Annotated in this window: 110 protein-coding genes and 4 tRNA genes (1 of these 114 cut by a window edge); 41 read left to right on the forward strand and 73 right to left on the reverse strand. The window is 63.4% G+C overall.

Going from position 1 to position 111,232, the window contains the following annotated elements; translation table 11 throughout:
* A partial coding sequence (locus BLT42_RS04665; protein ID WP_143024046.1) for an IS5 family transposase occupies nt 1-245 on the reverse strand: 245 nt, incomplete at its 3' end.
* A gap of 181 nt (nt 246-426) precedes the next feature.
* On the opposite strand from BLT42_RS04665, the gene BLT42_RS04670 reads away from it, so the two are divergent.
* From BLT42_RS04670 to BLT42_RS04685, 4 genes are all read left to right on the forward strand, one after another.
* Nucleotides 427-1,317, forward strand: a complete 891-nt coding sequence (locus BLT42_RS04670; protein ID WP_233342320.1) for an N-formylglutamate amidohydrolase — start codon at nt 427-429, stop codon at nt 1,315-1,317.
* Entirely contained in the window at nt 1,314-2,705 is a 1,392-nt protein-coding gene (locus tag BLT42_RS04675) for a YfcC family protein (RefSeq protein WP_233342321.1), read from the forward strand. The genes BLT42_RS04670 and BLT42_RS04675 overlap by 4 nt, the downstream gene beginning before the upstream one ends.
* A gap of 75 nt (nt 2,706-2,780) precedes the next feature.
* Nucleotides 2,781-4,127, forward strand: a complete 1,347-nt coding sequence (locus BLT42_RS04680) for a M20/M25/M40 family metallo-hydrolase (protein WP_091767590.1) — start codon at nt 2,781-2,783, stop codon at nt 4,125-4,127.
* 117 nt (nt 4,128-4,244) lie between these two features.
* Entirely contained in the window at nt 4,245-5,126 is an 882-nt protein-coding gene (locus tag BLT42_RS04685; protein ID WP_091767593.1) for a LysR family transcriptional regulator, read from the forward strand.
* Between the two features lie 85 nt (nt 5,127-5,211).
* Here BLT42_RS04685 and BLT42_RS04690 read toward each other — a convergent pair.
* A tRNA-Lys gene (locus BLT42_RS04690) sits at nt 5,212-5,287 on the reverse strand.
* Between the two features lie 116 nt (nt 5,288-5,403).
* Between BLT42_RS04690 and BLT42_RS04695 the strand changes: the two genes are divergently transcribed.
* Entirely contained in the window at nt 5,404-6,012 is a 609-nt protein-coding gene (locus BLT42_RS04695; RefSeq protein WP_233342322.1) for a hypothetical protein, read from the forward strand.
* Here BLT42_RS04695 and BLT42_RS04700 read toward each other — a convergent pair.
* From BLT42_RS04700 to queA, 3 genes are read right to left on the reverse strand one after another with little or no spacing between them, the layout of a single operon-like run.
* The gene (locus BLT42_RS04700; protein ID WP_091767596.1) at nt 6,009-6,551 is read right to left on the reverse strand and encodes a GNAT family N-acetyltransferase; all 543 of its coding nucleotides are present in this window, start codon (nt 6,549-6,551) and stop codon (nt 6,009-6,011) included. The genes BLT42_RS04695 and BLT42_RS04700 overlap by 4 nt on opposite strands.
* Nucleotides 6,548-7,690 (reverse strand): tRNA guanosine(34) transglycosylase Tgt, encoded by a 1,143-nt coding sequence (gene tgt / locus BLT42_RS04705; protein WP_091767599.1) that lies wholly within the window; start codon nt 7,688-7,690, stop codon nt 6,548-6,550. Before tgt ends, BLT42_RS04700 begins: the two co-directional genes overlap by 4 nt.
* The gene (queA, locus tag BLT42_RS04710) at nt 7,687-8,745 is read right to left on the reverse strand and encodes a tRNA preQ1(34) S-adenosylmethionine ribosyltransferase-isomerase QueA (protein WP_091768126.1); all 1,059 of its coding nucleotides are present in this window, start codon (nt 8,743-8,745) and stop codon (nt 7,687-7,689) included. The genes tgt and queA overlap by 4 nt, the downstream gene beginning before the upstream one ends.
* An 84-nt stretch (nt 8,746-8,829) precedes the next feature.
* Between queA and BLT42_RS04715 the strand changes: the two genes are divergently transcribed.
* Nucleotides 8,830-9,846, forward strand: coding sequence for an endonuclease/exonuclease/phosphatase family protein (locus BLT42_RS04715; RefSeq protein ID WP_176780255.1), 1,017 nt, complete (start codon nt 8,830-8,832; stop codon nt 9,844-9,846).
* Between the two features lie 966 nt (nt 9,847-10,812).
* On the opposite strand, the gene BLT42_RS04725 is transcribed toward BLT42_RS04715, so the two are convergent.
* From BLT42_RS04725 to coaD, 4 genes are all read right to left on the reverse strand, one after another.
* Nucleotides 10,813-12,042, reverse strand: a complete 1,230-nt coding sequence (locus tag BLT42_RS04725) for a Vgb family protein (protein ID WP_091767604.1) — start codon at nt 12,040-12,042, stop codon at nt 10,813-10,815.
* A gap of 688 nt (nt 12,043-12,730) precedes the next feature.
* The gene (locus tag BLT42_RS04730; protein ID WP_091767607.1) at nt 12,731-13,183 is read right to left on the reverse strand and encodes a peptidylprolyl isomerase; all 453 of its coding nucleotides are present in this window, start codon (nt 13,181-13,183) and stop codon (nt 12,731-12,733) included.
* Nucleotides 13,184-13,188: 5 nt separating this feature from the next.
* Nucleotides 13,189-14,139 carry a peptidylprolyl isomerase gene (locus BLT42_RS04735; RefSeq protein ID WP_143024047.1) on the reverse strand — a complete coding sequence of 317 codons (951 nt, stop codon included), beginning with the start codon at nt 14,137-14,139 and terminating at the stop codon, nt 13,189-13,191.
* Nucleotides 14,136-14,624, reverse strand: a complete 489-nt coding sequence (gene coaD / locus BLT42_RS04740; protein ID WP_091768132.1) for a pantetheine-phosphate adenylyltransferase — start codon at nt 14,622-14,624, stop codon at nt 14,136-14,138. The genes BLT42_RS04735 and coaD overlap by 4 nt, the downstream gene beginning before the upstream one ends.
* Here coaD and BLT42_RS14950 point away from each other — a divergent pair.
* On the forward strand, nt 14,623-14,805 hold the full coding sequence (locus tag BLT42_RS14950; protein ID WP_143024048.1) for a hypothetical protein: 183 nt from the start codon (nt 14,623-14,625) through the stop codon (nt 14,803-14,805). The genes coaD and BLT42_RS14950 overlap by 2 nt on opposite strands.
* Before the next feature lie 123 nt (nt 14,806-14,928).
* Nucleotides 14,929-16,380: a tetratricopeptide repeat-containing sulfotransferase family protein gene (locus tag BLT42_RS04745; protein WP_091767613.1), complete on the forward strand. Its 1,452-nt coding sequence runs from the start codon at nt 14,929-14,931 to the stop codon at nt 16,378-16,380.
* Between the two features lie 36 nt (nt 16,381-16,416).
* Here the strand turns inward: BLT42_RS04745 and gyrA are convergent, their stop codons facing one another.
* Complete coding sequence (gene gyrA, locus BLT42_RS04750) at nt 16,417-19,224, reverse strand: DNA gyrase subunit A (RefSeq protein ID WP_091767616.1); 2,808 nt, start codon at nt 19,222-19,224, stop codon at nt 16,417-16,419.
* Between the two features lie 318 nt (nt 19,225-19,542).
* Between gyrA and BLT42_RS04755 the strand changes: the two genes are divergently transcribed.
* Complete coding sequence (locus tag BLT42_RS04755) at nt 19,543-20,826, forward strand: nucleotide pyrophosphatase/phosphodiesterase family protein (RefSeq protein ID WP_091768134.1); 1,284 nt, start codon at nt 19,543-19,545, stop codon at nt 20,824-20,826.
* An 18-nt stretch (nt 20,827-20,844) separates the two neighbouring features.
* On the opposite strand, the gene BLT42_RS04760 is transcribed toward BLT42_RS04755, so the two are convergent.
* Nucleotides 20,845-21,456, reverse strand: a complete 612-nt coding sequence (locus BLT42_RS04760) for an EF-hand domain-containing protein (protein WP_091767619.1) — start codon at nt 21,454-21,456, stop codon at nt 20,845-20,847.
* Between the two features lie 321 nt (nt 21,457-21,777).
* On the opposite strand from BLT42_RS04760, the gene BLT42_RS04765 reads away from it, so the two are divergent.
* Both BLT42_RS04765 and BLT42_RS04770 read left to right on the forward strand, forming a co-directional pair.
* Nucleotides 21,778-22,338 (forward strand): superoxide dismutase family protein, encoded by a 561-nt coding sequence (locus tag BLT42_RS04765; protein WP_091767622.1) that lies wholly within the window; start codon nt 21,778-21,780, stop codon nt 22,336-22,338.
* Nucleotides 22,339-22,569: 231 nt separating this feature from the next.
* The gene (locus tag BLT42_RS04770) at nt 22,570-22,824 is read left to right on the forward strand and encodes a hypothetical protein (RefSeq protein WP_143024049.1); all 255 of its coding nucleotides are present in this window, start codon (nt 22,570-22,572) and stop codon (nt 22,822-22,824) included.
* Between the two features lie 149 nt (nt 22,825-22,973).
* Here the strand turns inward: BLT42_RS04770 and BLT42_RS04775 are convergent, their stop codons facing one another.
* On the reverse strand, nt 22,974-23,450 hold the full coding sequence (locus tag BLT42_RS04775; RefSeq protein WP_176780256.1) for a winged helix-turn-helix domain-containing protein: 477 nt from the start codon (nt 23,448-23,450) through the stop codon (nt 22,974-22,976).
* Nucleotides 23,451-23,629: 179 nt separating this feature from the next.
* Between BLT42_RS04775 and BLT42_RS04780 the strand changes: the two genes are divergently transcribed.
* Entirely contained in the window at nt 23,630-25,102 is a 1,473-nt protein-coding gene (locus tag BLT42_RS04780; protein WP_091767630.1) for a serine hydrolase domain-containing protein, read from the forward strand.
* Here BLT42_RS04780 and BLT42_RS04785 read toward each other — a convergent pair.
* Genes BLT42_RS04785 through ssb form a run of 4 tightly spaced genes read right to left on the reverse strand, consistent with a single transcriptional unit; the run spans nt 25,099 to nt 28,139 of the window.
* Nucleotides 25,099-25,572, reverse strand: a complete 474-nt coding sequence (locus tag BLT42_RS04785; protein ID WP_091767633.1) for a DUF2269 family protein — start codon at nt 25,570-25,572, stop codon at nt 25,099-25,101. The genes BLT42_RS04780 and BLT42_RS04785 overlap by 4 nt on opposite strands.
* Nucleotides 25,572-26,867 (reverse strand): SDR family oxidoreductase, encoded by a 1,296-nt coding sequence (locus BLT42_RS04790; protein WP_091767636.1) that lies wholly within the window; start codon nt 26,865-26,867, stop codon nt 25,572-25,574. The genes BLT42_RS04785 and BLT42_RS04790 overlap by 1 nt, the downstream gene beginning before the upstream one ends.
* A 57-nt stretch (nt 26,868-26,924) precedes the next feature.
* Nucleotides 26,925-27,617, reverse strand: a complete 693-nt coding sequence (locus BLT42_RS04795; RefSeq protein WP_143024050.1) for a hypothetical protein — start codon at nt 27,615-27,617, stop codon at nt 26,925-26,927.
* A gap of 36 nt (nt 27,618-27,653) precedes the next feature.
* On the reverse strand, nt 27,654-28,139 hold the full coding sequence (gene ssb / locus BLT42_RS04800; protein ID WP_091767642.1) for a single-stranded DNA-binding protein: 486 nt from the start codon (nt 28,137-28,139) through the stop codon (nt 27,654-27,656).
* A gap of 292 nt (nt 28,140-28,431) precedes the next feature.
* Between ssb and BLT42_RS04805 the strand changes: the two genes are divergently transcribed.
* The 3 genes from BLT42_RS04805 to uvrA all read left to right on the forward strand — a co-directional run bounded on the left by BLT42_RS04805 (nt 28,432) and on the right by uvrA (nt 32,774).
* Nucleotides 28,432-28,950, forward strand: a complete 519-nt coding sequence (locus tag BLT42_RS04805; protein ID WP_091767645.1) for a hypothetical protein — start codon at nt 28,432-28,434, stop codon at nt 28,948-28,950.
* Between the two features lie 4 nt (nt 28,951-28,954).
* The gene (locus tag BLT42_RS04810; protein ID WP_091767649.1) at nt 28,955-29,680 is read left to right on the forward strand and encodes a hypothetical protein; all 726 of its coding nucleotides are present in this window, start codon (nt 28,955-28,957) and stop codon (nt 29,678-29,680) included.
* A gap of 217 nt (nt 29,681-29,897) precedes the next feature.
* Nucleotides 29,898-32,774, forward strand: a complete 2,877-nt coding sequence (uvrA, locus tag BLT42_RS04815; protein ID WP_091767652.1) for an excinuclease ABC subunit UvrA — start codon at nt 29,898-29,900, stop codon at nt 32,772-32,774.
* A gap of 73 nt (nt 32,775-32,847) precedes the next feature.
* Here uvrA and BLT42_RS15100 read toward each other — a convergent pair whose 3' ends face one another.
* The 4 genes from BLT42_RS15100 to BLT42_RS04835 form a co-directional block, all read right to left on the reverse strand.
* Nucleotides 32,848-33,840, reverse strand: a complete 993-nt coding sequence (locus BLT42_RS15100) for a hypothetical protein (protein WP_091767655.1) — start codon at nt 33,838-33,840, stop codon at nt 32,848-32,850.
* A 177-nt stretch (nt 33,841-34,017) separates the two neighbouring features.
* Nucleotides 34,018-35,073 (reverse strand): hypothetical protein, encoded by a 1,056-nt coding sequence (locus BLT42_RS04825; protein ID WP_091767658.1) that lies wholly within the window; start codon nt 35,071-35,073, stop codon nt 34,018-34,020.
* A 76-nt stretch (nt 35,074-35,149) separates the two neighbouring features.
* Nucleotides 35,150-36,082 carry a hypothetical protein gene (locus BLT42_RS04830; protein ID WP_091767661.1) on the reverse strand — a complete coding sequence of 311 codons (933 nt, stop codon included), beginning with the start codon at nt 36,080-36,082 and terminating at the stop codon, nt 35,150-35,152.
* A gap of 89 nt (nt 36,083-36,171) precedes the next feature.
* Entirely contained in the window at nt 36,172-37,374 is a 1,203-nt protein-coding gene (locus BLT42_RS04835; RefSeq protein ID WP_176780257.1) for an energy transducer TonB, read from the reverse strand.
* Nucleotides 37,375-37,473: 99 nt separating this feature from the next.
* Here BLT42_RS04835 and trmFO point away from each other — a divergent pair, with 99 nt between their 5' ends.
* Together trmFO and BLT42_RS04845 are read left to right on the forward strand one after the other, a co-directional pair.
* A complete protein-coding gene (trmFO, locus tag BLT42_RS04840) occupies nt 37,474-38,868 on the forward strand; it encodes a methylenetetrahydrofolate--tRNA-(uracil(54)-C(5))-methyltransferase (FADH(2)-oxidizing) TrmFO (RefSeq protein WP_091767667.1) in 1,395 nt (464 codons plus the stop codon).
* 66 nt (nt 38,869-38,934) lie between these two features.
* Nucleotides 38,935-40,887 carry an alpha/beta hydrolase family protein gene (locus BLT42_RS04845; RefSeq protein ID WP_091767670.1) on the forward strand — a complete coding sequence of 651 codons (1,953 nt, stop codon included), beginning with the start codon at nt 38,935-38,937 and terminating at the stop codon, nt 40,885-40,887.
* On the opposite strand, the gene BLT42_RS04850 is transcribed toward BLT42_RS04845, so the two are convergent.
* Nucleotides 40,884-41,699: a squalene/phytoene synthase family protein gene (locus BLT42_RS04850; protein ID WP_091767673.1), complete on the reverse strand. Its 816-nt coding sequence runs from the start codon at nt 41,697-41,699 to the stop codon at nt 40,884-40,886. The genes BLT42_RS04845 and BLT42_RS04850 overlap by 4 nt on opposite strands.
* A gap of 120 nt (nt 41,700-41,819) precedes the next feature.
* Between BLT42_RS04850 and BLT42_RS04855 the strand changes: the two genes are divergently transcribed.
* Entirely contained in the window at nt 41,820-42,425 is a 606-nt protein-coding gene (locus BLT42_RS04855; RefSeq protein WP_091767675.1) for a superoxide dismutase, read from the forward strand.
* An 86-nt stretch (nt 42,426-42,511) separates the two neighbouring features.
* Nucleotides 42,512-43,810, forward strand: a complete 1,299-nt coding sequence (locus BLT42_RS04860; RefSeq protein ID WP_091767678.1) for a serine hydrolase domain-containing protein — start codon at nt 42,512-42,514, stop codon at nt 43,808-43,810.
* 78 nt (nt 43,811-43,888) lie between these two features.
* Here the strand turns inward: BLT42_RS04860 and BLT42_RS04865 are convergent, their stop codons facing one another.
* The 7 genes from BLT42_RS04865 to surE all read right to left on the reverse strand — a co-directional run bounded on the left by BLT42_RS04865 (nt 43,889) and on the right by surE (nt 50,187).
* Nucleotides 43,889-44,497 (reverse strand): urate hydroxylase PuuD, encoded by a 609-nt coding sequence (locus tag BLT42_RS04865; RefSeq protein ID WP_091767681.1) that lies wholly within the window; start codon nt 44,495-44,497, stop codon nt 43,889-43,891.
* Nucleotides 44,498-44,591: 94 nt separating this feature from the next.
* On the reverse strand, nt 44,592-45,524 hold the full coding sequence (gene secF / locus BLT42_RS04870; RefSeq protein WP_091767684.1) for a protein translocase subunit SecF: 933 nt from the start codon (nt 45,522-45,524) through the stop codon (nt 44,592-44,594).
* Between the two features lie 13 nt (nt 45,525-45,537).
* Entirely contained in the window at nt 45,538-47,196 is a 1,659-nt protein-coding gene (secD, locus tag BLT42_RS04875; protein WP_091767687.1) for a protein translocase subunit SecD, read from the reverse strand.
* A gap of 28 nt (nt 47,197-47,224) precedes the next feature.
* Complete coding sequence (gene yajC, locus BLT42_RS04880; protein ID WP_233342324.1) at nt 47,225-47,533, reverse strand: preprotein translocase subunit YajC; 309 nt, start codon at nt 47,531-47,533, stop codon at nt 47,225-47,227.
* A gap of 122 nt (nt 47,534-47,655) precedes the next feature.
* A complete protein-coding gene (locus BLT42_RS04885; protein WP_176780258.1) occupies nt 47,656-48,561 on the reverse strand; it encodes a M23 family metallopeptidase in 906 nt (301 codons plus the stop codon).
* Between the two features lie 169 nt (nt 48,562-48,730).
* A complete protein-coding gene (locus BLT42_RS04890) occupies nt 48,731-49,372 on the reverse strand; it encodes a protein-L-isoaspartate(D-aspartate) O-methyltransferase (RefSeq protein ID WP_091768137.1) in 642 nt (213 codons plus the stop codon).
* Nucleotides 49,373-49,389: 17 nt separating this feature from the next.
* Nucleotides 49,390-50,187 (reverse strand): 5'/3'-nucleotidase SurE, encoded by a 798-nt coding sequence (gene surE, locus BLT42_RS04895; RefSeq protein ID WP_091767696.1) that lies wholly within the window; start codon nt 50,185-50,187, stop codon nt 49,390-49,392.
* Between the two features lie 247 nt (nt 50,188-50,434).
* Here surE and BLT42_RS04900 point away from each other — a divergent pair, with 247 nt between their 5' ends.
* Nucleotides 50,435-50,665, forward strand: coding sequence for a hypothetical protein (locus BLT42_RS04900; protein WP_091767699.1), 231 nt, complete (start codon nt 50,435-50,437; stop codon nt 50,663-50,665).
* Nucleotides 50,666-50,671: 6 nt separating this feature from the next.
* On the opposite strand, the gene BLT42_RS04905 is transcribed toward BLT42_RS04900, so the two are convergent.
* From BLT42_RS04905 to BLT42_RS04955, 11 genes are all read right to left on the reverse strand, one after another.
* A complete protein-coding gene (locus tag BLT42_RS04905) occupies nt 50,672-50,965 on the reverse strand; it encodes a type II toxin-antitoxin system RelE/ParE family toxin (RefSeq protein ID WP_091767702.1) in 294 nt (97 codons plus the stop codon).
* Nucleotides 50,966-50,968: 3 nt separating this feature from the next.
* Nucleotides 50,969-51,211, reverse strand: coding sequence for a type II toxin-antitoxin system ParD family antitoxin (locus BLT42_RS04910; protein WP_091768140.1), 243 nt, complete (start codon nt 51,209-51,211; stop codon nt 50,969-50,971).
* A 320-nt stretch (nt 51,212-51,531) separates the two neighbouring features.
* Complete coding sequence (gene serS / locus BLT42_RS04915; protein WP_091767705.1) at nt 51,532-52,809, reverse strand: serine--tRNA ligase; 1,278 nt, start codon at nt 52,807-52,809, stop codon at nt 51,532-51,534.
* A gap of 82 nt (nt 52,810-52,891) precedes the next feature.
* Nucleotides 52,892-53,698 (reverse strand): twin-arginine translocase subunit TatC, encoded by an 807-nt coding sequence (gene tatC / locus BLT42_RS04920; RefSeq protein WP_091767708.1) that lies wholly within the window; start codon nt 53,696-53,698, stop codon nt 52,892-52,894.
* A 5-nt stretch (nt 53,699-53,703) separates the two neighbouring features.
* A complete protein-coding gene (tatB, locus tag BLT42_RS04925) occupies nt 53,704-54,159 on the reverse strand; it encodes a Sec-independent protein translocase protein TatB (protein WP_233342326.1) in 456 nt (151 codons plus the stop codon).
* Nucleotides 54,160-54,164: 5 nt separating this feature from the next.
* Nucleotides 54,165-54,389 carry a twin-arginine translocase TatA/TatE family subunit gene (locus BLT42_RS04930; protein ID WP_091767711.1) on the reverse strand — a complete coding sequence of 75 codons (225 nt, stop codon included), beginning with the start codon at nt 54,387-54,389 and terminating at the stop codon, nt 54,165-54,167.
* Between the two features lie 67 nt (nt 54,390-54,456).
* The gene (gene scpB, locus BLT42_RS04935; protein WP_091767714.1) at nt 54,457-55,260 is read right to left on the reverse strand and encodes an SMC-Scp complex subunit ScpB; all 804 of its coding nucleotides are present in this window, start codon (nt 55,258-55,260) and stop codon (nt 54,457-54,459) included.
* A complete protein-coding gene (locus BLT42_RS04940) occupies nt 55,253-56,098 on the reverse strand; it encodes a segregation and condensation protein A (protein WP_233342327.1) in 846 nt (281 codons plus the stop codon). Before BLT42_RS04940 ends, scpB begins: the two co-directional genes overlap by 8 nt.
* On the reverse strand, nt 56,070-57,086 hold the full coding sequence (gene nagZ / locus BLT42_RS04945; RefSeq protein WP_091767717.1) for a beta-N-acetylhexosaminidase: 1,017 nt from the start codon (nt 57,084-57,086) through the stop codon (nt 56,070-56,072). Before nagZ ends, BLT42_RS04940 begins: the two co-directional genes overlap by 29 nt.
* Nucleotides 57,083-57,946, reverse strand: a complete 864-nt coding sequence (locus tag BLT42_RS04950; protein ID WP_091767720.1) for an SPOR domain-containing protein — start codon at nt 57,944-57,946, stop codon at nt 57,083-57,085. The genes nagZ and BLT42_RS04950 overlap by 4 nt, the downstream gene beginning before the upstream one ends.
* A gap of 115 nt (nt 57,947-58,061) precedes the next feature.
* On the reverse strand, nt 58,062-59,270 hold the full coding sequence (locus BLT42_RS04955) for a deoxyguanosinetriphosphate triphosphohydrolase (RefSeq protein ID WP_091767723.1): 1,209 nt from the start codon (nt 59,268-59,270) through the stop codon (nt 58,062-58,064).
* A gap of 65 nt (nt 59,271-59,335) precedes the next feature.
* Between BLT42_RS04955 and erpA the strand changes: the two genes are divergently transcribed.
* From erpA to BLT42_RS04970, 3 genes are read left to right on the forward strand one after another with little or no spacing between them, the layout of a single operon-like run.
* The gene (gene erpA, locus BLT42_RS04960; protein WP_091768149.1) at nt 59,336-59,665 is read left to right on the forward strand and encodes an iron-sulfur cluster insertion protein ErpA; all 330 of its coding nucleotides are present in this window, start codon (nt 59,336-59,338) and stop codon (nt 59,663-59,665) included.
* Between the two features lie 55 nt (nt 59,666-59,720).
* On the forward strand, nt 59,721-60,068 hold the full coding sequence (locus tag BLT42_RS04965; RefSeq protein WP_091767726.1) for a DUF1428 domain-containing protein: 348 nt from the start codon (nt 59,721-59,723) through the stop codon (nt 60,066-60,068).
* 7 nt (nt 60,069-60,075) lie between these two features.
* Nucleotides 60,076-60,762, forward strand: a complete 687-nt coding sequence (locus BLT42_RS04970; protein WP_091767729.1) for a nitroreductase — start codon at nt 60,076-60,078, stop codon at nt 60,760-60,762.
* Nucleotides 60,763-60,765: 3 nt separating this feature from the next.
* Here BLT42_RS04970 and BLT42_RS04975 read toward each other — a convergent pair whose 3' ends face one another.
* A complete protein-coding gene (locus BLT42_RS04975; protein WP_091767732.1) occupies nt 60,766-62,028 on the reverse strand; it encodes a M1 family aminopeptidase in 1,263 nt (420 codons plus the stop codon).
* Nucleotides 62,029-62,248: 220 nt separating this feature from the next.
* Between BLT42_RS04975 and BLT42_RS04980 the strand changes: the two genes are divergently transcribed.
* Nucleotides 62,249-63,037 carry an exodeoxyribonuclease III gene (locus tag BLT42_RS04980; RefSeq protein ID WP_091767736.1) on the forward strand — a complete coding sequence of 263 codons (789 nt, stop codon included), beginning with the start codon at nt 62,249-62,251 and terminating at the stop codon, nt 63,035-63,037.
* A 9-nt stretch (nt 63,038-63,046) separates the two neighbouring features.
* Here the strand turns inward: BLT42_RS04980 and BLT42_RS04985 are convergent, their stop codons facing one another.
* The 5 genes from BLT42_RS04985 to BLT42_RS05005 all read right to left on the reverse strand — a co-directional run bounded on the left by BLT42_RS04985 (nt 63,047) and on the right by BLT42_RS05005 (nt 69,880).
* A complete protein-coding gene (locus BLT42_RS04985; protein WP_091767739.1) occupies nt 63,047-64,003 on the reverse strand; it encodes a DUF3137 domain-containing protein in 957 nt (318 codons plus the stop codon).
* Between the two features lie 30 nt (nt 64,004-64,033).
* Nucleotides 64,034-66,832 carry a valine--tRNA ligase gene (locus tag BLT42_RS04990; protein WP_091768152.1) on the reverse strand — a complete coding sequence of 933 codons (2,799 nt, stop codon included), beginning with the start codon at nt 66,830-66,832 and terminating at the stop codon, nt 64,034-64,036.
* 71 nt (nt 66,833-66,903) lie between these two features.
* Nucleotides 66,904-67,527, reverse strand: a complete 624-nt coding sequence (locus BLT42_RS04995) for a DUF2497 domain-containing protein (RefSeq protein ID WP_091767743.1) — start codon at nt 67,525-67,527, stop codon at nt 66,904-66,906.
* Between the two features lie 91 nt (nt 67,528-67,618).
* Nucleotides 67,619-69,001 carry a TolC family outer membrane protein gene (locus tag BLT42_RS05000; RefSeq protein ID WP_091767746.1) on the reverse strand — a complete coding sequence of 461 codons (1,383 nt, stop codon included), beginning with the start codon at nt 68,999-69,001 and terminating at the stop codon, nt 67,619-67,621.
* Between the two features lie 225 nt (nt 69,002-69,226).
* The gene (locus BLT42_RS05005; RefSeq protein ID WP_091768155.1) at nt 69,227-69,880 is read right to left on the reverse strand and encodes a protein-L-isoaspartate O-methyltransferase family protein; all 654 of its coding nucleotides are present in this window, start codon (nt 69,878-69,880) and stop codon (nt 69,227-69,229) included.
* A gap of 186 nt (nt 69,881-70,066) precedes the next feature.
* Here BLT42_RS05005 and BLT42_RS05010 point away from each other — a divergent pair.
* Nucleotides 70,067-70,140: transfer RNA gene (locus BLT42_RS05010), tRNA-Cys, on the forward strand.
* An 86-nt stretch (nt 70,141-70,226) separates the two neighbouring features.
* Here the strand turns inward: BLT42_RS05010 and BLT42_RS05015 are convergent.
* Nucleotides 70,227-70,583, reverse strand: coding sequence for an Mpo1-like protein (locus BLT42_RS05015; protein WP_091767749.1), 357 nt, complete (start codon nt 70,581-70,583; stop codon nt 70,227-70,229).
* 381 nt (nt 70,584-70,964) lie between these two features.
* Between BLT42_RS05015 and BLT42_RS05020 the strand changes: the two genes are divergently transcribed.
* A tRNA-Asn gene (locus BLT42_RS05020) sits at nt 70,965-71,040 on the forward strand.
* Between the two features lie 23 nt (nt 71,041-71,063).
* Here the strand turns inward: BLT42_RS05020 and BLT42_RS05025 are convergent.
* The 4 genes from BLT42_RS05025 to BLT42_RS05040 form a co-directional block, all read right to left on the reverse strand.
* Nucleotides 71,064-71,801, reverse strand: a complete 738-nt coding sequence (locus BLT42_RS05025) for a prephenate dehydrogenase (protein ID WP_233342328.1) — start codon at nt 71,799-71,801, stop codon at nt 71,064-71,066.
* A 73-nt stretch (nt 71,802-71,874) separates the two neighbouring features.
* The gene (locus BLT42_RS05030) at nt 71,875-72,549 is read right to left on the reverse strand and encodes an SET domain-containing protein-lysine N-methyltransferase (RefSeq protein ID WP_091767754.1); all 675 of its coding nucleotides are present in this window, start codon (nt 72,547-72,549) and stop codon (nt 71,875-71,877) included.
* An 86-nt stretch (nt 72,550-72,635) separates the two neighbouring features.
* Nucleotides 72,636-74,513: an ABCB family ABC transporter ATP-binding protein/permease gene (locus BLT42_RS05035; protein WP_091767757.1), complete on the reverse strand. Its 1,878-nt coding sequence runs from the start codon at nt 74,511-74,513 to the stop codon at nt 72,636-72,638.
* Nucleotides 74,514-74,597: 84 nt separating this feature from the next.
* On the reverse strand, nt 74,598-75,578 hold the full coding sequence (locus tag BLT42_RS05040) for a LysM peptidoglycan-binding domain-containing protein (protein ID WP_091767760.1): 981 nt from the start codon (nt 75,576-75,578) through the stop codon (nt 74,598-74,600).
* Nucleotides 75,579-75,712: 134 nt separating this feature from the next.
* Between BLT42_RS05040 and BLT42_RS05045 the strand changes: the two genes are divergently transcribed.
* Nucleotides 75,713-76,276 (forward strand): LOG family protein, encoded by a 564-nt coding sequence (locus BLT42_RS05045; protein WP_091767764.1) that lies wholly within the window; start codon nt 75,713-75,715, stop codon nt 76,274-76,276.
* Here BLT42_RS05045 and BLT42_RS05050 read toward each other — a convergent pair.
* From BLT42_RS05050 to BLT42_RS05080, 8 genes are all read right to left on the reverse strand, one after another.
* Nucleotides 76,273-76,476, reverse strand: a complete 204-nt coding sequence (locus BLT42_RS05050; RefSeq protein ID WP_091767767.1) for a helix-turn-helix transcriptional regulator — start codon at nt 76,474-76,476, stop codon at nt 76,273-76,275. The genes BLT42_RS05045 and BLT42_RS05050 overlap by 4 nt on opposite strands.
* Complete coding sequence (locus BLT42_RS05055; protein ID WP_091767770.1) at nt 76,473-76,859, reverse strand: hypothetical protein; 387 nt, start codon at nt 76,857-76,859, stop codon at nt 76,473-76,475. Before BLT42_RS05055 ends, BLT42_RS05050 begins: the two co-directional genes overlap by 4 nt.
* Nucleotide 76,860: 1 nt before the next feature.
* Nucleotides 76,861-77,022: a hypothetical protein gene (locus BLT42_RS15105; RefSeq protein ID WP_176780259.1), complete on the reverse strand. Its 162-nt coding sequence runs from the start codon at nt 77,020-77,022 to the stop codon at nt 76,861-76,863.
* Between the two features lie 157 nt (nt 77,023-77,179).
* Entirely contained in the window at nt 77,180-78,523 is a 1,344-nt protein-coding gene (gene gltX, locus BLT42_RS05060) for a glutamate--tRNA ligase (RefSeq protein WP_091767773.1), read from the reverse strand.
* A gap of 68 nt (nt 78,524-78,591) precedes the next feature.
* A complete protein-coding gene (locus tag BLT42_RS05065; RefSeq protein ID WP_143024051.1) occupies nt 78,592-79,020 on the reverse strand; it encodes a hypothetical protein in 429 nt (142 codons plus the stop codon).
* Nucleotides 79,021-80,355: 1,335 nt separating this feature from the next.
* Nucleotides 80,356-82,017 carry an NAD+ synthase gene (locus tag BLT42_RS05070; protein WP_091767779.1) on the reverse strand — a complete coding sequence of 554 codons (1,662 nt, stop codon included), beginning with the start codon at nt 82,015-82,017 and terminating at the stop codon, nt 80,356-80,358.
* Nucleotides 82,018-82,059: 42 nt separating this feature from the next.
* Nucleotides 82,060-82,986, reverse strand: coding sequence for a Gfo/Idh/MocA family protein (locus BLT42_RS05075; protein WP_091767782.1), 927 nt, complete (start codon nt 82,984-82,986; stop codon nt 82,060-82,062).
* A gap of 137 nt (nt 82,987-83,123) precedes the next feature.
* The gene (locus BLT42_RS05080; RefSeq protein ID WP_091767786.1) at nt 83,124-83,627 is read right to left on the reverse strand and encodes a GNAT family N-acetyltransferase; all 504 of its coding nucleotides are present in this window, start codon (nt 83,625-83,627) and stop codon (nt 83,124-83,126) included.
* 72 nt (nt 83,628-83,699) lie between these two features.
* Between BLT42_RS05080 and BLT42_RS05085 the strand changes: the two genes are divergently transcribed.
* The 3 genes from BLT42_RS05085 to BLT42_RS05100 all read left to right on the forward strand — a co-directional run bounded on the left by BLT42_RS05085 (nt 83,700) and on the right by BLT42_RS05100 (nt 86,240).
* A complete protein-coding gene (locus BLT42_RS05085; RefSeq protein WP_143024052.1) occupies nt 83,700-84,452 on the forward strand; it encodes a DUF3667 domain-containing protein in 753 nt (250 codons plus the stop codon).
* A gap of 21 nt (nt 84,453-84,473) precedes the next feature.
* Nucleotides 84,474-85,469, forward strand: coding sequence for an NADP-dependent oxidoreductase (locus BLT42_RS05090; protein WP_091767791.1), 996 nt, complete (start codon nt 84,474-84,476; stop codon nt 85,467-85,469).
* Nucleotides 85,470-85,973: 504 nt separating this feature from the next.
* A complete protein-coding gene (locus BLT42_RS05100) occupies nt 85,974-86,240 on the forward strand; it encodes an HU family DNA-binding protein (protein ID WP_091767795.1) in 267 nt (88 codons plus the stop codon).
* Nucleotides 86,241-86,333: 93 nt separating this feature from the next.
* Here the strand turns inward: BLT42_RS05100 and BLT42_RS05105 are convergent, their stop codons facing one another.
* From BLT42_RS05105 to glmU, 6 genes are read right to left on the reverse strand one after another with little or no spacing between them, the layout of a single operon-like run.
* Nucleotides 86,334-87,701 carry a class II 3-deoxy-7-phosphoheptulonate synthase gene (locus BLT42_RS05105; RefSeq protein WP_091767797.1) on the reverse strand — a complete coding sequence of 456 codons (1,368 nt, stop codon included), beginning with the start codon at nt 87,699-87,701 and terminating at the stop codon, nt 86,334-86,336.
* Between the two features lies 1 nt (nt 87,702).
* Nucleotides 87,703-89,094 (reverse strand): glutathione-disulfide reductase, encoded by a 1,392-nt coding sequence (gor, locus tag BLT42_RS05110; RefSeq protein ID WP_091767799.1) that lies wholly within the window; start codon nt 89,092-89,094, stop codon nt 87,703-87,705.
* A gap of 23 nt (nt 89,095-89,117) precedes the next feature.
* Nucleotides 89,118-89,579 carry a DUF2059 domain-containing protein gene (locus tag BLT42_RS05115; RefSeq protein WP_176780260.1) on the reverse strand — a complete coding sequence of 154 codons (462 nt, stop codon included), beginning with the start codon at nt 89,577-89,579 and terminating at the stop codon, nt 89,118-89,120.
* 39 nt (nt 89,580-89,618) lie between these two features.
* Nucleotides 89,619-90,320 carry a ribose-5-phosphate isomerase RpiA gene (gene rpiA / locus BLT42_RS05120; RefSeq protein WP_091767803.1) on the reverse strand — a complete coding sequence of 234 codons (702 nt, stop codon included), beginning with the start codon at nt 90,318-90,320 and terminating at the stop codon, nt 89,619-89,621.
* Nucleotides 90,317-91,786 (reverse strand): NAD-dependent succinate-semialdehyde dehydrogenase, encoded by a 1,470-nt coding sequence (locus tag BLT42_RS05125; RefSeq protein WP_091767805.1) that lies wholly within the window; start codon nt 91,784-91,786, stop codon nt 90,317-90,319. Before BLT42_RS05125 ends, rpiA begins: the two co-directional genes overlap by 4 nt.
* A complete protein-coding gene (gene glmU / locus BLT42_RS05130; RefSeq protein ID WP_091767807.1) occupies nt 91,783-93,141 on the reverse strand; it encodes a bifunctional UDP-N-acetylglucosamine diphosphorylase/glucosamine-1-phosphate N-acetyltransferase GlmU in 1,359 nt (452 codons plus the stop codon). The genes BLT42_RS05125 and glmU overlap by 4 nt, the downstream gene beginning before the upstream one ends.
* A 117-nt stretch (nt 93,142-93,258) precedes the next feature.
* On the opposite strand from glmU, the gene BLT42_RS05135 reads away from it, so the two are divergent.
* Entirely contained in the window at nt 93,259-93,948 is a 690-nt protein-coding gene (locus BLT42_RS05135; protein ID WP_091767810.1) for an HAD hydrolase-like protein, read from the forward strand.
* A gap of 6 nt (nt 93,949-93,954) precedes the next feature.
* Here BLT42_RS05135 and BLT42_RS05140 read toward each other — a convergent pair whose 3' ends face one another.
* Nucleotides 93,955-94,173 (reverse strand): phosphoglycolate phosphatase, encoded by a 219-nt coding sequence (locus BLT42_RS05140; RefSeq protein ID WP_091767813.1) that lies wholly within the window; start codon nt 94,171-94,173, stop codon nt 93,955-93,957.
* Nucleotides 94,174-94,422: 249 nt separating this feature from the next.
* Here BLT42_RS05140 and BLT42_RS05145 point away from each other — a divergent pair.
* From BLT42_RS05145 to BLT42_RS05160, 4 genes are all read left to right on the forward strand, one after another.
* Nucleotides 94,423-94,497, forward strand: a tRNA-Val gene (locus BLT42_RS05145).
* A gap of 183 nt (nt 94,498-94,680) precedes the next feature.
* On the forward strand, nt 94,681-95,721 hold the full coding sequence (locus tag BLT42_RS05150) for an extracellular solute-binding protein (protein WP_091767816.1): 1,041 nt from the start codon (nt 94,681-94,683) through the stop codon (nt 95,719-95,721).
* Nucleotides 95,722-95,723: 2 nt separating this feature from the next.
* Nucleotides 95,724-97,346: an ABC transporter permease gene (locus BLT42_RS05155; protein ID WP_233342329.1), complete on the forward strand. Its 1,623-nt coding sequence runs from the start codon at nt 95,724-95,726 to the stop codon at nt 97,344-97,346.
* Between the two features lie 22 nt (nt 97,347-97,368).
* Nucleotides 97,369-98,400: an ABC transporter ATP-binding protein gene (locus BLT42_RS05160; protein ID WP_091767819.1), complete on the forward strand. Its 1,032-nt coding sequence runs from the start codon at nt 97,369-97,371 to the stop codon at nt 98,398-98,400.
* A gap of 104 nt (nt 98,401-98,504) precedes the next feature.
* Here BLT42_RS05160 and BLT42_RS05165 read toward each other — a convergent pair whose 3' ends face one another.
* The 3 genes from BLT42_RS05165 to BLT42_RS05175 form a co-directional block, all read right to left on the reverse strand.
* Nucleotides 98,505-99,569 carry a Leu/Phe/Val dehydrogenase gene (locus BLT42_RS05165; RefSeq protein WP_091767822.1) on the reverse strand — a complete coding sequence of 355 codons (1,065 nt, stop codon included), beginning with the start codon at nt 99,567-99,569 and terminating at the stop codon, nt 98,505-98,507.
* Between the two features lie 110 nt (nt 99,570-99,679).
* The gene (locus BLT42_RS05170) at nt 99,680-100,300 is read right to left on the reverse strand and encodes a uracil-DNA glycosylase family protein (protein ID WP_091767825.1); all 621 of its coding nucleotides are present in this window, start codon (nt 100,298-100,300) and stop codon (nt 99,680-99,682) included.
* Nucleotides 100,257-100,514 carry a DUF3253 domain-containing protein gene (locus BLT42_RS05175; protein ID WP_091767831.1) on the reverse strand — a complete coding sequence of 86 codons (258 nt, stop codon included), beginning with the start codon at nt 100,512-100,514 and terminating at the stop codon, nt 100,257-100,259. Before BLT42_RS05175 ends, BLT42_RS05170 begins: the two co-directional genes overlap by 44 nt.
* Nucleotides 100,515-100,558: 44 nt before the next feature.
* Between BLT42_RS05175 and BLT42_RS05180 the strand changes: the two genes are divergently transcribed.
* Complete coding sequence (locus BLT42_RS05180) at nt 100,559-101,281, forward strand: acyltransferase (protein WP_091767834.1); 723 nt, start codon at nt 100,559-100,561, stop codon at nt 101,279-101,281.
* Here the strand turns inward: BLT42_RS05180 and BLT42_RS05185 are convergent.
* Entirely contained in the window at nt 101,278-102,567 is a 1,290-nt protein-coding gene (locus tag BLT42_RS05185) for a NupC/NupG family nucleoside CNT transporter (RefSeq protein WP_091767837.1), read from the reverse strand. The genes BLT42_RS05180 and BLT42_RS05185 overlap by 4 nt on opposite strands.
* Before the next feature lie 95 nt (nt 102,568-102,662).
* Between BLT42_RS05185 and BLT42_RS05190 the strand changes: the two genes are divergently transcribed.
* The gene (locus BLT42_RS05190) at nt 102,663-102,875 is read left to right on the forward strand and encodes a DUF1289 domain-containing protein (RefSeq protein WP_233342331.1); all 213 of its coding nucleotides are present in this window, start codon (nt 102,663-102,665) and stop codon (nt 102,873-102,875) included.
* A gap of 35 nt (nt 102,876-102,910) precedes the next feature.
* On the opposite strand, the gene BLT42_RS05195 is transcribed toward BLT42_RS05190, so the two are convergent.
* Both BLT42_RS05195 and dusA read right to left on the reverse strand, forming a co-directional pair.
* Nucleotides 102,911-103,726 (reverse strand): sulfite exporter TauE/SafE family protein, encoded by an 816-nt coding sequence (locus tag BLT42_RS05195; protein ID WP_091768167.1) that lies wholly within the window; start codon nt 103,724-103,726, stop codon nt 102,911-102,913.
* Entirely contained in the window at nt 103,726-104,676 is a 951-nt protein-coding gene (dusA, locus tag BLT42_RS05200; RefSeq protein ID WP_233342332.1) for a tRNA dihydrouridine(20/20a) synthase DusA, read from the reverse strand. The genes BLT42_RS05195 and dusA overlap by 1 nt, the downstream gene beginning before the upstream one ends.
* 182 nt (nt 104,677-104,858) lie before the next feature.
* On the opposite strand from dusA, the gene BLT42_RS05205 reads away from it, so the two are divergent.
* From BLT42_RS05205 to BLT42_RS05220, 4 genes are all read left to right on the forward strand, one after another.
* Nucleotides 104,859-105,410 (forward strand): hypothetical protein, encoded by a 552-nt coding sequence (locus tag BLT42_RS05205; RefSeq protein ID WP_091767842.1) that lies wholly within the window; start codon nt 104,859-104,861, stop codon nt 105,408-105,410.
* A gap of 107 nt (nt 105,411-105,517) precedes the next feature.
* Nucleotides 105,518-107,053: an EAL domain-containing protein gene (locus BLT42_RS05210; RefSeq protein ID WP_176780261.1), complete on the forward strand. Its 1,536-nt coding sequence runs from the start codon at nt 105,518-105,520 to the stop codon at nt 107,051-107,053.
* Nucleotides 107,054-107,071: 18 nt separating this feature from the next.
* On the forward strand, nt 107,072-107,620 hold the full coding sequence (locus BLT42_RS05215; protein WP_091767848.1) for a response regulator: 549 nt from the start codon (nt 107,072-107,074) through the stop codon (nt 107,618-107,620).
* 61 nt (nt 107,621-107,681) lie between these two features.
* Nucleotides 107,682-110,333, forward strand: a complete 2,652-nt coding sequence (locus tag BLT42_RS05220; RefSeq protein WP_091767851.1) for a PAS domain-containing sensor histidine kinase — start codon at nt 107,682-107,684, stop codon at nt 110,331-110,333.
* Nucleotides 110,334-110,342: 9 nt separating this feature from the next.
* Here the strand turns inward: BLT42_RS05220 and BLT42_RS05225 are convergent, their stop codons facing one another.
* Both BLT42_RS05225 and BLT42_RS05230 read right to left on the reverse strand, forming a co-directional pair.
* Nucleotides 110,343-110,909, reverse strand: a complete 567-nt coding sequence (locus BLT42_RS05225) for a periplasmic heavy metal sensor (RefSeq protein ID WP_091767854.1) — start codon at nt 110,907-110,909, stop codon at nt 110,343-110,345.
* Nucleotides 110,906-111,232: the 3' portion of a hypothetical protein gene (locus BLT42_RS05230; RefSeq protein WP_091767857.1), read on the reverse strand. Its footprint extends 75 nt past the window's final position; 327 of the gene's 402 nt are visible here — the last part of the coding sequence; its start codon lies beyond the right edge, outside the window; its stop codon occupies nt 110,906-110,908. Before BLT42_RS05230 ends, BLT42_RS05225 begins: the two co-directional genes overlap by 4 nt.

Consider the following 111,232-nt stretch of genomic DNA (forward strand, 5'->3'; position numbering starts at 1 on the left):
CGGGCCAATTCCTCGAACACCCTCAACCAGATACCTCGCTTGGCCCAGCGATTGAACCGGTTGTAGACCGTTGTGTAAGGGCCGTACCGACCGGGAAGGTCGCGCCACGGAGCCCCGGTGCGCAGCACATAGAAGATCGCGTTCACCACCCGCCGATCGTCCACCCGCCGCTTGCCCTTGCCCGGCTTGGGCAAGAGCGGCCCGACAAGCGCCCACTCTTCATCGCTCAAATCATAACGTGCCATGATCTCCTCCTGCTTCGCGCAGAAGTGAATCACGCAATCAACGATCCGGGAATCCCCTTATTGAGTACAGACCCTAGACCTGGGTCTGCCTGGGGCCCGGCCATCACTATTTGCTGGTCTACCGCGCGAATTCCCGGAAGATTGCCCGGCAGCGCCGAATCCACGGTGCCCGGAGTTCTTCGTGCTGACACCCCGTCCTGCCGCGCCCGCTTTCCGCCTCTGCCTGCCGGAGGAGGCTGCAACCCTTCCGCTGGTGCTGGATTCGCCGCATAGCGGCACAGCGCTGCCGCCCGGCTTCCAGACACTGGCGACACGCGAGCAGCAGCTCACCGCCTGGGATGCCTTCATTCCGGATTTGTGGCGCGGCGCGGTCGCGGCAGGCGCCAGCCTGATCGAGGCGGATTTCGCCCGCATCGTCATCGACCCGAACAGGGCGGTCGATGATATCGATCCGGATATGGTCGACGGGGCATGGCCGCTCGCCTGGGGCAAGCTGGCACCGACGCGCTATAGCGCGCGCGGCATGGGCCTGATCCGCAAGCTGATCCTGCCCGGCCTGCCCATGTATGCCGGACCGCTGACGCCGCAGGAAATTCACCAGCGGATCGACACGCTCTACACGCCCTATCACTGCGCCCTCGCCGACCGGCTCGATGCCCTGCACGCCCGCTTCGGAGCGGTCTGGCATATCGATTGTCACTCGATGAAATCGCGGGCCAATGCGATGAATATCGATCTGGGCCAGGCGCGGCCCGACATCGTGCTCGGCGATCTCGACGGAAGCAGTGCAGCGGCGGAATTCACCGATCTGGTCGAGTGTGAATTGCGCGCCTGCGGCTATTCCGTCGCGCGTAACCAGCCCTATAAGGGCGGCGATATCGTGCGCCGCCATGGCGATCCGGCGCGCGATCGCCACAGCCTGCAGATCGAGATCAATCGCGCCCTCTATCTCGACGAGACCCGTTTCGAACCCTCGCCCGGCTTTGACCAGCTCCAACGCGATCTCACCCGCCTCGCCCAGGCGATTGCCACCGATCTGCGCGCGCGGATCCAGCCAGGACAGAGCCGATGACAAGCACTGCCAAACCGGCCCGCCCGATGAATCCGGTCATCATCTTGCTGGGAATTCTGCTGCTGGCGACACTGATGACCTGGCTGGTCGGCTCGGGCAGCTATGAGCGCAGCGGACGGCTCATCGTGCCCGACAGCTATGCGCCCATGGCCAAGGACTGGTCGCTGACGGGAGTTTTCGTCCCGGTCGACGCCCGCGAGGGCATGGCCACACCGGTCAGCCTGACCGAGACCGTGCGCGCGATTCCCGAAGGCCTGCAGCGCGCCGCCAATCTCATCTTCATGGTGTTGATCATTGGCGGGCTGTTCGGGATTCTCGACCGAGCCGGCGTGGTGGAGAATGGCATTAACCGGCTGCTGCATGCCGTGAAGGGCAATGTCATGGTGCTGGTCGCAGCCCTGATGACCATCTTCTCGGCCGGCAGTGCCTTTCTCGGACTCGCCTCGGAATATCTGATCGTTATCCCGGTGATGACAGCGCTGGCCCTGCGCATTGGCCTGTCGCCGATCATCGGCTTCGCGATCGTCACCATCGCGGTCAAGGTCGGCTATCTCGCCTCGGTCACCAATCCGATCCCCCTGACCATCGCCCAGCCGCTGGTCGGTGTGCCTATCTTTTCCGGCGCCGGATTGCGCCTCGCCTTCTATGCCGTCTTCCTCGCTGCCGGGATCGGCTTTCTGCTCTATCGCGTCCGCGGCATGACGGATGGCCGCGCCATCACCGTCAGCGATCACCCGGTCCCCGACATGACATGGCGTGAAGGCGCCATGCTGGCCATCCTGGTCGCCGGAATCGGTATCATCCTCACCGGATCGACCCGCTGGGAATGGTCGCATCACGAGCTTTCAGCCTGCTATATCGCCATGAGCCTCGGCCTCGCCGCCGCCAGTGGCCTGTCGCCGAATGACAGCGCTGACGCCTTTATCTCCGGCATGAAGAAGGTGCTGCTCGCCAGCGCCCTGATCGGCGTCGCCATGGCCGTCACCGTGGTACTGGAGGATGGCCGCATCCTCGATACCATCGTGCATGCCCTCAATGGGGCGGTCGGCGAGCACGGCGCCTATGTCACCGCCCTGTCGATGTTCGGTTCGCAGCTCCTGCTCGACTTCCTCATCCCCTCGACCTCGGGCCAGGCGGCCGTCACCATGCCGATCCTGGCGCCACTGGCGCAATTGGCCGATGTCGGGCCGCAAACCACCGTCATCGCCTTCCTGTTCGGCAATGGCATCACCAATATGCTGACCCCGACCTCGGGCACGCTGCTGGCCTATCTCGCCGCCGGCCGTATTGACTGGCTCGACTGGGCCAAATTCATCGCCCCGCTCTGGGCCGGCTTTATCGTCATCGCCAGCATCCTTCTTGCGATCGCGGTCTGGCTGGGCGCCTGAGACGGGCGGCGGGCGCTGGCCAGCCCTGTCATTCCCGTTATATTTGACCGCAAATCCGCCGCGTCAGGAGTTATCATGCCCACCAGAACGATCATCGCCAGTCTTGCCGCCCTCGCCCTGCTCGGCGGCTGTGCCAGCACGGGCTGGATGACGCCCCCGGCTGCGCCTGCCGGGATAGTCGCTCCAGTGGAGCCGGCAGCGCCGGTCGATGACGGCATCGTCGCCGGTCTGCTGACCGACAATCAGGTCCAGACCGCCTTTGCCGAGATCGAGGCGATGCGCGCGCTCAATAATGAGCGCCTGGTCGAGCTGACGGAAATCCCCGCCCCGCCCTTCGCCGAACAGGCGCGCGGCGCTGACATGGCGGCGCGGATGCGGGCGCTCGGCCTGAGCGATGTCTCGATTGACGCGGTTGGCAATGTCATCGCCCGCCGTCCCGGCACCGCCGGCAGCGAGGCGCGCAGTATCGCCATTGTCGCCCATCTCGACACCGTCTTCCCGGAAGGCACAGACGTCACCGTGCACCGTGAGGGCGATCTGTTCACCGCGCCGGGCATTGGCGATAATTCGCGCGGACTTGTGGTCCTGCTCAGCCTGATCGACGCGATGCAGCGCGCCGGGATCGAGACCCGCGATGACCTCGTCTTCATCGCCTCGGTCGGCGAGGAAGGCCTCGGAGATCTGCGCGGTGTGCGCCATCTCTATGAGACTGACGCCTCCCCCTTTGCCAGCTTCATCGCGATTGATGGCGGCGATGCCGCGCGCCTGGTCGTCACCGCGGTTGGCTCGATCCGCTACCGCGTCACCTTCCGGGGCCCCGGCGGCCATTCCTACGGACATTTCGGCCGCGCCCAGCCGCACCAGGCCCTGGCCGAGGCGATCCTGCGCTTCACCGAAGCGGCAACACCGATCACCCTGGACGGCACCAAGGCGACCTTCTCCTTCGGCCGCGTCGGCGGTGGCACCTCGGTCAATTCCATTCCCTTCGAGAGCTGGATGGAGGTTGATATGCGTTCGGCCAATCCACAAAAACTCGATGCCCTGCACCAGGCCTTCCTGAATTCGGTCGATGCGGCACTGGAGGCGGCCAATGCGCGCCGGCGCGAGAATGAAGCCCTGACCGTCGATCTCGATCCCGTCGGCTCCCGGCCGCCGGGCGAAGGCGATCTCAACGCGCCGATCGTACTGCACGCCATGGCAGCGATCCGGGCCATGGGCCAGGAGCCGGAACTGACCGCATCCTCCACCGACGCCAATATTCCCATCTCGCGGGGCGTCCCGTCGGTGACGATGAGCCGCGGCGGCATCTCGCGCAATGCCCACGCGCCCAATGAGAGCTGGCTTGATCAGGACTCGCACGAGGCGATCCAGATGGCCTTGCTCGTCGCATTGGCCGAGGCGGGACTGGTAAGCAGCGAGTAGTATCGCTGCCGCATATGGCGTCGCTCCGGTTTCCGTTTGACTTGCGATGCGCGCTCATTCATTTTTGATTGAAAGGCCTACATTTTGGGCTAGCTCTTAATCATTTTTGGATACCCGATGATACGCGACTTCGATTGGTCCCACCTGCAAACCTTCCTGTCGGTCGCCGAACACGGCACGCTGTCCGGTGCCGCCCGCGCCACCGGCGGCAGTCAGCCGACCATGGGCCGCCATATCGCGGCGCTGGAAGACCAGCTGGGCGTGCGCCTGTTTGATCGCGCGCCGCATGGCCTCGCGCTGACGCCGACCGGCGCCGACCTGGTCGAGCATGCCCGCGCGATGGCAACGGCCGCCAACCAGCTCTCCCTCACCGCCAGCGGCCGCAGCGAACGCATTGGCGGCACGATCCGGATCACCGCCTCGGAGATCATGTCGACCTATACCTTGCCCGCCATATTGACCGCCCTGCACCGGGCCGAGCCGGAGATCGAAGTCGAACTGGTTTCTTCCGACCGCAGCGAAAACCTGCTGCAGCGCGAGGCCGATATCGCAATCCGCATGTACCGTCCCACCCAGGCGGACGTGTTCACGAAAAAGGTCGGAGACCTGCAACTCGCCATGTTCGCGGCGCATGACTATATCGCCCGGCGCGGCGCACCGACGACGCTGGAGGAATTCCGTAGTCATGACGTGATCGGCTATGACCGCAGCGAGGTGATGCTGCGCGGCTTCGCCGAAGCCGGGCTCCACGTCGACCGGCATTTCTTCGGCTTCCGATGCGACAGCCAGGTCGTGGGGTGGCAAATGGTCATCGCCGGTTTCGGGATCGGCTTCAATCAGCTGGAAATCGGGCTCGCAGAACCGGCGGTGCAACGAATCGTAACCGACACGCCCATGCCCGCCCTGCCGATCTGGCTCACCGCCCATTCCGAACTCAAGACCAGCCGCCGGGTCCGGCGCGTGTTCGATTTCCTCGCCGAAGCGCTGAAGACGCACTGAAGACAGCACGAACACCATCCGGCACAGCCCGGCTGGCAAGCAGGGGCTCGCCGGTTCGGTCACGATCTCAATGTCTGAAAAGAAATGGTGAGCCCGCCGGGGCTCGAACCCGGGACCTACTGATTAAAAGTCAGTTGCTCTACCAGCTGAGCTACAGGCTCCTCATTTGAGGAGGGCTCTACCTATAGGGCCGATTCCGGCGGGTCAATCGCGCTTTGCCTATGGATTTCAGCAATCCGGATGCGATTTTGCCATAATTGGCGGTAATATCGAATGCATGAGTGGAAAGATCAGTCTCCTGACATGTGTGATGGTGGCGTTAGCCGCCAGCGCATGCTCGTCGACCGGCCAGAGCGCCGGAAATTTTGGCCGTGAAGAAACCAGCACGGCTGTCGAGGATGCCATCGGCCTGCCGCGCGACCGGCCCGGCCCTGTCATGGTCGATGAGGGCGACGACACCGTGCCCACACCCTATGGCGGCGAGGGCTCGCCGCGGCGGTGTTCGACCATTGCGCGCGATGTCGCCCGGCTGACGGTTGTGCTCGGGGCTGATGTCGAGGAAGCACAGCGCCAGCAGGCCGAGGAAGACACGCAGCGCGAGGGCTGGATCAGCCAGGGCGCGCAGTTCGCCTCGCAGGCACCGGAACTCGCCACGGACGGTGCCTGGGGCCTGTATCACTCCACGATTGTCGGTCTCAACCCGGTCCGCCCGGTGATCCGCTTCATCGGCGGTGCCGGCCGGATCGAGACCGATGCCCGCGAACGCCGTGAAATGGCCCAGCGCCGCCGCGCCTATCTGCGCGGAATTTATGACGGGTTTGGCTGTCCGGCTGTTCAGATGCGACGGGCTTTCGAGGCCTATGGGCTGGTGGAAGCCTCGAATTAGGACGCGGGGCCGAGCTGGCGCCAGAAAAGACGCGTATCGCACGCCGCCCCGTCGGGCATCAGCGCATAGCCGGGAATAACGCCCAGCGCCGTCCAGCCGGCGCGGTGATAGAGACGATCAGCGGGCGTACCCGGCACCGTGTCCAGCACGAGCAGGGTCTTGCCAGCCTCAAGCGCTGCCGTCTCGACTGCGGCCAGCAAGGCCGCGCCGAGCCCCTGACGCCGGGCGCTGGAATGAACCAGCATTTTGGAGACATCACCGCGATGCGGCTGATTGTCCGGCTGGGCCAGGACCAGCTGGACGGAACCGGTCACGCGGCCTCCCTCACCGTCCGTCGCCGCCAGCAGGATGCGCTCGCCGCGCTCGACACTGGCAATAATTCCCTGCCAGAACAGGCGCGCCCGCTCTGCGGAGAGCGGCGCCATGAAGCCGATCGACGCCCCGCCACCAACGATATCGAGCAGCAGGTCGCAGAATTCATCCAGCCGGACGGCGATATCTTCCGCCGTCAGGGCACGGATATGGGGCGCGCCGCTCATGCGCTGCGCGTCGCCGCCTCGGCGATGCCCTGATCCCATTTCGCCCGGAATTCGCGCCGGAATGCCTCGTACTCACCGGCTGCGATGGCGGCGCGGATGCGGGCCATCAAGTGTTCGAAATAGGCGATATTGTGCCAGGAGATCAGCATGGCCGAGAGGTATTCGCCTGATTTAAAGAGGTGATTGAGATAGGCCTTGGAATAGTCGCGGCTGGCGGGGCAATCGATCTCCGGCGCCAGCGGCGTGTCATCCTCGATGAATTCGGCGCGCTTGATATTGATCGGACCATAATCCGACCAGGCCTGGCCATGGCGGCCCGAGCGGGTCGGCAGGACGCAATCGAACATGTCGACGCCGCGCGCGACCGCCTCGACCAGATCGATCGGCTTGCCGACGCCCATCAGATAGCGCGGACGTTCCACCGGCAGATGCGGTGTGGTGAAATCGAGCACATCGCACATCTGCTCGAAGCCCTCACCGACGGCGAGGCCGCCAATGGCATAGCCATCAAATCCGATTTCCTTAAGCCCTTCAGCCGATTGGCGCCGCAGGTCTTCAAACACCGAACCCTGGACAATACCGAACAAGACCTGGTCATCGCGGCTGCCGAACGCGTCTTTTGAGCGCTGGCCCCAACGCAGGGAAAGCTCCAGCGAGGCCTGGGCCTCCGCAGGGGTGCAGCCAAAAGCGGTGCATTCATCGAGCTGCATGGAGATATCAGCGCCGAGCAGATCAGCCTGGATCTCGATCGAGCGTTCCGGCGAGAGGTGATGTTTCGAGCCGTCGATATGGCTCTGGAAGGTCACGCCCTGCTCGTTCATCTTGCGCAGTTTCGACAGTGACCAGACCTGGAAACCACCGCTATCGGTCAGGATGGGGCCTTGCCAGGTGGAGAATTTTTGCAATCCGCCCATGCGCTTGACGCGTTCGGCACCGGGGCGGAGCATGAGGTGATAGGTATTGCCCAGAATGATGTCGGCACCGGTCTCCTTGACCTGGTCCATATAGAGCGCCTTGACCGTGCCCGCCGTGCCGACCGGCATGAAGGCCGGGGTGCGAATATCGCCGCGCGGGGTCTTGAGCACGCCGGTGCGCGCCGCCCCGTCTGTCGCGTGGATTTCATAGGCAAAGACGCTCATCGGGCGCGCTCCAACAGGCTGGTATCCCCGTAGGAATAGAAACGGTAACCGTTTTCAATGGCATGGGCATAGGCGCGCTGCATGGTTTCGAGCCCGGCCAGGGCGCTGACCAGCATGAAAAGCGTCGAGCGCGGCAGGTGGAAATTGGTCAAAAGCGCGTCGGTGATGCGGAAATCATAGCCGGGCGTGATGAAAATCTCGGTGTCGCGGCTGCCCGATTCGATGCGGCCGATTTCCGGCGCCAGGCTCTCCAGGGTGCGCAGCGCCGTGGTGCCGACCGCGATGACGCGGCGGCCCTGTAACCTTGCCGTATTGATGGCGTTGGCTGCCTGCTCGCTGACCGTACACCATTCGCCATGCATCCGGTGGTCTGCCGTATCCTCGGCCTTGACGGGCAGAAAGGTGCCGGCGCCGACATGCAGGGTGACATCGCAGCGCTCGACGCCGCGCGCGGCCAGGGCGTCGAACAGGCGCTCGGTGAAATGCAGGCCGGCGGTCGGTGCGGCCACGCTACCATCTTCGCGTGCGAACAATGTCTGGTAATCCTCGACATCGGCCGCATCAACACTTCGCTTGCGAGCAATATAGGGTGGCAGAGGCGGCACACCGGTCGCGGCGATAGCTTCATCGAGCACGGCGCCGGACAGATCGAAGGCCAACAGCGTGTCGCCGCCGGGCCCCTTCTCGATCACTTCGGCGGAGAATGTGCCAAATGCGATGCTGTCGCCGATCTTCAGCCGCTTGGCCGGGCGGATGAAGGCGCGCCAGCGATCCGGCCCGGCGCGCTTGTGCAGATTGATCTCGCAGCTGACATCTCCGCCGCCGCCAAGCGCGCGCGCGGCGCGGGTGCCGACCAGGGCTGCCGGAATGACGCGGGTATCATTGAAGACCAGAAGATCGCCGGCCCGCAACAGGTCCGGCAGGTCCAGCACTTGCCTGTCCGCGAGCGCGCCGGAGGCATCAACATGCAGCAGCCGCGCGCTGTCGCGGGGCCGCGCCGGGCGCAAGGCAATACTGGCCTCGGGCAGGTCAAAATCGAAATCATCTACGCGCATCCGCAGGGGTCTAGCTTCGGACTCACGGCTTCGCAATCTTTGCGGTGTAGTGAAAGGCTCAAACGCCGCGACCGGATCCTTGCCTTGCGTCATACAATCAGCGCCATTCTCGTCCTCGCCGGACTGATCGGTCTCGCCGTCATACTGGCCCTGGCCCCGCTCTGGCGCGGTTTTGACGCCTTGCGCGAGCTGTGGCCCATCCTGGTGGTCCTGGCGACGCTCGGGGTCCTGTTTCTGCTCGGCAATCGTCACAGACAGGTCCGCTGGATCGCACTGGCCGCCCTGCTGGCCATCATCGCGCCGGGCCTTGGTGAAAGCTGGCGCGCGATGCCTGACCCGTTTGCGGCAACCCCCGCCTCGCCCCGCCCGGGCGAAATCGACCTCGCTATCGGCACCCATAATCTGTGGGGCCGCAATGCTTCCCCCGACGCCGCAGCAAACCTGCTCCCGCCGATGGCACCCGATGTGCTCGCTCTTCAGGAGGCGTTCGGGCAAGCGCGCGCCGCTGCCGATGCCATGCAGGCGCAATACGCTTTCGCGGCGCGCTGCCGCTCCAACCGGCTGCTGAGCAATCTGCCCATTCTTGCATCGGGCTGTGTCGAGACCCCGCCCGAAGTGATGGCTGCGGCGACCATTCCCTGCGACTGGGAAATGCCGCCCGCCGTCTGGGCCCGCCTGCAATTGCCCGATGGCAGCGAGGCCGTCTTCGTTTCGGTACATCTGACCTGGCCCTTCCCCGGCGCCACCCAGGACTGCCAGCGCCGCGGCCTGGCGCGGGCGCTGGCGCACTGGCCGCAGGACCGCCTCGTCATAATGGGCGATTTCAACGCCGCCGCCCCGGCCCTCGCGCTCTCCCGGCTCAGCCGCGATTTCGGCCTGGAACGCCGCTCGATCGGCATCGCCACCTTCCCCGCCGAGGGCCGGTTCGAACAGGCCGGCTGGGGCACGCCGCCCTTTGCGCCGATGCTGCTGGGGATTGATCATATCTTCGCCGGGGAAGCCTGGCAGACGATCTCGATCCACGCCGGACCGAATACGGGGTCGGATCATCGGCCCTTGCTGGCGAGGCTGCGGCTGAGGGCGGCGGACGCTCAGCCGTGAGAGCAGTTTTCCGGGTCCTGACCATGTCTGCCCTCCCGATCAAACCGCCTCAATCAAACGTCATGCTGACGACGGTCAGGCCCCGGTTTCAGCCGTCACGCGAATAGAACAGGCGACAGACTTCATTGCGTCGCCGCTCTATGAACTTGGCCCTGACCGTTGTCAGGGTGACGATATTTTTGAACTTTTGAGAATTAATTGTCTCAAGCTCTTCCCCCGGAGGAGCACAGCGAATTCCGGGGCCTACCACGCGTTGACCGCCTGGCTGGATTTCCCTCCGGCAGACCCCGGAACACGTCCGGGGAAAAAGCTATGTTGTGTTTAGTCCCGAGTAGGCCCGTGGCCACACCTCGCCCTGAAGCCCATGCCGGGATCCGGCCAGACTGGAATTATCTAGTCAAGGGTGAAACCGCGAAGCGGCGCTACGCGCCCTTGACTAGATAATTCCAGTCTGGCGCCCTGCTTGGCAAGGATTTCAGGGGTCGATGCGCCCGGCGCGGGCAAGTTTTGAAGGGAAGTAATTTTGCAGAAATTTGGACCGAGGGTGATGGTGTGCGCGCCCGTGCCCGTTATTTGTGGGCAATATGATCTGGACGAGAAATAGAGGTAGCCATGCAGCACGTCATATTTGTGGGCCGGGCATTATTGATCGCCGCTCTGGTCGGGCTTTTCACCGGGGCGCTTCTCGACCTCCTTCTAGCTTGGACCCAAGACGAGCCGCTTTTGCTCTCCTGGGGCCGCCCATTACTCCTGGCAGGCATCCTCGTATTTGTCCAAGCGGTGGCGGTGGCTTCTCGGTACATATCCAAGAATAAACAGTAACAGCCGTCTATTGCGACGCGCATCTGTCTGAGTAGGGAGGACACTCCACCAGCCTTTTGTTGTGCAGGGGGCCTATGCCTCAGACAAGACCATGCGGTCTTGAGAGGCGACCCGCGCCCGCCCCAGGATGCGCGCGCCCCCTCCTCAACGCCCCTCCACACTCACCCGCGCAATATGATTGGTCCCGCTCTGATGGATCAGCAGGGCCTCGCCATCGCGGCTGGTGCGCATGTGGCGCAAGATGCCGGCATGGACCGGGCCTGAAGGGATGGGCCAGCTCTGAAAAGCCTCGGTTTCGGGGTCGAAGCGCACCAGCATGTCGGGCCTCACGCCGCTTTCATTGTACCAGATCGCGCCATCAAACACGGCGATGGCATAGGGGTGCGAATCCGGACCGCTGGGCGAGGCCCATTCGCGGATATCGCCGGTGGCCGGTTCGTAGCGGCCGAGCCGTCCCAGTGCCGAATTGACCCACCAGATGATGCCATCGCTATCGATATCGAGGCGGCGCACGGTCGTGCCGGCGTCCGGCAGCGTGATTTCCTCGACGGCCATCGTGTCCGGATCGACGCGCAGCAGGCAATTGGCGCCATTGCAGGCGACCCAGACCATGCCATCGGCGGCGATCTTCACGCCATAGGGGCGCGAGCGTTCGCGCGGGCTGGTGACCAGGCGGACCTCGCCGCTTTGCGGGTCGAGACGGCCGATCATATTGCTGCCCTGGAGCGAGAACCAGAGGATGCCATCGGCGTCGAACTCGGCCGTGTGCGGATCGCGCGCAGCCTCGTCGGGCATCGGATACTCGGTGATCTCGCCGGTCGCCGCATCGAAGCGGCCAATGGTGGCGTTGCGATTGCCGGTATACCAGGCATCACCATCCGGGCCGATCGTCACCGAATGCGGCCGCGCGCCGGCGGGCAGATCGAATTCCTCCATCGCCCCCGTTTGCGGATCGAGCCGGCCGAGAATATCCAGCCATTGCCCCACCCACCAGATATGGCCATCGGGCCCCTCGACCGGATCGCGCGAACGCTGCCCCAGGGTCGGCACCTGCCATTCCTCGAAGCGGATGGTGAGCGGCCCGTCGACCGGTGTCGCGGCCCGGTTATCGTTCGGCGGGTAATGTTCCGCCAGATAGTCGAGGATCTCGGCCTGCATCTCCGGCGCGCCTGACAGATCCACCATGGTCGAGGTCAGCGCGCGCCAGTCATCGCGGGTATAGCCGGAGCTACGCTCGACCGTGCTGATCGCATGACAGGCCGCGCAGACGGATTCGACGGTGTCGCGGGCATGGCTGTCCGTTTGCGCGAAGGCTGCAGCGGGATAGCAAAGCGCGGCGGCGAGGATGAGAGCGGGAAGCGTGTGGCGCGGCATGTCAGGGCTTTCGGCGGTGGCATGATCGGGGCAGTGTAGCGGGGAAGTTTGGTTTGGGGGAGGGAAAACGGCGATGCGGTATCGCCAGCGGCGGCGACCGCCCTGGCAAGCGCAACGAACGCCACCTCCCAACAAGAACAACACATGTCATCCCTGACGGATGCCCCGCAAAAGCGGGGCGCAGATCAGGGACCCAGAACCTCCATCGCGACTCCAGCTTGATGAGTTCAGCCAATCGCGCAAGCCACATGCGTCGGGCGTCTGGGTCCCTGATCTCCGCCCGGATCGCTGGCGCGTCCGGGCATCCGTCAGGGATGACAACGCGTGGTGATTTGAGGTGAGAGGCCCCACGCAGGGCCAGAGCCCGCCCTGAAAACCATGCCGGGATCCGGCCAGACTGGACTTGTCTCGTCAAGGGTGAAACCGCGAAGCGGCGCTGCGCGCCCTTGACGAGACAAGTCCAGTCTGGCGCCCTGCTTGGCAAGGGCTTCAGGGATCGCTCTGCCCGGCGCGGGCGTGTTTTGAAGGGGCCTAATCGTCATCGAGATTTGGCCGCGAAAAGAGGAGGAGCGTCGTTTCCCATGTGCGGCGCAGGGCATCCACCGCACTACGCTCGCCCCCCAGCGAACAAAAAGCCGCGACACCCCCAGGGCATCGCGGCTCTTCAATTCAGCACATCCGCCGGGGCCTAAACCTCAACGATGCTCGCCTTGACGATCTTGCCAGGCTTTGCCGGTGGCTCGCCCTTGGGGATGGCGTCGACATGGTCCATGCCGTCGATCACTTCGCCCCAGACCGTGTACTGGTTGTCGAGATAGGGCACGGCATCCAGGCAGATGAAGAACTGGCTGTCGCCGCTGTTCGGGTCGGATGCGCGCGCCATCGACATGGTGCCGCGGACGTGTTTTTCGGCATTGAATTCAGCCGGGATCTTGGTGCCCGATCCGCCCATGCCATTGCCGTCCGGGCAACCGCCCTGGGCGACGAAACCGTCGATCACGCGGTGAAAGGTCAGACCGTCATAAAAGCCGGACTTCACCAGTTCGGTGATGCGGGCGACATGTTTGGGCGCCAGGTCGGGACGCAGTTTGATCGTCACGTCGCCACCCTCGAGGGTGAATACGAGTTGTTCTTCAGCCATTGAATTTACTCCAGAATTCGTGTCGGCACGGGAATTTCGCAAACATCCGGCAGAGCGCCGGCGGCATTGCGCAGTGAATCGAGATAGGCGGTGAAGGCGGCACTCTCGGTGTCGATCACCTGGACATGGGTGCGCTCGGCCTCGGGCAGGTCGGCGGCGACGCGCATGGAATCAATCGTGTCCGGCACGAAGCCCGGATCCTGACCCAGCGTGCCGAGGCGCAGGGCGTCAACCGCCTCCTGGCCAGCGCGCACGCGGCCCCACACCGTATAGATCGTGTTGAGGTGCTCGGCATTGCCGCGCGTGATGTAGAACTGGCTGCCGGCGCTGTTGGGATCATTGGTCCGCGCCATGGCGGCGGCGCCGGTGCAATGCAGGAGCCAGCTATTGATCATGCCATCGCCGGTCAGGGCCGCGGCGGCCAGCGTCTGGGTGCCGGCCGGGAAGCCGTTCCAGAAACCGGCGCGGGCTGAACGTGGATTGGCATCGCGATTGATCATCCGGTCCTGCAATTCGCTGACCGGCAATTCGGCGCCGCGGCGCACCGTGAATTCCGAGTTCATCGAGGGCAGTTCGCTGCGGTGATTGGGATTGGCGCGCGAGCCGCCGCCTTGGGCCATGAAGCCGTCGAGCACGCGGTGCCAGACGAGGAAATCATAGAATTGCGCCCGCGCCAGCGTCTTCATGCGCTCGACATGGGTCGGCGCGAATTCCGGGGCCAGCTCGACGACAACGCGGCCATGCGGCGTCTCGATATAGAGCGTGTTTTCCGGGTCGAGATCGCGCCAGGCGTCCTCGGGGAAATCATAGGCGACAGCACCGCCGCCCAGGGTCTCGTCCTGGACGAGTGTGGTGATGGCTGGATCGGATGTCTGCGGGGTCTCGGCTTCGCGCGCACAGGCAGCAGCGGTCAGCCCCATAGCCAGGACAAGGGAGAGTGAGAGATGCTTGATCACGCGAGACGCTCCTTCAAACGGGCCTTGATGGCCGCCGGCACAAACGCCGAAACTTCACCGCCGAGCGAAGCAATTTCCTTCACGAGGCGGGATGAAATGGCCTGGTGGCGTGGGTCCGCCATCAGGAAGACGGTCTCGATATCATCATTGAGCTGCTGATTCATCGCCACCATCTGGAATTCATATTCGAAATCGGACACGGCACGCAGTCCGCGTACAATCGATTGCGCCCCGACCTGTTCGGCGAAATGCATCAACAGGCCTTCAAAGGGCATGACCTCGATCACCGCATGGTCCGAGAATTGGGCCGCCTGCGAGCGCACCATGGCGACGCGCTCTTCAAGCGTGAAGAGGGGCTGTTTGGCGGCGTTGATCGCGACACCGATGATCAGGCGATCAACCAGTTTCACCGCCCGTCCGATAATATCGAGATGGCCATTGGTGAGCGGGTCGAAAGTACCTGGATACAGCGCGGTTCGGGTCATGAAAATCAACTCTCCCGGCAACGGCAATCTGCCCGCAGCATTCACCAACTCATCGCCTATTAGCGTGTTTGGCCGGGATTTTAAACGCCTGAAGCTGCAAGCCGGCCACAAAGCGCGCCTGCGTCCGTCGAAAAATACAGCGCGTGTCCGGGCAGGCGGGCCGCATCGGCGCGACGAATGACGGCTGGATACGACCGGCGCCGGTGCACGCCGCCTTCGTCGCATAAGCGGCCCGACGCGGTTTGAAACCGGTCTCGGCACGGGTAAATATGGTGTCGTCTGCCTTGCCCGTCCGGAGGATCCGATGGCCACGCCCGGTGAGTTACGCAACCAGGCCATCGCCGCCCTGAAGGCCCGCGACCGGCCGGCCTGTCTCGCAGCGCTCACCCGTCTGAACGCGCTGGAATCGGATACCGCCCTGCCCTGGCAGGCGCTGGCGCGGATGGCTGATGCGCTCAATGCCTGCGACCTCGCCCAGACCCTGTCCGCCCGGGCGCTGGCGCAGGGCCCGGGGCAACTCGCCGACCACCTCACCCATCTCGCCCTGATGGCGAAATGCGGCCAGGTCGAGCCCGCCCTCGACCGCGCGCGGGCGCTCAGGCCCGCCCATGGCGACCCGCCATCGCTCAATCACCTCATCGGAGTCCTGGCGGCACAAATGGGCGAGAATGACGCCGCGATCGAGGCGCTGCGGGCGGCGCTCGAGCAGGCTCCGCTGAGCGGTGCCAGCTGGATCATCCTGGTCTCGGCAAAACCCGTCACCGCGGATGATGCCGACTACAGGCGACTGGCATCACTGCGTCCAGACTTCGCCGGCCAGCCGCCGGAAGTTCACGCCAGCCTGCTCTTCGCGCTCGCCAAATGCCGGCATGATATCGGCGCCCATGATGACGCATTCCGCGATTATCAAGCGGGCGCAGCGATCATGCAGACCTTGCGGCCCTGCCAGAGCGGGGCGGCATCCGCGCTCGCGCGTCAGGTGATCCATGAATTTGACCGCGCCGAAACGGGGCTGAGGCCGAGCCAATGCCGGTCCGATCGCCCGATCCTCGTTACCGGCTTGCCGCGCTCGGGAACCACACTGGTCGAACAGATACTGACATCACATCCCGCCATCAGCGGCGGCGGCGAGCTCAACCTGCTTTCCGCCGCACTCGCGCCGGTTGGCCAGCTTTCGATGGCGGCAGCGCGCCGTTTCGAAGCGGCGGACCGGGGCGGCTGGACCGGGATCGGCAACACCTATCTGGACATGCTCACCGCACGCTTTGGCCCTGAAGGGCGGATTGTCGACAAGAGCCTGAACACGGCACCGATGACGGGATTGATCCGCCACGTCCTGCCCGATGCACCGATCATCTGGATCCGGCGCACCCCGGAGGACGCGGCCCTCTCCTGCTTTCGGACCTGGTTCAGCCAGGGCATGGAGTGGAGCTGGTCACTGACCGATATCGCGGCGAAGTTTCGGGCCGAGGACCGGCTCTATCACCACTGGGCCGGCCTGTATGGCGAGGCCATTCTGACGGTGGAATATGAGGCCCTGATCGCCGAGCCCGCCGCCCAGATCGCGCGCATGCTCGCCCATTGCAAACTCGATGCGCATCCCGGTCTCGAGGCGTTTCATCAGACCCGGCGCGCCGTCACGACCGCATCACGGGCACAGGTCCGCCAGGCCCTGCATGCGGGCTCCATCGGCAGCGCCCGGCATTATCGCCAGCAGATGGAGGTTTTCCGGACCGCCTATCGAGGCGATCGGTGAGCCCGCCAAATCCGGCAGGCTCACCGATCGCATTGACTAGTTTTCGGAGGCGTCGCCGGCATCGGAGGCGCTGGCGTCTGGATGGCCATCAAGGCCGCCATCTACGCCGTCATGCTCCTCGTCATCCTCATCGCCTGCATCCTGGATGCGCACGACGGCGACGACATTCTCTTTCTCATTGAGCCGGATCAGACGCACACCGCGGGTCGAACGGCCCGCTATGCGCACCGTGTCGACCGGGAAGCGGATCAATTGCCCGCCATCGGTGACCGCCATGATCTGGTCGCTGTCATCGACGGAGAAACTCGCCGCCAGTTCGACACCGCGCTTGAGATCGGTCGCGGCAACGCCCTGATTGCCACGTCCCATGACGCGGTAATCATAGGCGCTGGAGCGTTTGCCCATGCCATCGACACCGACGGTGAGGAGGAATTCCTCGGCGGCGCCCAGCTCGGCGATACGCTCCGGCGACAGGGCGGCAATCTCGCCCTCATCATCGCCATCAACGGGCTCGGCCACGGCCTGGTCATCACTCTCATCGCCGAGCGCGAGGCGCATGGCGGTGGCGTGTTTGAGATAGGCGCGCGCTTCCGGCGAGGTGACATCAACATGGTTGAGGATCGCCATCGAGATCAGGCTGTCGCCCTCGGCCAGACGGATACCGCGCACACCGACCGAAGACCGGCCGGCAAAGATGCGGACATCATCGACCGGGAAGCGAATGGCGCGGCCGCGATTGGAGACCAGGAAGACGTCATTGTCCTCGGTGCACAGGCGCACGGCGACAATGCTGTCATCCTCTTCCAGCTTCATCGCGATCTTGCCATTGCGATTGACCTGGACGAAGTCGGACAGGCGGTTGCGGCGAACCGTGCCGCGTCCCGTCGCGAACATCACATTCAGTTCGCTCCAGCTGTCCTCGTCCTCCGGCAGCGCCATGATTGAGGTGATGGTTTCACCCTGGTCGAGCGGCAGGAGATTGATCATCGCCTTGCCGCGCGTGTTCGGCGCGCCCAGTGGCAGGCGCCAGGCCTTGGTCTTGTAGACCATGCCGCGATTGGAGAAGAAGAGCAGCGGCGCATGGGTCGAGGCCACGAACAGGGTCGTGATGAAATCCTCATCCTTGGTCGCCATGCCCGAACGGCCCTTGCCGCCGCGGCGCTGGGCCCGGTAATCGGACAGCGCCGTACGCTTGGCATAGCCGCCATGGGTGACGGTGACGACCATCTCTTCGCGCGGGATGAGATCCTCGTCCTCGAAATCGAACTCGCCATCGATGAAGATGGAGCGGCGCGGGGTTCCGAAATTCTCGCGCACATCGGTGAGTTCGTCGCGGATGATCTCGATCACCCGATCCCGCGAACGCAGGATGTCGAGCAGATCCGCGATCTGTTCGGCCAGGGTTGCCGCTTCATTGCCGAGCTCGTCGCGGCCCAGACCGGTCAGGCGGTTGAGGCGCAGCTCGAGAATGGCGCGCGCCTGTTCCTCGGTCAGCTTCAATGTCCCGTCCGGCTGCAGCACCGAGCGCGGATCCGCGACCAGGCTGACCAGCGGAGCGACATCATTGGCCGGCCAGGCGCGGGCCATCAGGCCTTCACGCGCAGCGGCCGGATTCGGCGCGGCACGGATCAGGGCGATGACTTCATCGATATTGGCGACGGCCAGAGCCAGACCGACGATCACATGCGCACGATCGCGCGCCTTGGCGAGATCATGCTTGGCACGGCGCGCCACAACTTCTTCGCGGAAACGCAGGAATTCCTTGAGGATATCCATAACGCCGAGCAATTGCGGACGACCGCGCACCAGGGACAGCATATTGGCGCCAAAACTCGTCTGCATCGGCGACCAGCGATAGAGCTGGTTGAGGATGACATCGGCATTGGCATCGCGCTTGAGCTCGATCACGACACGCATACCGGTGCGGTCGGATTCGTCGCGCAGATCGGCAATGCCTTCGATCTTCTTGTCGCGCACAAGGTCGGCGATCTTTTCGATCATCGTCGCCTTGTTCACCTGGAAGGGGATCTCGTGAACAATGATCGCCATGCGATCCTTGCGCACTTCCTCGACGGTGGTCAGCGAGCGCATGATAATCGAACCGCGCCCGGTCGCCACCGAGCTGCGGGCACCGGAGCGCCCCAGGATCTGGGCGCCGGTCGGGAAATCCGGACCGGGAATATGCTCGAGCAATTCCTCTTCGCCCATCAGCGGGTTGTCGAGCAAGGCCAGGGTGCCATTGATCACTTCGACCAGATTGTGCGGCGGAATATTGGTCGCCATACCGACGGCAATACCGCCCGCGCCATTGACGAGAAGATTGGGGAAGCGGGCCGGCAATACCGTCGGCTCGTGCTCCTGGCCATCATAATTCTCGCGGAAATCGACGGTCGATTTGTCGATATCGGCCAGCAGCGCGCTGGCGGGCTTGTCCATGCGCACTTCGGTATAACGCATGGCGGCGGGCGGATCGCCATCGACCGAGCCGAAATTGCCCTGCCCGTCGAGCAGCGGCAGACGCATCGACCAGGGCTGGGCCATGCGGACCAGCGAGTCGTAGACGGCCTGATCGCCATGCGGGTGGTATTTACCGATCACATCACCGACGACCCGCGCCGACTTGCGATAGGGTTTGTCAGGCGTGTAGCCGTTTTCATGCATCGACCAGAGAATACGGCGGTGCACGGGCTTGAGACCGTCACGCGAATCCGGGATGGCACGGCTCACGATCACGCTCATCGCGTAATCGAGATAGGAGGTGCGCATCTCGTCTTCGATGGAAATATTGCCAACGCCTTCCGGAAGACCGGGCGGCGGGGTCAGAACATCATCGTGATCGCTCAAGGCGGTCCTCTCTCATTCGCGTCGCTGCCGGGCCCAAAACCCCGCTGCGCAAAGCAAAACGCCGCCTTGTATCGAGCACACAGAATCGGTGCGTGAATCAGGCGGCTTTCCTGTCACCAACACTTAACAATCACAGGCCCGTAGGGCAAATGCGCTCGGCGGTAGCGTCGGCTGGCCGGGACCGCTCCTGAGGCTGACAAGAAACTGTCTCGCAAGGGTGCTAATCGGGGAAGGCTTGCCAAAACCGGCGCAGTGTCGAAACCTGCCGCTCAAACGCATCAGCTGGCGGAAATCGCCTGGCCAGACGGGATGATGATCATGACCAACCCTCGCCTGTTCTTTCGGGCCATCACCGGCTTCGCGCTGCTCGCTCTCTCTGCCTGCGCCCACACCCCGGCGCTGCCGGTGGTCAGCGAGGAGCCGATCGTGCTGATGATCGGTCTCGACGGGCTGCGCCCGGATGCGATTGACCGCTGGGATGCGCCCAATTTGCGCGCCCTGGCAGCGCGAGGCGTGCGGCCGCAAAGCATGTATCCGGTGATGCCGTCCAAGACCTTCACCAATTTCTATTCGCTGGCGACCGGTCTCTATCCGCAACATCACGGCATGGTCTCCAACGCGCCCTATGACCGCAGCTATGACGAGGTTTTCTCGAACCGGAATGGCGGCCCGCAGGATCCGCGCTGGTGGGGCGGCGAACCGATCTGGATCACGGCCGAGCAGCAGGGCGTGCGCTCGGGCATCATGTTCTGGCTTGGCTCCGAGATCGAGCATGACGGCATCCGCCCCACGGTCTGGCACACTTATGTCCACGAAATGCCCTATGAGGATCGTGTCGCCGAAGTGCTGTCATGGTTTGACGCCCCGGCCGACCAGCAGCCGCGCCTGGCCGCCGTGTATTTCGACCATGTCGACACCATTACCCATGGCGCCGGCCCCTTCACGCCCGAAGAGGGCGAAGCCGTCTCCCGCGTCGATGCGCTGGTTGGCGAGCTGATTGACGGCCTGACCGCGCGCGGCCTGATCGACCGCACCAATATCATCATCGTCTCCGATCACGGTATGGCGGAGGTCACGATGGAACGCTCCGTCGCGCTCGACACGCTGGCCGATCTGGACGGGCTCTTCATCCCGGAATTTTCCGGGCGGTATGGCCCCGGGCTCGAACCCTATGTGATGGGCTATGGAGACAGCGCGGCGGTCGAGCGGGCCTATGCCGCGCTCGATGGCGCCAATGAACATGTCTCTGTCTATCGCCGCGGCGAGATGCCCGGCACCTGGCATTTCGACCATCCCGACCGCGGCCCCGACCTCTTCATTCTGGCGGAGCCAGGCTGGCTGCTGACGCGCAGCGATGCGGACCTCTCCGGTCCGTGGCCAGCGGGCATGCATGGCGCGCACGGCTATGACAGCCGTGACGAAAGCATGGGCGCGACCTTCATCGGTGCCGGTCCGATCTTCCCCCGGGGCACGCAGCCGGACGCCTTCGAGAACGTCAATGTCTATCTGATGATCGCCTGTGCGCTCGGCCTTGACCCGGCCGTCACCGACGGCGATCCGGCCGTTGTGGCGCGGATCACCGGCGGTCGCTGCCCGGCGTAACAGGACAGGCGCGACGCCCTACTGTCGGGCGGCAAGGAATTCAGCGAGACTGACGCGGTCGTCCTGGTCCGTGTCCAGATCCGTGAAGGCCTGATCGACGCCGCTACGGGCGCCGGATTCCGCACTTTCCATCACACCCTCGACGAATTCGGGGTCGAGCATGTCCTCCTGCAAGGAAGGGCCAAACTGGGCCATGGCCTCGGTGATGGACCCCATCGCCTCGCTGCGCAGCCCCTCGCCCAACCGGCCATCATCGGTCAGACCGGCCGCATGGTAGAGATCGACACGATTGAAATAGCCGTCACCATCGGCATCGAGCCGGGCGAAACTGTTTTCCGGATCCTCCCGATTGGCGGTCGCCGGCTGGAGCGGCAATAATGTGCTGGCGGCCAGGCTGGTGGCGAGCAGGGCGGTGAGGGTGAGAGTCATGGGATACTCCGTGAGCTGGGTTGGCAAACGGGCCCAGGGGCGCCGGACGGGACTCACGGGATAGGTCTCCACGAAATGCCGGACCACCTCACTGGCGGTCATGCCCTTTTCACGGCACGCCTCCATGAAGGCGCGCTTGGCGTCAAAGCCAAGGCGAACCTCGAGGGATTCGGATTGTTTCTCGTGTCGTCCTGTCACCATGGGTCACGCATCTCCACTTGTCTGGCCGGCGCTTCGGCCCGAGCCGGACTCAAACGCCCTACCCGGCCGATGAAAACAAATCGCGCGTCCCGATGCACGCAAAACCGTGTCCGGACAGGATTAAATTACTGAAATACCTCGGTCACTTTCCGGCGTCCGGCGCGTCACCCACCCCTGGCTTTGCGTCGCCGGTCTGGCTTCATCGGCCCCGCCTCGCCCGCTCCTGGCTGGAGCCCGCCTGCGCCAATGCTGGCCGATCGGGCCCGGGCAGCGTAGAGCTGAGGCCTGACAGAAATTGCCCGCAGCAAATCGGAGGCTCCCATGATCCCGCGCATCCTGATCGCAACCACTTGCGTCCTGCTTCTGCCCGCCACAGCGTGCAGCCAGGCCGAGACACCGCCAGCCGCAGCCATCGAAACCGCCAGCGGTGAGCTGATCATCCGCGACCGCAGCGCTGCCGGCTCGGCAAGCCTGCACCAGGGGCGTGAAGGCGTTGTCATCCGTATCGAGGCCGATGACCTGCCACAGGATGCCCGCAATCAATGGCATGGCGTCCATCTGCACAGTATTGGTGATTGCTCGTCGGAGGACTTCACCTCCTCGGCCGGCCATATCAACCCGTCGGGGCGCCAGCACGGCCTGCTCAACCCTGAAGGCCCCGACAATGCCGACCTGCCCAATATCTGGGTCGATGGCGATGGCTCGATCCGGGCCGAGGTCTATACGACCCGCGTCAGCCTGAATGGCTCCGACGCCCTGCCCGCCCTGCTGGATGAAGACGGTTCCGCTCTGGTGATCCATGCCGGCAGCGACGACCAGACCAGCCAGCCCATCGGCGGCGCCGGCGCGCGCATTGCCTGCGCCGTGATCACAGCCACCTGATGCCGGGCCCTGGACGGGCATGATTCTCTGAAGAACGGGCGAGCAACCAGGGGCGCGCTTGGTGGCGCTTGATTCGAACGACCCCCGCCATGCCCCCAGGACCGGTCCCGTCACCCGCCCGCCAGGCCATAACGTGTAGCGGTCCAATACAACCCTAGACTCGGTTTCGATTCCGTATAACGTTTGCGGTGCTGCAGCGTTAGATTGCAGTGAAACCGGAGGAGAATACCGATGTTACGTAAAACAGTTCTGGCCGCCGCTGCGGTCGCAATGCTTGGCGCAGTCAGCATCAGTGCCGCCCTCGCCGGGGGGCCGGGAACTTTCTACGAATACACGTATTACAGCGATGCGACCCTGACCGAGGATGTCGGATATGCCTCGGAATACTGCCATGGCAGCCAGGTCCTGATGGGCCAGGCGGTCGGTACCATCACACCGTATTACACCCGCTTTCCGCTCGGAAACTGCTCGGGCGGTCCGGACTGATCCGGTCACAGGCTGAAGGGCGGTCCGCATCGCGGGCGGACCGTCGCTTCCGGTCCATACCGTGCTTGCCGGCTCGCTTGCCGCGCGCCGTCTCTGTGCCAGACCGACGGAGCGGCCGGGACATGTCAAAGCGCTGCCGTCAGCCTTTGTCAGTCGGGCAACGCAGGCAGGTCGTCGATTTCGTCCGCGAGTGGCGCCGCGTCGCTCCGGATCTCGAATTCCCGCTCGACGATGCGGGTGCCGAACAGGGCGTACAGCACAGCGCAACACAGAACCGCCGCGACAAAGCCGGCGATGAAGCTGTTACGGTCGAGGCCAGACAATAACGCGCCCAGCGAGGCGGATGACCGCTCGCCCGCCGGCAATCCTGCCAGAACGCCCGGTGCCGGATCGAGCGCCAGCCGATAACCGATGCGCGGCAGGGTGACGATCAGGTCGGCGCGCCCCAGCAAGCGGCGCAGGCGAGAGATCGCCTGGTTCAGCGCTTCATCGGAGCCGTCCTCATCCCACACGGTTTCCAGAAACTCATCGCGCGTCACCGGCGCCCCGGCCCGCCGCACCAGCAGATCAAGCACGCCGGCCAGGCGCGGCTCCAGGCGGTGGCTGCGGCCATCAATCTCCAACACACCGCTACGCAAATCGCAGACGGCCGCGCCGATCTGAACCGTGGTTAGGGCAGGCGAAGGGTGCGATGGACGAGCGCTGGGAATAGACATTATCTTCTTTCGGAGAGGTTTTGGTCAGGACAGTGAGGGAGTGATTTTCTAGGCCTCAAGCCTTAGCACAAATCAGGAAAGCCCCGTCCATGAAAGCTCTTTCATCTCCCCTCGCCCTCGCCGGCCTCAGTCTCAGCCTCGCCTGTTCGGCCGTGGCCCTGAAGCCCGCCACAGCCCTCGCCGCAAGCCAGGCCACAACTCGAACCGAGATCCAGGACGCCGCGCTCGAGGCCCGGCTCCAGGCCCGGTTCGACGCGCTGGCCGAGGCCGGCTTCACCGGCTTTGCCGCAATTTCCCGTCATGGCGAGATCATTTTTGCGCAAGGTGCCGGCCTCGCCGACCCGGCCACAGGCCGCCCCTTCACCCTCGACACCCAGTTCGATATCGGCTCGATCACCAAGAGCTTTACCGGCATGGCCATCGCCGCCCTGGTCGATGCGGGCCGCCTCTCCCCCGACGCGATCCTGGCGGATTTCTTCCCGGACGCCCCGGCCGACAAGGCGGCCATCACGGTGCAGCAATTGCTCACCCACACGGCCGGCCTGCCCGATGCCGTCGGCGATGACTTCTCCGAGGAGGACTGGGCCAGCGTCCGCGACACGATTTTCAATGCAGAGCTGCGCCACGAGCCGGGCTCGGCCTATCGCTATTCCAATGTCGGTTTCACGCTTCTGGCCGCGATCATCGAGGTGGTGACCGGTCAAAGCTATGAGGACTATCTGATCAGGGAAATTCTCGCGCCTGCCGGGATCGAACATACCGGCTATATGGCGGTTTATGATGACGCCCTGGCCGCGCGCAGCCGTCATGGCGAAGCGGTGATCGACGCGTCCTGGGGTGGCCATGCTCCAAACTGGCATCTGATGGGCAATGGCGGACTGGTCTCGACACCACGCGACATGCTCGCCTGGGAGGCGGGCTTCCACAATGGCAGTCTTGTCTCGCCACAGGCCCGCGACCTGGCGATGACGCCGCTCGTCCGCGAGGGCGAGGGCGCGGCCTCCTTCTATGGCTATGGGCTGGTCGTCGAGGATGATGCCGAGCTCGGCCGCATCTATTGGCACAATGGCGGCAATCCCTCCTTCAACTCACATTGGCGGGTTCTGGCGGATCAGGGCTATGAAATGTTTGCCACCACCAATCAGCGCGCCATCTCGGCCGACACGGTCATCGCGGCCCTGGTCGCAGCCCTGATGGACCAGGATTTCCAGGTGCAGCATCCGCGCGAGGCCGGTACCGACCCCGTCGCCCTGCCCGACACGGCCGGCGGAGCCGCTGCCGCCGATTTTCTCGCCATGATCGCCAGCGATGATGAGGCGGTCTGGCAGGATTATGTCCTGAACCGGATGAGCGGCGACATGCGCGCCGTCGCGCCGATGGACGGGCATTTGGGGATGATGCGGCAGCTGCATCGCGATTTCGGTCAGAGCGAGACCATTGCCGTCTTCGAGACCGAAACCGCCATCACCCTGTCGCTGCGTGATCCGCATTCGGGTGAAACCATCCCGGTGGTGATCGAATACAATGCCGAGGGCCAGGTGACGGGCCTGATGATCGGCTAGCCCCAGGCCGGCCGCGAGACCATCAACGCAAAGATCATGATCAGCGCGAGGAAGGCCGGCCAGCCGAGCAGGAACCAGATCCGCATCAGGCGGTGAACGCGGTCGGGCACAGGCTGTCCGGCCGCGACCGCCTTGGTCATCAATTGACGGACTTTGAGCTGGATCCACACCACGGGCAGCCAGCAGGCGCCGATGAAAATATAGAGCCCGTAACTGATCATCAGCCAGGGCGCGGTGAGCGGCCAGCCGGCCAGATGCGCCAGTGCGATACCGGTCAGGGGCTGGGCGATGACTGCACTTGTGGTGAAAATCCAGTCGGCGAGCACGACATGTTTGGCGGCCAGCGCGAAGCCAGCGGCATCGCCGGAACGCCAGGCCATCAGCATGAAGAAGGCAATCGCGGCACCGGAGCCGAACAGGACGCAGGCCGACAGGATGTGCAGCGTCTTGACGATCCAGTAGGCTTCCATCAGCGCTCATCCTCGGTGGCGGCGATCATCAAGGCCAGCGCCATCATCGGGAAGACTTTCAGGATCGGTCCGAGCGCGTCGGCCCACAGCGATGGCAGTGTCAGGCTGAGCGCGAGAATATAGGCGAATGTGCCGGCAATCATGATCGCACTGATCAGCCTCACCCGCCATTTGGCCAGCATGGCCAGGCCCATTGAGAGATCGAAGGCGGATCCGAACCAGAGCAGGAAAGTCTGCATGGCCGGTTCATAGCCGGCCGCCTGGAGCACATCATAGGCATCACCACGCGCAATCGTCAGCGAGAGAATGCCGGTTATCAGCCAGTAGAGGCCCAGCACCCAGCGCGCGACGGGACGGGCAAAGCCGAGCCGGGCGTGCCAGCGGTCCTGCAGGCCGGCCGGGGCGCTGGCGAGACAGGCGTCGAAGCCGCGCGGCGTCGCGCCGGTCGCAGCGATCCAGTCAGAAGGGTCGCCCTCGACATCGAAATCGAGTTGTTTCAGTGCCGTCGTCCGCATCGAGGTGCGCACGCCCAGCCAGCCCAGCGCATCGCCAAGCCCAAAGGCCGGCGCGGCGAGCCAGCGCGGCACATGCCAGATCCGGGTTTTGCCAAAACCGAGCCAGCGGCGATAGCCGCGCACCAGCTCGTCCATCGAGACACGCTGCGGTCCACCGACATCCCAACTGACCCGCGCGGGCGCATCGGGCTGCACCAGGTCACTGATCGCGGCGCAGAGATCCTCCATCCCGATCGGACGGAAGACCTGTTTCCCGCCGACCACGGGGGTGAGCCAGGGAAGACCACACAGCGCCCGCACCAGGGCCGTCCCGCCATAGACGTTACGGGCAATCACCAGTGAGGGTCGCAGGATGACCCAGTCGAGATCGAGCGCCTTGAGGGCCGCCTCGCCATCCTGTTTGTCGCGCGCATAGGCCGAGCCGGACGCGGCGTCAGCCCCGACGGCCGAAATGTGGATCACGCGGCGTACGCCAGTCTCGGCGCAGGCGGCAAACAGGGCGGCGGCGCCATCGACATGGGCCGCGCGGCTATGATCGCCAAGCCCGTCCTGCAGGACGCCCACGCAATTGATCACCGCATCAATCCCGGCCAGACGTGGCCGCCAGTCCGCAGCGCCGTCATGACGGAAGTCGCAGGCAATCCAGTGAAGATCGGGGGCGAGGCTGCGCGCCCTTTCAATGCCGCGGCCGGCCGCGGTGACGGTATGGCCCTGGCGGCGCAGGTCGGCGGCGATGTGCGAGCCGATAAAGCCGGTCGCTCCGGCGATTAGGATATGCATGGCCGACCGCTCCCCCTGCACTCGCTGATCGGTCTGGTCGCGCCCCGATCGCGTCGCCTATTGCGCTGACGCCGCCTGGCCTTCGCGGATCATCGCCAGATTGGCATCCAGATTATTGCTGATCGCCGCGCGCAGGGCTGGCCAGACGGCTTCAACCTTGAGCCATTCGGCCCCGGGCATGTCGGCCTGGTTCACGGCGGCGAAATAGGCCGCATTCCCGTAGGAACAGGCCCACCAGGGTGAAGCCTGGCTGGTGAAGATCTCACCCGATGCGATGGTGGCGGCGAGCGCCGCCTCGAGCCGCGCCGGATCGGAATTCATCAATTCGGTGACCTCAGGCCCGGCATATTCAGAGGCCGCGCCGACGACGTTCAATGCGGAGGAGTCGATACAGCGCGAGGCATCGTAAATCGACCGCGCCCGTCCGAGGAAATAGGCCTGCAGGGCCCGGTCAGGATCGGTGGCCACGGTCAGACGTGCGACCTCAAACAGGAAAAAGGGCGGATTGATATCGCGCCGCTCCCATAATTGCTGGGCAATGGCCGGAGATTGCCCGGTCTCGGTATTGCGCAGGGCTGACAGCGTCACAAGGACATCGCCCCAGGCCGCATCGCCGACGACAAACTGGGCTTCACCGCCCTCCGTGTCGACCGACATGATCCCCGGGCGGCGCAGATTGGCGTCGCCGCTCTGGGACCAGGCGGGTGCGGCCAGCATGAGACAGGCCAGGATCAAGATCATTCTACGCATTGCGGCTCCTCGCCCCCCGGCCCTGCCCCGTATCGGCTAGAACGGGATTTCGTCATCCATGTCAGCGCTGCGGAAATCTTCCTTCGGCCCGTCGACGGCGCGCTGTGGCGAACGGTCGCTGGACTCGAAACTGCCGCCGCCACCGCCGCCGCCATAGGAACCGCCCTCACCCTTGGAATCGAGCATCTGCAATTCGCCGCGATATTTCTGAAGGACGATTTCGGTATTGTATTTGTCGACGCCGTTCTGGTCGGTCCATTTGCGCGTCTGCAGCGCGCCTTCGATATAAACCTTGGCGCCCTTCTTGAGATAATTGTCGGCGACCTTGGCGAGCTGGTCGTTGAAGATCACGACGCTGTGCCATTCGGTCTTCTCGCGGCGCTCGCCGGAGGTCTTGTCGCGCCAGCTTTCCGAGGTCGCGATCCGCAGATTGCACACCGGATCGCCATTCGGCAGACGCCGGGTCTCCGGATCCTTGCCCAGATTGCCCACCAGAATGACCTTGTTCACAGATCCCGCCATCGCCCATTCTCCATGTTTTCTTGTCGCACGGCTTGCACGCCGGCCAGTTTGTTCACATTATGTTCCACAGGTCAATTGCGCCCGCGAGTCGGAGGCGATTTGAACGGAGAGCAGCAGCAGAGTCCAGTGAGGCGCGCGGCGGCAGGTAGCGGAAGCACAGCCGGCCTGATTGCCACCCACCGCCGCGGTGAGCGGGCAGCCTCATGCCACTTGGCGCCCCCTGGCAAAAACAACTTGTAGTCATCCCAACGGTCTGCCTATTCTGCCCGAATATCTTCCAGGGGGAATCCATATGTCCAGACTATTTATCGTGGCGCTGTGCGCCGCCTTCATGACGGCGTGCGCGTCGACACCAAATCCGATTGCCGCCGAAACCCGGTCCGGCACCTATGTCACCGGCGCCGATCTGGTCTGGTCCGTCGACGACGCCGACGAGCAGGATGACAACGGCAATTACGCCGCCGGCCGGGACGACCTGCTGGCACGGCTGGAAGCCGCAGTGGAAACAGAGTTTGCCCACTCTCCCGCCGGCTCGCAGCCCGTCAGCTTCTCCATCGACATCCAGCGCTATAATCGCGTCAACGCGCTGACCGGCAATATCATCGGCGGCAGCAATATGGTCATCGCCGACGTCTCCGTGATCGATGAGAACGGCAATGTCCTGGGTGTCTATGAGGATGTCACCGGCTACCACGCCAGCGGTGCCGGCATTATCGGCGCCATCGCCCAGGCGGCCATCCAGCCCGACATCGTCGGCATTATGAGCAATTCCTTCGTCGCCGATTTGCGGCGGCGGTTTGACCGGGACTAGGCGCGTGAAGCGTCTCGTCCTCGGCCTGGCACTGGCGGGTGTCGCGGCTTGCGCTGCGACACCCTCGGCGCCGCTCAATCCGGATTCTTTCACGGTCAGTGGCCGTTACGCCCTGCCCCACGCCAATGCCGCGCCCTTCGCCGGGCGGATGCGGGTGTCCGATATCGAATTGTCGCACGGATTGGCGGCCTTCGATTATGAGGTGATCGAGTTCGATCAGACCATCAGTACAGCGATCGGCAAGTCACTCGAGAATTACGGCTATGCCGGCAGCCAGACGGATGAAGGGATCAACCTGGAAATCCGGCTGTCAGAGATCGAGATCCAACAATCGGACGAAGCGATCACAGCCCTTGTCTCGCTCGGCTTCCGGCCCATTGAGGCTGATCCGGCGCTGCAATGCGCCGCCCACACGTCCAATGCGCAATTCCATGCGCTGACACCGGTTCGTTCAGGCGGCGGTCAGCGCGCTGTCGGGATCATCGCAGGCATCGGGCTCGCCTTTGTCGGCGTCGACGGCTCGACCTTCATGGTCGATCAATTCGTCAATGCCAGCCAGAATAATGCCGCAATCAATGCCGATCTCGGCCTGGCGCGCAGTGAAGGCGTGGCCCCCCATGGCGAACAGGCTGCGATCCGCTTCGCCTCGACCTATGCCATCCAGCTCGCCATTGCCGACTACATCGCTCATCTCGGCACCTGCGCCGGCGGTATAGCCGAGCCGGTCTGAGCCCGTCGCGATCGGCGGGCCATCCCGCCCCGGCCTGACAGCGGACCGACGCTGCGTTCCAATACCGGCAGCGCTTGCCCACACCGACTTCCTGCCTACATGGTGTCAGCAGACTTGCATCTCGCTGCTGGACGCCGCGCGGCTTGTTCTCTAAATGTTCAGCACGAATCCAGCCCCGACTGGTCCCGCCCGCGAATTGGCAGACGAAAGACATTTCATGGCCCTCGACACCATCCGCGTGCGCGGTGCGCGCGAACATAATCTCAAGAATGTCTCGGTGGATTTGCCGCGCGACAAGTTGATCGTCTTCACCGGGCTGTCGGGCTCGGGCAAGTCCTCGCTGGCGTTTGACACGATTTATGCCGAGGGGCAGCGGCGCTATGTCGAGAGCCTGTCGGCCTATGCGCGCCAATTCCTCGAATTGATGTCGAAGCCGGACATGGATTCGATCGAGGGGCTGTCACCGGCGATCTCGATCGAGCAGAAGACGACGTCGAAGAATCCGCGCTCGACGGTCGGCACTGTCACCGAGATTTACGACTATATGCGCCTGCTCTGGGCTCGCGTCGGCGTGCCCTATTCGCCGGCCACCGGCCTGCCGATCCGCTCCCAGACCGTCAGCCAGATGGTCGACAAGCTGATGGCGCTCGAGGATGGCGCCCGCCTCTATCTGCTGGCGCCCGTGGTGCGGGGCCGCAAGGGTGAATACCGCAAGGAATTTGCCGACTGGCTGAAAGCCGGCTTCCAGCGCGTCAAGGTCAATGGCGAATTCTACACGCTGGAAGAAGCGCCGGTCCTCGACAAGAAATTCAAGCACGATATCGATGTCGTGGTCGACCGGCTGGTGATCAAGGAAGGCCTGGAAGACCGCCTCGCCGACAGCCTGGAAACCGCCCTGCGGCTGGCCGATGGTCTGGCGATTGCCGAATTTGCCGATGTCAGCGAAGCGACGGGCGAAGCCGAACGGCTGATCTTCTCGCAGAAATTCGCCTGCCCGGTCTCCGGCTTCACCATTGCCGAGATCGAGCCGCGCCTCTTCTCCTTCAACAATCCCTTCGGCGCCTGCCCGGCCTGTGACGGGCTCGGCCAGTCGCTCAAGTTTGACGAGGATCTCGTCGCGCCGGACCGTGACAAATCCCTGACCCATGGCGCCATCGCGCCCTGGAGCCGCGCCACCTCAAAGCTCTACCAGCAGACCCTGCAGGCACTGGCGACGCATTTCGGCGGCGATATGTTCAAGCCCTGGCGCGAATTGCCGGAGGATTTCCGCAAGGTGATCCTCTACGGCACCAAGGACGACATCACCTTCGTCTATGAGGACGGCTTACGAAAATTCGAGACCAAAAAGCCCTTCGAAGGCGTCATCCCCAATCTGGAGCGGCGCTGGCGCGAGACCGATTCAAGTTGGGTCCGTGAGGATCTCGGGCGTTTCCAGTCCTCGCAGCCCTGCGAGACCTGCCATGGCCGCCGGCTGAAGCCGGAAGCGCTATGCGTCAAGATCGCCGACCATGATATCGCCCAGGCCGGCACCATGCCGATCCGCATCGCGCGCGACTGGTTCGGGTCCATCGAAAAAAACCTGTCGGCCAAGGACCAGCAGATCGCCGAGCGCATCCTGAAGGAAATCCGCGAGCGGCTGAAATTCCTCGTCGATGTCGGGCTGGATTATCTCACGCTGGACCGCGCCTCGGGCACATTGTCCGGCGGCGAAAGCCAGCGTATCCGCCTGGCCAGCCAGATCGGCTCGGGCCTGACCGGCGTGCTCTATGTGCTGGACGAGCCCTCGATCGGCCTGCACCAGCGCGATAATACCCGCCTGCTGGAAAGCCTGCGCGGCCTGCGTGATCTCGGTAATACGGTGATCATTGTCGAGCATGATGAGGAAGCCATTCTCACCGCCGATTATGTCGTTGATCTCGGTCCCGCCGCCGGCGTGCATGGCGGCGAGATCATCGCCGAGGGCACGCCTGCCGACATCCTCGCCAGCGAAGCCAGCCTGACCGGCCAGTATCTGCGTGGCACGCGGCGGATCGAGATTCCGGTCAAGCGGCGCAAGGTCGACAAGAAGCGCACCGTGCGTGTGGTCGACGCGACCGGCAATAATCTCAAGAAGATTTCGGCTGATTTCCCGCTCGGCGTGATGACCTGCGTCACCGGCGTCTCCGGCGGCGGCAAGTCGACCCTGACCATCGAGACCCTGTACAAGGCCGCCGCCCGCAAGCTGGCCAAGGCCCAGACCGTGCCCGGCCCGCATGAGCGTATCGAGGGCCTGGATCAGCTCGACAAGATCATTGATATCGACCAGTCACCGATCGGGCGCACACCGCGCTCCAACCCGGCCACCTATACCGGCGCCTTCACCCCGATCCGCGAATGGTTCGCCCAGCTGCCGGACTCCAAGACCCGCGGCTACAAGCCCGGCCGCTTCTCCTTCAACGTCAAGGGCGGGCGTTGCGAAGCCTGCCAGGGCGATGGCGTGGTGAAGATCGAGATGCACTTCCTGCCGGATGTCTATGTGCCCTGCGATGTCTGCCATGGCGCGCGCTTCAATCGCGAGACGCTGGAAGTCAGGTTCAAGGGCAAATCCATCGCCGACGTGCTCGACATGACGGTCGAGGAAGGCGCCGACTTCTTCAAGGCGGTGCCCGCCGTGCGCGACAAGATGGAAACGCTCAAGCGCGTCGGGCTGGGCTATATCAAGATCGGCCAGCCCGCGACCCAGCTTTCCGGCGGCGAAGCCCAGCGCGTCAAGCTCTCCAAGGAACTGGCCAAGCGCGCCACCGGCAAGACGCTCTACATCCTCGACGAGCCGACCACCGGCCTGCATTTCGAGGATATCCGAAAACTGCTCGAAGTCCTGCACGAGCTGGTCGAGACCGGCAATACCGTGGTGGTGATCGAGCATAATCTCGACGTCATCAAGACCGCCGACTGGCTGATCGATCTTGGCCCGGAAGGCGGCGATGGCGGCGGCGAGATCGTTGCGGTCGGCACGCCGGAAACGGTCGCCAAGGTCGAGGCGAGCTGGACGGGGCGCTATCTGGCGCCAATGCTGGAGAAGGAAAAGGCGCGGCGCAAAGCGGCCCCGACTTAGGTCACCGACCGGATGAGCGGGATCAGCCCTGGCTTGCAGGCCCGATACCGCTCACCGGCAGGATGTCCCGCCATCAGTCCCGTGACTCGGGACCGACCTCCCCCGTGCCAACCCCCGGCGCAGGCTCAACCGCCGCAACCGGTGCCACCGGTGCCTCAGCCGCGGCACGCTTGCGGGCGTCCCAGTTGGCGACGGCCGCTGTCGGGCCGCAGAGCAGGAAGAGCAGCGTGGTCTGCAGCGGCACGGCGATGATCAGCCAATGGCCATAGGGATTGATCATCGAGGCTGCCATCTGCTCGGGGTCTGGCATGACGCCCGGCTGGGTCGCTCCGGAAAAGGCCGTTTCCATCAGCCCCGGCGCCAGCAGGAACTGGCTGGCAAGCATCACGATGTAGATCACGACATGCGCCCACAGGAGCTGCATGCCCGCCCCTTTCGACGCGGTCCAGCCATCAAGACTGATCCTGCGATCACGGATCACCAGGGCGAAACCGACACTCGCACGGCCCATGACATAGCCCAGCGCGAGCATCAGCGGGAACATCACGGCGATGCCGACAAACCCGCCGATCAAACCCGCCTGCGATGCGTCACCGCCGCCAGAGCCCAGCAGGGGCGCAAGCAGGAGCGTGAACACAATGATGAGGATGAACATCGCGATAACGACTGCGAGCATGACACCAATCATCATGCCGAGCAGGACCAGGTAGAAGCCGAATGTACGGATTTCATCCGCACCGAGCTGGAGCGGCAGGCTGAGCGCGGGCTGTTCGCGGACATAGACGCGGTAAGCGCCGGCGATCAGCACACAGCTGATAATCATGGATACGCCCATCAATGCTGCGAAATAGCCGCCATAGCTGGAGAAATCGCCCTGGGCCATGTCCATTGTCGCGTTCATATAGCCGGTGAAGAAGGCGATCCCGGCATCAGACTGGGCCCAGAGATAATAGCCAAAGCTCAGCAGTGTGACGACGGCGATATAGGATAGCGCCCGCACCGGCCGCCAGAACAGCGTGCGGATGCCATAGGTCAGCGCATCGAAAAAACGAAAACGGTCGGTCATGATTCCCCCCCTGGTTCAGACCCCAGTCTGGCACATCACGCTGCGAGCGCACAGCTTGAAAACACAACCTGAAAACCGAACCGGAATGGCCGCGCCCCGCTCATCCCGCCCGGGTGAAACAAAGCGGCCCGCCGGAAATCCGACGGGCCGCGTAGCGCTTGCATCTGCCGTCAGGGGTCAGCCTTCGCTGGGCGAGGCACCGGCAGGATGATCGGCGGTCAGGGTGGGCGAGTCGGTTTCCTCCGGTCCGCCATCGGCACGGTAGCGCACGGCATTATAGGCGCCGACACCATGCCACATGCCCTCGAACATGATCTGCATCGCATAGCCCAGCACGAGACCGGTCGCGAGGCCGATCACAACACCGGGCGTGTTGAGCATGCCCTGCAACATGGCGATCACTTCGTCCGGCGAGACATCACCACGGCCCTCGGCCAACTGCGCGAACTCCATGAGAACCGGCAGAAATGCGCCCAGGAAAACGAGCTGGATCACGGTGCCCAGAATGGTCGAGAGCACGAGGATCAGACCGATCACCACCAGATAGCTCAGCGCCATATGCCAGAACACACCCTTGCTGGCAGTCCAGCTCTCAAAGAAGCGGATACGGCGATCGACCACGGTCAGCGCCGGGGCCGAAGCCAGGCGGATACAGAAGACGATGACCATGATGGAAATCGCCAGAATGCCGAGAAAGACGATCAGGCCGGTCGCCATCCCACCCACCATCGAGCCGTCACTGCCGGCGAACACGCCAGCGGCGAGCAGCGCGACAATACCGGCGGCCATGGCGATGCCGAGATAGGCCGCAATACCGACCACGATATAGAGAAGATTGACGCCCAGCAGACGCAATTCATCGCCGCCGAAACGGAAGGGAATGACCGCAGCGATCTCGCCGCGGGTCAAAAAGCGCAGCCAGGCCGCCTGGAACATCAGCGCCGAGACAATACCCAGCAGGGCGATCAGGGGCATGGAAGCGAGGAATGGACCGATCAGTGCCAGGACTTCGCGCTCCATCTGAGATTCCGACAGGGTGCCGCCCGCTTCCTGCGCCACCAGGTCAAACAGACCGATATAGAAGGGGCCGAGCAGCATGAAGGCCAGCGCGGCGAGCGCGCCAACCACCAGAGCCTGACAGGCCGCAATCCAGATCACGCCCAGCGGATTCTCGCCGAAACGCTTGAAGAAGAAAAAGATACCGTCTCCGATATCGAAAGCCTTGCCTGTCATATCGATCCCCTTTTTACAGCCTGTGCTGCTCTATCCGATCATCATGACGGATTGGCGACCAAATGCCAGAGGGATGCTAGACGGTGCGATCCCCTGCCGCGGCGACGGCGGTGCGATTGCGATAGATATAGGCATAAAGCCCGGAAAAGACCGGCACATTGATGAAGGCCATCAGGCCGTTCCAGCGCAAATACTCCTCCGCAGCGGCCAGGGCCGGTGCGTTGATCTGCTCGCTGCCGACGGGGACCGCCAGGTAGAGCGGCCGGAATCCGAGCATGGCGCAGATCAGCTCATACAGGCCCAGTTCAAGCACCAGAAGCGGCAGGCCGGTCAACAGCAAAGCCGCGGCGATCCGCGCCGCATTGCCGCCGCTCAACGACCAGGCGCTCAGCACCATGATCTTGCGATTGGCGATCGTCGCAGGAAGCGCCAGCGCCAGGCGGGCCGACAGCCAGACCAGAAGCGCTGCGGCGGCCAGCCCAACCACACCGGCGACAACCCAGTCAGCGGCACCGAGATAGGCCATGGCATCGACGAGTTCGAGGCCTTCGGCTTCCGGGTCAATCCCGGCGCGGCTCATCGCACCGGCGGCGATCGAGCCGAGCACGACGGCCCAGAACATGAAGGCCATGATGAAGACCAGCAGGGTCAGCGCTGCGACCAGCAGGCTGACGATAAAGATACGGCCCTCATCAGCGCCGGCCTTGAGTGAATGCCAGCCGCTGTAATCGCCCAGCACCGCCATGCGCAGACAGGCGGCCGAGAGCGCCAGACTGGCGACAACGGTGACCAGCGAAAGCAGGAACATCCCCATCGCCAGCACCGGATTGCCTGTCGCCCCGCCAATCGCCTGCATCAGCACAAGCTGTGCCGCATAGGCCAGCGTATAGGGCGCGGCAGCGATCAGGGCGCGTTGCCAATGCGAGATCAAAAAGGCATAGGCCGCCAGGACGCTGCGCAGGATCGGGACCGGCGCCGCCGGAGGTGTCGCGCTGGATGGATGGGTCATGCCGGGCTCCGCAGACGGGGTTTGCGTTCAACGCCCCCGATCTGGACGCAGCGCGATGGGAAGGCAAGTTCCCCGCTGCATCCGAAGCGTCATTCCGCGTCGGCTTCCGCTTCGGCCTCGCTCTGCATCCGGCATTGCCACGCCGTCGGCAACTCGCACATGGTGAACTGGAACTGCGTCAATAACCCGACACGCCTCACGGCCTGGCCGCCGATTTGCGCCGGCTCATAGCGCCAGCTTGCGACAGCCTGTAGCGTTTCATCATCGAACACGCCGCCCGGTGCGGCCGCGACAACGGTCGCCGAGTCCGTTCGGCCGCTCTCGGTCACATCGAACCGGACGACAACAATCCCGTCGATACCGGCTTCGGCGGCCCGCACCGGATAGCGTGGCTGCGCCCGCGTGCCCGCGACCACCGCGTCGACATCATAGATATTGGCCCCTTCACGATCACTCCACGACGGGTGCGCGCCGGTTTCGGGATAGGCGGAAGCCGCGATCCGGGCATCGACCAGCGCACGATCCTCGGCCGTCGCAGCGCCGCGCGCCAGCTGGATCCATGCCGTGGTCGTGCGGACATTATCGGTATCCGCCCCCGCAGCCTCGACCGAGGCGAACATGCTGCGCGAGATATGGAAGTTATACAGGGCGTCCAGCCGCTCACCCTCGAAATACTGGCCGACGCCGGCCAGATAGTGTGCATTGGCGAGGACACGGTCCGGACTGCGCCCGCTTGCCTCAAAGGCCTCCAGCGCGAGGGCTGCATGCCCGGACATTGTGCGCAGTCGGCCCAATTGGCCGCTGCTGAGCGCGACCATGTAATGGATATCTCCGGCCAGCGACGGGGCCACACTATCCTCGCGCCCGCCTACCGAACGCGATGCCCGCAGCGAACATTGCCGGGCGTCGCGGATATCGCCATTGGCAAAGGCCGACAGGGATGCCTGATACCAGCGCGTCGCGCGCTCCGTCTGCGAGGCCCGCAAGCGGTCGGAGATTTCCGCCGCACTGCGCCAGGCGGGATAAGCTTCTTCCGGAAGGCCGCGACGGAGCGCGAGATTGCCGTAATTTTCCGCCAGGATGCCAATCAGCCCGGCATCAATGCGCTCATCACGCGCCGCCTGCCAGGCGGCTCGGGCGGCTTCGCTGGCCGCGACATAATCCTGGGCTGCCATCGCGTTTTCATACGCCAGATAGGCCTGGGACACGCTGTCCGGCAGCGGATCGTCCTGGGCGCTGGCCGCAAGAGTGACCAGCACCACCAGGCTCAATGCAACTATGAACTGCTTCATCTTTCCACTCCCCCAGGACGCGATCATTCGCCGCGCAGCGCGCACATGTCAACGCCCCACTGCCCCGCGCCGCTTGACTTGCACCCGCCCCCGCTCGATATGCCGCGCATGACCCATAACGCTCACAAACCTGTTCACATCATCGGCGGCGGCATGGCCGGCTCCGAAGCGGCCTGGCAACTCGTCTCGCAAGGCGTGCCCGTCATCCTGCACGAGATGCGCGGCGTGAAGGAGACCGAGGCCCACAAGACCGACGGGCTGGCCGAGCTGGTCTGTTCCAACTCTTTCCGCTCCGACGACGCCAAGACCAATGCGGTCGGGCTGTTGCACGAGGAAATGCGGCGCTGCAATTCGATCATCCTGGCCGAGGGCGATAATCACCGCCTGCCGGCCGGCGGCGCCCTCGCCGTTGATCGCGACGCCTTCTCCGCCGCCGTCACCAAGACGCTCACCGAGCACCCGCTGGTGACGATCTCGCGCGAGGAGATCACCGGTCTGCCGCCGGAAGACTGGGACAGCGTCATCATCGCCACCGGTCCGCTGACCTCGGAAAGCCTGTCGGAAGCCATCCTCAAGGAGACCGGCGAGGACGAACTGGCCTTCTTCGACGCCATCGCACCGGTCATCCATCGCGACAGCGTCAATATGGACAAGGCCTGGTTCCAGTCGCGCTATGACAAGGGCGAAACCCTCGCCGACCAGACCGCCTATCTCAATTGTCCGATGGACAAGGAGCAATACGACGCCTTCATCGACGCGCTGATCGCCGGCGAGAAGACCGAATTCAAGGAATGGGAAGGCACGCCCTATTTTGAAGGCTGCCTGCCGATCGAAGTGATGGCCGAGCGCGGCCGCGAGACCCTGCGGCATGGACCGATGAAACCGGTCGGACTGACCAATCCGCACAATCCCACCGTCAAGGCCTATGCCATCGTGCAATTACGCCAGGACAATGCGCTGGGCACATTGTTCAACATGGTCGGCTTCCAGACCAAGCTGAAATACGGCGTCCAGACCGAAATCTTCCGCCTCATTCCCGGCCTTGAGGAGGCGCAATTTGCCCGCCTCGGCGGCATTCACCGCAATACCTTCCTCAACTCGCCGCGCCTGCTCGATGACCAGCTGCGCCTGAAATCCCGGCCGCGCCTGCGCTTCGCCGGACAGCTGATCGGCGTTGAAGGCTATGTCGAAAGCGCCTCGATGGGCTTGCTCGCCGGACGCTATGCCGCTGCCGAACGCCTCGGCAAGACGTTGGCCCCGCCGCCGGAAACCACCGCCATGGGCGCCCTGATCCGCCACGTCACCGGCGGCCATCTCGACGCCGGCAAGGGCAGTTTCCAGCCGATGAATGTCAATTTCGGCCTTTTCCCGCCGATTACCCAGCCGACCGAGGATGCCGAGGGCAATCGCATTCGCGGCAAGGCCAAGACGCCGGCGCGCAAGACAGCGATGTCGGCACGGGCGCTCGATGACCTGGCGGCATGGTTGGGCTAGCCGCCTCATTTCAACTTGAAATAGCCGATCAAAGCGTGTGAACTCCCGGCGAGATTGGGGGAAATCATGTTCAGATCAGTTTTGACGGGCCTTGCGGCCGCTATCCTCGCCTGCGGCGGAAACGCTGTACGCGCCGATGCGCCACCCGCGCTCGAGCTGTTCGCTCAAATGCCCAATATGGACATGGTCACCCTGTCACCGGACGGCCAGCGGATCGCTTTCCTGGGCAATTATGAGGGCCGCCGTATCCTGATCGTGCGTGAACTGGCCAACGGCGAGGAACAACTCGCCAATGTCAGCGAGATCAGGCCCGAAACCATGCTCTGGGCCAATGACCGGATCCTGCTTCTCTCGGCCAGCGAGGCGACCAATACCCGGCGCGTTCACGGTGTGCTGGACGTCTCTGCCGTGCTGGCCTTCGATGTCGAGAACGGCCTCGAATTCCGCCAATTGCTGCGCGGATCCCGCCGCACGGGCGTCAATTTCCGGCTCGGCCGCGTTCTGGGAATCAGCGCCGAGGACGGCTTTGTCCTGATCCCGGCCTGGGATGAGGGTGGCAATTACGACCTGCTCGCGGCCAACCCGGCCCGGCGCGGCTCCCGTGTCGAGGCGGGCGGAAGCACGATTACCCGCGACTGGATCATCGACCGCAATGGCGCAGCCGTGGCACGGGTCGAGTATTCCAATGCCCGCAATACCCAGCGCATCATGGTGCGCGGCAATGATGGCTGGACACCCATCCTGGAAGAAGATGATGCCGACCGCCCGGTCTATTCCGCCTGGGGCCTCGTCGAGGACGGCTCGCTGGCGATCCGGGTGACCTATAATCGCCAGGACCAGGCGACAACGAGCGGGCTCTATGCCGTCTCGCTCGAAACCGGCGCGATCACGCGGCGGCTGTTTCGCGACGATGATTACGATATCGGCGCCGTCCTCACCGACCCCTACACCAATCTCGTCGTCGGCATCGCCTATAGCGATGTGTTTGACGAGCATGTCTGGTTTGACGAGGACCTCGCAGCCCGGCAGGCCATGCTCGACGCCGGCTTTGGCGGCAAGTCAGTACGGATCGAGAGCTGGTCACGCGACCGCTCCCGCTTCGTGATCTCGGCCGAGGCCGAGGACCAGCCGCGCGTTTACTATCTCTATGATGTCGCGAGCCGCAATGTTCAGGCGATCGGCAGCGCCTATGGCAATCTGGCGCTGGGCGGTTTGCGCCCGCGTCTGCACATCCATTATCCGGCGCGCGACGGAACCGAGATACCCGGCTATCTGACGACACCGGACGGTGACGGCCCCTTCCCGACCGTCATCCTGCCCCATGGCGGTCCGGCCAGCCGCGACACGGGCGGGTTTGACTATCTGGCGCATTTCCTTGCCTCGCGCGGTTATGCCGTGCTGCAGCCGGAATTCCGCGGCTCGGACGGCTATGGCCGGGAGTGGGAAGTGGCGGGCTATGGCGAGTGGGGCACCGGCCTCATGCAGCATGATGTCAGCGACGGCGCCCTCGCCCTGATCCAGGCCAATATCGCCGATCCGGACCGGATCTGCATTGTCGGCTCAAGCTATGGCGGCTATGCGGCCCTGGCCGGCGCGAGCTTCACACCGGACCTCTATCGCTGCGCCGCTGCCATCGCCCCCGTCACCGACCTCCAGGGCCTGATCCGCTATGATCGCGACCGCCACGGCAATCTGCACTGGACCGTCGCCTATTGGGATGAAGTCATGCACGGCGTCGATGAGGCCCGCCGCGCCGCCCGGCTGCGGGCCGCCTCGCCGGTCCACCATGCTGACCGGATTCATATTCCGGTGCTCTTGATGCATGGCCGTGACGACAGCGTCGTTCCGATCGAGCAGAGCCGCGACATGCGGGATGCCTTGCGTCGCAACCGCGCCGATCTCGACTATATCGAAATGCCCGGCACCGATCACTGGCTGACGTCGTCAGAGATGCGCACGCAGGTCCTCACCGAACTGGAGCGCTTCCTGGGCGAGCATATCGGCGACGGCGCGAACTAACGCCCGGTCAGGGACAACCAGCCGAGCCTCGCCTGTCGCGCCAAAAGGGAGCGCTCGGCCGGCACCTCGAACGGATTGTCGGGCAGGCGTTTGAGATAGGCCCGGGCCAGCACGACATAGCCGACCGCAGGCACAGCCTCGACCGCTAGCGGTCCCGCCGCCGCGAAGCCGCGCGCGGCGTCCTCGGCGATCGCGCGCACGGGCTGGATCGCGGCCTTCGCCTTGTCGGAGCCCAGCCCCTGCGCGAGCATGGCGGGGCTGCCGCCCAGTTCGGTGAGATAGTCTCCGGCCACCGGCGCACGGCCGATGCGGGCGCGCCAGGCGAAGGCGCGCATCAGGCCGGTCAGACCCCAGGCCCGGCCGGCGTCACGGATTTGCGGCTCGGGCAATTCGCCGCCGGTCAGGATCAGCCCCAGGCGGATCAGGCGCCCGGAGGTGCGGTCGACATAGTCGAGCAATGCGTCGAGATCGGCATGTGGTGCGGCAGCGACATCCTCGAAACGCGCATCGATCAGATCGAGCAATTCGGTCTGCGGCAGCAGGCCTGTCAGGGGCGCCAGCGCCTCTGTCACATCATGCCGGCGGACCTTGGGCGTCGCGGCATAGAGGTCGCTGATCGCATCATGCCACCAGGTCAGCTTCATCTCGCCGATCAGGCTTTCCGAGGTCGCATCGGCGATGCGGGCGATTTCGTGATTGAGGGCGTAGAGGGCAAACAGGCGCGCACGCGCGCCGGCCGGTGCGAACAGCGCTGCCAGGCGCCGGTCCGGGTCAGCGCGCTGCAAAAGCTGGGATAAATCTTCAGCGCTCATGCGCTCCTCCGGTGGACATTGGCGGGTAGAGGCCCATATGCAGTCATATCACCGTGCGCCGCATCCGCCCGCACGCCGTGCACCTGTTTTGTCACACTCGAAATCGATGGAGATATATTCATGAGCTTTACCCTGCCCGACCTGCCCTATTCCCGCGATGCCCTCGCACCGCATATCTCCGCCGAGACCCTCGACATCCATCATGGCAAGCACCACGCTGCCTATGTCACCAATCTCAACAAACAGCTCGACGGCCATGAGCTGGCCGGCAAGTCGCTGGAAGACGTCGTCAAGGCGACCGCTGGCAAGGCTGACAAGGCCGGCATTTTCAACAATGCGGCCCAGGTCTGGAACCACACCTTCTACTGGCAGTCGATGACGCCCAAGGGCGGCGGCGCCCCGACCGGCGAACTGGCCAAGCTGATCGATCGTGATTTCGGCTCGTTCGACGATTTCAAGACGGCCTTCGCCACTGCCGGCGCAACCCAGTTCGGCTCCGGCTGGGCCTGGCTGGTCGCGAAGGACGGCAAGCTGGAGATTCGCAAGACCGCCAATGCCGAGACCCCGGTCAGCGAAGCCGGCGTGACGCCGCTATTGACGATGGATGTGTGGGAGCACGCCTATTATGTCGACTTCCGCAATCGCCGCCCGGACTATATCGCGACCTTCCTCAGCGATCTGGTGAACTGGGATTTTGCCGCCGCCAACCTGGCTGCCGCGAAATAAGGCGGTAAACCTATCGCCAAACGGGCCATGGCCGCCTAAATTCCCCCTCGGTTGATTGATAAGAAAAATCCCGAGGGGGGATAACCATGTTCCGACGTATTCTTTGGGCCAGTGCTGCCGTAGCGCTTTTGGCGCTGGCACCGGCGTGCAGCCGGGGCGTACAGCTTGCCACCGTCAACGCCGACACGCCCGCCCGTGCAGCGGTTGCGAATTTCGATACCGCCGGCCTGGAGCGTTATGAGGCAGCGATTGCCGAGCGCGCCGCGCGCCAGGATCGCGCTGGCTATGCCTCCATCCTGATCCGCAATGGCGAGACCCATATCGTCACCGCCGGGGTGCGCGATGTCGCCAGCGGCGAGCCCATGCTGGCCGACACACGGGTGCGCCTGGCCTCCATGACCAAGCCGGTGACGGCCATTGCCGTGATGATGCTGGTCGAGAGCGGCGATATCGCCCTGGACGATCCGGTCTCTGATTATATCCCCGCCTTCGCCGACACCCGGGTGGCGACAAGTCTCGAACCCGATGCCGATGGCAATTTCCCCACCGAGCCGCTGGCCAGACCGATCACCATCCACCATTTGCTGACCCATAGCGGCGGTGTCGGCTATATCTTCGACAATGATACAGCGCTGGGCCATGAATACATCGAGCACACGCTGTATCAGGGCACGGGCGATCTGGCAGAGAAGGTCGACGAACTGGCTGCCCTGCCCCTCTATGCCCAGCCGGGCGCCCACTGGATCTATTCCTATTCCAACGACATTCTCGGCCGTGTGGTTGAAGTCGCTTCGGGCTTGCCTTTCGAGGACTTCCTGCGCACCCGCATTTTCGAGCCGCTCGGCATGCATGACACCAGCTTCTTCGTCACCGACGAACAGCGCGCCGCAGCCGCAACGCTCTATGTCCACGACGCTGACGGCCGGATCCAGCCGGCCTTCTCCGAGGCGAACCTGGAATATGTGCCCAGCTGGGCATCGGGCGGCGGCGGGCTGATCTCGACGGCGAGTGATTATGCGCGTTTCGCCAGCATGCTGGCTGGCCGGGGCCGTCTGGGCGATGTCACCATCGTGCAACCGGAAACCCTTGCGGCCATGACCACCAATCAGATCGAGACCACGCGACTGCCCGCGTATATGGCCGGGCTGGGCTATGGCTATGGTTTCGGCATCGTGCTGCCGGGCACCGATGAGACGCCACCCCTGGGCATTCCCGGCGATTACAGCTGGGGCGGGCTCTATGATACGGAATTCTTCGTCAGCCCCTCGACTGGCCTGGTGGCGATCATCATGACCCAGGAGTTTCCGACCGAAAACATGCCCGGAGGCCGCACCCGCACCTGGTGGCGCTCTGCGGTCTACGACACCCTGCCCCAGCCCGAATAACCGGCTCGGCCATCACAGACAAAAGGGCCCGCCGGCATGACCGGCGGGCCTTTCGCATTTCAGCATGCCGGATTGGCGCTAGCCAAACACGGTCTGTGCCATCGCCATGGCGACCAGCATTGGAAATGAGAGCAGCGTATTGGTGCGCGAGAACAGCATCGCCGTGCGCGCTGCCTTCGGCTTGGCTTCGACATCGGCCTCGACCAGGCCGAGCGCGATCTTCTGGTTCGGCCAGATAATGAACCAGACATTATAGGCCATGATGATGGCCATCCACATGCCGATCCCAATGAAGCTGTACTGCGGCGTATAGTTTTCCGCCGCCAGGCCGAAGCTCAACACCTCAACGGTATAGCCGCGCAGACCCGCCACCGCGAGACCGGTCACGACCGTCGCCAGGGCGCCCCAACGGAACCAGAACAGTGCGGCGGGCGCGATGACCTTGCCGATCGCCGGCTTCTGCTCATCGGGAATATTCGGCATGTTCGGGATCTGGACGAAATTGAAATACCACAACAGCCCGATCCACATGATGCCCGACACGACATGGGTCCAGCGGGCAACGCCCATCCATAGCGCGTCATTGACCGGGATAGCACCGCTGAAAATATAGGCGCCGATATAGATGATCGTCAGCAGCAACGACACATGAACGGTCGTTCGCAGATTGCTCAGAATTGCAGGCATAATGTTCCTCCCCAGGACAGGACAGATTGTCTCTGTTGGGGAATTTACAGCAATTCGCGTCTGGCGATAGCCCGGTAATCGGCTCGGGTATGGCTCAGTCCTCGCTGCTCTCACGCTTGACACCAATGAGAAGCAGCAGCGGTGCGGCGACGAAGACCGAGGAATAGGTCCCGATCACCACGCCCCAGATCATCGCGAAGGAGAAGCTCTTCAGGGCTTCGCCACCGATCATATAGAGCGAGATCAGCGCCACCAGCGTCGTCGACGAGGTCAGAATTGTGCGCGACAAGGTCTCGTTGATCGACATATTGAGCAGTTCGCCCAAAGGCATCTTCTTGTACTTGCGCAAGTTTTCCCGGATTCGGTCATACACGATCACGGTATCATTCATCGAATAGCCGACAATTGTCAGGATCGCCGCGACCGTCGCGAGGTCGAAGGTCATCTGGGTGACCGAGAACATGCCGACGGTGGCGATAACGTCATGGGTCAGGGCCAGGATGGCGCCGACCGAGAACTGCCACTCGAACTGGAACCAGATATAAATCAGCATCAGGAAGAGGGCGAGCGTGATCGCCATGACGCCCTTCACCACCAGCTCGCCGGAAACCGCGCCGCCAATCACATCCGTGCCGCGCAGCTCGATGCCGGGGAAATTCGTCTCGAGGGTCGCCTCCAGTGCGCGCCGTGCGTCCTGCTGGGCTTCCTCGCCCTCCAGACCTTCACCCGGCTGCAGCGGCAGGGAGATCAGCACTTCACGCGGATCGCCGGTCTGCTGGATGCGGGGGTCACCCAGCTCGAGCTCGCCAACGACGGTCCGCATCGCCTCGACATCGGCCGGGCCTTCCGTGCGAACCTCGGTCTGGATACCGCCACGGAAATCGATCCCGAAATTGATCCCGACATTGGCGAATTCGAACAGCGAACCCACCACAAGGAAGAGCGAAAACGCGATCGCCCACTTGCGGATCTGGATGAAGGGGACATTGCCGGTAGTCGGCAGAAATCTGATCAGAGCGAGTGACATGGGAATACCTCTCCTACAACGGCATGGTCTTGGGCTTCAGGGCCCGCAACCAGATGACCGCCAGCAGGCGGGAGAAGACAAAGGCGGTGAACACCGAGGTGATGATACCAATGCCCAGGGTAATCGCGAAGCCGCGCACCGGACCGGCGCCGAGCAGATAGAGCACGGCAGCGGCGATGAATGTGGTGATATTGGCGTCGAAAATGGCCGAGAAAGCGCGCTCATAGCCGGCCTGCAGCGCATTCGCCGGCGTTCGCCCGAGCTTGCTCTCTTCGCGGATACGCTCATAGATCAGCACATTGGCATCGACCGCCATACCGATCGTCAGGATGATCCCGGCAATACCTGGCAGGGTCAGCGTCGCGCCGATGCCCGACAGACCGCCCATGATCAGGATGACATTGACCAGCAGGGCCAGGGTCGCGAAGACGCCAAACACGCCATAGGCGGCAATCATGAAGATGATGACGGCGAGGAAGCCGATCATCACCGCCGTCTGGCCGCTCTGGATCTGGTCCTGGCCAAGGCTGGCGAGCACGGTGCGTTGTTCGACCGGCGTCAGCGAGGCCGGCAGCGCACCGGCATTGAGCAGGACGACGAGTTGTTGCGCGGTCTCGTAATTATAGCTGCCACCGATGACGCCGGAACCGGACAGGATAGGCTCATTAATGGTCGGGGCGGTGATGATCTCGCCATCGAGCAAAATGGCAAAACGCTTGCCGCGATTGGACCGCGTCATATCGCCAAAGACGAGGGCGCCCTGGGTATCAAAGCGGAAGCCGACCACCGGACCCACATAATTGGGGTGGGTCGTGACATTGGCCTGGGTGAGATTTTCGCCGGTCAGCCGCGAGGCGGTTTCGACGGCGAGATACTGCACCGGATTGGTGTCGGTCATCGGATAGATGGTGCGGCCGGGCGGCACGCGCGCCTGGCCATTGGGGCCCGGATTGATGGTCTCGTCGACGAGATGGAAGCTCATGCTCGCCTGGGCGCCGACAATGGCGATGATGGCATCGGGATCGCTGGCGCCAGGAACCTGGACCAGGACCCGGGTATCGCCCTGGCGGGCAATCGTCGGATCGGTGGTGCCAAGCCCGTCGAGCCGGCGCCGGATCACTTCGATCGACTGGGTCACGGTGCGGTTGCGGATTGCCAGCAACTGCTCCGGCGTCACCGCGATGCGGATCGCATTGGCGTCACTGGGATCACGGCGAACGGTCAGCGTCTGGGCCAGGCCCGGCTGGCCCAGCGCGGTTGTGACAGGCTGTGACAGATCGGAGAGGCGCTCGAACGCGGCATCGCGATCCTCGGGACGCGCCATCAGGACCACGACTTCTTCGCCGATCACGGCAACACTGCGAGCCAGCAGAGGCGGCGTCTCGCCGCGCAGGGTCTGACGCGCATCAGCGGCCAGGGTCTCCAGCTGACCGGCGCGCACCTCGGCCATATTCACTTCGAAGACGATGTGGGAACCGCCCTGCAAATCGAGGCCGAGATTGACGGTACTGCTGGGAATCCAGCGCCAGATACCACGCGGTTCGCGCGAATTGTCGATCTCGTTAATGCTGTAGCGATCAGCTTCCGGAACCAGGTTCGGAAGCGTGTACAGCACGCCCAGGATAATAATGGCAAAGATGGAAATTAGCTTCCAGCGCCCGAATTGCAGCATGACGGCGAACCTTGTTCAGCAGGAGCGTTCAGGTATTGGCCGCATCATTGGCCGGCTTCGGCTCGGTCCGGTTACGGACGTCGGCGATGGTGTGCTTGATCAGGCGAACTTCGACGCCCTTGGACAGTTCGATGACCGCTTCGGTTTCTTCGACCTTGACCACTTTGCCGACCAGGCCGCCCTGGGTGACGACAACATCGCCGCGCTTCAGGGCTTCAATCATCTCACGATGTGCCTTGGCACGCTGTTGTTGCGGACGGAACAGCAGGAAGTAGAAGACAAGTCCCATCAGGACGAGCATCGGGATCGGCGATTCGAGAATGGTCTGGAGATTCATGCTGGGCTCCGCTTGCCGGCAACCTGCCGCCGGATACGGGGCAGGCATAATTCAGTTTGGGCGGACTATATCGGGGCGACGGCGCGTTGCAACAAGACTGACTGCAGGAAATGATGCTGCACTCAGCGTAAATAGCGCATCGGGTCTTCCGGATTGACGCCGCGGCGGATCTCGAAATGCACCTGGGCGATCTCGACCGTGCCGCTCGATCCGGCTGCCGCGATCACCTGACCGCGCGTCACCTGGTCGCCCTCACGCACCATCAACCGGCTGTTATGGGCGTAGGCGGTCACGAAGCCGCCCTCATGGCGCAACAGGATGAGTTGACCATACCCGGCCAGTTCCGATCCGGCATAGACGACCTGGCCGGGCGCCGCGGCGCGCACCTCGGCCCCCGTACGGGCCTCGATATTGATACCGTCATTGCGGCTGCCATCAGGCTTGCGGCCAAATTCCGACAGGATTGAACCGCGGATCGGCCAGTCGAAGCTGACAGAGGAATTGGCGACCTGTTGCGTCGCCGGCAATGTCGATTGCGGCGGCGGCGTCTGGGTCCGCGCCGGCGGACGCGTCGACCGGGCCGGGGCGCTAGTCGCAGCGGTGGCAAGGGTGGTGCCCGAAGGCAGCTGGATGGATTGCCCGACTTCCAGCTCATAGGGCGCAGGAATGCCGTTATGGCTGGCCAGACGCTGGAAGGGAATGTCGTAGCGAAGACCGATCCGGTACAGATTCTCGCCACGCTGCACGACATGCACCGGCGGGCGCGGCATTGTCAGGGTCTGCCCCGGACGCAGCGTATAGGGCCGGCTGAGACTATTGGCGCTGGCCAGCGAGGCCATGGCGACATTGCAGCGTTCGGCAATTTCCGAGAGCGTGTCGCCGGAGCGAACCGTATAGCCGCCATCGACGCAGGCGCGCGAGACTGGTTGCGGGCTGGCCGAATAGGCTGAACCGGAACGATAATCGACACGCGCAGGCTCGCGCGGCGTGGATGAACACCCCGCCAGCCCTGCACCCAGGGCCGCCATAACGCAGATCAAAACACTCCAGCGCATCGTCCCGACACGGACCTCCGGCTATTCGTTCCGGCGATATCAAGCCAGAGAAGACTTAACCGGCGGTTAGCCATGCACGGGAAAATGCGAAAGATCGCGAAGGGGACAGGGGCCGGCGTTCAGACGGTGCGCAAGACTGCCCCTAAAGCGATTTCGCCTCGCCCTTCACCAGCGGAACGAAGCGCACATCCATGATGTCGCTGGTCGTCAGCTCATCGCCCTCGCGCTGATAGCGCACCAGGACCTGTTTCGTGCCGCGATCAACCGGCGCGATGGCGATGCCGCCATCCTTGAGCTGGGCGAGGATCGCGTCGGGGCGGACCGGCGCCGAGGCCGTCAGGATGATGCGATCAAACGGCGCCTGTTCCGGCCAGCCCAGCGTGCCATCGCCAACGCGGGTGGTGATATTGGTCAGCCGCATCTGCTCAAATCGCGCCTCGGCTTCCTTCGACAGGGTGCGATAGCGCTCGACCGAATAGACCCGCCGCGCCAGACGCGACAGGACAGCGGCCTGATAGCCCGATCCGGTGCCGATCTCGAGCACCTTGCAGCGATCATCGAGTTTGAGCGCCTGGGTCATCAGGGCCACGATCAGCGGCTGGGAAATCGTCTGGCCACAATCGATCGGCAGGGCGCGGTCATCAAAGGCCTGGTCGCTGAAACGCTCCGGCACGAAGAGATCGCGCGGTGTACGCTCGATTGCGGCCATGACACGCGCATCGGTCACGCCGCCGCCGCGCAGCGACATCACCAGCTGGATCATGCGCGGGTCTGGCATTTTCATCGCGTCGGCCATGGGTTTCAGCTCCGCGGCGGGACGCCGCCCAGCATGCGCTTGAGCTTGCCCAGGGTCTCGCCATGGGTGAGATCCATATGCAGCGGCGTCACCGAGATCTTGCCCTCATAGATGGCGCGCAGATCAACGCCTTCAGGCGGGTTGGACAAGAGGCCCTTGAAGGCGAGCCAGTAATAATCCTCGCCGCGCGGATCGACGCGGCGTTCCCCGTGCAGGATATGCTGGTCGCGCCGGCCCTGGCGGGTGACCTCGACCTCGGTCACATCCTCGACCTTGGCATCGGGGAAATTGATATTGATCAGCACGTCTTCCGGCCATTTCAGATCGAACAGCCGGCGCAGGATCGGCGCGCCGAAAGTCTGCGCGGTGTCCCACTCGATCGGATCATCTTTCTTGAAGCCATAGGCCTGCGACAGGGCCACCGAGGGAATGCCCAGCTGCATGCCCTGCATGGCGCCGGCGACCGTGCCGGAAAACGTGACGTCCTCAGCGATATTCTGGCCGCGATTGACGCCGGACAGGATGATATCGGGCTTCTTGCCCTTGACCAGATCCTGCACCCCGATCAGCACCGCATCGGTCGGCGTGCCGGACACGGAGAAACGCTTCTCGTCAAACTGGCGGATGCGCAGCGGCGCATGCAGCGACAGCGAGCGCCCTGCCCCCGATTGTTCCAGCGCCGGCGCCACGATCCAGACATCATTCGACAATTCGCGCGCAATCGCCTCGAGCACCTTGAGGCCGCGCGCGTGCACGCCATCATCATTGGTGAGCAAAATACGCGGATTTGTCTTCGGGATCATGGCGGGCGGCTTTCATCGCGGCGATTGAGTGGCCCGCTTCTAGACGATGGGAGACGCGCTGCACATAGCGCGATGCGGTGGCGGGGGGCGTGCGCGCATTTTCCGCGACGCCCAGGCTGCGCTCCCTCCTCTTCCTTGATGGAAGAGGAGGGAGCGCAGCCGGAGGAACCGGTGACGATGCCGGGCTCCACAGCTTGAGGCGATTATGGTACATTGTGCTCGTCAACCCCATCGACCGGAGACAGCCATGCTCCCCGCCGCCTCGCTGTTCGGCGCCCGCTTCAGCCCCGACGACCTCGCCGCAATCCGCGAGCGGGCGGGGACCGAAGGCCGCAGCATCGCCGATGTTTTTTCCGAAGCCGTCGAGGATCAGGTCAGGCGACGCCAGCAAGCCGGCGTGAGACCGGAGGTCAGGGCGTTGATGGAGGACATACACCGCAAATATGCGTCAGTGTTTGAAGCGCTGGCGAGGATGTGAGGCGCGCTACCGCCCCGCCTCATCCCAATCCTCGCGCCCATGGCGGATACGCAGGATTTCAATCCGGTCCAAGGCCGCGTCCCGATAGATCACGATATGCGAGCCGCACGGGTGTATCCGCACCGGTGGATCGATCTCCATTCGCAACCGCGCGAGCCGCGGATTGGCGGCGAGCCTCTCAAAGCTCACGATGAGAGCCGCGAAATAGGCCTCAGATTGTGCCACGCCAAACCGAGCAGCCCCGTCCCGATAAATGCCGACCAGATCGCCCTCCGCAGCCCGCGTCAGCCGATAGCGCATCGGCTAGTCCGCCTCTGAGAGCCCGCGTGCCTCGGCCAGCACATCGGCGATCGGGCGGTCGCTGAACCCGCTCGTCAGGCCTTCGGTGACGAGATGCTGCATGTTCGCCAGCTTCGCAGCCCGGTCCTGATCTCGACGGATCAGGTCGCGGACATAATCGCTGGAATTACTGTAGCGCCCTGTCGCGGCCTGCGCCTCGACCCAGTCCTTCATCCCGTCAGGGAGCGAGATATTCATTGTGGCCATCTGGGCCTCCACGGCTGCGATGGCAAAGATTGGCCGATTTCCGGCAAAGCTTCAAGCGCGGAGCCCTGGGCCATGCAGCCTTGTGTCACGCCCGCAACTTATCCGCCTGCCGCGCCGCGCCCGTATACTGGCAGGGACGAAAACGGTGCGGCAGGCGGAAAATCGGGGAAATGGATCGGAAAACGCCTCGGAAACACATTAACCAGCTGGTTTCATTGCCCTTTGTCGAAACAAAGTCCGAAACCAAACTGTCACCCAGGCACACCCCCGGCACCACCAGCGCCACACCAGGCCACCATCAATGTCACTCCCGGGGCAAACTACGCCTCCAGCCGCTCCAGCCCGCCCATATAGGGGCGCAGCACGGCCGGGATGGTGATCGAGCCATCCTCGTTCTGGTGGTTTTCCATCACGGCCAGCATGGCGCGTCCGACGGCGACGCCGGAACCGTTGAGCGTGTGCAGGAAGGCCGGTTTCTTCTCGCCCTCCTTGCGGAAGCGGGCATTCATCCGCCGCGCCTGGAACTCACCGCAATTGGAGCAGGACGAAATCTCGCGATAGGCATCCTGGCTGGGCAGCCAGACTTCGAGGTCATAGGTTCGCTGGGCGGAAAAACCCATATCGCCATTGCACAGCAGCATCACCCGATAGGGCAGTTCCAGCAATTGCAGGACTTTTTCGGCACACCCCGTCATGCGGTCAAGTTCGGCGGCGCTGTCTTCCGGCTTCACCAGGGCGACCATTTCCACTTTCTGGAACTGGTGCATGCGGATCATGCCACGCGTATCGCGGCCGGCCGAACCGGCTTCGGCGCGGAAACAGGGCGTATAGGCCGTCATGCGCATTGGCAGCGCGGCATCGTCATGAATTGCATCGCGGGCCAGATTGGTCAGCGGCACTTCCGCCGTCGGGATCAGCCAGCGGCCATCCGTGGTGCGGAAAAGATCGTCAGCGAATTTGGGAAGCTGGCCGGTGCCGAACATGGCCTCGTCGCGCACCATATAGGGCGGGCTGACTTCCATATAGCCGTGCTCGCCCGTGTGCAGATCGAGCATGAATTGCGCCAGGGCGCGTTCCAGCCGGGCCAGTCCGCCCTTGAGCGCCACAAAGCGCGCGCCGGACATGGCGGCAGCGGCCTCGAAATCCATCTGACCGAGGCCCTCACCGAGATCGACATGGTCTTTCGCCTTGAAGCCCAGAGCCTTGGGCTCGCCCCAGCGACGGATTTCCTGGTTGTCATTCTCATCCTTGCCCATCGGCACATCGGCCTCGGGCAGATTGGGAAGGGCGGCGAGATGCTGGTTCAGCGCCTCGTCAAAATGCTTCGCCTGCTCGCTGCTTTCCTCGAGCACGGTCTTGAGCCGGTCGACTTCGCCGCGCAGCCGGTTGAACTCGGCCTCATCACCGCTGGCCTTGGCGCGCCCGACCAGTTTGGACAGGGCATTGCGCTCGGTCTCAGCCTCCTGCTGGCGGCCAAGCGCTTCGCGGCGCTGGACGTCGAGCTTGAGCAGAGCCGGCGATTGCGGCTCCATGCCACGCCGGGCGAGGGCGGCGTCGAAAGCGGCAGCATCGTCGCGAATGAGCTTGATATCGTGCATGGCGGTGATCTCAGTTCAACAGGGTGTCAGCGGGCTATAACCCTCAGCGCCGCTGGCGTAAACCGGCCCCGCGCAAAGCGGATCAGGCTTCGTCGACCTCGGTCGATTTCGGTTCCATCCAGCGCATCAGGCCGATGGAGATGAAATACAGCAGCAGAAGCGCCGAGCCGAGCATCAATTGGCTGATCGGATCGGGCGGCGTCACGAAGGCCGCAAACAACGCAATCCCGACCACGGCAAAGCGCCAGCTGCCCAGCATTTGCTTCGAATTAATAATGCCGGCCTTGGCCAGAAGCATCATCAGGATCGGCATCTGAAAGGAAATCCCGAACACCAGCATCAGCGTCGTGATCAGATTCATGTAGTCGGAGACATTGAGCAGAAGCTCGATCGAAATCCCTGGCCCCGCACTGGCCTGCTCCTGGCCGAGCGAGAAGCGCATCACCATCGGCAGGACGAGGAAATAGACAAAGCTCACCCCGGCCGCAAACAGGACGGGTGAAAGTGCCAGGAAGGGCGCGAAGGCACCGCGCTCATTCTTGTAAAGGCCCGGCTGAACGAAGCCATAGATCTGCCAGGCGATGACCGGGAAGACGACCATGATGGCGCCAACCAGGGCCAGTTTGAGCTTGACGAAGAAGAATTCGAGCGGCGCAAAGAAATTCGCGGTCAGGTCGAGCTCCTCGACCGGAACGCCGCGCACCAGCGAGGCCGCGTCGCTATAGGGTGCGAGCAGCCATTCATACAAAAGCGCCGAGATCAGGAAACAGCCGATGAAACCGGCGGTCAGGAATCCGATCACCAGCAGCAGACGCTGACGCAGCTCGATCAGATGATCCATCAACGGCGCGCGGCTCGACTCGACCTCGTCATGTTCGATTTCGGCCATGGGGGCTATTCAGTGTCCCTGGACGCGTCTGGCCGTGGCGGCTCAGGACTGGAAGGTTCGGACTTGGCCGGCTCAGGTTTCGACGGCATGGGCTTCGATGGCACTGGCCGCGGCGGTTGAGGCGCGCCAAACCCGCTATCGCCGATACGATTGGCGCTCGCCATTTTCAATTGCCGGATCTTGTCATTCTGGGCTTCGAGCGCGGCCTTGTCGAGTTCGCCGGAGATTTCCTCGATCGGATTGCCGCGCTTCAGCGCTTCGATTTCCTTGCGCAAATCGGACAATTCCGTCTCGCGGCCGAGCTCGTCAAAACTGGCCTGGAATTCGCGCGCCATGCCGCGGGCCTGGGCCAACATGCGGCCAATCCGGCGCATCAGCACCGGCAATTGCTGCGGACCGACCACAACCAGTGCCAGAACAAGCACCACCAGCATTTCCGGCATTCCGATGCCGGGCGCCATAGCGGTTAAACTCCGGTTTTTTCGTCTTCGCGCGCCGCGGCGTCGAGGCCGGGAGCAGGAGCGGCAGCGTCGTCGCCTTCGCCGTCCTCTTCCTCATCCTTCAGCCCCTTGCGGAAGCTGGTGATGCCCTTGGCGAAATCGCCCATGACGGCTGCAATCTTGCCGCGGCCGCCGAACAACAGCACCGCGAGCAATACGACGAGAAGGATTTGCCACATTCCGGGAGCCATTTGCCCCTCCGTCTAACCAATTGTCACAAGGTCTAATCCAGTTACCCGGCCCCGTCCAATGCGGGGATCAGATATCTTCGCTGCCAACATCAGCATCATCATCCATGAAGTCGATATGGAAAGTGCGCTGATCCTCTTCATCGAGCGGGTCTTCGCCATCGACATCGCCCTCCGAACGGCCCGGATCGGGCATGAAGAAATCCGCCGGAATGCGGGCGTCGAGCAGGCCGGCCGCCTTGAGATCGGCCTGACCGGGCAAATCGCCGATCGAGGCCAGTCCGAAATATTCCAGGAAGCGCGGCGTCGTGCCATAGGTCAAAGGCCGCCCCGGTGTGCGGCGACGACCGCGCGGACGGATCCAGCGCAGCTCGAACAGAAGGTCCAGCGTGCCCTTGGAGACCGCGACACCGCGGATCTCCTCGATCTCGGCGCGCGTCACCGGCTGGTGGTAGCCGATGATGGACAGGGTCTCGAGCGCCGCCTGCGAGAGCTTGCGCGGCTCCTGACGCACCTCATTGAGGGCGTCGGCCAGATCCGGCGCCGTCTCGAAACGCCAGCGCCCGCCAACCTCGACCAGACGCACGCCGCGCGAGGCGTATTCCTCGGCCAGGGTTGCCAGCAGGGCCTGGATATTGGCCTCCAGCGGCAGGCGACCAATCAGGGTTTCCTCGTCGAGGGGCTCGGCAGCGGCAAACAACAGGGCCTCGAGCAGGCGCAGATTCTCCCGCTCGGTATCCACTGCCAGCCTCAGGCCGAGCGCTTCAGATGCCTCGCGATCAGCGCTCGGACCCTGATGCTCGGCGCGCGCACGCAGGCTGGCAATCGCGTCGCTGATCGGGTCGGCAATCCGGGTTTCCTCGTCATCACTCATCGGCAGTCTCATCCCTCTGGCAGGCCCGCACATAGAGTGGAGCATAGGGCTCGCGCTGCCGCAGCTGCGCATGCCCGTCCCTGGTGATTTCCAGCGCCGCCAGCACCGAGCTCGCCCGCACGGAGATGCGCGGCGGCGGGTTGGCTCCCAGATCCGCTTCGTCCGGCAGCAAGCTATCAAACTCGCGCCAGTCTTTCACCTGCGGCAGCACTGTTTCCAACCGCTCACGCGCAGTTTCCAGACCGTAAACGCGTGGCGTTTGTGGCCGGTAGACCGAGCGGATCCGGGCCGAACGGCGTGTGCCATAGGCGGAGAGGAGATCATGCAGATCGGCCTCGTAAATCACCGAACGGGTCGAGCGCACGCCTTCCGGCGCCCCGCGCAGGAAGACATCACGGTTTTCCAGCGGCCGCGCATGCAGGGCTTCACCGGCGGCGCGCATCGCATCGAGCCGGCGCAGGCGGAAAGCCAGCGCCTGGGCCAACACCTCGACCGGTTCATCGTCATCCTTGGGCGGTTTTGGCAGGAGAAGTTTGGACTTGAGGAAGGCGAGCCAGGCCGCCATCACCAGATAATCGGCCGCCAGATCAAGCCGCTTGCGGCTGGCAGCGGCCATGAAGCCGAGATATTGCTCGGCCAGTTCAAGGATGGAGATGCGGGCCAGGTCGATTTTCTTCTTGCGCGCCAGGGCGAGCAGAAGGTGAAGCGGGCCTTCAAACCCGTCGAGATCGACGACGAGCGCATCCGTTTCGGCCTCCTCGGCCGCCTCGAATTTCAGCTCTTCCTCGAACTCAGTGTTCACGCCGCCCTCACCGTCTGGCCAACTCCAGCAGCTCATTGAGCTCTGATTCGCCGGTTTCCGGGTCGAAATCCTCGATTGCCTCGCGCGCCGTCTCGGCCAGATGTGCCCGTTCGAGCGCCTTGCCGTCCAGCCTTGGAGCGGCCTCCGCGACCTGGCGCATTTCATCGCGATCACCATTGCAGTGCAGCAAAACATCGCAGCCGGCGCGGATCGAGGCCTCGCCGCGCTGACGGAATGTACCCGACAGCGCTTTCATGGAGAGGTCGTCGGTCATCAGGAAACCGTCAAAGCCGATCTCGCCGCGGATCACATTGCCGACCACATCGGGCGAGGTGGTGGCCGGATTTTCCGGGTCGATATCGGCGTAGACAATATGCGCCGTCATCGCCATCACGGCCGTATTGAGCTTGCGGAAGGCGGCGAAATCCGTCTCCGAGAGCAGGCCATGTTCCTCGGTGACGCGCGGCAGTGCCAGATGACTATCGGCATCGGCACGGCCATGACCGGGGATATGCTTGATCACCGGCGCAACACCCCCCGCCATCAGCCCGTCCATCGCCGCCTGGCCCAGCAGGGCAACAATATCGGGCGTCTCGCCAAAGGAGCGATCGCCGATAATGTCGTCAGCGCCGGGAATGCGCAGATCAAGCACGGGCGCACAATCAACATCGACGCCGACACCGCGCAGTTCATGCGCCAGCAGGCGGTGATTGAGGCGCACCGCTGCGATCGCCGCTTCCGGCTCGCGCTCGAACAGATCGCCAAACAGCTGGGCCGGCGGCGCCTTGCGCCAGGTCGGCGGTTTGAGGCGGGCGACGCGTCCGCCCTCCTGGTCGATCAGGATCGGCACATCGCGGCCAAGCGCATCGCGCAGGCTTCCGGTCAGGCGGGTGAGTTGTTTCGGCCCGTCGATATTGCGCGCGAAGAGGATGAAACCCCAGGGATCGGCATCGCGGAAAAAGGCCTTCTCGACCGTCGTGAGCTTGGGCCCAGACAATCCGTAGATCGCTGCACTGATGCTCATCGACGCGCCACCAGGCAATCCTGCCCGCCCTGTTGCAGCCGGCCACAATAGGCCACCGCTGCATCCCGGCTGGCGAAGGCGGCAATGCGCAGGCGATGGTAAATGCCGCGATTGGGAATATCGACCTCGACCACATCGGGAGCCACACCCGCAGCAATGCTGGAGAAACGGGTGCGGAAGGCCAGCCAGGCGGCCTCGGCATCAGCTTGCGAGCGGAAGGACGCGATCTGAACCACCCATTCGCCACTCGTATCGACAGCGATCCCGGATGCCGCCGGGGCGGGCTCCGGCTCACGCGCCGGCGCAGGGGCTGGCGCTTCCGGCTCGGCGCGCTGCGGCTGGGAGGGTGCGGAGCGCTCGGGCTCCGGGCGGGCCGGCTCGGGGCGGTCAGGAGCCTGACGCGGCGTCACATCGGGCGAACGGGCCGTGTCCGGCTCGGTCTGCGTGCCGGTCTGATCGGCTGTCACTGTTTCGATCCGCAGGGCCGGACGGCTCTCATCGAGCGGCTCTTCCGGTCCGGGACGCGTCGTGACGGCCTCATCGGTATGATCCTCGCCACTCAGCCGGTCATAGACTTCCATATCGGTATCGGGCGTCTGCACACCGCCGGGATCGAGCGGGCGTTCGCGATACGGCTCGGTATTGGCCAGCAGGCGCGGCGCGCCATCGCGGCCGCTTTCGCGCAGGCCCTGATTATAGGCGCTCCAGACAACGGCGAGAAACAGTACGAAAACGGCAAAGGCCGCAGCCAGCAAAAGCGGGCCGCGGCGCGAATCTTCATCGCGCGCATCAAATGTCGCGAACTCATCAGTCGGTGGTGCATAGGCCCCGAGGCGAGCGTCGTCGTCCTGATCGGTCATTTTATCCCGGCGTCTGGCAATGATCCTGCGCCGCGCGAATCGCACGGCACCCCATTACGATAACATTGTCTGTCCCATGCACTTACCGGTCTGGCAGGCCGTGAGGCAAGGCGCATCAGAAATATCCCTGCACGGTAAACAGCCGGCGATGTTCCTCGACGGCAAAGCGGTCGGTCATCCCGGCGATGTAATCGCAAACCGCCCGCGCTGTCTGCGCCGAACCGGCCTCGCCCATATCGCGTTGCACATCGGGCGGCAGCACACCGGGATCGGAGAGGTAGAGATCGAACAGATCGCTCATCACCCGCTGGCCCTGGCTCATCATGCGGTTGACCTTGTAATGGCGGTACATATTGGCGAACAAATGCCGCCGTAGCGCCGCCAGGATTGCCAGCATGTCCTCGGAGAAGGCGACCATGGGCTGATCCAGCTGGCGCAGGGCATCGGCACTGGCCGGCTGTGCTTCGGTCAGACGCCGTTTCGTCTCCTCGAGCACATCGCCCACCATCAGGCCGATCAGCTCGCGCACCGCTTCATGGATCATCACATTGCGCTTGATATCGGGCCAGCGCGTCTCGACGCGGCGAAAGATGTCGCCCAGCAAAGGCAGGTCGAGCAGCGGCTCAAGCTCCAGCAGACCGGACCGCAACCCGTCATCCAGATCGTGATTATTATAGGCGATATCATCCGACAGCGCCGCGATCTGGGCTTCAAGCCCGGCATGGGTGTGCAGCTCGAGCGAGCGCCAGTCCTCATAGTCGGTGAAGGCCCAGGCAAGACCGGAACCATCACCGCCGGCCGGCATGAGCGGGCCATTATGCTTGACCACGCCCTCAAGGGTTTCCCAGGTCAGATTGAGCCCGTCGAATTCCGGATAGCGCACCTCCAGCTTGGTGACGACGCGCAGGGTCTGGGCATTGTGATCAAACCCGCCAAACGCCTTCATCTTCTCGGCCAGAACCCGCTCACCGGAATGGCCGAAAGGCGGATGACCGAGATCATGGGCCAGGGCCAGCGCCTCGGCGAGATCCTCATCGCCGCCCAGCGCCCGCGCCAGGGTGCGCGCGATCTGCGAGACTTCGAGCGAATGCGTCAGGCGGGTGCGATACTGATCGCCCTCATGGGCAACGAAGACCTGGGTCTTCTCCTTCAGACGCCTGAAGGCACCGGAATGGATAATCCGGTCGCGATCGCGCTGGAAGGCGTTGCGCATGGCACTGTCGGGCTGGGCAAACAGCCGGCCGCGCGATTGTGAAGGATGGCACGCATAGGGCGCGCGAAACCGGTCATTGGCCGCTATCATCATGTCGCTCAGCTCTTTCATCAATGCCGGTGCGGGTCCATATAGAGCAAGACGCCCTGAAACTGAACGCCGGATATGGCCCAATCATGACGACATCTGTGACACTTTCCGCCAATGCGGCCCGGCAGATCAACACCATCATCTCCAGCCAGGCGGCAGCCAGCCTCCTGCGCATTGGCGTGGTCGGTGGCGGCTGTTCCGGGTTTTCCTACACATTCGACCTCGACACCGACGTCCAGCCGGACGATCTCCTGCTTGAGCGCGACGGCGCCAAGGTCGTGATCGACGAGGCCTCCCTGCCCTTCCTGGAAGGTTCGGAGATCGATTATGTCGACGAGCTGATCGGCGCCTCCTTCAAGATCCACAACCCCAATGCCACCGCCGCCTGCGGCTGCGGCACGAGTTTCTCGGTCTGATTCAGGGCCGAAACGCTGGCCCGGATTGCCAGCCTGTCGATGAAGGAGCGATTTGATGGCTTATGTTCAAGGTTATGTCGCAGCCGTACCGAATGCCAATCGAAAGGCGTTTGAGGACAGCAGCGAAATCATGATCGCCATGATGAAGGAATATGGCGCTCTGGAATGCGTCGATTGCTGGGGCGTCGATGTGCCCGATGGCAAGATCACCTCATTCCCGCGAGCGGTGAACAAGCAGGACGACGAGACCGTTACCTTTTCCTGGGCGATCTGGCCGGACAAGGCCACCTGCGACGCCGCGATGGAAAAAATCATGTCCGATCCACGCATGACGCCGGACGTGATGCCCTTCGACGGCGAACGCATGATCTTCGGCAGTTTTGAAAAGATTGGCGAGGGTTGAGCGCGACATGACAATCCCGCATGGCGTCGCTGACGCCCTGGCCGCACGCATCTCGACGCGGGCCTATCTCGACACCCCGGTCAGCGAGGCGCAGGTCCGCGACTTGCTGACCCTCGCAGCCCGCGCGCCATCAGGCGGCAATCTCCAGCCCTGGCAGATCAATGTCGTGACCGGCGAAGCGCGCCAGCGCGTGATCGATGCGGTCAAGGCGACCCAGGCCGAGCATCCCTTCGGCGAGCCGGAGCTGGAATACCAGATCTATCCCAAGCCGATCATCGACCCCTGGCGCGCCCGGCGTTTCGCCTGCGGCGAGGCCGTCTATGCCGCGATGGATATCCCACGCGAGGACAAGATGGCCCGCCTCACCCATGTCGCGCGCAATTTCGAATTCTTCGGCGCACCGGTCGGGCTCTTCGTATCGATCCACAAGGACATGCAGCCGGGCCAATGGTCGGATCTGGGCATGTTCATCCAGTCCCTCCTGCTCGCCGCCACCGAAGCCGGCCTGGGCACCTGTGCCCAGGAGGCCTGGTCGATCTATCCCAAAACGGTCAAGACCGCCGCCGGCATCCCAGCCGACTTCACCCTGTTCTGCGGCATCGCCCTGGGCCATGCCGATCCGCTTGCCCCGGTGAATGCCACGCGCACCGAGCGCGCGGATGTCGATGAGTTTGCGCGCTTCGCCGGCTTCTAGCGCCTATTCGGCCAGCACCGCCTCGAATGCCTCCCGATCCTCGCGCCCGGCGACGGTCTCGAATACGTCCAGCATTTGCGGTGTAGTGGACACACGCGCCTGCATCATCGACCGGATGAAGCGTGCAAACGGCTCGCGCCCGATCAGCGCTTCGGCGCGTGCCAGCGCCAGCGGCCCTTTGCGGTACGCCACGAGATAGGGCGGACGGTCGGTCGTCTGGGGCGTCCAGACCGGTGGAAGTTCCTGCGCCGCAGCCTCGACCTGGCGCTGGTAGGCTGCGATGCGGTCTTCATAGGCGGCCTCGCCAAGAGCATCCCGCATGGCGATGATGGCGATGTAGTCGGCAAAACTCTCATTGAGCCAGTTTTCGACCGTCATGGCATTGCCATGGCTCCAGTAGTGACTCAGCTCGTGGCAGATGAACTGGGTCAGGCTGGCCTCGGAAGTCTCCGCGATATCGGTCAGCGCGATCAGCGTGCCGCGGGAATAGCCCCCTTCATCGCGGCTGGTTACAATGATGGAAGCATCCGGCAAGGGGCCGGCACCGGCTGAAAGGTCATTGAGATAGCCTGTGCAATGCTCCAGCGCACCGGCCAGAGCGTCGAGATTCTCGCCGCCCGGATTGCGCGTGTCATGGATGACATAGCCAGGCGCCTCGATGCGACGGGCGTCCGACATCAGGGTAAAGGCCAGATCCAGCGCCGGTATGTCCTGGTCAATGTGAAACCCGCCGGCCGTCCGCGTGATGGCTTGCATGGTGACGCCGTCCCACTCACCCGGCAGCCAGATGTCCAGATCAGCGGTCACCAGGGATGAGAAGCGCTGATCGAAGGGCAGCCAGAAACTGTCGACGGTGAGCTCGACCTTGTCCGTATCGAGCGTATTGATCGGCGATCGCGCCGGTTCGGCGAAGAGCGCGCCGGAATAGGTCATCGTCACCACCCGGTCGGCGCCATTCACGCTGGGCGCGAGCACCACCGTGTAGGTGCGCATTGCGCCGTTGAAGCCCTCGGCCAACACGCTGGTGGCCGAGACGACATCGGGCCCGCCGATCTGCGCCTCCCCCAGCGCCGCGCTGAGCAAGAAGCTGACCTCGGTCAAATCATCCTCATGCGCCGTGATGGTCCAATCGGCTGCCAGGCGTCCCGTCTGCGGGCTCAGACGCAGATCGCCATCATAGTGAAAGCGGGCCTCCTGAGCCGTGGCCGCAGCACCCAGACTGGCCGCTGAGGCAAGCGCAAAAAGTATGGATCTGGAAATCGGCATGTCATTCCCCCGAGTGGTCAATCAACACTCTGATGCGCCAGGACCGCAGATCGGATGCAAATGGCGGTCACCACGCGGCCGGGGCCCGATGGTTTCGACCGTGCCGGGGAAAGCATCCATCGCCAGAAAATGCTGTGCAGTCCAGCCTGTAGCCTGGCTTCTCTCTCCGCCGAAACGGGTTAGACTGGACGCCTCCCGATCATCCAGCCCTGGATCACTCATGACCCTCACTATCGCAACCTGGAACGTCAATTCCATCAAGGCCCGCCTGGCCAATGCGCTCGACTGGCTGGCCGAGGCCAAGCCGGACATTGTCTGCCTGCAGGAGATCAAGACGGTCGATGAGGGCTTCCCGCGCGAGGAGATCGAACGGCTCGGCTATAACATCATCACCCATGGCCAGAAGAGCTATAACGGCGTCGCCATCCTGTCGAAATTCCCGATCGAGGAGGCCCTGCCCGGCCTGCCCGGCGATGAGGAAGACGAGCAGGCGCGCTATCTCGAGGCGGTCATCTCGGCACCGAATGGCCCGATCCGCGTCGCCTCGATCTATCTGCCCAATGGCAATCCGGCACCGGGTCCCAAATATGATTACAAACTGGCCTGGATGGACCGTCTCGCCCGCCACGCCGAAACCCTGCTCAAGCTGGAAGAACCACTGGTCCTGGCCGGCGATTACAATGTCATCCCGCGCGACAGCGATTGCTGGGATGCGGAAGTCTGGGAGATGGACGCCCTCGCCCTGCCGCAAAGCCGCGCCGCCTTCGACCGCCTCAAATGGCTCGGCCTGACCGAGGCCTTTGAACAGCTCGATGGCCGCGCCCACCAGTATACATTCTATGATTACCAGGCCGGCCGCTGGAACAAGGGCCAAGGCATCCGCATCGACCACCTGCTGTGCTCACCACAGGCCGCGGATCATCTGGAAAGCATCGATATCCACAAGGCCACGCGCGGCGAACCCAAGGCGTCGGATCATATTCCGATCGTCGGGACGTTTTCGCTCTAGGCTCAGGCTTCAGCCGCCCTCGCCCAGCTCGGGCGGTTTGACCAGGTTTTCGATGATGTCGATCACCCGGGTGAGATCATCGATGATGGTCTTGATACGGGCCTCGTCGGCGAGGGGCTTGAACATCGAGCCGGCCTCGAACTGATTGCCGGTCTCGGCCGCGATCAGCAGCTCGCCCTCGCCGCTATGCTCGTCAAAGGCGGCGCGGACATTCTTGCCCTTGAGCGCCTTTTCCAGCCGGACCAGGCGTTCCATGAAGGCCGGGTCGAGCATGTAGCGCGCCAGCACCTGATCGGTGCCATAGACCTCGAAGGCCTTCTCAAATTCTGGATCGACCAGGGCGACGCGTTCGAGCTTTTTCGAGCCGAAGGAGCGGCCCAGCGCTGCGAGCCCGTTGAAGATGCCGGCATCGCGCGTGATCACGGTGACGCCCTCGACCTTGCGCGGGAAATTGATGCGGATCAGCACACCGCGGAAGACCGTGACCCAGTGGGTCGATTTGCCGGAGCGGCGGCGCTCCTCGAGATGGGCTTCATAGAGCTCGAAATCACAGCCCAGCCGTTCGCCCGAAAAATGGTCCTCGAAACGGCAGCGCGTATAGGAGGGCAACAGGCCATAGGCGCGGAAGGTTGCGAAGCGTGCCGGCTCGGACGGCGCGAGGGCGTAGTTGAGCTGGCAGACCTCGGCGATCTTGGTGTTGAGCTCGGCCTTGATTGTTTTGCGCAGGCGTTCCATCCGCCGGCCGCCGATCAGCATTCCCGCGACCAGGCCGAAGAAGGTCCCGATCAGCGGGAACATGAATTCCGGTTCGCGGGTATAGAAATACACGCCGGCGGCAAGGCCGATCAGCGACATGCCCGCAGTCCAGGCGATGAAGCGCGAGACGCTGGCCTTGCGCTCGGCTTCAAGCGACGCCAACCATGGCTCCAGCGTCTCGCGCCAGAGCCCCTGAAATGCTTCGTTCATGCCGTCCCCCCCGGTAACGCCGCGACCCGGTTACATCGCGGCCAGCCGCTCCAGTGCCTCAACCATTTTGCCACGTTGCGTCGCATAGTCAGCCAGTTTCTCGCGCTGTTCGGCGACGAGGGCTTCGGGCGCATTGGCAATGAAACGCTCATTGCCAAGCTTGCCCTCGAGCCGCTTGATCTCGCCATCGAGCTTGGCGATTTCCTTGCCGATACGGGCACGCTCGGCGTCGAAATCGATCACACCGGCGAGCAGCAGGGCGAAGGTCGCCTCGCCGACCACGGTCTGGGCCGAGGCCTGCGGTGCACTGTCGGACGGCGTCACACTGGCCAGGCGCGCCATGCGCTTGATCAGCGTGTCCTGACGCTCAAGCCGCGCCAGGGTTTCGGCTGACGCACCAATCACGGCGACATCAAGCTGGGCACCCGGCGGGATATTCATCTCGGCGCGCAGGCGGCGGACATCCGTGACCAGACCGATCAACCAGTCCATCTCGGCCTGGGCTTCCGGATCGGTGAGTCCGTCCAGCTGTGGCCAGGCGGCGGTGATCAATTGCGTGTCGCGCGTGCCGGTCTGGGCCCACAGCTCTTCGGTGACGAAGGGCATGAAGGGGTGGAGGAGTTTGAGCGCCTGGTCGAGTACGAAGGCGGTCGTCGCCCGCGTCTCGGCCTTGGCGGCCTCGTCCTCGCCCATGAAGAGCGGCTTGGCGAGTTCCAGATGCCAGTCGCAGAATACATTCCACACAAAGCGATAGGCCGCAGCCGCCGCCTCGTTGAAGCGGAAACCATCGAGCCCGGCATTGACGGCCTTCACCGTCTGCTCACACTCGGACAGGATCCAGCGATTGACGGTCTGCTTGACCGATTTCGGATCGAAAGCAGCGTCCGGCTTGCACTCATTCATTTCGCAGAACCGCGCCGCATTCCACAGCTTGGTGGTGAAATTGCGATAGCCTTCAACGCGGTCGACCGACATACGGATATCGCGGCCCTGCCCGGCCTGGGCGGCCAGGGTGAAGCGCACGGCGTCGGCACCATAGGCGTCGATCAGCTCAAGCGGGTCGATCACATTGCCCTTGGATTTCGACATTTTCTGGCCGTGCTCATCGCGGACCAGGGCGTGGATATAAATATCCTTGAACGGCACCTCGCCCATGAAATGCAGGCCCTGCATCATCATGCGGGCGACCCAGAAGAAGATGATGTCGAAGGCGGTGATCAGAACCGAGGTCGGGTAGAAGCGCGCCACTTCCGGCGTCTCCTCCGGCCAGCCCAGGGTCGAGAAGGGCCACAGGGCAGAGGAGAACCAGGTGTCGAGCACGTCCGGATCTTGCTGCAAGTTCACTCGAAGCTTATCGCCTCGACGTCCGTACCGGACGGATGGATTGCCAGTATCCCCAACCGTCACATCAACATCTGCCCCGTAGAACTCCTTCGCTGCTGCCAGCGCCTCTAGTTCAGTCGCCGCGACAAAAATCTCAGGGTTCATTGTGTTGAGAACGGACCTGCCAGTCTTGTCCGGCGTAGCCTCCAACTCTTTGTGGCTCGGCCCATACCAGGCCGGAATGCGATGCCCCCACCAGAGCTGGCGCGAGACGCACCAGGGCTGGATATTGCGCATCCATTCGAAATAGGTCTTTTCCCAGGACTTGGGATGGAAAGTGGTTTTCCCGTCCTCGACGGCAGTGATGGCGTCCTTCGCCAGGGTGGCGGCATCGACATACCATTGGTCGGTCAGCCAGGGCTCGATCACGACATTGGAGCGGTCACCGAAGGGCTGCATCACCAGCTTGTCCTCGACTTCGCGCAGCAAGCCGAGCTCGTCCATGCGGGCGACCAGAAGTTTGCGGACCTCGAAACGGTCGAGACCACGCCATTCGGCCGGGATGCGGTCGAGACCGCCCGTGCCGTCATCCTCGGTCAGGAAGCGCGCTTCGCGGTCGAGCAGGTTGATCTTGGGCAGGTCATGGCGTTTGCCGACCTCGAAATCGTTGAAGTCGTGAGCCGGGGTGATTTTCACACAGCCTGTGCCCTGCTCCGGGTCGGCATGCTCATCGGCGACGATGGGAATTTCGACATTGGCGATCGGCAGACGGATCATCTTGCCGATCAGATGGCTGTAGCGCTCATCATCGGGATGCACGGCCACAGCGGCATCACCGAGCACGGTTTCCGGGCGCGTGGTCGCAACGACCAGCTCGCCGGAGCCATCGGCCAGCGGATAGGCGAAATGCCAGAAATGACCCTGGACTTCGCGATTCTCGACTTCGAGATCGGAAATCGCGGTCTGGAAATGCGGATCCCAGTTCACCAGCCGCTTGTCGCGATACATCAGGCCTTGCTGGTGCAGCTCGATGAAGACTTTCTGCACGGCAGCGGACAGACCATCATCGAGGGTGAAGCGTTCACGGCTCCAGTCACAGGAGGCACCGAGACGGCGCAATTGCCCCATGATCTCGCCGCCGCTTTCCTCTTTCCATTCCCAGACGCGGCTGATGAAGGCTTCGCGGCCCATATCGCGGCGCGAGATATTCCCCTCGGCAGCCAGCTGGCGCTCGACCACCATCTGGGTCGCGATCCCGGCATGGTCGGTGCCCGGCTGCCAGAGCACGCTGTCACCGAGCATGCGCTTATAGCGGATCAGCACGTCCTGCAGCGTATTATTGAGCGCGTGGCCGATATGCAGACGGCCCGTCACATTGGGTGGCGGAATGACAATGCAGAAGGGATCCGCTTGCGGATCGTCCTTCGGCTTGAAGGCACCGGATGATTCCCAGGCCTGATAGAGGCGGGTTTCGGCTTCGCGGGGGTCGAATGTCTTTTCCATCATGGGGCGCATGAATAAAGGGCACCGACTATTCAGTCGATGCCCTTTAATGAATTCTGCTCTGCCCCGTGCAGTTAGCGACGGCGGCGCGCCACCCGGTCGATCTCGGCCTGGACCTTTTCATCGACAATACCGGGCAGATTGGTGTCGAGCCATTCCTTCAGCATCGGACGCAAAAGTGCGCGGACCACGCCTTCCAGCGTGCGACCTTCCTCGTCCGAGATCCGGATGGTATCGGCCAGCGAATGAAACGAGCCCATCGCAGCAGAGGCTGCCGGTTCGCTCATCAGCGCGTCTTCGATCTCGGTCTCGACCGAATCAAAATCCATTACCGGTTCGGGCTCTGGCTCGGGCTCGGCTTCCGGTTCGGGCGCGATTTCCTCGGCGACGATTTCAAAATCATCCTCGCGGTCGACAATCATCAGATCATCATCACCGACAATCGGATCCGTGCCGCCCTCGGGCTCATCGATGCGGTCGGTCAGCTCGAGCACATCACCGGCATCATCATCGCCCGCATCGCCGAATATATCGTCGATCGCGCCCTGATCATTGCCGTCCGCCTCGGGTTCGGGCTCCGGCGCTGCCGCAGCAGCCGGTTCGGCCTCGGCCGGGGCGTCGTCTTCATTGATGATCCGTCGAATCGAGGAGAGGATCTCCTCCATTGATGGCTCGTTGTCGGTGGCTTGTTCTGCCATGGTCGCGCACGTCCCTAACCGGTCGTTTCTCGTATCAGGCGAATAAACCGGGCGCAGCCCTGCCTGTCCAGCCCAAGAATCTCTAATCAGGCTAATTCCAGGGTGTTAAATCAAAGTTAGGGAAGCCCGAACCTTCCGGCTCGCCTGCCACATCATAGATTTCAACATTGAGCCCCATCCGATCGGCGGACAGCAGTCCCATGGCCTGGAGCAGGCGATAGCCCGCGACGTAGGAATCACGTTCCGCGGTCACCAAAAGCAGCCGCGAGGCCAGCAATTCCTGTTCAGCATCAAGCACATCAAGCGTTGTTCTCAAGCCGACATAGGCTTCCTGCTCGACACCATCGAGCGCGATCTCATTGGCTCGGACCGCCTGACGGCTCGACTCGATCACCGCCTGGGAGGTGATGTAGGCATTCCACGTATTCGTGACGCCTTCAGTGACCTGACGACGCGCCAGCAAGGTCTGCTGCCGGGTCTGGTCCTCCTGGGCGATAGCGGCACGCACGCGTGACCGATTCAACCCACCGGTGAAAAGCGGCACCGAAACCTGACCGACGATCGAGGTCGAATCACGCTCGTCACCGGCATAGGAGGCATCGCGCGAACCGGATGCGGAGGCCGACAGCGTCACCTGCGGGCGCAGCGAGCTACGCGCCATCCGGATCGAATGGCTGGCGGCCTGCTCGCCATACTGGGCGGCCAGCAATTGCGGGCTGAAGCGATAGGCGGTCTCGGCGGCATCAGCGAGATTGTCCGGCAATTCAGGCAGTGCCGGCGGATCCTGCAATGTCGCCGGCGGCTGACCGGTCATGCGCTCATAGGCGGCACGGCTGGTCGCCAACTGGGACTGGGCGGAGGACAATTGAGCCTGGGCACCCGACAGGCGCGCCTCGGCCTGGGCCACATCCGTACGGGTGATCTCGCCGACCTCGAAACGATCACGGGCCGCCTGAAGGTGCTGGGCCAGCACATCGGCATTGCTACGGCGAATATTCACCACTTCGGAATCGCGCCGCACATCCATGAAGGCGGTAATTGCATCGACCAGAACGGTTTGCTCGACCGACCGAAGGGATTCGCGGCCGGCATAGATCAGCGCCGTCGCCTGGTCGACCGCACCGCCATTATAGCCGCCGCGATAGATCGATTGGCTGGCGGTCAGCGAATAATTCTTCGGGGTGGAATCGCTCTCCGAGCTCCCGGCCAGCGGAGAGCCTGCGCCACTGACCGACTCGCTCTGCTGGGCGCTGATCGACGCGGAGGCCGAAACTTGTGGCAAATAACCGGCCCGCGCCTGGATGCGCCCCTCATCGGTGGCGCGCAATCGCGCGCGCTCAGCCTGCAAGGTCGGGTTGGAGTTATAGGCCAGCGCCAGACTCTCTTCGAGACTCTGCGCCTGCGCCGCCGCTCCCATCGCCAGGAGCGATACGCAACCGGTCGCCGCCATTGCCCACAATTTCAAACGCGTCATCTGCAAATCCCTCTACCGGCAGCAAGCCAATATCACCTCGGCACTGCCATCATAACGCGTCGTGCGCGAGAGGCCAGCACCACTCTTGTCGCAGCCATATAGGCATTGCCACATTACAATTGAACAGTGTTCACCGTGATACTTCCGTAATACCGGCCCTATTACCGTGTTTAACGGCCTGCACCGGGAAATCCGTCGCCCGAATGCAACACTTGCTGCAGCGCGCTAGAGCGAGAAGCCCGGTTCCAGCGCAAAGCCTGGCAAAAGCCTGGCCGTCGCATCAAACACGACGCGCTCGCCAATCCCCGCCGCCGAACGGGTGAAGACGGTCGCTTTGCCGACCGGCCCCTTGCGAATGATCGCCACCAGACGTCCGCCCGGCGCGAGCTGGTCGAACCAGGCCGCCGGCACTTCACTGATCGAGCCATTGACGAAGATCACATCGAACGGCCCCTGCTTCGGCACGCCAAGCTTGGGATCACCGGCAATCACGACAGCATTGTCGGCATCAACCTTCGTCAGGAGATCGCTCGCCCGCGCCAGACCGTCCTCATCATCATCGAGACCGACAACGGTTTCAGCCATGTGCGAGAGAATCGCGGTCGAATAGCCGCGGCCGCAGGCGATATCGAGCACGAGTTCATCAGGTTCGATGGCGGCGGCTTGAATCAGTTTCGCCAGATCGCGTGGCCGCATCATCGTGCGCCGGTCACCGGTCGCGACTTCGGAGTCCGCATAGGCCAGGGCAATGCGGGCGCGCGGCGTAAACAAATGCCGTGGCACAGCCATGAAAGCCGCAATCAGTCGGCGATCGGTGACGTCGGCCGGACGAATCTGGCAATCCACCATTTGTTTGCGGGCCTGATCAAGTTCGTTCACGGCTTTCTCCCTGCCTGGGTCCGGCGGTGCACCGGTACTGCCGCTGATATATCCCGGCGCGGGCGAGACGGGCAAGCACTGTGCTGCGTGCGCGTCATTTGGTAGCCGCACTGACAAGTTTCACCTGGCCATGCCCTCGCCGATTGCCCCCGGCGCGCGGCACGTTTATAGCTCCCAACAGAAGCTGGCACCGTGGCGGAGTGGTTACGCAGCGGATTGCAAATCCGTCCACCCCGGTTCGATTCCGGGCGGTGCCTCCAAAGCTTCTACCCGCTTCCAGACATCCTGTTTTCCCTGGACCGCCAGATTTCCCTGGATCGGCAGGCCCGGCCCATGCCGGCCCCGATCAAGGCTCTGAACGCACCACACCTGCGGCATCGGCTATCCCGGCCTTCTCAAGCTCGATATCGAGCCGCCCGGTGAGGAACATCACATACATCCGGAAATCCCCGATCAGAGACCAGAGCGGATAGGTGAAGGTCGCCGGCTTGTTACGCTCGACGAAGGCATGGCTGATCCAGGCGAAGAAATATCCTGCCACAGGAACGGCCAGCAAGGCCCACCAGGTCTGCGTCAGCACGGCGCCCACCAAGACCAGCACCGCCAGGGTCGAACCGACATAATGCCAGTGCCGCGTCGCCGGCCTCGCATGCTCGCGCAGATAATAGGGCCAGAATGATTCGAAATTCTGATGTTCCCGCATGTGATTCTCCCCGGAATTGCCGTCACAGACCCTTATCACAGCCGGCCGGCCGAGCGGAAACCCGCTGCGTCATGGATAATTTGCACATAACGCAATAGGCCATATTTCCATGTATCGATTAGGATTTCAGCAATCACACTAAACCAAATGCCAAATTTTGCCGCCAGAATTAACCTGTTCTTAAGGGATTTTGGGCGATTTTGCTCCTGTCTTCCCGTGAAGACACCCCACCATCCACCCAATGCCTTTTCGGGAGCCCAGACGGCTCCCGATTTTTTTTGCCTGCGAATAGCAGAGCAATTGCAGAACTCTGGCAGCAACGCGCTTGCCACCTCCGCAAAAGCTCTGATATACGCGCCGTCTCGCTTGCGAGAGAGATGTTCCCCGGTAGCTCAGTTGGTAGAGCAAGCGGCTGTTAACCGCTTTGTCGCTGGTTCGAGTCCGGCCCGGGGAGCCACTCTCGCAAGCGACTATATCCCCTCACTCCCCTGTCCGCGCCTCGAGCCGCCCGTCAAACGCACGCGCCGCCTCGAAGAAGCGCTTGCGCAGCGATGCGGCATAAGGGTTGAGCTGCTCGATCGCCTGGAACAGGTCATCACTGTCATTGCGCACCAGATCCGTCGCCTGGCGCAGCAGATCATAGCTTTTGGTGGTGTAGGGCGGTGGCGGGATATCCAGTTCAGCGATCACGCGCGAGACCAGATGGGTGAGCGCCTGCACATTCGCCATGGCGCGGTCATGCGTGTCCGGGTCGGACAGATGCACCTCCAGCCCCAGTCCCTCGCACAGCGCCGCGACCGGCGCGGCATCAACCCCGGTATCCGGACACAGCACGATGGACTGCCCGGCCAGGCCTTTCGCCGCGCTCTGTGGCCCGAACAGCGGATGCGTGCCGATAATGCGCACGTGCGCGGGCAGCCATGCGCGCATCGCCCGCATCGGCTCGACCTTGACCGAAGCGACATCGAGCACCAGCGCCCCCTCGGGCAGGAAGGGCGCGATATCCTGGCAGGTCTGCTCCAGCGCCTGCACCGGCACGGCCAGCACCACAACCGGGCATGCGGCCGCCGCCTCAAGGCGCACCCGAACAAGACCGGGCAGCTCCGCGGCCTGTGGATCATGGCCAAGCAAGTCGAAATGCGGCGCCAGATGCCCGGCGGCGAATCGGCCAAACGCCCCCAGCCCGATCATGCCGATCTGTTTGCGGTCTTCAGCCAATCTGCATTCCCCTCAACTGCCAGCGCGATTGAACGGGATTTCCGGCACCGCGGCCAGCGCGATTGCCTGCGCCTCAGATATGGTGCGTTGTCGCCCCGCAATTGCAGGCGAAGCCACCGACAATCTCGCCCTCATTCTCGATATAGTCGAAATTCACTTCCGAGCCGGCGCGAATCGCCTGCCGGGCACGCAATAGGGGCCGTGCCGGATCGGCAGCGTCGATGACGCTGTTGGCCTCACAGCAATGATTGATATAGCGCAGATAGCCGGTGGGTTCGCAGTGGACATCATCGGTAATGCGCGCGGAATGTGGCGTCTGGACGCTCGTCATCTCGCCGCGGATAACGGTAATCACATCGCCCGCCGCCAGATCGCGCTGCGCGAACACGCCATGCCCATGGATCGCACTGGTCTGGATCGCGACGCGGGCATCATATTCCGCCATGAAGGCCGCCGGAGCCCCCGCAGCATCGCCAAGCCCGACACGGCGGCCGGACAGGACGAGTTCCCCCTCGCCGCGCTCAATCACCCGAAGGTCAAGGATTGCAGTGGCAGCGCCAACCGCGCCCAGTTCGGCAATGAAGCCGTCTTCATTGCCACTGCGGCTGCGCAAATGGGTCGTAACTCCACCCGCGCCCAGCCCTGTGACCTGCCCCATCCACACATCGCCCTGACGGCGAAGCTCGATCCATTCAAACACACGACCGCTATCACCCGGATAACTGGCCAGGAACTCACCAACACGCACAACACCACTCCTATGGAACGAAGCGCAAACTTGGCACAGCCCTAACGTGCGGAAAAGTGCGGCGGAGACACGGTTCGAAAAAAGAGTCAGGGGGCGTCGATGGCCGCCGCGGAATCACCCGCCTCGCTCTGGCGTTTCCACATCCGCGCATAGAGCCCGTCGCGGTCGAGCAGCTCGGCATGTGTCCCGGACTCCGCAATGCGTCCGGCATCCATCACATAGATGCGGTCCGCATTGGCGATAGTCGACAGGCGGTGGGCGACGGCAATCGTGGTCCGCCCCCTCGCCGCCTCGGCCAGCGCTGCCTGCACTTCCTTTTCAGTCTCGCTATCGAGCGCAGAGGTGGCTTCATCGAGCACCAGCACGGCGGGGTTTTTCAGGATGGCCCGTGCCACACCGACCCGCTGTTTCTCGCCGCCCGACAATTTCAGACCACGCTCGCCGACCCGCGTCGCCAGACCTTCGGGCAACGCGCGGACGAAATCGCCGAGCTGTGCCCGCTCCAGCGCATCAAGAATATCGGCCTCGCTGGCCTCCGGCCGGCCATAAATGACATTGGCGCGCAGCGTGTCGTTGAACAGGACCACATCCTGGGGCACCAGGCCGAGCGCGTCGCGCAGGCTCTCCTGGGTGACATGCGTCAGATCCTGGCCGTCGATCAGCACCCGGCCCGCCGCCGGATCATAGAAGCGGAAGAGCAGCCGCAGGATGGTCGATTTACCGGCACCGGACGGCCCGCACAGGCCGACAAAGCTGCCCGGCGCCACATCCAGGCTGACCCCATCGATCGAGCGTGCACGACCATCATGCGCGAAGCCGACCGTATCGAAGCGCACCGCGCCGCCCTGGAGCTGCAAGGGCCGGGCGTCCGGCGCATCGGCGACATCCGGTTTAAGCGCCAGCGTATCGAACAGGCGCTCCATATCGACCGCGCTCTGCTTGATCTCGCGATAGGCCCAGCCCAGGATGTTGAGCGGCTGATAGATACTCATCAGCATCAGCGTCACGGCCGCGACATCGCCGGGCTGCAACGCTCCGTTCCAGGCCTTCCAGCCAGCGACCAGAGCCATGGCCAGCAGGCCGCCATTCATCACCAGCGCCTGGCCGGCATTGAGCACGGCGAGCGAGGATTGTGACCTGGCCGCGGCCTTCGCATAGCGCTGCATCACATCATCATAGGCGTCGGTCTCGCGGCGTTCGGCGGCGAAGGCCTTGACGGTCTCGAAATTGATCAGGCTGTCGACAGCGCGGGCATTGGCTTCATTATCGGCGTTATTCATGTCGCGCCGGATCTTGACCCGCCAATCGGTCACCGACCAGGTCATCGCCATGTAGATGCCGACCGTGGCCAGCGCGATGACGGCAAACTCCCAGCCATATCGCAGGCTCAGCACGCCCGCCGCGAGCACCAGTTCGAGCAAGGTCGGTGCGATATTGAAGATCAGGAAACGCATCAGGAAATCGACCGCGCGGGCACCGCGATCAATGATCCGGTTGAGCGCGCCGGTTCGCTTCATCTGATGAAAGCCGATCGACAGGCCCTGGACATGGCCGAAGGCCCGCACCGAGGTCAGACGCTGGGCGTCCTGGCTGACCGGAGCAAACATCGCATCGCGCAATTGCGGCGCCCCGACCGACAGGAAACGGGCCACGGCATAGGCGATAAAGGCAAAGGCGAATCCGGCCGCCGCGCCGCCGCTCATCCAGCCGATCACCACGCCAGGCTCGGCCGCGGGCGGCTCGTGCGCGGCAATGGCATTGATCGCATCGCCAAAGAAGACGGGAGCATAGACGGCAAACAGTTTGGCGATCACGGTCAGCACCAGCGCCACAACCATGCGGAAGCGCCAGCGCGCCATTTCCGGCGAGGCGAGCAGCCCAAACAGGCGCGCCATGGCCGGGCCGAGCCCGCCATCGGTGGATTTTATGGAATCGTCGTGGGGATCGGGGCTTGAGGGTCTCATCGCGTCCACAGATAGGGCGCGCAGACCTCAAGCGCCAGTGCCGTGCCCGACACGGCCAGCATCACGGCAAGCGGAAGGGTGCGATCACCCCTCGTCCGGTGCCTGCAATACCTGGCCGGGATAGATCAGATCGGGATCGCGGATCTGGCTGCGATTGGCCTCATAGATCACCGTGTATTGCACACCGCGGCCATAGAGCTGACGCGCCAGCCGCCACAGCGAATTGCCCGGCTGCACGATCACCGAATCCGGACCCAGATTGAGGTCTTCGGCAGCGACGCGTTCAAATGGCAGGGCGATCACGGCGGTGACATTGCCGTCGGCATCAAGCTGGTCGACCTGGAGGTCATAGCGGCCCGGCGCCAGCAAGGCACCGGCCTGCAGCGTCCAGCGGCCATCAGCACCGGCGGTAACCGATCCGACCAGGGCGCCATTGGCGAAAATGCGCACGGTCGAACCCGCTTCGGCCCGGCCGGCAAAGATCACAGCACCGGTCTCGTCATAATCAACGGTTTCCAGCACCAGGCTGCCCATTTCCGAATCAGCACAGGACGGACATTGCCAGACACGGCTCGCCTCGCCGGGACGTCCGACGACGACCAGCGGTGTCGCGCCACGCGATTCGGGGATCGAGACGAGCACGACCTGTTCCGAGCGCAATTCGCGGCCATCGCTGACCTGCATCACCAGTCCAAGCTCGATCGCTCCGGACGGCAGGGGCTCATTGAGGATAATTACCCATTCACCGCGATCATTGACCGTCTCGCGGGCGATTTCATCGCCATTGGCGAGCACGATGATCGCTGCGCCGGGCTCACCACGACCGGCAATGACCGCCGTTCCGACCGGCGCCACGCGCACAATATCGAAAACGGGGGCCGCCAGCAGGCTGGCCGTTTCCGCATCGGAAACCGGAGGGGCTCCCGCGGTCACGGCGCTGTCAGGGCGGGTTGGCGATTGTGCAGGGCCACTCAGGGAAGGCCTGTACAGAATGAAGGCCAGCGCGGCGGCGATCGCCAGCGCAGCCAGTGCCGCAGCAATGATAAACGACCGCGTGGCGGTCATGTCCGCTCTCCTGTTTCAAATCGGCCCGGGGCGACGCTGCTATCGATCATGAATTCACCTGATGCAATCCTCGCGCCGCCGGGCCAAGGCGAATACCATCACCATTAAGCAAATCAAACAAGGGCGATGCTTCGATGGCGAAACTAAGGTCGATTGGTGTCTTTTGCGGATCACGTCTTGGTGAACGCGAAAGCTATCAGGACGCGGCCGAGGCGGTCGGACGGGCGATCGCCCGCGCCGGCGCGCGGCTGGTCTATGGCGGCGGCGATGTCGGGCTGATGGGCGTGGCGGCCTCCACCGCCGCAGCCGAGCACGGCACCGTGCTGGGCGTGATCCCCGGCTTCCTGATTGCCCGCGAAGGCCATCTCGACGGGGTCGATGTCCGCATCGTCGAAACCATGTCGGAGCGCAAGGTCCAGCTGATCGACGAGTCCGACGCCTTCATCATCCTGCCTGGCGGCACCGGCACGCTGGAAGAAGTGTTCGACGTCATCTCGCGCCAACAGCTCGACCTGCACGACAAGCCTGTCGTCTTCCTCAATGTCGACGGTTTCTGGGAGCCGCTGGTGGCGCTGATCCGGCACACGATCGACCAGGGCTTTACGCCGCCCTCCCTGGGCGAACATATCCGGCTGGAAGACGATGCGGCGCGTGCCGTGGCCCACATCCTCACCACGCTCGACGCCGCGAAGGCCTAATCGGCCTCTCCCACCGGATCGAACACATCCTCGATGCGCATCTCGAAAGCGCCCGCCAGGGCAAAGGCCAGGGTGAGCGAGGGATCATGCTTGCCGGTCTCGACGGCATTGATCGCCTGACGCGACACGCCGACACGCTCGGCCAGCTCGGCCTGGCTCCAGCGGCGCTCGGCGCGCAGGACTCGAAGACGATTTCTCATGCGTAGCGCCAGCGCAGGATGCAGCCAACGAGACCGGACAGACCGACCATCACCGGCAGGACCCAGACCAGGGAGATGGACGGCAGATCAACCGCACCCTCGACGAAGCCATAGGCGAAGCAGGCAAAGCCCGTCAGCAGGGCCGAGATGAGCATGGATTCCGAGATGATGCGGCGTTTGAACTCGTCGCGCGAGTGGTAGAAGACCATCACCGCATGCAGGCCATACAGCCCCGGCAGAACCGGCAGCAAGGCCAGGCCGCCGCGCCAGAGCGGGGCCAGTTCATAAGTGTTCAGCACAGAGACAGAAGCGAAAAGCAAGGCGGTATAGCCCAGCATCGCGCCGCCGAAATGGACGAGATAGCGTCGGACAGCCGGTTCCATTCTACTCTCCCTGCCCGGTGGATGTGACAGCGGCCGCCTCGCCCGGCGACGCGTCATCGGGCTGACGCACCGCGGAAACCGCGACGATGATCGCGACCAGCGGGCCGATCAGGGCGAGCAACCAGGCGCGCAATTTGGGGGAGTGCAGTCGATTGAGATGCATGTTCGCCTCTATCAGGTATCAATGACTAATTGTCATGCATACCTGACACTCACACCGCCTCATGTCAAGTTGTCCTGACAAAATGACGCGCAGATGAGACAAAAAGGCCCCGCGCAATGCGCAGGGCCTCCTCGAAAACGAAGTGGACAGCCTCGCCCTAGGCGGTTTCGCCCTTGAGCCGGGCGATCGCCCGCTCGCGCCCGATCAATGGCAGCATCACCGCCATCTCCGGCCCGTGGGCTTCGCCGGTCAATGCCAGGCGCAGCGGCATGAACAGCCCCTTGCCCTTGCGGCCGGTCGCCTCTTTGAGCGCCGTCGTCCAGGCGCCCCAGCTGGTCCCGTCGAGATCGCCAGCCGGCAGCATCTCGGCCGCGGTCGCAGCGAATTCGGCATCCTCGTCGGCAATCACCGGCGTCACCGGCCCGGAGACCAGGGCGGCCAGCGCCTTGGCGTCGGAGAGGCGTTCGAGATTGGAGCGCACCCCGTTCCAGAAAGCTTCGCCGCCATCAGCGCCCATGGCGGCGAGACGGTCTTTCACCTCGGCATAGGGTTTGGCGTGCAGCAATTTGGCATTGATACGCTTGAGGTCTTCCGGATCGAAGCGGGCAGGCGAGCGCGACAGCTTGCCCAGATCAAAGCCCTCGAGCAGCCCCTCGACCGTCTCGAAAGCATCGACCGGATCGGACGTGCCCAGCTTGGCCAGCAGCGAGATCACCGCCATCGGCTCATAGCCCTCGACATCGCGGATATCGGAAATGCCGAGCGAGCCGATCCGTTTCGACAGCTTGCCGCCATCAGCCCCGACCAGCAAAGCCTGGTGGCCGAAGATCGGCGCGGCGCTGCCCAGCGCCTCGAAAATCTCGATCTGGGCGCCGGAATTCGTCGTGTGATCCTCGCCGCGGATAATGTGGGTGATCTTGGCGTCGATATCATCGACCACGCTCGGCAGCGTATAAAGATAGCTGCCATCCTCGCGGATCAGGATCGGGTCGGACAGGGAGGTCGTCTCGATCGAGACATGACCGCGAACCATATCCTCCCAGACCACCGGATTGCCCGACAGCTTGAAGCGCCAATGCGGCCGGCGTCCTTCCGCTTCAAGGGCGGCCTTCTGCGCATCGGTGAGTTCCAGTGCCGCACGGTCATAAACCGGCGGACGGCCATTCTTCATCTGCAGCTTGCGTTTGCGGTCCAGCTCATCGCCGGTCTCATAGCAGGGATAGAGCAGCCCGTCGGCGCGCAGCCTGGCGGCGGCGGCCTCGTAAAGGTCAAAGCGCTCGGACTGTTTGAACGTCTCGTCCCAGGAAATCCCCAGCCAGGTCAGGTCCTCACGGATCCCGTCCTCATAGGCCTTGGTCGAACGCTCGGTATCGGTATCGTCGATCCGCAACAAAAACGTCCCGCCCGCCTTTTTCGCGAACAGATAGTTGAAGATCGCGGTGCGAACATTGCCGACATGGAGCTTGCCGGTCGGACTGGGAGCAAAACGGACTTTGGTCATGGGAAAACGCCTGCCTGAAGTTGAGGCGGTGGCTTAGCGCTGTCGCGGGGTTGGGGCAAGCGGGGGTGTCAATATGGGGGGCGGGGACGGCCGGCGAGGAGCCAGTAGGTGAGGCCGGAAATGCCTGCGACAGACGCGATCAAGAATGGAAGCCAGCCGACCGGCTGATCGCCATTTCCGGCGACCAGCAAGGTAGTGAGCGCGAACGAAATACCTGCCGGTACCGCCGCATCGGCGATCCCGCGGCGCCAACCGAACAATCGCACCAGATTCACCAGCACTATGGCCGGGATCGCTGTCAGCACCAGCGTGTAGATGATCACCGCGAGCGCCAACACGAGGCCAGCAGAAAAGTGGCCGCTTCCGTAAATCGTTGCGTCACTGATCATTATGGGAACAGCAAAGGGCGCGCTGAGTGACAGTCCCCCGACGAGACAGGCCAGCAACCAGGCTAGAACCGCTCGCGCACGCCTTTCCTTCTCGAAACTAACAGTCATCCCGGCCCCCTGCGTGACGGCCAATCATGACGCGCCCGATCAGACCGTCCACCAAAATCTTACGGGTCGCATGCCATCCGCGAGTCCACGGCATGGCCACCGCGCGCCCTGCCGAGCCACGACACGCCTCCCGCTGGTGAGGCGGCGCTTCCAGATCAGCTCGTCAGGGTTTCGCCCGGCCCCGACCGGGCAGAACTCACCCTAACCCCCTTGCCAAGCAAGGGCGCCAGACTGGAATTGACAGGTCAAGGGTCCTGACCGCGCAGCGGCGCCTGCGGCGCCCTTGACCTGTCAATTCCAGTCTGGCCGGATCCCGGCATGGGTTTCAGGGCGGGGTGTGGGCCGGGTGGACATGCTCATTCGCCCAAGACAAAAGCTGGAGAGTTGGCCCCCATCCGTTCGACCCAGCGCCCACAAACGAAATGCGAAGCCGTCACCAGCTCCGTCGCCTTCGGCGACACCTCTTCCATCAAGGAAGAGGAGGGAGATCATCGAAGCGGGTCAGATCAAACGCCCTCCTCTTCCTTGATGGAAGAGGTGGCCGCGAAGCGGTCGGAGCTGGTGAGGATGACGGGCGCGACGGTCGGCGGACATTCCCCCCTGCCAACAAACCAACCGTCATCCCACGGCGCGCAAAGCGCGTCCGGGGGACCTCAGCGGTAACGCTGGCCATGAGTAACAGCAGAGCCCGCCGACCCACCGGATCGCTGAGGTCCCCCGGACACTCAGCCGCGCAAAGCGCGCCCGAGCACCGTGGGATGACGGTGGGGTTGGGTGTTTGGTGCTGATGATTGTTCCGCGCTGACGGGGCTTATCCAGCATGGCCGTCAAATATTTGCGTCACCCTGACGAAGGTCAGGGCCCAGTTCATCGAGCGGTAACACATGGAAATCTGGCAACTATTCAATTCGCGTTGAGTCTGAAACTGGGTCCTGACCGTCGTCAGGATGACGACCTTTGACCCAAATTATCCCCCCCCCCCCACACCTGCGCTTATCCTCAACCCGTTCCGGTCGCACGGGAGGCACGAGCTCAGTCAGTCGCGGCGGTCGGGAGCGTGCAGCCTGTCCGGGTAGAGGGGTGACGGCCCGAACTCCGGCAGGGCGTCCAGAAGGTCTGACGGCACTAAACGACCGACCTGAGTACCTATCTGGATTGGAAACGGGGTGGAGACAGCCCGGGAAAACTGCACGTGTGGGACGGCTTCGACTGCCACACCAAACAAAATACATACTGGCGCCAGTTCGGCACTCGAAGGCGTCCCACACCCCTCCCATTTCGATGGGAAGCCCGCAAACCTCCAGCCGCTCGCGGCGTGGAGATTTTCGTGCAGGGTCAATCGGCGCGGAAGCGGTTGGTCATCGGATAGCGGCGGTCGCGGCCGAAATTCTTCGGGCCGATCTTGACGCCGGGCGGGGCCTGGCGGCGTTTGTATTCGGCGCGGTAGAGCAGGTTTTCGATCCGGCGCACGGTCTCCGCATCATGGCCTTCGGCGACGAGATCGCGCGGCGCTTTTTCGTCCTCGATCAGGCCGTAGAGAATGGCGTCGAGAATGTCATAGGGCGGCAGGCTGTCCTGGTCGGTCTGGTCGGGACGCAGTTCGGCACTCGGGGCCTTGGTAATAATGCGCGGTGTGATCACCGCGCCCGCCGGGCCGAACCCGACGGGGTCGCGCGCCTCATTGCGCCAGCGCGCCAGCTCATAGACCTCGGTCTTGTAGACATCCTTGAGGGCGTTGAAACCGCCATTCATATCGCCATAGAGGGTGGCGTAGCCGACGGCCATTTCCGACTTGTTGCCGGTCGACAGCACCATCGGTCCGAACTTGTTGGACAGGGCCATCAGAACGACGCCGCGAGCGCGCGACTGGATATTCTCCTCGGAAGCGTCAGGCTCGGTACCGGCAAAGGCCGGCGCCAGCACCTGGCCGAAACTGGCAATCGCAGGTTCGACATCGAAAATGTCATAGCGAATGCCGAGACGCCGGGCACAATCCTTCGCGTCCTCAAGGCTCTCCGCGCTGGTATATTTCGACGGCAGCATCACCGCCCAGACCTTGTCGGCCCCCAGCGCATCAACGGCGATGGCGGCGCTGATGGCGCTGTCGATGCCGCCCGACATGCCCAGCACAATGCCCGGAAAGCCATTCTTGGTGACGTAATCGCCCAGGCCGCGGCACATCGCCTGCCAGTCGGCCTCCAGTCCGGTGACAGGCCTGGCCTGCTGCCCACCTTCACTGGACCAGCCCGCCGCGCTGCGGGTCCAGCTGACCAGATCCATCGCCTCCTCGAAGGCCGGCAGGCGCTGACATTCAACGCCATTGCTGCCAAGCGAGAAGCTGGCGCCGTCAAAAACGAGTTCGTCCTGACCACCGATCTGGTTGACGAAGATCAGCGCCTTGGGGCCAGTCCAGCGGTCAAACCAGCGGGCAAAGGCACCGCGGCGCTCCGCCTCGATCGTCCGGCGCCAGGGCGAGCCATTGATCGAGATCATCATGTCGCAGCCCTGGGCGATCAGGGCATCGGGCACAGCCGCGCTCCAGATATCCTCGCACACCGGCAGGCCGAGCCGGATGCCACGCCAGGCGACAATGTCCGGCAGCGGGCCGGGCGCGAAGACACGCTTTTCGTCAAACACGGAGTAGTTGGGCAGGTCATGCTTGTAGCGCAGAGCCGACACCCGGCCTTCATCGAGCAAGGCCACGGCATTGTGCAACAGACCGTCCTGGCGCCAGGGCAGACCGATCAGGATGGCCGGGCCGTCAGCGGTCAGCGGTGCCAGGGATTCGAGCGCGCGCTGGCAGGCTTCGACAGTCGCCGGCTTGAGCACGAGATCCTCGGGCGGATAGCCGATCAGGAAAAGTTCGGGAAACACGATCAGATCGGCGCCGCGAGCGCGGGCATCGGCATGGACGTCACGGGCCCGGGCCAGATTGCCGGCAACATCGCCAACCACCGGATTGAGCTGGGCCGAGAGGATCTTCACTGTCTGGGTCATGGACCGCGATCTATCCCGCTGCGCCGCGTCCGGCAAGCACCGTCAGGATCCGTAGATCCGCGCCCCGTCAACAGCGCGTGCTGCATCAAGCGCCCGCAGGCCGGCAATGCCGGGCACGGCGACCGGTGCGCCATCGAGCACGGCAGCGATAAAGGCTTTCACATTGGCGCCGAGCGAATCGCGCGCCATGTCGGTATCGGCGAAGCCGGGATTGAGGTCGAACGGCGTCGTATTCTCGAAGCTCTTGGCGATGAAATCGACATCAACCACGCCCTCGGCGTATTCGACCCGCATCTTGCGGTCGCGCTCATGATGCACCCGGCTCGAGCTCAGCTCGGCGACACAGCCATTTTCAAAGGTCAGCACGGCCTCGGCAATATCGGGGTGGCCGAAACGGCCCTTGTCGACCTTGCCCTCAACCTTGGTCACGGCGGCACCGGCCAGGGCAATCGCCAGATCAAGGTCATGGATCATCAGATCAAGCGTCACGGAAACATCGAGATTGCGCTCCGAGGGCGGCCCCATCCGGCGGGCGATGATGCGTTTCGGCGCGGAGGGTATCTGGAACAGGCCCATCGCGTTGAAGACGAAGCGTTCCTGGTGCCCGACCTGCAGCACACAGCCATGCGCGGCGGCGAGCGCGATCAGTTCGCGTGCTTCCTCAACCGAGGAGGCGACCGGCTTTTCCACCAGCACATGCCGGCCGGAGGCCAGGCTGGCAGCGGCCGCCTCGAAATGGTGGACGGCCGGGCTGGCGACCGTCAGGGCATCACAGGCGGCGATCAGGGCGGCGAGCGTGTCGAAACTCCTGACACCATGCTTGGCGGCCAGCGCCCGGGCGCGCTCCAGGTCGGGATCGTAAATCCCGATGAGAACAGCGCGCTCGTCGGCGGCATATTTGGCGGCATGAAATCCACCGAACACGCCGGCGCCGACAACCCCTGCCCTGACAATCATGGAATCTGACATCTTCTCTACATTCCCTGGCAATATCGGCCGCAGGCCCATACCGACCCAATCGAGTACCGGCTCCATACAAGTGCGGGCCGGGCAATCAAGTCACAGTCACACACCCGCGCGGCGCCGAAACGCGCCATCGACGGGTCCTAATCCTCGTCGGCGAGCGCCTTGCTCATACGGTAATTGTGCAATTCTACGCCGCGAATCATCGGCTTCTGCGCCGCCTCGACCGTCCAGCCCTGACGCTCGAACAGGATGCGGGCACGGGCGCTGGCATCACTGTAGAGGCGCTCCATCCCGGTTTCGCGGGCATGGGCTTCCAGCCGGTCATACAGGAGTTGCGCCACGCCATGGCCGATATGCTCGGGATCGACAAAGGCCAGGTCGATATAGCCATCGCTCTTGACGCTCATGAAACCGATCACCGCACCATCCAGTTCGGCGACGAACACGGCCTGCGGTGTCAGGCGCTTGTCCCAGGCCTCGACCTCCGGTGGAGCCGGTGCCCAGGCGGCGCGTTGTTCGGTGGAATATTCCGGCCCCGCCCCCTCGCGCACGGCACGGTAGAAGACGCGGGTCAGGGCAGCGATATCACTGCGTTCGCCGCGGCGCAGGACAATCCCGGCGGGGTGGTTTGACGTGGTCTGCATTGGCTTCAGCCTCCCCTACTTGCGGTCCGGCGTCCGCGCTCTACCATGAAGCAAGGCCGGAGGGGATGGGTGGTGACAGACGAAAAGCGATCAAGGGAGACGGATTACCAGTTGGTCGATTCGATCACCGTGGCCGCATTCGATGTCGACGCGCGGATATTCCGCACGCTCTGGCACTCGATCGTGCGAACCCCGAAGGTCGCGCTTGCCGCGATCCAGGGCGATTATTCACGCTATATTTCGCCCATTCGGGTACTGGTTGCCCTGTTGGGCCTGCAGTTTGCCGCCGCCGCGATTTTCGGCGCACCCACGAGTGTGACAATTGAATCGCTCTCGGCGAACATGGACCCGGCGCGTCTGGTCGACTGGCTCAATGGCCATGACGCGGCCAGTATCGACCGCGCCATCGAAGACAGTATGAGTCTGATGCTCTGGCCGATCATGATCGTGAGCTCCCTGCCCTATCTCATCCTGCTCAAACTCTACCGACCGTCCCTGACACTCTGGACGCATCTCTGCCTCTATCTCGTGCCGACCAATGCGAGCACAATCATCTTTATCCTCATGCTTCCCGCAGTCCTGTTTGCGGAGAGCATGGTGGGCATCGCCCTGATGGCAATGCTGGCCGCCTATTTCATACTCACCGGCTGGCTGATCGCGCGGTTCTATTCGCGCTCCATCCTCGGCACGGTGATGCGGATAGGCGGGCTGATCCTGCTCTCGCCCCTCACCTTCATCATCAGCGCCGCCAGCCAGTTCCTGGCGGCCAGCTGGATTCTGGACAACCAGTTCGGGCTCAGCCTGCTAGACCTGTTTCAACCATAACTCTCGATAAGGACTCTCCCCATGAAATCTCGTGAAATCCACCTCAACGCCTATCTCAAGGGCGCGCCCAAAAAAGAGAATTACTCGGTTGTCGAAACCGAGCTGCCGGCTCCGGCCGAAGGCCAGGTGACGGTGCGCAATCTCTACATCTCGGTCGACCCCTATATGCGGGGCCGGATGAGCGGCATCAAAACCTATATCGACCCGTTCAAACTGGGTGCTGTCATGGAAGGCGGCGCCGTCGGCGAAGTCGTCGAGAGCCGGTTTGAAGGGCTCAAGCCAGGCGATCACGTCATGTCGATGCTGGGCTGGCGCGAAGCCTATACCGCGTCGGGCAAGGCGGTTCAGAAGATCGATACCAGCCTGCTGCCACCGCAAGCCTTCCTCGGCATTGCCGGCCTGACCGGGTTGACCGCCTATGTCGGCATCCGCCGCATCATCGACCTCCAGGCTGGTGAGACCATGTGGATGTCGGCCGGCGCCGGCGCTGTCGGTTCCGCCGGCATCCAGTTCGCCAAGGCGATGGGGGCCAATGTCGTTGCCACCGCTGGCGGCCAGGAGAAGTGCGACTATCTCAAGACCATCGGGGCCGACCACGCCATTGACTACAAGGCGACGGACGACCTCACCGCGGCGATCCGTGCCGCCGTGCCCGAAGGCGTTGACGGCTATTTCGAGAATGTCGGCGGCACGCATTTTACCGCGGCCCTCAATACGCTCAAACAGTTCGGTCGCATGGCGGCCTGCGGCATGATTCAGCGTTATAATGACGCCGAGCCGGCCAGCATCACCGACAATCTGACTTTCATCGTCGGCAAATCGCTCAAGATCCAGGGCTTCATCGTCTCCAACCATCTCGATATCCAGCCCGAATTCATCAAGGATCTGAGCAATTGGATGATGGCGGGCAAGATTACGCCGGCCGAGACCATCATGGACGGGATCGAGAAAGCGCCGGAAGCCTTCACCGGCCTGTTCGCCGGTCTCAACAAGGGCAAGATGCTGGTCAAGATCTGATCCTGACCCAGCACATCAACGCCGGATCGCGCATCCCCTCGACAAGACCCTGAGGCTCAACCAGCGGAGCTTCAGGGCCTTGCGAGGCATCGCACAGCAGCGTCGCTCGATCAGCGCCGCGACAGTCTTCCCTGGACCCAGCCCCCGGCAATCGCCGCCAAGCCGGCAGCCCAGTCCGGGCCGACCCCGAAGCTCCCAGCCAGGAAATAGCTGCCCACAGCAGCCGCCAAAGCGAAGGGCAGCACGCGAATCGCCCGAATCGCGGCGGGCGTATTAGGGTCTGGTTCACCTTGAAACATGCCTTCCAAGGCACGCAATTACGGGGCCGCAGGCCCTATTTCAGGGTTTTGCCTATAAAAATGCAGCGATTTCGGCCCGATTCACCTGTTGAGGCTTGCAAACAGCCTCGGTTGTTGGCCTTGTTGGCTGGTCAACGAACACGCGAAAAACCGGCTAGATGCGATGACCGTGTCGGCCGGAACGCGACAAACTGGGGGGAACCCTATGAACAAGTCAGACCTCGCCAAAGCCGTCAGCGAAAAGACCGGCCTGTCCCGCACTCAAGCGGGCGACGCCGTCGACGCTGCGATCGATGCCATCATTGGTTCGGTCAAAGGCAATGACAGCGTCCAGCTTGCCGGTTTCGGCACGTTCCACGCCAAACATCGTGAAGCTCGTGAAGTGCGCAATCCGCGTACCGGCGAGAAGATGATGTCGAAGGCTCGCACCCAGGCGGCATTCCGTCCGGCTGCTGCCCTCAAAGATATCTAATCAGCGCTTCACAGCACTGATGAAACGCCGCCCGAAGCAATTCGGGCGGCGTTTTTCTTTGCGCGAGCAGGTGAGCCCCTGACGGGGCGGCAATCAGGCCGCGTCGGTGTTCCGGCTGGTCCGGACCCGTTTGAGCGATTCCGAAATCCGGAAGGCCATGTCGAGCGCCTGCTCGGCATTCAGCCGCGGATCGCAATGGGTGTGGTAACGCGATGCCAGATCGGCCTCGGTGACCGCATTGGCGCCGCCCACACATTCGGTGACATTGCTGCCGGTCATCTCGATATGGACCCCGCCGGGATAGGCACCCTCGGCGTAGAGGACATCCATGAAGCCTTCGAGTTCGTTGAGGACACGCTCGAAATCGCGCGTCTTGTAGCCGCTCTCCGTCTTCATCGTATTGCCGTGCATCGGATCGCTTGACCAGACCACCTTGCGTCCGGCCCGCGTCACGGCGCGTGCCAGGGCCGGCAATTTCTCGCGCACATTATTGGCGCCCATCCGGGTAATCAGGACGAGACGGCCCGCCTCATTGGTCGGGTTGAGCGCATCGATCAGAGCGAGCAGATCATCGGGCTTCATGGTCGGGCCACATTTGACGCCGATCGGATTGGAAATACCGCGGGCATATTCAACATGCGCGCCATCGAGCTGACGCGTCCGCTCGCCGATCCACACCATATGGGCCGACGTCGCATACCATTGCCCGGAATTGGGATCGCGCCGTGTCAGCGCCTCCTCATAGGGCAGGTGCAGCGCTTCATGGCTGGTGAAGAAATCCACCGTCTCCAGCGAGGGGGCACTGTCGCGGCCGACGCCACAGGCCTTCATGAAGGCCAGCGCTTCGGAGATCCGGTTGGCGGTCTCGATATAGCGTTCATTCGCCGGGCTGTCCTTGACGTAATCGAGCGTCCACTGGTGCACATTATTCAGGTCGGCATAGCCGCCCGAAGCAAAGGCACGCAGCAAATTCATCGTCGAGGCCGACTGGTCATAGGCACGGATCAAGCGCTGCGGGTCGGGCTGACGGCCCTCGGGCGTGAAGGCCATGTCATTGACGCTGTCGCCGCGATAACTCGGCAGGGAGACCCCGTCGATCGTCTCCATGTCGGCCGAGCGCGGCTTGGCAAACTGCCCGGCTATGCGGCCCAGTTTCACCACAGGCTTGGAGGCGGCAAAGGTCAGCACGACCGCCATTTGCAGCAGGACACGGAAGGTGTCGCGCACGCCTTCGGTCGAGAACTCCTTGAAGCTCTCCGCACAATCACCGCCCTGAAGCAGGAAGGCATTACCCGCAGAGACATCGGCCAGTTGGCGGCGCAGGCGCCGCGCTTCGCCGGCAAACACCAGCGCCGGACGATTTCCAAGCTCGGCAATAGCGCGATCAAGCGCCGCCGGATCGGCATAATTGGGCATTTGTTCGACGCGTTTGGAACGCCATGAATTCGGGGACCAGCTCATATCACTCAGCAGCTTTCAATTCGGGTGGCGACCATTTTTCCTTCATGGTCACCAGTTCTTCGGCACTGGTCGGATGCACGGCACAAGTCATGTCGAACTGAGCCTTGGTCAAACCCGCCTTGACGGCAATGGCCGCCATCTGGATCATCTCCGGCGCATCCGGCCCGACAATATGCACGCCCAGAACCCGGTCTGTCTCCCCATCGACGACAAGTTTCATCAACATCCGGCTGGCATCATTGGTCAGCGAGATTTTCATGGGCCGGAAACTGGTCTTGTAAATGTCGACCTGCGCAAAGGCTTTGCGCGCATCGGCCTCTGAGAGGCCGACCGATCCAACCGGCGGCTGGGTGAAGACAGCAGAGGCGATGTCATTGTGATCATAGGCGGTTGGATTGCCGCCAAACACGGTAGCCGCAAAGGCCGCGCCCTCACGGATCGCGACCGGGGTCAGATTGACCCGGTTGGTGACATCACCCACCGCGTAAATATGCCCCACGCTGGTCTGGGAGAAGGCATCGACCTTGATTGCGCCCTTGCCATCAAGTTCGACGCCGGCCTTGTCCAGCCCGAGCCCGACGACATGCGGATCACGGCCGATTGCATACATCACCATATCGGCATCGACATGGCTGCCATTGGAAAGCTGCACCCGTTTCATGCCATCGCCGAGATCGGTGATTTTCTCGAACACGGCATGGGTGATGACGCGAACGCCCGAGCGCACCAATTCCTCATGGACATGGCTGCGGACATCATCGTCAAAGCCGCGCAGCACGGTATCGCCGCGATAGACCTGGCAGACCTGCGAACCCATGCCGGCAAAGATCTGGGCGAATTCACAGGCGATATAGCCGCCGCCGGCGATCACGACATGCTTGGGCAGGGTTTCAAGATGAAAAGCCTCATTGGAGGAAACCCCCATCTCATGACCTTCAATATCGGTTGGCGCGAAGGGCGTCCCGCCGGTTGCGACCAGGATCTTGCCGGCGGTAATGGTCTTGCCGGATTTCACCAGACGCAGCGTATGGGCATCCTCGAATACCGCCCGATCCTCGATGATCTCAACGCCGGAATTGGACAGGTTGCGCCAGTAGATCCCGGACAGGCGGTCGATCTCGGCATCCTTGGCCGCGATCAGTTTTTCCCAATCGAAGGTCGGCTTGCCGACGGACCATCCATAGCTCTCCGCCAGTTTGAACGTCTTGGCGAATTCACTGGCATAGACGAGGAACTTCTTCGGCACGCAACCGCGAATCACGCAGGTACCTCCGACCCGGTATTCCTCGGCAATCGCCACCCTCGCCGCACCATACTGGCGCGCCATGCGTGCGGCGCGCACTCCGCCGGAACCGGCGCCGATGACGAAGAGGTCGTAATCATATTGGGTCATCGGGATTGTCTCCTGCTGCGACGTTATTCGATGGTGGCGAGGTATTCCTGGACTCTCGGCAAGGCGCGCTGGGCGACATCCGCGCCCCATTGCTGACCGGCAACGACGGAGCGCTCCATCAAGGCCGGCATGCGTGCGAGCAGGACCTGGCCGAGTTCGGTCTCGTAGAATTCGATCGCCCCGAGCAGTTCCGCTTCGGTGAACTCGGTCGCATAGAGCATCACGATCAAGTCGGTCAGTTCGGTTTGGGATGCTTCAAATTCCTCAAGCAGAATTCGCACAACGGTATCGAGCTGCTCGTCGTTCAATTGCGGCGCGCTGGACTGGATTTGATCCCGCATTAACGGCGCCATTGAATCAATCATGCTTGAGGCAAGATCGACCGCACCGACCTGCTCGGCGAGTTGGCGGGCGAGCGCTTCGCGATCATCCGCCGCAGCCGGTGCTGCTAGCAGCAGGGCCGACGCCAGGAGACTCGCACTCAAAACGGACAAAAACTTCAGAAACCCCATCACTATTTCCCCCTATAATTCCAGTACGCGTGCTTCAGTATCCTCGCCGACAATCACGACACGGGCGAGGCCGATGAACAGGCCATGCTCGACCACGCCCGGGAGCGCCTTGAGCCGGTAGTCCACCATCGCTGCGTCCGGGATCGCGCCACAGGCACAATCGAGGATGTAATGGCCGCCATCGGTGACGAAGGGCTCCAGCCCGTCGCCCTTGCGGCGCAGCTGAACATCCGGCTTGGCGATGCCACAGGCGCGCAGCACGTCGTAAATCTGCTTGGCGGTGATGGAAAAGCCGAAACGGTCGACTTCAACCGGCAATGCAAACCGGCCCAGCCTGGAGACCAGCTTGCTCTCATCGATCACAACGATCATCAGATCAGACGCGTGGGCGATGATCTTCTCGCGCAACAGGCAACCGCCACCGCCCTTGATGAGCTGGAAATGGCCGTCGACCTCGTCGGCGCCGTCAACGGTCACCGAGATATGATTGACATGGTCGACATCAATCAGCGGCACGCCGACTTCCTGCGCCAGCTCTGCTGTCTGGTTTGACGTCGCCACCGCCTGGATGCGCAATCCATCCTTGATGCGCTCACCGAGCAGGCGGACGAAGATCTCGGCCGTCGAGCCGGAGCCGAGCCCCAGCGTCATGCCGTCTTCGACGTAAGCCAATGCGGCAGCGGCGGCGAAGGTCTTCTGGCGATTGGCACTCATGCCTCAACGCCTCCGAGCAGCACGTATTTGAGCTCGGAGAACTCCTCCACGCCCCACTTGCCACCTTCGCGGCCAATACCCGATTCCTTCATGCCGCCGAACGGTGTGGAAGCCGAGCCGACCATCGGCGCGTTGACGCCGATCATGCCGTAATCGAGCCCTTCAGTAATGCGATAAACGCGATTGACGTCCCGCGTATAAACATAGGCCGCAAGCCCATAGGGCGTGTCATTGGCGAGACGCAGGATCTCGTCCTCGGTATCGAGGCGATAGATTGAGGCGACCGGTCCAAAAATCTCGAAACAGGCCAGATCCATCGTCGGATTACCACCCTCGATCAGGGTCGGGGCGTAGAAAGCCCCCCCAAGCTCGTCGACCAGCGGCTTGCCACCGGTGACGATCCGCGCACCGCTCTCGCGGGCATTGCGCACCAGGGCATCGACCCGCGCGACAGCTTCATGGTGGATCAGCGGGCCGAGATCGGATGTGCCGTCAAACCCGTCGCCGGGCTTGAGTTTGGAGACACGTGCCTCCAGCGCAGCAACGAAACGATCCGCGATACCGCTCTGCACGATGATACGGTTGGCCGACACGCAGGTCTGACCGGAGACACGGAATTTCGAGGCGATGACGCCATCGGCCGCAGCCTCGATATCGGCGTCATCCATGACGATGAAGGGCGCATTGCCACCGAGTTCGAGCGCCACACGCTTCACACCATCAGCCGCCTGGCGCATCAGCAATTTGCCGACCGCCGTCGAGCCGGTGAAACCGATCATCTTGACTTCGGGCGCTCCGGTCATGACCGGTCCGAGCACCTGGGCATCGCCGCAAATGACATTGAACACGCCGTCGGGAATGCCGGCGCGCCGGGCCAGTTCAGCCAGCGCCAGGGCCGAGAGCGGCGTTTCCGGTGCCGGCTTGATGACCATGGTGCAACCGGCCGCCAGGGCCGGGGCGCATTTGCGCGTAATCATCGCATTGGGGAAATTCCACGGCGTAATGCAAGCGACAACGCCGACCGGCTGGTGAATGGTCCAGCCGCGAGAATTCGGGAAAGGTGGCTGCATGGTCTCGCCATGGATGCGCTTGGCTTCCTCGGCCGACCATTCAATGAAGGCGGCGCCATAAACCACTTCGCCCATCGCCTCGCGCTGGGTCTTGCCCATTTCCAGCGTGATCAGTACGGCCAGATCGGCGGCATTCTCGAGGATCAGCTGGTGCCAGCGCATCAGGAGCTTGCTGCGCTCGAAGGGGGAGATTCGCTTCCAGGTCTCAAAGGCTGTCGCTGCGGCGGCGATCGCTGACCGGGCGCCGTCAGCACCGACATCGCCGATTTCGGCAATCATCTCATTATTGGCAGGATTGAGAATTGGCTTGGCGCCTTCGCCCTGGACCCATGCCCCATCAATGAAGGAGGCGGTCCGGTACAGCGTCTTGTCCTTCAGGCGGTCTGCAACACTCATGAAGCCGTGTCCTTCTTGGCTTTGCGGGTCAATTTGGCGCGGCGGAAACGGGCCGCCCAGCCATCCTTGTTGGTCTGCTCTGCCCGGGCCAGGGCCAGGGCGTCAGCGGGGACGTCTTCAGTAATCACCCCGCCGGATCCGGTCATGGCACCCGAGCCGACCGTGACCGGGGCCACCAGGCTGGTATTGGAGCCAATAAAGGCGCCCTCACCGATCACTGTGCGGTGTTTGCCGAAGCCGTCATAATTACAGGTAATCGTCCCGGCACCGACATTGGCACCGGCACCCACGCTGGCATCTCCTACATAGGAGAGGTGATTGACTTTCGCACCCTCTCCGAGCTGCGACTTTTTAATCTCGACGAAATTGCCCACCTTGGCCTTCACGCCGATTTCTGCGCCGGGACGAAGCCGCGCATAGGGGCCAATATGAGCGCCCTCGCCGATCGTCGCGCCCTCAATGTGGGAGAAAGCATGGATCACCGCATCCTCGCCAATCGTCACACCGGGTCCGAAAACGACATTCGGCTCGATGATCACGTCGCGCGCAATTTTGGTATCCCAGGAGAAGAACACGGTTTCCGGCGCAACCAGGGTGACACCGGCATTCATCGCCTCGCGGCGCATCCGTGCCTGCAGCGCCGTTTCGGCTTCGGCCAGGTCGATCCGCGAATTGACCCCGAGCACCTCATCGGCGCCCGCCCGCACCACAACGGCCTTCAGTCCGCGTGAGCGGGCCAGTCCGACGACATCGGTGAGATAGTATTCGCCATTGGCATTCTCATTTCCGACCTGTCCGAGCAAATCGAACAGGAGCGACGCTTCTGCGGCCAGCACACCGGAATTGACCAGGCCAATCGCCCGCTCCGCCTCGGAGGCGTCCTTGAATTCGACGATCCGGTCGAGATGCCCCTCATCGTCGAGCACGAGGCGGCCATAGGCGGCCGGTTCTGCCGGTTCGAAGCCCAGAACGGCCACCGCCGCGCCGCTTTCCAGCGCCGCGAACACCCGCTCAACCGTCTCCGGTTTGATCAATGGCGTGTCGGCATACAGCACGATCGCATCGCCCTTGAAATCCGCGAGCGCCTCGCGGGCTGCCAGCACGGCATGCCCTGTCCCCAGCGGCGGATCCTGCAAGGCCGTCGCCGACCCCAGCGCCTCGGCCGCATCACGCACCGCCGGCGAATGCGCGCCATAGACCGTCACCATCCGCCCGGCATCGCTACGCATCGCCAGGTCAATCGCCCAGTCCAGCATGGGCCGCCCACCGACTCCGTGAAGGACCTTGACCGTTTTGGACTTCATGCGCGTGCCTTGTCCGGCAGCCAGAATGACTGCAGCGCGGGATCGTGACATGGGGCTATCCTCTCGGACCGAAAGCGTGTTGGACATGTGTCAGGGCGCTATAGCCTATCGTGCGATAGCGCGTAACCATACAGCGTCGCAATCGCCAGCCTCAAAGAGCAAAATCACATGTCCGACCTTCTCGACCCCGACCTGTTTGGCCAAGCCTCGATCGCCTTCGATCTCGACGGCACGCTCGTCGACACAGCGCCCGATCTCGTCCGGGCCCTCAACGCGACAATCCAGCCTGACGGCCTGACACCGGTACCCGTGGATGATCTGAGGGCATTGGTCGGGCGCGGCGCGCAGGCGCTGCTGGAGCGCGCCTATGCGCAACAGGGGCGGGTTTTATCGCCGGATGCGACGCCAGACCTGGTGGCGCGATTCATTGATATCTACCAGGCCGATATCGCCGCCCACAGCCGGGTTTTCCCGCAGGTGGAGACGACGCTGGCGCGGCTGCAACGTGCTGGCGCCACTCTGTCGGTCTGCACCAACAAGCCGTCAGTCCTGTCGGATCTGCTGATCGCCGAGTTCAAGCTGACGGGCTATTTCGCCCGCATTATTGGCCCCGACCGCACCACAGCCAAAAAACCTGCTGCTGACCATGTCCACACAGCGCTCGGCACCGGCCATCGACGCGCCGCAATGGTCGGCGACAGCGCGCCGGACGTCGACGCCGCGCGAGCTGCACGGGTGCCAAGCATAGTGCTTAGCTATGGCTATAGCGAAGCACCGGCCGGCTCCTTGGGAGCCGACCGGTTGCTGCATGATTTTGGTGATATTCCGGGGGCGCTCGCCGATATCTGGCGAGCCTAGTCGGGATCAGGCGGAGCGACGCTCGCGACCGACATCATTGGCAGGCCGTGTTGGCATGCCATTGACCAGGTTCGACCGCACATCAGTGCGAGCGGAACGCATGGCAGGCATGAAGCCGGCTTCGACGAGATCGACATTCACGTCATAGCCGCGCTCGGCCCAGTAAGCTTCAATACGCGCTTTAAGACGGCGCGCGCCTTCCGGCGTGCACAGATCGTTATTCATGAACAATACCTCCAATACGACCGAAGCTTCCCTCGGCCGGGAATTGCGTCCAATCTGATGATAATAGTCGCCGATGCGCTGGATGCGCTTCCGGTTCGGGAGGGCTGATATAGGGATGACGCTTCCGTGACGAGGCAAAACTGATGTGTCAAGTTGTCGCACCCCGACTACCGGGCAGGTGCAGATCCGCATGCACGCAGAGTTGACCGCCCGTAAGCGCGTGCTTATACGAGCGCTTTCCGGGATACCGGGCGATTAGCTCAGCGGGAGAGCACCTCGTTCACACCGAGGGGGTCACTGGTTCAATCCCAGTATCGCCCACCATTTCCACCCTCCACCCCGTTCAAAACCTGCCCGACAGACCGCGCTCTGCGACGCGATTCTGTCATGGATAGCGCCACTCCAGGGTTGATGGGCATCCTCGCGGTCGGCCCCGGTGCGGACTTTACTTGCGAAACGTTCTCATAAATGAGACAGGGGAGGCTGAACAATCAGATTGGGTGCGACATGAAATCCGTGAAATTCCTCGCTCTGGGCGCCAGCATCGCATTGGCAGCCTGCTCTCAACCCGCTGCAACGGACGGTGACAGCGCCCGCGTCGTCAATGTCTACAGCGCGCGCCACTATTCCAGCGACGACGCGATCTATGCGGCCTTCACCGAGCAGACCGGGATCACGGTCAATCTGGTAACCGCCAATGGCGACCAGCTGATCGAGCGCGTCCGCGCCGATGGAGAGCGCAGCCCGGCCGATGTCATCATCACTGTGGACGCGGCACGGCTCCACCGCGCCGAAGAAGCCGGCCTGTTCGCCCAGAGCGATTTCGGCGAGCTCGCGGCCAGCATCCCTGCAAATCTGATCGACCCGCAAGGTTACTGGGTCTCCCTCGCCAAGCGCGCCCGCGTCATTGCCTACTCCAACACACGCGTTCAGCCCGCCGAGATCGGGACCTATGAAGACCTCGCCGATCCGCGCTGGCAGGGTCGCATCTGCGTCCGCTCAAGCGGCAATGCCTATAATCAGTCCCTGCTCGCATCGATCGTCGCGCGCTCCGGCGAAGCGGCCGCTGAAGCCTGGGCCCAGGGCGTCGTCGACAACATGGCCCGCGCCCCCCAGGGCGGCGACACAACCCAGCTTGAAGGTATCGCGGCGGGGGAGTGTGATTTGGCTATTGTGAATCATTACTATTACGCACTGATGGTGAATTCCGACGAGCCGGCCCGCCAGGCTGCGGCCGCCGGGGTTTCGCTGCTCTTCCCCAATCAGGACAGCGCCGGAGCCCATATCAATGTGTCCGGCGCCGGCGTCGCGGCGAATGCACCGCATCCGGACGAAGCGCGCGCGCTGATCGAATTCTTCTTCAGCCCCGACGCCCAGCGCATGTTCGCCGAAATGACCAATGAGATCCCGGTCATCGCCGATACGGCCTGGGCCAACCCGACGCTGGAGGCGATGCTCCCCTTCGTCGAGGATGAGCGCAATGTCTCCGAACTGGGCGACCATAATGCGACCGCCCAGCGCATTTTTGACCGGGTTGGCTGGCAATAGCGGTGGCGGCAGCGGCCCGCCTAAACCGGTTCCGCGGCTGGCTGCCGGGCCGCACGCTCTCACTGGCCGTGCTGGCGGCAACGCTGTGCGCGGCACCGGTACTGGCCGTCGCCTGGATCGCGCTCACCGGTGAGACCGGCGATTATCTGCGCCACCTCGCCGGCACCCGCCTGCCGACCTACCTGGCCACCTCGGCAGCCGTCGCCCTCATCGCCGCTGCCGGGTCCGGACTGATCGGAACGGGGCTTGGCTGGCTGATGGCCCGCACGGACTTCTTCGGTCGCCGCACCCTCGGCTGGGTGCTGATCCTGCCGCTGGCCGTGCCCGCCTATGTCGCCGCCTATGCCTGGCTCGACCTCAGCCATGCCGGCGGCCCCCTGCAGGCGATGACGGGCGGCCTCTTCCCTACGATACGCGGCAGCTGGGGCGCGGGTCTGATGTTCGCCCTTGTCCTCTACCCCTATGTCTATCTGCTGGCCCGCAACGCCTTCGCCGCGCAATCCGCCGACGCCTACAACGCCGCGCGCACGCTCGGCGCAGGGCCGCTCCACGCCTTCTGGCGCACCTCCCTGCCCATGGCCCGCCCGGCGATTGCCGCCGGTCTGGCGCTGGTGGTGATGGAGAGCCTGGCCGATTATGGCACCGTCTCGCATCTCGGCGCACCGACCCTGTCGATCGGCCTGATCCGCGCCTGGAGCGGTGCCGGTTCGCTGGTCGATGCCGCCCGCCTGTCGCTGGTCCTGGTCCTGGTGGCGATCTTCATATTCGGGCTGGAACGCGCCCAGCGCAGCCGCGCCCGCAACATCAACGCCGCCGGGCGCCACAAGCCGGCGCCGCGACTGCCGCTGACCGGACTGACGGCGCTCGCCGCATTCCTCGCCTGCCTGCTGCCGCTTTTGCTGGGCATGATCATCCCGCTCGGACGGCTGGGCTGGCTGGCGCTACGGACCGAGGCCGCCAGCGGCCTCGCCGCCGCCAGCCTTCACAGCTTAACCCTGGCCGGCGTCACCGCCCTGATCGCCGCAGCGCTGGGACTGGGCACCGCCTATGCCCTGCGCAGCCGCACCACGATCGCGATTCTGGCCGCACGGGCCGCCGGCCTGGGTTATGCCGTCCCCGGCGCCGTGGCCGCCGTCGGCGTGATTGCGCTTCTCTCCGGCACCCAGGCCCTGATCGACCCGGCCTGGCGCGCCCTGACCGGCGAGGTCTTCCCCATCCTGCTCACCAGCACCGGCGCTGCCCTGGTCCTGGCCTATCTCTCGCGCTTTGCCGCGGCCGCGATCAGCCCGGCCGAGACCGCCCTGGCGCGCGTCACCCCGTCGCTCGACGGCGCAGCCCGAACGCTCGGCGCCACGCCCCGCCGCCGGGTCTGGCAGATCCACTGGCCGCTAATCGCCGCCGGGGTGACCTCGGCCGGTCTGCTGGTCTTCGTCGAGGTGCTCAAGGAATTGCCGGCGACCATGATCCTGCGGCCGTTCAATTATGACACGCTGGCCATCATCGCCCATAATTTCGCCAGCGATGAGCGACTGGGCGAGGCCGCCCTGCCCTCGCTCCTGATCCCGCTGGTCGCCCTGCTTCCCATGATCTTTGTTGCCCGCTACCTATCGCGGCAGGATCGCTAGAATGCCGCCCGGGAGAGTCCGCATGACGGACGCACAGACAGTGTTGAGCATTCGCGGTGCCGAGCATCACTACCGCGCCGACCATGCCGCGCTGGCGGGGGCTAATCTCGATCTGTATGCCGGCCGCATCACCGCCCTGCTCGGCCCCTCGGGGAGTGGCAAGTCCACCCTGTTGCGGGCCATCGCCGGTCTGGAACGCCTGGACACCGGCTCGATCCGCCTCGGTGACACCATCTGGAATAACGAACAGACCCATCTGCCGCCGGAAGCGCGCCGGGTCGGCATGGTGTTCCAGGATTATGCCCTCTTCCCGCACATGACGGCGCTGGCGAATGTCGCTTTCGGGCTGTCGGGTGCCGACAAGAAGGCGCGCGCGCTGGCCCAGCTGGAAGCCGCCGAACTCGGCCATCGCGCGAAGGCCTATCCGCATGAGCTGTCCGGTGGTGAGCAACAACGCGTCGCGCTCGCACGCGCCTTGGCCCCACAGCCCGCTGTCGTGCTGCTGGACGAGCCTTTCTCCGGCCTTGACCGCCGGCTACGTGGCGAACTGCGCGAGCGCACTGTGGACACGCTGAGAGCCGCCAGAACAACGGCGCTCATCGTCACCCATGATGCCGAGGAAGCCATGGCCGTGGCCGACGAGCTCGCCCTGATGGATGCCGGGCGGATCATCCAGACCGGCGCCCCGGACGAGGTGTGGATGGAACCCGTCAGCGCCACCGCGGCGAAACTGCTCGGGGATGTCGAAATCATCGAAAGCCACATCAGCAACGGACAGGCCGCGACGCCATTCGGCGCTGTCGACGCCCCTGGTCTTGAAGCCGGACAGCGCGTCAATGTCCTGATCCGACCCCGCGCTTTCGTCCTGACACTTGCCGATCATGGCACCTTCACCATCACCCGCCGCCGCTCCGCCGGCCCGCACCTGACCTGTCGCTTCGCCGGGGACAGGGGCGAGTGGACGGCCCAGACACCCTCCCCCGCATCAATCGCCGTGGGCGACCGGGTGAATGTGGTGCTGGATCCGGTCTATGTGCGCGTTGTGGCCGTCTAGCAGCGCCCGCACACCTCGCGCTACACAGCACTCTGCGCAATGACAATCGCCCCCACCGTAAGGCAGGGGCGACTTGAATCGGGATCGTGGGAGGTCGCCGGGGTTTACGCGAGTTTGGCGACGCGCTTTTCTTCAATGCGCTGACGGGCAATTTCGTCGGCGATCACATTGGACGGACGGCCCTCCTTGTCCGACTGATCGAGAATTTCGCCCAGCGTCTGCTCGAGACCGGTCAGCTTGCCCTGGACCCAGGCCGGATCGAAATCACCGGCGATCTCGCCCATGACATTGATGATCCCGCCCGCATTGAGCACATAATCAGGCGCATAGACGATGCCGCGCTTCATGATTTCGGCGCCCATGTCGCGGGTTGCCAGCTGGTTGTTGGCAGCACCGGCGATGATCTTTGCCTTGATGCGGCCAATCGTGTCCGGATTGATGATGGAGCCCAGTGCGCATGGCGCGAAGACGTCAGCATCCTGGTCGTAGATTTCATCAAGCCCGACAATCGTCGCGCCGTATTCGGCCTTCAGACGCTCGAGCCCGTCGACATTGATATCGGTGATGATGAGCTTGGCGCCGGCCCTGGCCAAATGCCCGCTCAGATAGGAGCCGACATGGCCCGCCGCACCCTGGATCGCCACGGTGACACCGGACAGGTCGGTTTTGCCAAGCGCGCGCTCGATACATACTTTCATGCCGCGGAACACGCCTTCGGCGGTGACCGGTGACGGGTCGCCGGACGCGTCCTTGCCTTCCGGCAAGCCAACCACATGAGTGGTGAAGCGGCGCACAGCCATCATGTCAGCCGGGCTTACACCGACATCCTCGGCGCTGATATATTCGCCATTCAGGCTTTCGACGGCACGACCAAAAGCTTCAAACAGCGCCACGCGATCAAAATCGCCCGCCGGCTTCATGATCACGCTCTTGCCGCCGCCGATCGGCAGGTCGGCCATGATATTCTTGTAGCTCATGCCCTGGGACAGGCGCAGCGCGTCATTCAGCGCCTCTGTCGATGAGGGATAGGTCCACATGCGGCATCCGCCGCAAGCCGGACCACTGGCCGTGGAGTGAACGCCGATAATGGCTTTCAACCCGGTCTGTTCGTCGGTGGCGAACAGGACTTTCTCGTGATTGTCAAAAGACGGGTGCTCGAAGACACTCATGAAGCGCAGACCCTTTTTCCATGGGCGCAGCGTGATCGCTGCAAAATTCGGCGCTCAAATACCCTTTCGCACCGCCAGTTACAAGCGCGAGAAAACATCGTGATCAGACGCTATTGTAACAATTCTTTTATGCGGCACCGCAGCATTGGGAGAATTTTTGCCTCGAACCAGGGGTTTTTGCGCAACCAGGCACTATTCCGCCATGAGGGATGCGGTAAGGGGAGATAATCTGGTCCGAATGCCTCAGCCTCGCGCACTGTATCTGTCATGGTTTTTCGCACCTGCGAACCAAGGTGAAAACGCTGCGCATGCAGTCCGACCAGCAGGGTCAGCCGGACGTCGCCCAGCTGATCAAGCAGTTTTTTCTGCCAGAGCGGCGCGCATTCCTTGCGTGGCGGCAGGTCCGCGCCCGCCGCGTCGAGGCCGGGGAAACAAAACCCCATCGGGGCAATGGCAATTCTTCCGGCATCATAGAAGACCGCCTCATCAACCCCCATCCAGTCGCGCAGGCGATCCCCGGAGGGGTCGGTGAAAGGTCGGCCGGAGGCCTGAACCCGCGTCCCCGGCGCCTGCCCGATGATCAAGATTCTGGCGCCAGGGGCAGCCTGTACGATGGGACGTGGTTCATGCGGCATGAAAGCGGCGCAGACACGACAGGCCCGTATCTCTCTCAGAAGCGGATCGAGATCAGACGCGGCCAATCCGATAGACCCCTTTGAAGGTCTCGGCATCGGTGACGGGCTTGCCCTTGCGCAGGATCGCGACCTCGCCCTTTTGCATCAGCCGGATGGCCGCCTGGCGCACATGGCCAAAGCGTTTGTGCCAATTATCGGGATCGGCGGCGCGCGCGACATCCTCCGGAGCGATGGAACGCCCCTGGGGAGCGGCTTTCACCAATTGCAGGATAACGGCTTCGATCGGATCGTCGGATGATGTATCGGTCATGAACGTTGTCTATTCCAGCTTTCCCGCCATTGCCAGAGGCCGCCATGCGCCGTGATCATCGCCCCTATTGGATGCACCATTTATGGGAGCGCTATGAGAATGCCTGGACACACCATTTCCTCGAACCGCATTTCGAGGCGCTGGGCAGCGACCCCAAGATTGTCCGCCCCTGGCATGTCGAGGTCTTTGGCCCCAATATCGTCGCTGGCGAAAAGCTGCACATCATCGCCAGCGCGGCCGATCCGGTCCGTCTGACCGTCTGGTCGCCACAGGACAGCCAGGGCCAGATCACTCTGGGCGACGGGGTCTTCATGGCCGGCGGCACGCGGCTTCTGGCCGCCGGCTCGATCGAGATTGGTGATGCCTGCCTGATCGCCCGCGAATCGGTCATCACCGATTGCGACTGGCACTCCCTGTATGACCGCGTCGATCCGGCCCCGCCCTCCAAGCCCGTCAAGCTGGGCAAGAATGTCTGGGTGGGCGACGGGGCTTTCATCGGGAAGGGCGTGACGATTGGCGATCATGCCGTGATCGGGGCGCGCGCCGTCATCACCAAGGATGTCGAACCCTATGCGGTGATGGCCGGCAATCCGGCCCGCCTCGTCAAACGGCTCGATCCGGAACTGCCAATGAAGACACGGCTCGACCTGCTGGGCGATCTCGACGGACTCGAGGCCTTTATGGAAAACGCCTATCGCGAGGCGCTGAAGAATAATTCCACCACGGGCTGGCTGAGCTCGAAACTCTGGCCACGCCGCGGCGTCTAGCTGCCGAACAGGCCCATCGGGAAGACGCCGATCGCCGCCCCCGTCATCAAGGTCGCCAACGTGCCGGAGATCAGCGCTTTTGGTGCCAGGTTGAGAATATCCTCGCGCCGCGAGGGTGCGATGGCGACCAGGCCGCCGGTGAGAATTCCGACGCTGGCGAAATTGGCGAAACCGCACAGGGCATAGGTCATGATCAGGTTGGAGCGCGGGCTCAGGGCATCGCCCAGCCGTGACAGCTGGTCATAGGCATAGATCTCGTTGAGCGCGGTCTTCAGCCCCATCAGGGAGCCCGCCGTCGTCGCCTCGGCCCAGGGAATGCCGGCCATCCAGACGATTGGTGCGAACAACCATCCCAGGATCCGGTCCGCGCTCAAGGGGGCGCCGTAGACATCAGGGAATAAGGCCAGCAGGACATTGGCCAGCGCCACCAGGGCGGTAAAGACCAGCAGCATGAAAATAATATTGAAATAGAGCCGCATCCCGTCCGAGACGCCGGTGGTCAGGGCATCCATCGAGGAATTATAGATCGGAGCGGGAATCTTCTCCGCTTCCGCCGCCGCTTCCAGCTCGGCCGATTTCGGCTCGGCAGGCATCATCAACCGTGCCAGCAACACAGCCGCAGGCACGGAAATCAGCGAGGCGGTGAAGATATGCCCGGCGGCATTCTCGATCACGCCGGTCAGTTGGCTGACATACAGCGCCATCACCGAACCGGCGACTGTGGCAAAACCAACCGTCATGATCAGAAAGAGGTCGGGCCGGCTCATCTGCGGCAGCCGCGGCCGGATCAGGACCGGGCTTTCCGTCATACCGAGGAAAATATTCGCGGCCGCACCAAGACTGGCAGCGCCGGACAGGTTGAGCAGGCGCCGGAAGGCGAAGGCGAAGCCCTGCACGAGAACCTCGAGAATTCGCCAGCGCCACAGCAGCGCAGACAGCGCCGACAGCACGATCACCATCGGCAGGGCCTGAAACGCAAACAGAAAGAGGCTGCCCCCCTCCGGATCAACCACGAAGGGTGAAGGCGCTCCGGACAGATAGCCGAACACGAATTGCGCGCCCTCATTGGTCACGTCCTGCAACACCATGACGACGCCGGTCAGTGACTGCAGAAAGGCGCGAAACGGCGTGACGGAATAGAGGAGCCAGGCGATCAGCAATTGCATGCCGATCGAGCCGAGCAGCAACGGGACGGGGAAGCGCTGGCGAGGACCCAGGGCCCAAGCCAGACCGGCAAACACGAACAGGCCGGCAAAACTGCGCAATTGCAGCGTCATGTCTTCCATCTGATCCCCCGCAAAGCGCTGCTTCACCCTATTCCGCCCGGTCATGCGGCGGCAAGTACTTGCCTCAAACGCTGTGGCGCGAAATGCTGCTCGCCATGAGCGCTGCCCCCATCAAGACCCCGTGCGTCAAAGTCTGTTTCGTCGACCCGGCGGCCGGGCTTTGCGTCGGCTGTTTTCGAACCATGGAAGAGCTTGGCCGCTGGACGAAATATTCCGATGCCGAACGCGAAGCGATTCTCGCTGCCCTGCCCGGGCGCGAAGCGCATTATGCTGAGCAGCACCCCGGCTCAAAATCGACCTCAAGCTAGGAGTCCGGGCGGACGAGCCCGCATTTCAACCCGGGTCAGCCGCCCAGAACAGCTTCTTTCAGCAACATGCCACCGACCACGACAAGGCCGATCGCAAAGAAACGCTTCAGGGTCGCCGCCGGCAAATCATGCGCCAGGCGGGCGCCGACCGGGGCGACGAAGAAGGCCGAGCCGGCGAGCAGGACGAAGGCCGGCAGATTCACATAGCCCAGCGAATAGGGCACGATGTCGGCTCCCCAGCCATTGACGATATAGCCGACCGCGCCGGGCAGGCCGATCGCCACGCCAAAACCGGCGGCCGTCGCGACGGCCTTGTGGATCGACTTGCCGCAGAGCGTCATCAAGGTGACGCCGAATACGCCGCCGCCAATCCCCATCATCGCCGACATGATGCCGATCAGCCCGCCCAGTCCGGCCCGCGCCGGACCGCCGGGGAGCTCATCGCGCAATTTCCAGTCCGGGCGTCCGAAGAAGAATTGCAGCGACAGCAACAGCGCCATGCCGCCAAACAGACCTGTCAGCACCCGTCCGGACACCTGATCGGCAATGACGGAGCCCAGCAGTGTACCGCCGACAATCCACGGCCCCCAGCTTCGCAACACCTGGAAATCCACCGCGCCGCGCTTGGCGTGGGCCGAAAGGCTGCGCATCGAGGTTGCGACGATCACGGCCAGCGAGGTGCCGACCGCAACATGCATGAGCTTGTCGTCCTGGTAGCCCAGCGCCGAGAGCGCGTAATACATGGCCGGCACCATCACGACGCCGCCGCCAATCCCGAACAGGCCGGCCACCAGGCCGGCAAAGGCGCCCGTCGCGGCCATGGCAGCGATCAGCACAAGCATATCCGTCATCATGCGGCCTCATCTTGTTGCGGCACAGCGGCGCTGGCCTCGTCGAGCACGTCCAGCCCGGCGCCGGGCCGATTGGATTTCTCCGACAGGATACGCCGCCAATGGCGCGCGCCCGGCAAGCCTTGGAACAGGCCCAGTATGTGGCGCGTCATCGAATGCAGCGACACCCCCTCATCGAGGCGGGCCTGCATATAGGGACGATAGGCGAGCAAGGCGTCATGGCGCGTCAGAATCGGGTCGGGCTGACCGAAAACCCGCGAATCCACCCGCGCCAGCACCCAGGGATCGTGATAGGCGGCGCGGCCAATCATGGCACCGTCAAGCCCGGCGCTTTCGGCGAGCGCCTGGTCGAGTGTTTCCAGCCCGCCATTGAGGATGATTTCCAGTTCCGGCCGGCGCTGTTTCAGCCGCCGCACCAAATCATAATCGAGCGGCGGGATGGTGCGGTTCTCTTTCGGGCTCAACCCTTTGAGCCAGGCCTTGCGGGCATGGACGGCAAAGCTCGTCACGCCGGCAGCCGAGACGGTATCGACAAAGCCGAACAGCGCGGTTTCCGGATCCTGGTCGTCAACACCGATACGGCATTTCACCGTCACCGGGACATCGACCGCATCCTGCATCGCCTTGACGCAATCGGAGACCAGTTCGGGTTCCTGCATCAGGCAGGCACCAAACCGGCCAGATTGGACCCGGTCCGAGGGGCAACCGATATTGAGATTGATCTCGGCATAGCCAAATCCGGCGCCGATCCGCGCTGCGCGGGCGAGGTCTTCGGGCACCGAGCCCCCGAGTTGCAGGGCGACCGGCTGCTCGACCGGATCGAAGCCGATAATCCGTTCCGGGTCGCCATGGATCAGCGCCTTGTCGACGGCCATTTCCGTATACAGCAGGGCATGCCGGCTCAGGACACGGTGAAAGGCCCGGCAATGCCGGTCAGTCCAGTCCATCATGGGCGCCACGCTCAGGCGGCGGTCAGGCGTTCGATCAAGGCTCATGCCGCCACATAGCGCGCACACGCCAGCTGGGCAATTTGTGTCTTCCGCCCGGCGCCCGAAGATTCAAATGCAGTTCATCGGATTCACGCGGTTTCAACCCGCTTGTGCTTCTGTGGCACCGCCTGGAGGGATGAGTGATGGCGAAAGCACTGTTTCACAAACACCAACGCGTCTATGTGGCGCCGGTCGGCACCTGGGCGATCGTCGAACATGTCAAACCGCATTGGGTGAAAGACGTCGAGGAGCCGGTCCGGATCTATTATGATTGCGGTCTCGGGCGCGATTTCACGACACATGAGCTGGCGGCCGAACAGGTCGAAACCGTCGACGGCGAGAATTGGCGCGTACTGCGTGCCAAAAATAAATGGCAAAGCATGGAAGAGTGTAGCCGGCACCCCTATCCCGGCACATTCCCGGTCGTTGTCACGGATCCCAAAGACTGGGGTGGCTGGCGTGTCCCGGCGGCGGAATATGATCGCGACCCGGTTCGGATCGAAGCCCAGGCGCGCCTCCTCAGTCGCAGCCCGGGATTGCTCGAACTGGCGGAGCAATTGATCCAGCTGGCCTCGGAAGACCCCGAACTGCCCAATGCCGTGACCGAACTGGCGCGCCGCGCCAATGACATCGTCCGTGAGGTCAATATAAAACCTGCGGCCGCCGCGCCGGTGAGCCCGCCTCACCCAGCCTGACCAGGCGGCGAGCTTTAACGCAACCCTAATGAATTTGGCACAAGGTGAACTTTAGTCTTGAGGTAACCAGGCTCTAAATGTCGCTGATCGAACAAAGAAACCGGTTCTTGTCATTCGCTTTCGCGGCGGCCGATATCCTGATCGAGACCGATCTGAACGGTTTGACCTGTTATGCCGCCGGCGCGACGGCGACACTGGGCGAGCCCAGTATCGAGAGCGGTGGCGTCGATTTTTCCCAACGCCTTGACCGGACGTCGCGCCCGATCGTGACAGCCTTGATGCGGAGTTTGAAACCAGGTCGCCGTGTCGGACCGGTACGGGTCGCTGTCGGGGGCCGTGAGGCCCAGTTGAGCGCCTGGCTGCTCGGCGATGACGACAGGATACGATGGGCGATGTCGTTTTCCGCCCTCAACGCACCCGCTGAGGTCGACCCACAAGCCTTTTCCCGGACAGCACAGGGCGCCATCGCGACGGCACGCGAATCCGGCGTTCCCATGACCATGTCGGTCCTGCAGATCGACGGCATCGAGGATATCAACCGGCTGATCGGCGCCAAGCGGGCCGATATGTTGCGTCAGGCCGTGACGGCCGAGTGCACCAATACTGTCGGCACGGGCGGTGTTGCCAAACAGGTCGACACGGCTCGCATCGCTCTTATTCACCCGGCCTCCGCCGATCTCAAAGCCCTTTGTGCCAGCATTGAGGAATTGCTTCAGGACAACACGCTTAAGAATACCCGCGTGCGCATCGATTCCATTCCCGACGCGCCGGAGCTTGAGCCGGAAATCGCCATCCAGGCCTTCCTTCATGCGGTCAACATGGCCGCCGACAGCGCCAATGTGCTCGATGTCCAGAGCCTGCAAAAGGTGGCCGCCGAAATGATGGAAGACACGCGCAGGCGGATGAATGAGATCCGCGCGACGATTGCCGGGCGCGTGATCGAACCGCATGCCCAGGCCATCGTCGAGCTCTCGACTGGCAAGGTCGCACACTACGAGCTTCTGCTTCGCCTGCCCGGCGGCCAGCCCGTTTCCGAAAGCGTCGGCTTCGCCGAAAGCACCGGCCTGATCTATGAGATCGATATGGCCATGGTCGAAATCGCGGCCAATTTCCTGCGCGATGATTTCGATCGCCCGGCCCTGGCCGTCAATCTGTCGGGACGCTCGCTGGAAAACCCCGCCTGGGGCAAGAAATTCCTGCAAATGCTGGCCGATTTGCGGATCGACCGTCGGCGCCTTCATTTCGAGCTGACCGAAACCGCGACCGTCAAAAACGTCAAGGCCGCCAATGCGGTCATCCAGAAAATCCGCGAGCGCGGCCACCGGGTCTGCCTCGACGATTTCGGTGCCGGCGCTGCCGGTTTCCAGTACCTGCGCGACTTCCCGGCCGACGTCGTCAAGATTGACGGTTCGTATATGCGCCACCAAAAGATGGACGAACGCGACACAGCCATACTCCAGGGCATGGTCTCCCTGTGCCAGTCGCTCAAGCTCGATACCGTTGCCGAAATGATCGAAACCGAGCAACGCGCCAAGCAAATGCAGGCGCTGGGTGTCACCTACGGTCAGGGTTACTATTTCGGTAAGCCTCTCCCGCTTAAGATGTTGTCAGATCCGCGGCGCCTCCCCTCGCGCGCCGCCTGATGTGATAATAGGTAGATCATGGCGGTAGACCTCAGCCGGTTGAAAGTCCTCATCGTTGACGACAACGGCTACATGCTGACGATCATGCGGACACTGCTGCACGGCTTCGGCATCAAGTCGATTTACGAATCCCGCGACCCGGCCGATGCGTTCGACATGGTGCGTTCGGACGCCATCGACATCATCATAACCGATTATCAGATGGACATTCTGGACGGGCTCGATTTTGTGCGCCTGGTACGCACCGGCGATGACAGCCCCAATCCGATGGTTCCGATCGTCATGTTGAGCGCCTATTCCGAGCGCAGCCGCGTGAAGTCGGCCCGCGACGCAGGGGTGACAGAATTCTGCTGCAAGCCGGTCACCGCGCGCGACATGTTTGCCAAACTGACTTCCGTCATCAATGCGCCGCGCCCGTTCATCCGCAACAAGACCTATTTCGGACCCGACCGCCGGCGCGCTACCTCCGAACAGCACACTTATAACGGTCCAGACCGGCGTGCTGGCGCGAAGGCCGAGGCGGCGAAGGAAGGCGAGGGCTGCGAGGACGGCATCGACGCAGCGTGACGGCGAGAATCACGAGGATCGGCAGTCGACAGAGCCTGCAAACGCAACGTAGTTTGGCGTCATGATTCAGGACGCCACCCGCCCCGACAGCTCCCGCACGGACACCGCAGCATCGCGGACGCCGGCCCGGGCACAGGCTGCGCGCGCGCCCAAGCCCCGCCGCAATGGCGGCGCGGGATGGATCATCATCGCCATGGTGCTGTTTTCACTCGCCTATGGCGGCATACTTCTGGTCAAGATACAGCAGGAACGCGAAGCGCTCGTGAGCGAAGCGGAGCGGTCGCAGGCCAATGCTGCCGGCTATCTGGCCGAACGCGTGACCGGGCGGTTGGCCGAGGCGCGGTACGCCCTGTCGTTCGCCAGCACCGATCTGCGCAATACCTCCATGCAGGACATCGAGACTGTTGCCCGGGCCCGATTGGCCACACTGGCGGAATCCGAGCTGATTGCGGAACTCGCGCTTCTGCTGCCTGACGGCCGCGTGCTCGCCTCGGGCGAAGCCGATAACGGTTTGCGCGAGATTGCCGGCACCGCCCTCGACACCCCATCCGGTTTCACGACCGAAATCACTGCCGCAGGCGAAGCCTTTCTGGTTCTCGCTGTTCCAGCCCAACTCAGCGACGGAACGGTGGGTGCCTATGTCGCACGCCTGCCGGCGCTCACCATCCTGCCCGACTGGGGCGAGGAGCGCGTTGTCGCCCTCGCCGACGGCGCCGGCGGCATGCTCGCGATCCGGCCCCGCATCACCGGTGCCCGCCCCGGCACGCCGCTCGCCGAGCGCTTTGGTCTGACGCACGCCTATATCAACCAGCTCGCCGCCGGTGGCGGTGGCGCCAGCTCACAGGCGCATTTCGGTGAAGAACAGGTGACCTTTGCCGTCGCGCCGATCAGCGGCACGGATCTGCACGTCTATGCACTCGGCGCGATGCGCATCAATCAGAATGCCTGGTATCGCACGCTGTTTTTCTACGGGCTGATGTTCATCGCCCCGATTTTTGTGGCGCTGGGACTGAGTGCGCTGGTCTTCATGCAGATGGGCCGCTTGCGTTCGACCCGTCAGCAGCTTGCCGACAATGAACAACGCTTCCGTTTCGCCATCGAAGGTGCCCGCTGCGGCGTCTGGGACTGGAATCCCGAAGCTGACACTGTCTTCGTTACGGACTCCCTGGCGCGCATTCTCGGGCTCGGCGATGCGATGCAGTGCAGCGGCACTGAATTCCTCAAACTCTTCAGCCGTCCGGACCGCGACAAGCTGCGCGCCGCCATGCGCGGCGCGCCGACAGGCGGCGAAGTCGACCTGGAAGTCCTGGCGGCCTCGGCCCCGGTCTGGCTGCAAATGCGCGGCGGCATCCTCAACGAGGCCGGCGACGCCACCAAGGCGCGCATTGTCGGTGTCGCAATCGACGTCACCGACCGCAAGGGCGCCCAGGCGCGCGTCGTCGCGGCCGAAACCCGCCTGCGTGCGGCGCTGGAATCAATGACGGAATCCTTCGTGTTGTGGGATTCCCGCCAGCGCCTCGTCTTGTGGAACCGCAAATTCCGTGACCTGTTCAATTTCTCCGACGGCCGGCTCAAGCCCGGCATGTCCTATGGCGCTGTCGAGCAGGCCGCAGCCCTGGCTATCAAGGCCGTCCACGGCGATACCGACGGCACCGAGACCTATGAGATCGAATTGGCTGATGGCCGCTGGCTGCACTATTCCGAGCGCGCCACCGCCGATGGCGGTCTGGTCAGCGTCGGCGCCGACATCACCGATCTCAAGCATCACGAAGCGGCGCTGACCGAGAATGAGGCACAGCTGCGCAAGACCGTCGACGACGTCAAGCGCAGCCAGGCCCGCATTGCCGATCTGGCCAAGAAATATGAGGAAGAGAAAATCCGGGCCGAGGAAGCCAACCGCTCCAAGAGCGAATTCCTCGCCAATATGAGCCATGAGCTGCGCACACCGCTCAACGCCATCAACGGTTTCTCGGAAATCATGTTGCGCGAAATGTTCGGTCCGATCGGCGACCAGCGCTATGTCGGCTATATGAAGGATATTCTCGGTTCGGGTCAGCACCTGCTCGCCCTGATCAATGACATCCTCGACATGTCCAAGATCGAAGCCGGCAAGATGCAGCTCCAGACCGAGCCGACAGATGCTGCCGACCTGGTCGAGCAATGTGTGCGCATCGTCCGCGGCCGCGCCGAAGAGAAACAATTACGTCTGCACGCCGATGTTTCGGACCTGCCGGAGATCGAGGTCGACCCGCGCGCCTTCAAACAGGTGATGATCAACCTGGTGTCCAACGCCGTGAAATTCACACCCGAGGGCGGCCGCGTCACCATTCGCGGCTTCATGTCAGGGCTTGGCGTTGCCTTCCAGGTCTCCGATACGGGCATCGGTATCGCTGCCGATGACCTGCCGCGTCTCGGGCGCCCGTTCGAACAGATTGAAAGCCAGCACTCCAAGAGCCATCAGGGCTCCGGTCTTGGCCTGGCCCTGTCGAAATCCCTGATCGAACTGCATGGCGGCTCACTGTCGATCGACTCCCGGCTTGGCGAGGGCACCACGGTGAGCTTCGTACTGCCGATCACTCAGAACCAGCCACTCGAATCCGCCCCGGCTGCTGCCAGCCTGGCCGGGATTGAAGCGGCGCCGGCAAGCTTCGATGAAGTTGAGGATGAATTCGTCAGCGAGCCGGTCAAATCCCGGCTGATCGCCAACGAATAGCCGAGCAGGTTATGGCCGGTCCGGTTCCGGGCGGTGCTCCGGTCCGGGACGGCGGCGTTCCCGGCGCGGCCCGTCACCGCGCGCCCGACGCTCGCGGAAACTGTTGCGGCGTCCGGCTTCAAGCGCTGCGGCGCGGACCTCCGGATCCAGCCCGGCGATAATCTCGATCAGGGACGCTTCCATTCCGGCCTCAAAGCCAAGGCGGGTTTCCCGCACACGCTGGAGGGCAGCCTGGGCGGCAACCGGGTCGAAGGGCTCGGCGGCGAGCACCGCATCGGCTTCACGGCGGGCCTCGAACGCCTGGCGGCCAATGTCGCGCATCGTCTCCATATTCGCGCGCAGGCGCTGACCGGCCAGCTCGCGCTCGGCTTCCGGCAAGGCGCCAAGGAAACCGCGAACGTCAAAGCCCGACGACATCGCCCCGCCATGGCGCGATGGACCATGCATGCGGTCGCGCTCTGAATGGCTGCGCCAGGACGGACCGTCCGCGCTGCGATGGGCCAGGAAACCGATCAGGGCCCCGTTCAACAGAACGGAGACCAGAAGGGCGGCGATCCAGGGTGTGGGCGATCTCATGCGTCTCCTCCCAGCCAATCCGCCCAGTCTTCATCCAGACCGGTGAAAGCATCGGCATAATAGGTCTCGACCTCATCGGCCGGTGTAATCAGGGCGCCACTGGAAAAGCCGAGCATGACGCCGATCACCAGGGCTGCAGCGGCAGCCACAGGGGCGCGCCAGTTCCAGACCGCGGGCTCCGGCAAGCTGCGCAGGATGCGGCGTTGCAGCAGCTCGCCCGGCTGGCGCTCGGCCTTGCCGAGCAGAGCGTCGAGTTCGGCTTCAGCCGCCAGCGCCGCCGCCAGTTGGGACGGATGGCGCGCCGCAAAAGCCTCAGCCTGCGC

It is taken from the genome of Maricaulis salignorans, assembly GCF_900103475.1.
Lineage (GTDB): Bacteria > Pseudomonadota > Alphaproteobacteria > Caulobacterales > Maricaulaceae > Maricaulis > Maricaulis salignorans.

Excerpts from the sequence above, each read along its gene's own strand:
- BLT42_RS05090 (WP_091767791.1), top strand. The coding sequence starts at position 84,474 with ATGAAATCTCGTGAAATCCACCTCAACGCCTATCTCAAGGGCGCGCCC.
- BLT42_RS04685 (WP_091767593.1), top strand. The coding sequence starts at position 4,245 with ATGATACGCGACTTCGATTGGTCCCACCTGCAAACCTTCCTGTCGGTC.
- surE (WP_091767696.1), bottom strand. The coding sequence starts at position 50,187 with ATGATCCCGAAGACAAATCCGCGTATTTTGCTCACCAATGATGATGGC.
- yajC (WP_233342324.1), bottom strand. The coding sequence starts at position 47,533 with ATGAATCTCCAGACCATTCTCGAATCGCCGATCCCGATGCTCGTCCTG.
- BLT42_RS05105 (WP_091767797.1), bottom strand. The coding sequence starts at position 87,701 with ATGAGCTGGTCCCCGAATTCATGGCGTTCCAAACGCGTCGAACAAATG.
- BLT42_RS05215 (WP_091767848.1), top strand. The coding sequence starts at position 107,072 with ATGGCGGTAGACCTCAGCCGGTTGAAAGTCCTCATCGTTGACGACAAC.
- BLT42_RS05225 (WP_091767854.1), bottom strand. The coding sequence starts at position 110,909 with ATGAGATCGCCCACACCCTGGATCGCCGCCCTTCTGGTCTCCGTTCTG.
- BLT42_RS05160 (WP_091767819.1), top strand. The coding sequence starts at position 97,369 with ATGACGGACGCACAGACAGTGTTGAGCATTCGCGGTGCCGAGCATCAC.
- tatB (WP_233342326.1), bottom strand. The coding sequence starts at position 54,159 with ATGGCGCCCGGCATCGGAATGCCGGAAATGCTGGTGGTGCTTGTTCTG.
- BLT42_RS04695 (WP_233342322.1), top strand. The coding sequence starts at position 5,404 with ATGAGTGGAAAGATCAGTCTCCTGACATGTGTGATGGTGGCGTTAGCC.
- BLT42_RS05065 (WP_143024051.1), bottom strand. The coding sequence starts at position 79,020 with ATGACTGTTAGTTTCGAGAAGGAAAGGCGTGCGCGAGCGGTTCTAGCC.
- BLT42_RS05220 (WP_091767851.1), top strand. The coding sequence starts at position 107,682 with ATGATTCAGGACGCCACCCGCCCCGACAGCTCCCGCACGGACACCGCA.
- BLT42_RS04755 (WP_091768134.1), top strand. The coding sequence starts at position 19,543 with ATGACCAACCCTCGCCTGTTCTTTCGGGCCATCACCGGCTTCGCGCTG.
- rpiA (WP_091767803.1), bottom strand. The coding sequence starts at position 90,320 with ATGAGTGCCAATCGCCAGAAGACCTTCGCCGCCGCTGCCGCATTGGCT.
- BLT42_RS04990 (WP_091768152.1), bottom strand. The coding sequence starts at position 66,832 with ATGATGGAAAAGACATTCGACCCCCGCGAAGCCGAAACCCGCCTCTAT.
- BLT42_RS05075 (WP_091767782.1), bottom strand. The coding sequence starts at position 82,986 with ATGTCAGATTCCATGATTGTCAGGGCAGGGGTTGTCGGCGCCGGCGTG.
- BLT42_RS05165 (WP_091767822.1), bottom strand. The coding sequence starts at position 99,569 with ATGAGTGTCTTCGAGCACCCGTCTTTTGACAATCACGAGAAAGTCCTG.
- queA (WP_091768126.1), bottom strand. The coding sequence starts at position 8,745 with ATGCGCGTAGATGATTTCGATTTTGACCTGCCCGAGGCCAGTATTGCC.
- tatC (WP_091767708.1), bottom strand. The coding sequence starts at position 53,698 with ATGGCCGAAATCGAACATGACGAGGTCGAGTCGAGCCGCGCGCCGTTG.
- BLT42_RS05080 (WP_091767786.1), bottom strand. The coding sequence starts at position 83,627 with ATGCAGACCACGTCAAACCACCCCGCCGGGATTGTCCTGCGCCGCGGC.
- nagZ (WP_091767717.1), bottom strand. The coding sequence starts at position 57,086 with ATGAGCATCAGTGCAGCGATCTACGGATTGTCTGGGCCCAAGCTCACG.
- tgt (WP_091767599.1), bottom strand. The coding sequence starts at position 7,690 with ATGAGCGTCTTTGCCTATGAAATCCACGCGACAGACGGGGCGGCGCGC.
- BLT42_RS05175 (WP_091767831.1), bottom strand. The coding sequence starts at position 100,514 with ATGACCGATACATCATCCGACGATCCGATCGAAGCCGTTATCCTGCAA.
- BLT42_RS04905 (WP_091767702.1), bottom strand. The coding sequence starts at position 50,965 with ATGCGCTATCGGCTGACGCGGGCTGCGGAGGGCGATCTGGTCGGCATT.
- BLT42_RS04975 (WP_091767732.1), bottom strand. The coding sequence starts at position 62,028 with ATGCCGATTTCCAGATCCATACTTTTTGCGCTTGCCTCAGCGGCCAGT.
- BLT42_RS04940 (WP_233342327.1), bottom strand. The coding sequence starts at position 56,098 with ATGAGCTGCTGGAGTTGGCCAGACGGTGAGGGCGGCGTGAACACTGAG.
- coaD (WP_091768132.1), bottom strand. The coding sequence starts at position 14,624 with ATGACCCGAACCGCGCTGTATCCAGGTACTTTCGACCCGCTCACCAAT.
- BLT42_RS05100 (WP_091767795.1), top strand. The coding sequence starts at position 85,974 with ATGAACAAGTCAGACCTCGCCAAAGCCGTCAGCGAAAAGACCGGCCTG.
- BLT42_RS05055 (WP_091767770.1), bottom strand. The coding sequence starts at position 76,859 with ATGGAACCGGCTGTCCGACGCTATCTCGTCCATTTCGGCGGCGCGATG.
- BLT42_RS04955 (WP_091767723.1), bottom strand. The coding sequence starts at position 59,270 with ATGAAAGAGCTGAGCGACATGATGATAGCGGCCAATGACCGGTTTCGC.
- BLT42_RS05170 (WP_091767825.1), bottom strand. The coding sequence starts at position 100,300 with ATGCCGAGACCTTCAAAGGGGTCTATCGGATTGGCCGCGTCTGATCTC.
- uvrA (WP_091767652.1), top strand. The coding sequence starts at position 29,898 with ATGGCCCTCGACACCATCCGCGTGCGCGGTGCGCGCGAACATAATCTC.
- BLT42_RS04845 (WP_091767670.1), top strand. The coding sequence starts at position 38,935 with ATGTTCAGATCAGTTTTGACGGGCCTTGCGGCCGCTATCCTCGCCTGC.
- BLT42_RS04675 (WP_233342321.1), top strand. The coding sequence starts at position 1,314 with ATGACAAGCACTGCCAAACCGGCCCGCCCGATGAATCCGGTCATCATC.
- BLT42_RS04995 (WP_091767743.1), bottom strand. The coding sequence starts at position 67,527 with ATGGCAGAACAAGCCACCGACAACGAGCCATCAATGGAGGAGATCCTC.
- secF (WP_091767684.1), bottom strand. The coding sequence starts at position 45,524 with ATGTCACTCGCTCTGATCAGATTTCTGCCGACTACCGGCAATGTCCCC.
- BLT42_RS05135 (WP_091767810.1), top strand. The coding sequence starts at position 93,259 with ATGTCCGACCTTCTCGACCCCGACCTGTTTGGCCAAGCCTCGATCGCC.
- glmU (WP_091767807.1), bottom strand. The coding sequence starts at position 93,141 with ATGTCACGATCCCGCGCTGCAGTCATTCTGGCTGCCGGACAAGGCACG.
- BLT42_RS04700 (WP_091767596.1), bottom strand. The coding sequence starts at position 6,551 with ATGAGCGGCGCGCCCCATATCCGTGCCCTGACGGCGGAAGATATCGCC.
- BLT42_RS04745 (WP_091767613.1), top strand. The coding sequence starts at position 14,929 with ATGGCCACGCCCGGTGAGTTACGCAACCAGGCCATCGCCGCCCTGAAG.
- BLT42_RS05140 (WP_091767813.1), bottom strand. The coding sequence starts at position 94,173 with ATGAATAACGATCTGTGCACGCCGGAAGGCGCGCGCCGTCTTAAAGCG.
- BLT42_RS15100 (WP_091767655.1), bottom strand. The coding sequence starts at position 33,840 with ATGACCGACCGTTTTCGTTTTTTCGATGCGCTGACCTATGGCATCCGC.
- BLT42_RS05125 (WP_091767805.1), bottom strand. The coding sequence starts at position 91,786 with ATGAGTGTTGCAGACCGCCTGAAGGACAAGACGCTGTACCGGACCGCC.
- ssb (WP_091767642.1), bottom strand. The coding sequence starts at position 28,139 with ATGGCGGGATCTGTGAACAAGGTCATTCTGGTGGGCAATCTGGGCAAG.
- BLT42_RS15105 (WP_176780259.1), bottom strand. The coding sequence starts at position 77,022 with ATGCATCTCAATCGACTGCACTCCCCCAAATTGCGCGCCTGGTTGCTC.
- BLT42_RS04985 (WP_091767739.1), bottom strand. The coding sequence starts at position 64,003 with ATGAACGAAGCATTTCAGGGGCTCTGGCGCGAGACGCTGGAGCCATGG.
- BLT42_RS04765 (WP_091767622.1), top strand. The coding sequence starts at position 21,778 with ATGATCCCGCGCATCCTGATCGCAACCACTTGCGTCCTGCTTCTGCCC.
- BLT42_RS05070 (WP_091767779.1), bottom strand. The coding sequence starts at position 82,017 with ATGACCCAGACAGTGAAGATCCTCTCGGCCCAGCTCAATCCGGTGGTT.
- scpB (WP_091767714.1), bottom strand. The coding sequence starts at position 55,260 with ATGAGTGATGACGAGGAAACCCGGATTGCCGACCCGATCAGCGACGCG.
- dusA (WP_233342332.1), bottom strand. The coding sequence starts at position 104,676 with ATGATGGACTGGACTGACCGGCATTGCCGGGCCTTTCACCGTGTCCTG.
- BLT42_RS05000 (WP_091767746.1), bottom strand. The coding sequence starts at position 69,001 with ATGACGCGTTTGAAATTGTGGGCAATGGCGGCGACCGGTTGCGTATCG.
- BLT42_RS04770 (WP_143024049.1), top strand. The coding sequence starts at position 22,570 with ATGTTACGTAAAACAGTTCTGGCCGCCGCTGCGGTCGCAATGCTTGGC.
- trmFO (WP_091767667.1), top strand. The coding sequence starts at position 37,474 with ATGCCGCGCATGACCCATAACGCTCACAAACCTGTTCACATCATCGGC.
- BLT42_RS04835 (WP_176780257.1), bottom strand. The coding sequence starts at position 37,374 with ATGAAGCAGTTCATAGTTGCATTGAGCCTGGTGGTGCTGGTCACTCTT.
- BLT42_RS04885 (WP_176780258.1), bottom strand. The coding sequence starts at position 48,561 with ATGGCGGCCCTGGGTGCAGGGCTGGCGGGGTGTTCATCCACGCCGCGC.
- BLT42_RS05035 (WP_091767757.1), bottom strand. The coding sequence starts at position 74,513 with ATGAGACCCTCAAGCCCCGATCCCCACGACGATTCCATAAAATCCACC.
- BLT42_RS04980 (WP_091767736.1), top strand. The coding sequence starts at position 62,249 with ATGACCCTCACTATCGCAACCTGGAACGTCAATTCCATCAAGGCCCGC.
- BLT42_RS04830 (WP_091767661.1), bottom strand. The coding sequence starts at position 36,082 with ATGACCCATCCATCCAGCGCGACACCTCCGGCGGCGCCGGTCCCGATC.
- BLT42_RS05015 (WP_091767749.1), bottom strand. The coding sequence starts at position 70,583 with ATGCGGGAACATCAGAATTTCGAATCATTCTGGCCCTATTATCTGCGC.
- BLT42_RS04890 (WP_091768137.1), bottom strand. The coding sequence starts at position 49,372 with ATGAAAATGCCAGACCCGCGCATGATCCAGCTGGTGATGTCGCTGCGC.
- BLT42_RS05190 (WP_233342331.1), top strand. The coding sequence starts at position 102,663 with ATGAGCGCTGCCCCCATCAAGACCCCGTGCGTCAAAGTCTGTTTCGTC.
- BLT42_RS05205 (WP_091767842.1), top strand. The coding sequence starts at position 104,859 with ATGGCGAAAGCACTGTTTCACAAACACCAACGCGTCTATGTGGCGCCG.
- BLT42_RS04855 (WP_091767675.1), top strand. The coding sequence starts at position 41,820 with ATGAGCTTTACCCTGCCCGACCTGCCCTATTCCCGCGATGCCCTCGCA.
- gor (WP_091767799.1), bottom strand. The coding sequence starts at position 89,094 with ATGACCCAATATGATTACGACCTCTTCGTCATCGGCGCCGGTTCCGGC.
- BLT42_RS04950 (WP_091767720.1), bottom strand. The coding sequence starts at position 57,946 with ATGACCGATCAGGACGACGACGCTCGCCTCGGGGCCTATGCACCACCG.
- BLT42_RS05185 (WP_091767837.1), bottom strand. The coding sequence starts at position 102,567 with ATGGAAGACATGACGCTGCAATTGCGCAGTTTTGCCGGCCTGTTCGTG.
- BLT42_RS04930 (WP_091767711.1), bottom strand. The coding sequence starts at position 54,389 with ATGGCTCCCGGAATGTGGCAAATCCTTCTCGTCGTATTGCTCGCGGTG.
- BLT42_RS05050 (WP_091767767.1), bottom strand. The coding sequence starts at position 76,476 with ATGAGAAATCGTCTTCGAGTCCTGCGCGCCGAGCGCCGCTGGAGCCAG.
- BLT42_RS04900 (WP_091767699.1), top strand. The coding sequence starts at position 50,435 with ATGCTCCCCGCCGCCTCGCTGTTCGGCGCCCGCTTCAGCCCCGACGAC.
- serS (WP_091767705.1), bottom strand. The coding sequence starts at position 52,809 with ATGCACGATATCAAGCTCATTCGCGACGATGCTGCCGCTTTCGACGCC.
- BLT42_RS04780 (WP_091767630.1), top strand. The coding sequence starts at position 23,630 with ATGAAAGCTCTTTCATCTCCCCTCGCCCTCGCCGGCCTCAGTCTCAGC.
- BLT42_RS04825 (WP_091767658.1), bottom strand. The coding sequence starts at position 35,073 with ATGACAGGCAAGGCTTTCGATATCGGAGACGGTATCTTTTTCTTCTTC.
- BLT42_RS05195 (WP_091768167.1), bottom strand. The coding sequence starts at position 103,726 with ATGACGGATATGCTTGTGCTGATCGCTGCCATGGCCGCGACGGGCGCC.
- erpA (WP_091768149.1), top strand. The coding sequence starts at position 59,336 with ATGACGACATCTGTGACACTTTCCGCCAATGCGGCCCGGCAGATCAAC.
- gltX (WP_091767773.1), bottom strand. The coding sequence starts at position 78,523 with ATGACCAAAGTCCGTTTTGCTCCCAGTCCGACCGGCAAGCTCCATGTC.
- BLT42_RS04860 (WP_091767678.1), top strand. The coding sequence starts at position 42,512 with ATGTTCCGACGTATTCTTTGGGCCAGTGCTGCCGTAGCGCTTTTGGCG.
- secD (WP_091767687.1), bottom strand. The coding sequence starts at position 47,196 with ATGCTGCAATTCGGGCGCTGGAAGCTAATTTCCATCTTTGCCATTATT.
- BLT42_RS05045 (WP_091767764.1), top strand. The coding sequence starts at position 75,713 with ATGGCGAAACTAAGGTCGATTGGTGTCTTTTGCGGATCACGTCTTGGT.
- BLT42_RS05150 (WP_091767816.1), top strand. The coding sequence starts at position 94,681 with ATGAAATCCGTGAAATTCCTCGCTCTGGGCGCCAGCATCGCATTGGCA.
- BLT42_RS04725 (WP_091767604.1), bottom strand. The coding sequence starts at position 12,042 with ATGCCGCGCCACACGCTTCCCGCTCTCATCCTCGCCGCCGCGCTTTGC.
- BLT42_RS04850 (WP_091767673.1), bottom strand. The coding sequence starts at position 41,699 with ATGAGCGCTGAAGATTTATCCCAGCTTTTGCAGCGCGCTGACCCGGAC.
- BLT42_RS05040 (WP_091767760.1), bottom strand. The coding sequence starts at position 75,578 with ATGACCGCCACGCGGTCGTTTATCATTGCTGCGGCACTGGCTGCGCTG.
- BLT42_RS04805 (WP_091767645.1), top strand. The coding sequence starts at position 28,432 with ATGTCCAGACTATTTATCGTGGCGCTGTGCGCCGCCTTCATGACGGCG.
- BLT42_RS04970 (WP_091767729.1), top strand. The coding sequence starts at position 60,076 with ATGACAATCCCGCATGGCGTCGCTGACGCCCTGGCCGCACGCATCTCG.
- BLT42_RS04965 (WP_091767726.1), top strand. The coding sequence starts at position 59,721 with ATGGCTTATGTTCAAGGTTATGTCGCAGCCGTACCGAATGCCAATCGA.
- BLT42_RS14950 (WP_143024048.1), top strand. The coding sequence starts at position 14,623 with ATGAAAATCAACTCTCCCGGCAACGGCAATCTGCCCGCAGCATTCACC.
- BLT42_RS04910 (WP_091768140.1), bottom strand. The coding sequence starts at position 51,211 with ATGGCCACAATGAATATCTCGCTCCCTGACGGGATGAAGGACTGGGTC.
- BLT42_RS04790 (WP_091767636.1), bottom strand. The coding sequence starts at position 26,867 with ATGCATATCCTAATCGCCGGAGCGACCGGCTTTATCGGCTCGCACATC.
- BLT42_RS04730 (WP_091767607.1), bottom strand. The coding sequence starts at position 13,183 with ATGGCTGAAGAACAACTCGTATTCACCCTCGAGGGTGGCGACGTGACG.
- BLT42_RS04760 (WP_091767619.1), bottom strand. The coding sequence starts at position 21,456 with ATGGTGACAGGACGACACGAGAAACAATCCGAATCCCTCGAGGTTCGC.
- BLT42_RS04785 (WP_091767633.1), bottom strand. The coding sequence starts at position 25,572 with ATGGAAGCCTACTGGATCGTCAAGACGCTGCACATCCTGTCGGCCTGC.
- BLT42_RS04865 (WP_091767681.1), bottom strand. The coding sequence starts at position 44,497 with ATGCCTGCAATTCTGAGCAATCTGCGAACGACCGTTCATGTGTCGTTG.
- BLT42_RS04795 (WP_143024050.1), bottom strand. The coding sequence starts at position 27,617 with ATGCGTAGAATGATCTTGATCCTGGCCTGTCTCATGCTGGCCGCACCC.
- BLT42_RS05180 (WP_091767834.1), top strand. The coding sequence starts at position 100,559 with ATGCGCCGTGATCATCGCCCCTATTGGATGCACCATTTATGGGAGCGC.
- BLT42_RS04680 (WP_091767590.1), top strand. The coding sequence starts at position 2,781 with ATGCCCACCAGAACGATCATCGCCAGTCTTGCCGCCCTCGCCCTGCTC.